108 protein-coding genes and 2 tRNA genes (2 of these 110 running past the window's edge) are annotated in these 113,047 nt (G+C 70.8%); 68 read left to right on the top strand and 42 right to left on the bottom strand.

Translation table 11 applies throughout. The annotated features are described in order from the left end of the window. The 7 genes from NUT86_RS17855 to NUT86_RS17825 form a co-directional block, all read left to right on the top strand. Positions 1-1,865, top strand: partial view of an ATP-binding cassette domain-containing protein gene (locus NUT86_RS17855; protein ID WP_446750825.1) — the 3' portion only. Its footprint begins 523 nt before the window's first position; only the last 1,865 of its 2,388 coding nucleotides appear in the window; its start codon lies beyond the left edge, outside the window; it ends in the stop codon at positions 1,863-1,865. 159 nt (positions 1,866-2,024) lie between these two features. Continuing rightward, entirely contained in the window at positions 2,025-2,354 is a 330-nt protein-coding gene (locus NUT86_RS17850) for a hypothetical protein (protein WP_229838336.1), read from the top strand. 75 nt (positions 2,355-2,429) lie between these two features. Then, on the top strand, positions 2,430-2,693 hold the full coding sequence (locus tag NUT86_RS17845; RefSeq protein WP_274736332.1) for a DUF6333 family protein: 264 nt from the start codon (positions 2,430-2,432) through the stop codon (positions 2,691-2,693). Positions 2,694-2,702: 9 nt separating this feature from the next. Then, a complete protein-coding gene (locus NUT86_RS17840) occupies positions 2,703-2,903 on the top strand; it encodes a DUF6333 family protein (protein WP_274736330.1) in 201 nt (66 codons plus the stop codon). Between the two features lie 1,061 nt (positions 2,904-3,964). Beyond that, a complete protein-coding gene (locus NUT86_RS17835) occupies positions 3,965-4,609 on the top strand; it encodes a hypothetical protein (RefSeq protein WP_274736328.1) in 645 nt (214 codons plus the stop codon). Between the two features lie 36 nt (positions 4,610-4,645). Further along, positions 4,646-5,734, top strand: coding sequence for a helix-turn-helix domain-containing protein (locus NUT86_RS17830; protein ID WP_274736326.1), 1,089 nt, complete (start codon positions 4,646-4,648; stop codon positions 5,732-5,734). Positions 5,735-6,084: 350 nt separating this feature from the next. Then, the gene (locus tag NUT86_RS17825) at positions 6,085-7,425 is read left to right on the top strand and encodes a S1 RNA-binding domain-containing protein (protein ID WP_274736324.1); all 1,341 of its coding nucleotides are present in this window, start codon (positions 6,085-6,087) and stop codon (positions 7,423-7,425) included. 495 nt (positions 7,426-7,920) lie between these two features. Here the strand turns inward: NUT86_RS17825 and NUT86_RS17820 are convergent, their stop codons facing one another. Continuing rightward, on the bottom strand, positions 7,921-8,670 hold the full coding sequence (locus NUT86_RS17820) for a glycosyltransferase family 2 protein (protein WP_274736322.1): 750 nt from the start codon (positions 8,668-8,670) through the stop codon (positions 7,921-7,923). Then, on the bottom strand, positions 8,667-9,479 hold the full coding sequence (locus NUT86_RS17815) for a GntR family transcriptional regulator (RefSeq protein ID WP_274736320.1): 813 nt from the start codon (positions 9,477-9,479) through the stop codon (positions 8,667-8,669). Before NUT86_RS17815 ends, NUT86_RS17820 begins: the two co-directional genes overlap by 4 nt. Positions 9,480-10,330: 851 nt before the next feature. On the opposite strand from NUT86_RS17815, the gene NUT86_RS17810 reads away from it, so the two are divergent. From NUT86_RS17810 to NUT86_RS17735, 16 genes are all read left to right on the top strand, one after another. Beyond that, a complete protein-coding gene (locus tag NUT86_RS17810; RefSeq protein WP_274736319.1) occupies positions 10,331-10,588 on the top strand; it encodes a DUF6284 family protein in 258 nt (85 codons plus the stop codon). 8 nt (positions 10,589-10,596) lie between these two features. Next, the gene (locus tag NUT86_RS17805) at positions 10,597-11,124 is read left to right on the top strand and encodes a hypothetical protein (protein ID WP_274736317.1); all 528 of its coding nucleotides are present in this window, start codon (positions 10,597-10,599) and stop codon (positions 11,122-11,124) included. Next, positions 11,121-12,113 (top strand): DUF2637 domain-containing protein, encoded by a 993-nt coding sequence (locus NUT86_RS17800; protein ID WP_274736315.1) that lies wholly within the window; start codon positions 11,121-11,123, stop codon positions 12,111-12,113. Before NUT86_RS17805 ends, NUT86_RS17800 begins: the two co-directional genes overlap by 4 nt. A 124-nt stretch (positions 12,114-12,237) precedes the next feature. Then, positions 12,238-12,642 carry a hypothetical protein gene (locus NUT86_RS17795; protein WP_342456247.1) on the top strand — a complete coding sequence of 135 codons (405 nt, stop codon included), beginning with the start codon at positions 12,238-12,240 and terminating at the stop codon, positions 12,640-12,642. Positions 12,643-12,661: 19 nt separating this feature from the next. Then, positions 12,662-13,222, top strand: a complete 561-nt coding sequence (gene traA, locus NUT86_RS17790; RefSeq protein WP_274736311.1) for a plasmid transfer protein TraA — start codon at positions 12,662-12,664, stop codon at positions 13,220-13,222. 13 nt (positions 13,223-13,235) lie between these two features. Further along, positions 13,236-15,296, top strand: coding sequence for a plasmid transfer protein TraB (gene traB / locus NUT86_RS17785; RefSeq protein ID WP_274736309.1), 2,061 nt, complete (start codon positions 13,236-13,238; stop codon positions 15,294-15,296). Between the two features lie 170 nt (positions 15,297-15,466). Continuing rightward, positions 15,467-15,916 carry a hypothetical protein gene (locus tag NUT86_RS17780; RefSeq protein ID WP_274736307.1) on the top strand — a complete coding sequence of 150 codons (450 nt, stop codon included), beginning with the start codon at positions 15,467-15,469 and terminating at the stop codon, positions 15,914-15,916. A gap of 11 nt (positions 15,917-15,927) precedes the next feature. Continuing rightward, positions 15,928-16,086 carry a hypothetical protein gene (locus tag NUT86_RS17775; RefSeq protein WP_274736305.1) on the top strand — a complete coding sequence of 53 codons (159 nt, stop codon included), beginning with the start codon at positions 15,928-15,930 and terminating at the stop codon, positions 16,084-16,086. 21 nt (positions 16,087-16,107) lie between these two features. After that, positions 16,108-16,674: a hypothetical protein gene (locus NUT86_RS17770; RefSeq protein ID WP_274736303.1), complete on the top strand. Its 567-nt coding sequence runs from the start codon at positions 16,108-16,110 to the stop codon at positions 16,672-16,674. An 87-nt stretch (positions 16,675-16,761) separates the two neighbouring features. Further along, complete coding sequence (locus tag NUT86_RS17765) at positions 16,762-17,469, top strand: class I SAM-dependent methyltransferase (protein WP_274736301.1); 708 nt, start codon at positions 16,762-16,764, stop codon at positions 17,467-17,469. Further along, positions 17,466-18,296, top strand: a complete 831-nt coding sequence (locus NUT86_RS17760; RefSeq protein ID WP_274736299.1) for a bifunctional DNA primase/polymerase — start codon at positions 17,466-17,468, stop codon at positions 18,294-18,296. The genes NUT86_RS17765 and NUT86_RS17760 overlap by 4 nt, the downstream gene beginning before the upstream one ends. A 3-nt stretch (positions 18,297-18,299) precedes the next feature. Then, positions 18,300-19,772: an ATP-binding protein gene (locus NUT86_RS17755; RefSeq protein WP_274736298.1), complete on the top strand. Its 1,473-nt coding sequence runs from the start codon at positions 18,300-18,302 to the stop codon at positions 19,770-19,772. A gap of 469 nt (positions 19,773-20,241) precedes the next feature. After that, complete coding sequence (locus NUT86_RS17750; RefSeq protein WP_274736296.1) at positions 20,242-20,439, top strand: helix-turn-helix domain-containing protein; 198 nt, start codon at positions 20,242-20,244, stop codon at positions 20,437-20,439. After that, positions 20,439-21,584: a tyrosine-type recombinase/integrase gene (locus NUT86_RS17745; protein ID WP_274736294.1), complete on the top strand. Its 1,146-nt coding sequence runs from the start codon at positions 20,439-20,441 to the stop codon at positions 21,582-21,584. Before NUT86_RS17750 ends, NUT86_RS17745 begins: the two co-directional genes overlap by 1 nt. A 125-nt stretch (positions 21,585-21,709) precedes the next feature. Then, positions 21,710-22,024: a PadR family transcriptional regulator gene (locus NUT86_RS17740; RefSeq protein ID WP_274736292.1), complete on the top strand. Its 315-nt coding sequence runs from the start codon at positions 21,710-21,712 to the stop codon at positions 22,022-22,024. After that, positions 22,021-22,776, top strand: coding sequence for a hypothetical protein (locus tag NUT86_RS17735; protein WP_274736290.1), 756 nt, complete (start codon positions 22,021-22,023; stop codon positions 22,774-22,776). Before NUT86_RS17740 ends, NUT86_RS17735 begins: the two co-directional genes overlap by 4 nt. A 113-nt stretch (positions 22,777-22,889) precedes the next feature. Here the strand turns inward: NUT86_RS17735 and NUT86_RS17730 are convergent. From NUT86_RS17730 to NUT86_RS17720, 3 genes are all read right to left on the bottom strand, one after another. Beyond that, positions 22,890-22,965 (bottom strand) — tRNA-Arg (locus NUT86_RS17730). 185 nt (positions 22,966-23,150) lie between these two features. Beyond that, complete coding sequence (locus NUT86_RS17725) at positions 23,151-23,465, bottom strand: hypothetical protein (protein WP_274736288.1); 315 nt, start codon at positions 23,463-23,465, stop codon at positions 23,151-23,153. Continuing rightward, the gene (locus NUT86_RS17720; RefSeq protein ID WP_018091193.1) at positions 23,462-23,626 is read right to left on the bottom strand and encodes a hypothetical protein; all 165 of its coding nucleotides are present in this window, start codon (positions 23,624-23,626) and stop codon (positions 23,462-23,464) included. Before NUT86_RS17720 ends, NUT86_RS17725 begins: the two co-directional genes overlap by 4 nt. Before the next feature lie 103 nt (positions 23,627-23,729). On the opposite strand from NUT86_RS17720, the gene NUT86_RS17715 reads away from it, so the two are divergent. Then, entirely contained in the window at positions 23,730-24,398 is a 669-nt protein-coding gene (locus NUT86_RS17715) for a TetR family transcriptional regulator (RefSeq protein ID WP_093639842.1), read from the top strand. 57 nt (positions 24,399-24,455) lie between these two features. On the opposite strand, the gene NUT86_RS17710 is transcribed toward NUT86_RS17715, so the two are convergent. Then, on the bottom strand, positions 24,456-25,703 hold the full coding sequence (locus tag NUT86_RS17710) for a M6 family metalloprotease domain-containing protein (protein ID WP_274736284.1): 1,248 nt from the start codon (positions 25,701-25,703) through the stop codon (positions 24,456-24,458). 533 nt (positions 25,704-26,236) lie between these two features. On the opposite strand from NUT86_RS17710, the gene NUT86_RS17705 reads away from it, so the two are divergent. Both NUT86_RS17705 and NUT86_RS17700 read left to right on the top strand, forming a co-directional pair. Beyond that, positions 26,237-26,899 (top strand): TetR/AcrR family transcriptional regulator, encoded by a 663-nt coding sequence (locus NUT86_RS17705; protein WP_093639650.1) that lies wholly within the window; start codon positions 26,237-26,239, stop codon positions 26,897-26,899. A 198-nt stretch (positions 26,900-27,097) separates the two neighbouring features. Continuing rightward, positions 27,098-28,636, top strand: a complete 1,539-nt coding sequence (locus tag NUT86_RS17700; RefSeq protein ID WP_159487873.1) for an MFS transporter — start codon at positions 27,098-27,100, stop codon at positions 28,634-28,636. A 180-nt stretch (positions 28,637-28,816) separates the two neighbouring features. Here NUT86_RS17700 and NUT86_RS17695 read toward each other — a convergent pair whose 3' ends face one another. Both NUT86_RS17695 and NUT86_RS17690 read right to left on the bottom strand, forming a co-directional pair. After that, positions 28,817-29,314 carry a MarR family winged helix-turn-helix transcriptional regulator gene (locus tag NUT86_RS17695; protein ID WP_018091188.1) on the bottom strand — a complete coding sequence of 166 codons (498 nt, stop codon included), beginning with the start codon at positions 29,312-29,314 and terminating at the stop codon, positions 28,817-28,819. Between the two features lie 169 nt (positions 29,315-29,483). Next, on the bottom strand, positions 29,484-30,533 hold the full coding sequence (locus tag NUT86_RS17690) for a questin oxidase family protein (RefSeq protein ID WP_266445542.1): 1,050 nt from the start codon (positions 30,531-30,533) through the stop codon (positions 29,484-29,486). 231 nt (positions 30,534-30,764) lie between these two features. Here NUT86_RS17690 and NUT86_RS17685 point away from each other — a divergent pair, with 231 nt between their 5' ends. After that, a complete protein-coding gene (locus NUT86_RS17685) occupies positions 30,765-31,328 on the top strand; it encodes a pyridoxamine 5'-phosphate oxidase family protein (protein ID WP_274736277.1) in 564 nt (187 codons plus the stop codon). 48 nt (positions 31,329-31,376) lie between these two features. On the opposite strand, the gene NUT86_RS17680 is transcribed toward NUT86_RS17685, so the two are convergent. The 3 genes from NUT86_RS17680 to NUT86_RS17670 all read right to left on the bottom strand — a co-directional run bounded on the left by NUT86_RS17680 (position 31,377) and on the right by NUT86_RS17670 (position 33,315). Then, complete coding sequence (locus tag NUT86_RS17680; protein ID WP_274736275.1) at positions 31,377-31,919, bottom strand: PPOX class F420-dependent oxidoreductase; 543 nt, start codon at positions 31,917-31,919, stop codon at positions 31,377-31,379. Between the two features lie 108 nt (positions 31,920-32,027). Beyond that, a complete protein-coding gene (locus NUT86_RS17675) occupies positions 32,028-32,594 on the bottom strand; it encodes a hypothetical protein (protein WP_018091184.1) in 567 nt (188 codons plus the stop codon). Positions 32,595-32,742: 148 nt separating this feature from the next. Continuing rightward, a complete protein-coding gene (locus NUT86_RS17670; protein WP_274736273.1) occupies positions 32,743-33,315 on the bottom strand; it encodes a GNAT family N-acetyltransferase in 573 nt (190 codons plus the stop codon). Between the two features lie 185 nt (positions 33,316-33,500). On the opposite strand from NUT86_RS17670, the gene NUT86_RS17665 reads away from it, so the two are divergent. The 11 genes from NUT86_RS17665 (at position 33,501) to NUT86_RS17615 (ending at position 45,839) form a co-directional block, all read left to right on the top strand. Further along, positions 33,501-34,502: a sigma-70 family RNA polymerase sigma factor gene (locus tag NUT86_RS17665; RefSeq protein ID WP_018091181.1), complete on the top strand. Its 1,002-nt coding sequence runs from the start codon at positions 33,501-33,503 to the stop codon at positions 34,500-34,502. Between the two features lie 268 nt (positions 34,503-34,770). Continuing rightward, positions 34,771-35,553, top strand: coding sequence for a DeoR/GlpR family DNA-binding transcription regulator (locus NUT86_RS17660; RefSeq protein ID WP_026169899.1), 783 nt, complete (start codon positions 34,771-34,773; stop codon positions 35,551-35,553). Beyond that, positions 35,550-36,497, top strand: a complete 948-nt coding sequence (gene pfkB, locus NUT86_RS17655) for a 1-phosphofructokinase (protein ID WP_274736272.1) — start codon at positions 35,550-35,552, stop codon at positions 36,495-36,497. The genes NUT86_RS17660 and pfkB overlap by 4 nt, the downstream gene beginning before the upstream one ends. Before the next feature lie 375 nt (positions 36,498-36,872). Further along, a complete protein-coding gene (locus tag NUT86_RS17650) occupies positions 36,873-39,125 on the top strand; it encodes a PTS fructose transporter subunit IIABC (protein WP_274736271.1) in 2,253 nt (750 codons plus the stop codon). Positions 39,126-39,322: 197 nt separating this feature from the next. Further along, positions 39,323-40,084 (top strand): hypothetical protein, encoded by a 762-nt coding sequence (locus NUT86_RS17645; RefSeq protein ID WP_274736269.1) that lies wholly within the window; start codon positions 39,323-39,325, stop codon positions 40,082-40,084. Positions 40,085-40,351: 267 nt separating this feature from the next. Beyond that, positions 40,352-41,194, top strand: coding sequence for a DUF5753 domain-containing protein (locus tag NUT86_RS17640; RefSeq protein ID WP_274736267.1), 843 nt, complete (start codon positions 40,352-40,354; stop codon positions 41,192-41,194). Beyond that, complete coding sequence (locus NUT86_RS17635) at positions 41,176-41,466, top strand: DUF397 domain-containing protein (protein ID WP_274736265.1); 291 nt, start codon at positions 41,176-41,178, stop codon at positions 41,464-41,466. The genes NUT86_RS17640 and NUT86_RS17635 overlap by 19 nt, the downstream gene beginning before the upstream one ends. A gap of 261 nt (positions 41,467-41,727) precedes the next feature. Further along, positions 41,728-42,051, top strand: coding sequence for a hypothetical protein (locus tag NUT86_RS17630; RefSeq protein ID WP_274736263.1), 324 nt, complete (start codon positions 41,728-41,730; stop codon positions 42,049-42,051). Further along, the gene (locus NUT86_RS17625) at positions 42,048-43,178 is read left to right on the top strand and encodes a WXG100 family type VII secretion target (RefSeq protein ID WP_274736261.1); all 1,131 of its coding nucleotides are present in this window, start codon (positions 42,048-42,050) and stop codon (positions 43,176-43,178) included. Before NUT86_RS17630 ends, NUT86_RS17625 begins: the two co-directional genes overlap by 4 nt. Next, a complete protein-coding gene (locus NUT86_RS17620; protein ID WP_159487893.1) occupies positions 43,175-44,641 on the top strand; it encodes a hypothetical protein in 1,467 nt (488 codons plus the stop codon). Before NUT86_RS17625 ends, NUT86_RS17620 begins: the two co-directional genes overlap by 4 nt. A gap of 316 nt (positions 44,642-44,957) precedes the next feature. Next, a complete protein-coding gene (locus tag NUT86_RS17615) occupies positions 44,958-45,839 on the top strand; it encodes an NAD(P)-dependent oxidoreductase (RefSeq protein ID WP_274736257.1) in 882 nt (293 codons plus the stop codon). 139 nt (positions 45,840-45,978) lie between these two features. On the opposite strand, the gene NUT86_RS17610 is transcribed toward NUT86_RS17615, so the two are convergent. Then, entirely contained in the window at positions 45,979-46,761 is a 783-nt protein-coding gene (locus tag NUT86_RS17610; RefSeq protein WP_159487897.1) for a TetR/AcrR family transcriptional regulator, read from the bottom strand. A gap of 163 nt (positions 46,762-46,924) precedes the next feature. Here NUT86_RS17610 and NUT86_RS17605 point away from each other — a divergent pair, with 163 nt between their 5' ends. Beyond that, complete coding sequence (locus NUT86_RS17605) at positions 46,925-47,518, top strand: NADPH-dependent FMN reductase (RefSeq protein WP_159487899.1); 594 nt, start codon at positions 46,925-46,927, stop codon at positions 47,516-47,518. Between the two features lie 105 nt (positions 47,519-47,623). Next, a complete protein-coding gene (locus NUT86_RS17600) occupies positions 47,624-49,225 on the top strand; it encodes an MDR family MFS transporter (protein WP_381845432.1) in 1,602 nt (533 codons plus the stop codon). Between the two features lie 240 nt (positions 49,226-49,465). Here the strand turns inward: NUT86_RS17600 and NUT86_RS17595 are convergent, their stop codons facing one another. Next, positions 49,466-50,812, bottom strand: coding sequence for a L,D-transpeptidase (locus NUT86_RS17595; protein ID WP_109890402.1), 1,347 nt, complete (start codon positions 50,810-50,812; stop codon positions 49,466-49,468). 82 nt (positions 50,813-50,894) lie between these two features. Then, entirely contained in the window at positions 50,895-52,277 is a 1,383-nt protein-coding gene (locus tag NUT86_RS17590) for a CaiB/BaiF CoA transferase family protein (RefSeq protein WP_274736254.1), read from the bottom strand. A 295-nt stretch (positions 52,278-52,572) separates the two neighbouring features. Here NUT86_RS17590 and NUT86_RS17585 point away from each other — a divergent pair, with 295 nt between their 5' ends. Then, positions 52,573-52,938, top strand: a complete 366-nt coding sequence (locus NUT86_RS17585; protein ID WP_109890400.1) for a hypothetical protein — start codon at positions 52,573-52,575, stop codon at positions 52,936-52,938. A 150-nt stretch (positions 52,939-53,088) separates the two neighbouring features. Here NUT86_RS17585 and NUT86_RS17580 read toward each other — a convergent pair whose 3' ends face one another. Then, positions 53,089-53,712, bottom strand: coding sequence for a Yip1 family protein (locus tag NUT86_RS17580; RefSeq protein WP_229838338.1), 624 nt, complete (start codon positions 53,710-53,712; stop codon positions 53,089-53,091). A gap of 85 nt (positions 53,713-53,797) precedes the next feature. Here NUT86_RS17580 and NUT86_RS17575 point away from each other — a divergent pair, with 85 nt between their 5' ends. The 3 genes from NUT86_RS17575 (at position 53,798) to NUT86_RS17565 (ending at position 58,715) form a co-directional block, all read left to right on the top strand. After that, on the top strand, positions 53,798-54,514 hold the full coding sequence (locus NUT86_RS17575) for a VIT1/CCC1 transporter family protein (RefSeq protein ID WP_159487905.1): 717 nt from the start codon (positions 53,798-53,800) through the stop codon (positions 54,512-54,514). Positions 54,515-55,262: 748 nt separating this feature from the next. After that, positions 55,263-57,734 carry an SdrD B-like domain-containing protein gene (locus tag NUT86_RS17570; RefSeq protein ID WP_274736252.1) on the top strand — a complete coding sequence of 824 codons (2,472 nt, stop codon included), beginning with the start codon at positions 55,263-55,265 and terminating at the stop codon, positions 57,732-57,734. Between the two features lie 300 nt (positions 57,735-58,034). Beyond that, entirely contained in the window at positions 58,035-58,715 is a 681-nt protein-coding gene (locus NUT86_RS17565) for a hypothetical protein (protein ID WP_266445667.1), read from the top strand. A 7-nt stretch (positions 58,716-58,722) separates the two neighbouring features. Here NUT86_RS17565 and NUT86_RS17560 read toward each other — a convergent pair whose 3' ends face one another. Continuing rightward, positions 58,723-59,934 (bottom strand): right-handed parallel beta-helix repeat-containing protein, encoded by a 1,212-nt coding sequence (locus tag NUT86_RS17560; RefSeq protein WP_274740522.1) that lies wholly within the window; start codon positions 59,932-59,934, stop codon positions 58,723-58,725. Positions 59,935-60,149: 215 nt separating this feature from the next. Here NUT86_RS17560 and NUT86_RS17555 point away from each other — a divergent pair, with 215 nt between their 5' ends. Then, entirely contained in the window at positions 60,150-61,301 is a 1,152-nt protein-coding gene (locus tag NUT86_RS17555; RefSeq protein WP_159487909.1) for a Dyp-type peroxidase, read from the top strand. A gap of 119 nt (positions 61,302-61,420) precedes the next feature. Here the strand turns inward: NUT86_RS17555 and NUT86_RS17550 are convergent, their stop codons facing one another. The 4 genes from NUT86_RS17550 to NUT86_RS17535 form a co-directional block, all read right to left on the bottom strand. Then, positions 61,421-62,542 carry a P1 family peptidase gene (locus NUT86_RS17550; protein WP_274740521.1) on the bottom strand — a complete coding sequence of 374 codons (1,122 nt, stop codon included), beginning with the start codon at positions 62,540-62,542 and terminating at the stop codon, positions 61,421-61,423. After that, entirely contained in the window at positions 62,535-63,368 is an 834-nt protein-coding gene (locus NUT86_RS17545) for a L,D-transpeptidase family protein (protein WP_018091156.1), read from the bottom strand. Before NUT86_RS17545 ends, NUT86_RS17550 begins: the two co-directional genes overlap by 8 nt. A 429-nt stretch (positions 63,369-63,797) precedes the next feature. After that, positions 63,798-64,955: a low temperature requirement protein A gene (locus tag NUT86_RS17540; protein ID WP_274736249.1), complete on the bottom strand. Its 1,158-nt coding sequence runs from the start codon at positions 64,953-64,955 to the stop codon at positions 63,798-63,800. A gap of 267 nt (positions 64,956-65,222) precedes the next feature. Continuing rightward, positions 65,223-66,254: a methyltransferase gene (locus NUT86_RS17535; RefSeq protein WP_018091154.1), complete on the bottom strand. Its 1,032-nt coding sequence runs from the start codon at positions 66,252-66,254 to the stop codon at positions 65,223-65,225. 208 nt (positions 66,255-66,462) lie between these two features. Here NUT86_RS17535 and NUT86_RS17530 point away from each other — a divergent pair, with 208 nt between their 5' ends. After that, the gene (locus tag NUT86_RS17530) at positions 66,463-67,788 is read left to right on the top strand and encodes an amidohydrolase (protein ID WP_274736247.1); all 1,326 of its coding nucleotides are present in this window, start codon (positions 66,463-66,465) and stop codon (positions 67,786-67,788) included. A gap of 303 nt (positions 67,789-68,091) precedes the next feature. Further along, positions 68,092-69,195 carry a MerR family transcriptional regulator gene (locus NUT86_RS17525; protein ID WP_274736245.1) on the top strand — a complete coding sequence of 368 codons (1,104 nt, stop codon included), beginning with the start codon at positions 68,092-68,094 and terminating at the stop codon, positions 69,193-69,195. A gap of 134 nt (positions 69,196-69,329) precedes the next feature. Here NUT86_RS17525 and NUT86_RS17520 read toward each other — a convergent pair whose 3' ends face one another. The 3 genes from NUT86_RS17520 to NUT86_RS17510 form a co-directional block, all read right to left on the bottom strand. After that, entirely contained in the window at positions 69,330-70,544 is a 1,215-nt protein-coding gene (locus NUT86_RS17520; protein ID WP_018091151.1) for an NAD(P)/FAD-dependent oxidoreductase, read from the bottom strand. Between the two features lie 81 nt (positions 70,545-70,625). Next, on the bottom strand, positions 70,626-71,867 hold the full coding sequence (locus NUT86_RS17515) for a sulfite exporter TauE/SafE family protein (protein WP_274736243.1): 1,242 nt from the start codon (positions 71,865-71,867) through the stop codon (positions 70,626-70,628). Beyond that, on the bottom strand, positions 71,852-72,652 hold the full coding sequence (locus tag NUT86_RS17510) for a GntR family transcriptional regulator (protein WP_018091149.1): 801 nt from the start codon (positions 72,650-72,652) through the stop codon (positions 71,852-71,854). Before NUT86_RS17510 ends, NUT86_RS17515 begins: the two co-directional genes overlap by 16 nt. A 278-nt stretch (positions 72,653-72,930) precedes the next feature. Here NUT86_RS17510 and NUT86_RS17505 point away from each other — a divergent pair, with 278 nt between their 5' ends. After that, positions 72,931-74,427, top strand: a complete 1,497-nt coding sequence (locus NUT86_RS17505; protein WP_274736241.1) for an MBL fold metallo-hydrolase — start codon at positions 72,931-72,933, stop codon at positions 74,425-74,427. A 47-nt stretch (positions 74,428-74,474) separates the two neighbouring features. On the opposite strand, the gene NUT86_RS17500 is transcribed toward NUT86_RS17505, so the two are convergent. Further along, on the bottom strand, positions 74,475-76,046 hold the full coding sequence (locus NUT86_RS17500) for an MFS transporter (protein ID WP_274736239.1): 1,572 nt from the start codon (positions 76,044-76,046) through the stop codon (positions 74,475-74,477). 310 nt (positions 76,047-76,356) lie between these two features. On the opposite strand from NUT86_RS17500, the gene NUT86_RS17495 reads away from it, so the two are divergent. The 5 genes from NUT86_RS17495 to NUT86_RS17475 all read left to right on the top strand — a co-directional run bounded on the left by NUT86_RS17495 (position 76,357) and on the right by NUT86_RS17475 (position 80,040). Further along, positions 76,357-76,890: an AMP-binding protein gene (locus NUT86_RS17495; protein WP_266445603.1), complete on the top strand. Its 534-nt coding sequence runs from the start codon at positions 76,357-76,359 to the stop codon at positions 76,888-76,890. Positions 76,891-77,850: 960 nt separating this feature from the next. Then, positions 77,851-78,006: a hypothetical protein gene (locus NUT86_RS17490; protein ID WP_274736236.1), complete on the top strand. Its 156-nt coding sequence runs from the start codon at positions 77,851-77,853 to the stop codon at positions 78,004-78,006. A 154-nt stretch (positions 78,007-78,160) separates the two neighbouring features. Then, entirely contained in the window at positions 78,161-78,640 is a 480-nt protein-coding gene (locus NUT86_RS17485) for a GNAT family N-acetyltransferase (protein WP_026169891.1), read from the top strand. A gap of 355 nt (positions 78,641-78,995) precedes the next feature. Further along, a complete protein-coding gene (locus tag NUT86_RS17480) occupies positions 78,996-79,565 on the top strand; it encodes a MepB family protein (protein ID WP_274736234.1) in 570 nt (189 codons plus the stop codon). Between the two features lie 136 nt (positions 79,566-79,701). Then, positions 79,702-80,040, top strand: coding sequence for a hypothetical protein (locus NUT86_RS17475; protein WP_274736232.1), 339 nt, complete (start codon positions 79,702-79,704; stop codon positions 80,038-80,040). Positions 80,041-80,080: 40 nt separating this feature from the next. Here NUT86_RS17475 and mscL read toward each other — a convergent pair whose 3' ends face one another. The 5 genes from mscL to NUT86_RS17450 form a co-directional block, all read right to left on the bottom strand. Beyond that, on the bottom strand, positions 80,081-80,587 hold the full coding sequence (gene mscL, locus NUT86_RS17470) for a large conductance mechanosensitive channel protein MscL (RefSeq protein ID WP_274736230.1): 507 nt from the start codon (positions 80,585-80,587) through the stop codon (positions 80,081-80,083). A 741-nt stretch (positions 80,588-81,328) separates the two neighbouring features. After that, the gene (locus NUT86_RS17465; protein ID WP_148590779.1) at positions 81,329-82,162 is read right to left on the bottom strand and encodes an S-methyl-5'-thioadenosine phosphorylase; all 834 of its coding nucleotides are present in this window, start codon (positions 82,160-82,162) and stop codon (positions 81,329-81,331) included. 112 nt (positions 82,163-82,274) lie between these two features. Further along, the gene (locus NUT86_RS17460; protein WP_109890372.1) at positions 82,275-82,613 is read right to left on the bottom strand and encodes an FmdB family zinc ribbon protein; all 339 of its coding nucleotides are present in this window, start codon (positions 82,611-82,613) and stop codon (positions 82,275-82,277) included. 112 nt (positions 82,614-82,725) lie between these two features. Then, positions 82,726-84,027, bottom strand: coding sequence for an MFS transporter (locus tag NUT86_RS17455; protein ID WP_274736227.1), 1,302 nt, complete (start codon positions 84,025-84,027; stop codon positions 82,726-82,728). Positions 84,028-84,343: 316 nt separating this feature from the next. Then, positions 84,344-85,864 carry a potassium/proton antiporter gene (locus NUT86_RS17450; protein ID WP_274740519.1) on the bottom strand — a complete coding sequence of 507 codons (1,521 nt, stop codon included), beginning with the start codon at positions 85,862-85,864 and terminating at the stop codon, positions 84,344-84,346. 182 nt (positions 85,865-86,046) lie between these two features. Here NUT86_RS17450 and NUT86_RS17445 point away from each other — a divergent pair, with 182 nt between their 5' ends. Beyond that, entirely contained in the window at positions 86,047-88,770 is a 2,724-nt protein-coding gene (locus NUT86_RS17445; RefSeq protein WP_274736225.1) for a penicillin acylase family protein, read from the top strand. A 119-nt stretch (positions 88,771-88,889) separates the two neighbouring features. Here the strand turns inward: NUT86_RS17445 and NUT86_RS17440 are convergent, their stop codons facing one another. Then, complete coding sequence (locus tag NUT86_RS17440; protein ID WP_229838342.1) at positions 88,890-89,465, bottom strand: 5-formyltetrahydrofolate cyclo-ligase; 576 nt, start codon at positions 89,463-89,465, stop codon at positions 88,890-88,892. Positions 89,466-89,609: 144 nt separating this feature from the next. Here NUT86_RS17440 and galU point away from each other — a divergent pair, with 144 nt between their 5' ends. From galU to NUT86_RS17405, 7 genes are all read left to right on the top strand, one after another. Next, positions 89,610-90,512 carry a UTP--glucose-1-phosphate uridylyltransferase GalU gene (gene galU, locus NUT86_RS17435; RefSeq protein WP_018091134.1) on the top strand — a complete coding sequence of 301 codons (903 nt, stop codon included), beginning with the start codon at positions 89,610-89,612 and terminating at the stop codon, positions 90,510-90,512. 4 nt (positions 90,513-90,516) lie between these two features. Further along, positions 90,517-91,833 carry a molybdotransferase-like divisome protein Glp gene (gene glp, locus NUT86_RS17430; protein ID WP_274736222.1) on the top strand — a complete coding sequence of 439 codons (1,317 nt, stop codon included), beginning with the start codon at positions 90,517-90,519 and terminating at the stop codon, positions 91,831-91,833. Between the two features lie 60 nt (positions 91,834-91,893). Continuing rightward, complete coding sequence (gene moaC, locus NUT86_RS17425) at positions 91,894-92,376, top strand: cyclic pyranopterin monophosphate synthase MoaC (RefSeq protein WP_148590773.1); 483 nt, start codon at positions 91,894-91,896, stop codon at positions 92,374-92,376. Beyond that, positions 92,373-92,876, top strand: coding sequence for a MogA/MoaB family molybdenum cofactor biosynthesis protein (locus NUT86_RS17420; RefSeq protein ID WP_159487933.1), 504 nt, complete (start codon positions 92,373-92,375; stop codon positions 92,874-92,876). The genes moaC and NUT86_RS17420 overlap by 4 nt, the downstream gene beginning before the upstream one ends. A 14-nt stretch (positions 92,877-92,890) precedes the next feature. Then, complete coding sequence (locus NUT86_RS17415) at positions 92,891-93,505, top strand: GNAT family N-acetyltransferase (protein WP_018091130.1); 615 nt, start codon at positions 92,891-92,893, stop codon at positions 93,503-93,505. 151 nt (positions 93,506-93,656) lie between these two features. After that, the gene (gene sepX / locus NUT86_RS17410) at positions 93,657-94,703 is read left to right on the top strand and encodes a divisome protein SepX/GlpR (protein ID WP_018091129.1); all 1,047 of its coding nucleotides are present in this window, start codon (positions 93,657-93,659) and stop codon (positions 94,701-94,703) included. A gap of 75 nt (positions 94,704-94,778) precedes the next feature. Beyond that, positions 94,779-94,851 (top strand) — tRNA-Ala (locus tag NUT86_RS17405). Between the two features lie 256 nt (positions 94,852-95,107). On the opposite strand, the gene NUT86_RS17400 is transcribed toward NUT86_RS17405, so the two are convergent. The 7 genes from NUT86_RS17400 to NUT86_RS17370 all read right to left on the bottom strand — a co-directional run bounded on the left by NUT86_RS17400 (position 95,108) and on the right by NUT86_RS17370 (position 101,935). Then, positions 95,108-95,716, bottom strand: a complete 609-nt coding sequence (locus NUT86_RS17400) for a M23 family metallopeptidase (RefSeq protein WP_274736218.1) — start codon at positions 95,714-95,716, stop codon at positions 95,108-95,110. A gap of 243 nt (positions 95,717-95,959) precedes the next feature. Further along, a complete protein-coding gene (locus NUT86_RS17395) occupies positions 95,960-97,237 on the bottom strand; it encodes a glycosyltransferase (RefSeq protein WP_274736216.1) in 1,278 nt (425 codons plus the stop codon). Between the two features lie 440 nt (positions 97,238-97,677). Further along, positions 97,678-98,463: a MerR family transcriptional regulator gene (locus NUT86_RS17390; RefSeq protein WP_109890355.1), complete on the bottom strand. Its 786-nt coding sequence runs from the start codon at positions 98,461-98,463 to the stop codon at positions 97,678-97,680. A gap of 302 nt (positions 98,464-98,765) precedes the next feature. After that, positions 98,766-99,161 (bottom strand): GntR family transcriptional regulator, encoded by a 396-nt coding sequence (locus NUT86_RS17385; RefSeq protein ID WP_274736213.1) that lies wholly within the window; start codon positions 99,159-99,161, stop codon positions 98,766-98,768. 169 nt (positions 99,162-99,330) lie between these two features. Beyond that, the gene (locus NUT86_RS17380) at positions 99,331-100,359 is read right to left on the bottom strand and encodes an ABC transporter permease (protein ID WP_018091125.1); all 1,029 of its coding nucleotides are present in this window, start codon (positions 100,357-100,359) and stop codon (positions 99,331-99,333) included. Continuing rightward, positions 100,356-101,285 carry an ABC transporter ATP-binding protein gene (locus tag NUT86_RS17375; RefSeq protein WP_274736211.1) on the bottom strand — a complete coding sequence of 310 codons (930 nt, stop codon included), beginning with the start codon at positions 101,283-101,285 and terminating at the stop codon, positions 100,356-100,358. Before NUT86_RS17375 ends, NUT86_RS17380 begins: the two co-directional genes overlap by 4 nt. Before the next feature lie 167 nt (positions 101,286-101,452). Further along, positions 101,453-101,935 (bottom strand): GNAT family N-acetyltransferase, encoded by a 483-nt coding sequence (locus tag NUT86_RS17370; RefSeq protein ID WP_159487970.1) that lies wholly within the window; start codon positions 101,933-101,935, stop codon positions 101,453-101,455. A 67-nt stretch (positions 101,936-102,002) separates the two neighbouring features. Here NUT86_RS17370 and NUT86_RS17365 point away from each other — a divergent pair, with 67 nt between their 5' ends. Further along, positions 102,003-102,806 carry an exodeoxyribonuclease III gene (locus NUT86_RS17365; RefSeq protein ID WP_274736208.1) on the top strand — a complete coding sequence of 268 codons (804 nt, stop codon included), beginning with the start codon at positions 102,003-102,005 and terminating at the stop codon, positions 102,804-102,806. Positions 102,807-103,052: 246 nt separating this feature from the next. On the opposite strand, the gene NUT86_RS17360 is transcribed toward NUT86_RS17365, so the two are convergent. Next, positions 103,053-103,262 carry a hypothetical protein gene (locus NUT86_RS17360; RefSeq protein ID WP_274736206.1) on the bottom strand — a complete coding sequence of 70 codons (210 nt, stop codon included), beginning with the start codon at positions 103,260-103,262 and terminating at the stop codon, positions 103,053-103,055. Positions 103,263-103,358: 96 nt separating this feature from the next. On the opposite strand from NUT86_RS17360, the gene NUT86_RS17355 reads away from it, so the two are divergent. After that, positions 103,359-104,333: a helix-turn-helix domain-containing protein gene (locus NUT86_RS17355; protein ID WP_109890349.1), complete on the top strand. Its 975-nt coding sequence runs from the start codon at positions 103,359-103,361 to the stop codon at positions 104,331-104,333. A gap of 133 nt (positions 104,334-104,466) precedes the next feature. Here the strand turns inward: NUT86_RS17355 and NUT86_RS17350 are convergent, their stop codons facing one another. Then, positions 104,467-104,979 (bottom strand): stress protein, encoded by a 513-nt coding sequence (locus tag NUT86_RS17350; RefSeq protein WP_148591883.1) that lies wholly within the window; start codon positions 104,977-104,979, stop codon positions 104,467-104,469. 420 nt (positions 104,980-105,399) lie between these two features. Between NUT86_RS17350 and NUT86_RS17345 the strand changes: the two genes are divergently transcribed. Further along, positions 105,400-107,223 carry an AfsR/SARP family transcriptional regulator gene (locus NUT86_RS17345; protein WP_229838344.1) on the top strand — a complete coding sequence of 608 codons (1,824 nt, stop codon included), beginning with the start codon at positions 105,400-105,402 and terminating at the stop codon, positions 107,221-107,223. 31 nt (positions 107,224-107,254) lie between these two features. Here the strand turns inward: NUT86_RS17345 and NUT86_RS17340 are convergent, their stop codons facing one another. Next, on the bottom strand, positions 107,255-108,061 hold the full coding sequence (locus NUT86_RS17340; protein WP_274736202.1) for a MerR family transcriptional regulator: 807 nt from the start codon (positions 108,059-108,061) through the stop codon (positions 107,255-107,257). Positions 108,062-108,268: 207 nt separating this feature from the next. Between NUT86_RS17340 and NUT86_RS17335 the strand changes: the two genes are divergently transcribed. From NUT86_RS17335 to NUT86_RS17320, 4 genes are all read left to right on the top strand, one after another. Beyond that, entirely contained in the window at positions 108,269-109,798 is a 1,530-nt protein-coding gene (locus NUT86_RS17335) for a flavin-containing monooxygenase (protein WP_274736201.1), read from the top strand. Continuing rightward, positions 109,795-110,778: an alpha/beta fold hydrolase gene (locus NUT86_RS17330; protein ID WP_266445652.1), complete on the top strand. Its 984-nt coding sequence runs from the start codon at positions 109,795-109,797 to the stop codon at positions 110,776-110,778. The genes NUT86_RS17335 and NUT86_RS17330 overlap by 4 nt, the downstream gene beginning before the upstream one ends. Next, positions 110,775-111,656 (top strand): SDR family oxidoreductase, encoded by an 882-nt coding sequence (locus tag NUT86_RS17325; protein ID WP_159487982.1) that lies wholly within the window; start codon positions 110,775-110,777, stop codon positions 111,654-111,656. The genes NUT86_RS17330 and NUT86_RS17325 overlap by 4 nt, the downstream gene beginning before the upstream one ends. A gap of 125 nt (positions 111,657-111,781) precedes the next feature. Then, complete coding sequence (locus tag NUT86_RS17320; protein ID WP_078518699.1) at positions 111,782-112,042, top strand: hypothetical protein; 261 nt, start codon at positions 111,782-111,784, stop codon at positions 112,040-112,042. 88 nt (positions 112,043-112,130) lie between these two features. On the opposite strand, the gene NUT86_RS17315 is transcribed toward NUT86_RS17320, so the two are convergent. Further along, positions 112,131-112,760, bottom strand: a complete 630-nt coding sequence (locus tag NUT86_RS17315) for a hypothetical protein (protein WP_266445655.1) — start codon at positions 112,758-112,760, stop codon at positions 112,131-112,133. Between the two features lie 267 nt (positions 112,761-113,027). Next, positions 113,028-113,047, bottom strand: the 3' end of a protein-coding gene (locus NUT86_RS17310; RefSeq protein WP_274736196.1) for a hypothetical protein. The gene runs 610 nt beyond the window's last position; 20 of the gene's 630 nt are visible here — the last part of the coding sequence; its start codon lies beyond the right edge, outside the window; it ends in the stop codon at positions 113,028-113,030.

The raw sequence follows: 113,047 nt of genomic DNA, 5'->3' as shown, positions 1-113,047 counted from the left end.
GCGGCATGTGCACGCGCTGCGAAGGCCGGGGCACCGTCTCCGACATCGACCTCACCCAGCTCTACGACGACTCGAAGTCGATCGCCGAGGGCGCGTTCACCATCCCCGGCTGGAAGTCCGACAGCTTCTGGACCGTGCGGGTCTACGCCGAGTCCGGTCTCCTCGACCCGCACAAGCCGATCCGCAAGTTCACCAAGAGGGAGATGCAGGACTTCCTCTACCGGGAGCCGACCAAGGTGAAGGTCGAGGGCGTCAACCTCACCTACGAGGGGCTGATCCCCAAGATCCAGAAGTCCTTCCTGTCCAAGGACAAGGAGGCCCTGCAGCCGCACATCCGGGCGTTCGTGGAGCGGGCGGTCACCTTCACCACCTGCCCCGAGTGCGACGGCACCCGGCTCAGCGAGGCGGCCCGGTCGTCGCGGATCGACGGGATCAACATCGCCGACGCCTGCGCGATGCAGATCAGCGACCTGGCCGGATGGGTACGCGGCCGCGACGAGCCAACGGTGGCACCGCTGCTCACCGCCCTGCGGGGCACCCTCGACTCGTTCGTGGAGATCGGTCTCGGCTACCTCTCGCTCGACCGCCCGTCGGGCACGCTCTCGGGCGGCGAGGCGCAGCGCGTCAAGATGATCCGCCACCTCGGCTCCTCGCTCACCGACACCACCTACGTCTTCGACGAGCCCACCGCGGGCCTGCACCCCCATGACATCCAGCGGATGAACGACCTGCTGCTGCGGCTGCGCGACAAGGGCAACACGGTGCTCGTCGTGGAGCACAAGCCGCAGACGATCGCCATCGCCGACCATGTCGTCGACCTCGGCCCCGGCGCCGGTACGGCGGGCGGCACCGTCTGCTTCGAGGGCACCGTCGAGGGGCTGCGGGCCGGCGGCACCGTCACCGGCCGCCATCTCGGCGACCGGACCGCCCTCAAGGAGACGGTGCGCAAGCCCACCGGCAAGCTTCCGGTCCGCGGCGCGACGACGCACAACCTGCAGGACGTCGACGTCGACATCCCGCTCGGGGTGCTGGCCGTCGTCACCGGCGTCGCCGGCTCCGGCAAGAGCTCACTCGTACACGGCTCGATCCCGGCCGGATCCGGTGTGGTGTCCGTCGACCAGGGAGCCATCAAGGGTTCCCGACGCAGCAACCCCGCGACGTACACCGGACTGCTCGAACCCATCCGCAAGGCGTTCGCCAAGGCCAACGGCGTCAAGCCGGGGCTGTTCAGCGCCAACTCCGAGGGCGCCTGCCCCCACTGCAACGGCGCCGGCGTCATCTACACCGACCTGGCGATGATGGCCGGCGTCGCCACCACCTGCGAGGAGTGCGAGGGGAAGCGGTTCGAGGCATCGGTGCTGGACCACCACTTCGGCGGCCGCGACATCAGCGAGGTGCTGGCGATGTCGGTGGCCCAGGCCGAGGAGTTCTTCGGCGACGGCGAGGCCCGCACACCCGCCGCGCACCGCATCCTCGGCCGCCTCGCCGACGTCGGGCTCGGCTACCTCCATCTCGGCCAGCCGCTCACCACGCTCTCCGGCGGCGAACGCCAGCGGCTCAAGCTGGCCACCCACATGGCCGAGAAGGGCGGCATCTATGTCCTCGACGAACCGACCGCCGGCCTCCATCTCGCCGACGTCGAGCAACTGCTCGGCCTGCTCGACCGCCTCGTCGACTCCGGCAAGTCGGTCATCGTCGTCGAACACCACCCGGCCGTCATGGCACACGCCGACTGGATCATCGACCTCGGCCCCGGCGCCGGCCACGACGGCGGCCGCATCGTCTTCGAGGGCACCCCCACCGACCTGGTCGCCACCCGCTCGACCCTCACGGGCGAGCATCTCGCGGCTTATGTGGGGGCCTGACGGCGAAGTTCCCCGTAGCGCCGACCCGTTGTGGAGGGGCCCGGCCCGTTCGAGCCGGGCCAGGGAGGGGGCCCGATCGACCGGCCGCGCCCCCTACGGGGAACCTGAAACGCACGGAAGAGCCGGACTCGCCGGCCTCCTCCGTGTCGAGGAGGAGCCATGGCACTGGGCCGCAAGGGATCACGACGCATCGTCGTCGACAGCACGGCCTACCGCTGGCGGTTGCGACGCAGGCCGACCTACGTCCAGGCCCTTTCCTGGACACCGTGCACATTCGCGGTCGAGCATGCGGACGCCCCTGGGACAACGCTCGTGGTCACCACCAACCAGCCGCACCCGAGCAACTGGTCCGGACGTGCAACCGAACCGGTACTGCCCTCTGACGTTGCCCGGATCATCCAGCTAGCTCTTCGCCAGGGCTGGACCCCAACGACTCCGGGCTCCCCCTTCCACATGGACCTTTCCACCGGCTTCACGCCCTCGCCCTAGAAGGGCGTAGCGAGCCGGCTCTGGGCGCGGACGAGCGCACCTTGAGGAGATCGGGCACCCGTTACGGTGACGGGCATGTCTGGCACCGGCTTCTGGACCGTCCCGCCCGACCGCATAACCCGTGGCAGCGGCGCGCGCTACGAACTGACCGTCCTGAACCCGCCGTTCACTGTCGAGGTCGCCGACCTTCCGCCCAACGACCCGGAGCACGCCGCGGAGTTCGCTGGCTCCCTGGGCACGATCGACCACGTGATCGAAGGCCTGGGCCTCCGTAAGCAGAGCGACACGATCACGGTCGCCACGAGAGATGATCTGGACCTCGTGCGGGTGGGGGCGTAGGGGAACCTCGTGTCGGTCTCCGATCCGGCGTTCGCGGACGACGGCAACCTGGACGACGAACCAAATCAGAACGACTGGGGCGCCCTCGCCACGGCCTGCCTCGCCGACGCGGACCCGTGGGGGAGGGCCGCCCTGGACGCCTCCTCACTGCGGGTGCGCCACAGCGAGCACACCACCAGCCACATGGAAGCCCTGTACCTCAGCGACTGATTACGCTTCAACTTCCCTTCCCGGCAACCGGAGCGGCCGGGTAGGTCAACGGAACGAACCGTCGCCGCAGCGGACGCCGTTCGCCCTCCTCCTGCTGGCGCACCCGCCTGCCCGTCGAGCGGACGAGACCGCCGAGACCGCCGAGACGATCGAGGCCGGCATGCGCGGCTCGGCCGATGCCCTCGACCTGGCCCCTGCGGCGGCGAAGGCCCCTGATGCCCGGCAGCGTCTGCGCATACAAGGGCAGCCTCTGCGCATACAAGGGTGCAGCGAGCTCCCCGTCCGCTCACGCAAACGGCCCCGCACGAAGAGCCCGGGGCCGAACAGAGCACCTCCCCGGGAGAAAAACCCCAGGTCAGCGGCGCATCGAGTGGTGCCCCCGGCAGGATTCGAACCTGCGACACCCGCTTTAGGAGTTCGATCAAACGACCCACCAGCCTTGGCGCCCCCACGCCGCTTCAGCCCAAGTCGTGCTGGTCTGTCGACTCACGTACGGCAGAGTCCACAAGCGTTGCCGTCAGTTGGTGCCGTCAGCGAGGGGTGCAGGCATGCCGACAGTGGTCCTCGGCTCTCGAACCTGCGGCCTACGCATTAGGAGTTGTCCGATCGTGGTCCGCTGGCGTCCGACGCGGTCTCGCAGGCCAGGTCAGCGGGGGCCGGGCACGTCTGTGGACGCCTGTGGATCACTATGGATCATCCGGCAATCGAGACCACAAACGAGACCCGCCCCCGACAGCGAGTAGTCGAGGCGTCGCAGTCGCTATCACGGCGGGCGAGCCAGCCACCCCGCACTACTGTCCCGGTCGGGCGCACCGGCGCCCCATCACCATCGAGATCACAGACGCCGAACCGCTAGACGACATACAGCGCTGTACGTGATTTTCCTACGCCCTCACGATCGTTGCTCACACCTCCCCCTAGTCCTACCGGGAGAGAGGTGCAGGTGAGAGCCACTCTTTGGCGAGGATGACAGGCGGGAACGTGTGTGCGATAATCCGTCCGGTTTCAGAAATCACACCTCGGGCGAGGTACGTTTTTTGAAACCCACCGGAGGAGCAGCCTTGGACCACGTTCAGCCTCAGCAGCTCACAGACCTTGACGTCTCCGATGAAATCTTCATCGGTGCGATGGACCTTGGGGCCGCCGATGTTCGCCAGTGCACCAGGTTCGACGCGCCAGCGATGCCCGGCATGATGTTCTGGAGCAGGGTCAACCGCTACATCGCGGAACAACTGACTGATCCCAAGAGGACCTCTCCGCGACCGCATTGGAAGCGGACGCAGAGGGACAGCATTCTTCGGGTGGTTCACCCCACCGGGAGTCACGCCATCACCGCCATCAGCGCTGCTGGCGGGGTCGGCGACCTGACCAAGAGGGTTCGCTCGAAGAACCCTAAGGGCCGGGCGATGGCCGCACTCGTGAAGGCGAACGCACAGCTTGCCTTCATGTCCCGGGACGAGTTGGAGTTCGGGGCCGAGCTGGACACGATGCCGCTGTGGTGCCTGCTGTACAAGCGCAGCGAGACCGGCGTCCTTCAGGCGGAGCTGTCCCTGCCGGTGAAGATGAACGGCAAGCACGTCGACGAATGGCGGGTCCGCTTCCCCATCCACATGCCGCCTCTCGACCCCGGTGTCGATGTCACGCTTCGGGACGCGCCGGGAGATGATGAGGGGCACCAGGTTCTGGTGGAGTTTGTTGGGGAGTAAGCGACCAGGCCATCGAAGCAATGGGAGCTGAGGAAAGTGTTCACCCCCGAGCGATTGGTCCTAGCGCGGAAGCGCCGGCGCATGACCCTGGCAGCGCTTGCTCGTGAGGCCGGCGTCTCCGCGCAAAGCCTCACCGCATTCGAGAATCATCGCAAGGTGCCGTCAAAAGAGACACTTTCCTCGCTGGCCTCTGCCCTGAACTTCCCTGTCCCCTTCTTCCAGGCCCCGCCGGCACCGGAGATGCAGCCGGGCGCCGTCAGTTTCCGTGCTCCGTCGAAGATGAGCGCGGTCGAACGCGACAGCGCCCTCACCTCCGGGGCCATCGCCGCGACACTCAATGCATGGCTGGAGCAGCGTTTTAAGCTCCCGCTCCCGAACGTGCCTACCTACCCACACCTGTCTCCAGAGGAAGCCGCGGAGCAGCTCCGGGCAAACTGGGGCCTCGGTGAGGCGCCAGTATCGAACGTGGTCCACCTGCTGGAAGCCAACGGCGTACGCGTCTTTTCGCTCGCCCCCGACTGCTTGGAAGCGGACGCTTTCTCCACCACTCGTGACGGAACGCCGTACATCTTTCTAAATACCCGTAAGACCGGTGAGCGCGGTCGCTTTGACGCCGCCCACGAACTTGGGCACCTCACTCTGCACAGCGACTACCGCACCCCCCAAGGTCGAGATGCCGAGCCTCAAGCCAACGCCTTCGCCTCCGCCTTTCTCATGCCGCGCGCTGGCATCCTGGCTCAGGAACTGCATAACGCCTCAGTCGACCGCATTCTGAGCGCTAAGGGCCGCTGGGGTGTATCCGCGATGGCTCTGACCTACCGGCTCCGCGCCCTGGAGCTACTGTCAGAGTGGCGCTACCAGCAGACCATGAAACAGCTCGGTCAGAGGGGGTACCGAACCAGTGAGCCGGGTTCTTCTATGGTGCGCGAAAGCAGCCAACTGCTAGCCAAAGTCTTCGAAGCGCTGCGCATTCGCGACATGTCGGCCGCCGATGTCGCCTCACAGATGAACATCCCCCTCGAAGACCTCAACCACTACGTGTTCGGCCTCGTCCCGACCACCGTTCAAGGTGGAGGACGAAGGGCTGCCCAATCAGCGAAGCCCAAACTTCAACTCGTCCGCTAGAGGCTGCCCGCCTGGCGTCCACAGGTTTGGCTGCGGACGCCAGGACTACGGGTAGCTTTACACTCCGCGCGGCTTCCCCGCCCCCGCCTGGGGAGAACTGGCTCTGCGATGGTCTAGCCCCACCACTACCCCACGCGCGGCACGTGAGGGCTAGACCGGCCTTCCTGGGGACATGGCGGTCAGGGCGGCGACCCGCTCTGAGGAACATCTCTGCGCTTGACGAGAAGGCGCAACAAGGCGCGTGGCGGCTCGACCGGTTGGCATCTGCGTGCGTAAGGAGCATCGTTGAAGGAAGGAGACCTGACAGACCACCGACATACGGTGCCCGAAATGATCTTCCGGGGTGCATTATGGAAATTCTGCAGCGCTTGCCCCGCCCGCCAGAGCCTGATCTCGTATTCTTTGCGATGCCGTACGGTGAGAAAAAGTTGACGGATGGGCAAACGCACAACTTCGACGAGCTTTACGAGTACTACTACGCGCCTGTAGTGGAACGCCTCAATATGCGACCCGACCGGGCAGACGCCATGTATGGCACGGTACAAGGGGTGCTGCAAAGTGCGTGGCAGGGTATCGAGCGCGCCTCTCTAGTCGTCGTAGATTTCTCTGCTCGCTCCGCGTCCGTGGCCATGGAATTTGGCTGGGCCATGTGCCTGCACAAGCGCATGGTCGCCCTTTCTGCAAGCCTAGAAGATATACCAACTGACGTACAGGGGCAGGTGCGCCCAATACTCTACTCCTTCACGACTGCGGGTCTTGGCCAAATGGCCAAGAAGCTTCAAGAGGAGATAGAGGAAACGGCAAAAAAACCATTGGAGGAAATTGACTTCAAGCTTCTGGACCCCCAGAAGAAGATCGCCGCGCGTGCGCAAGTAGTGTCAGCGGAACCGGACTTCCTAGTGGTCCGCGATGTGCAGAACCCTCGACGGCTGGGTGAGATGCGCAAGACTGACGTGGACTACTTGCGGGAGGTCCCGCTCGATATGTCGAGGAAATTCCCTGTCGGCGCACTGATCAACGGAACCTTCATATCGGAAGAAGACGGAACCAGGTTCACGCAACGAGCAGGCCAAAAGAATCCGTGGCCTGACATCGTTGAAACATTCCCGCCCGGTCACGTGTTCACCTCTCGGGTAGTGAATCGCGCAAACGTAGGTGCATTTATCTCTATAGCGCACGGAGTCAATTCACTGATTCCACGCGCTGAGGCAGAGGCGGCGGGCCTGCTAAATGGCAGCGAAGTCGAGGTTGTGATCCAGAGGGTCGACCCAGACAGGCAAAAGGCATTCTTGGCTCTGGCCAATCCCACTTCGCCCGAGACGGGTGCCAATCCCTCTGCCGCTCCGGAGGTCAAAGATTACCCGAAGGCAGGGGAACGAGTTACCGCGACAGTAGCAAGGATTGCCCAAGAGGAGCCATCGGGGAGCGGCGGCTACATTCTGGTCGCCCTGGACGACTGGTCCCTTCCTCGGCCAGTCATACTCCACCGAACCAGGATGAGCGATTCATTGCGGCATGCGTTCGATTCCCACGCTTTGAAAATCGAAGACAGACTGACTGTCGAAGTCCTCACAGTGCGCCCATCTGTCAAACACCCAGGCAAAATCACAGTGGAAGTTTGTGACATAGAAGCGGCAAGCGGGCAGCCGGAACTGCACACATCCGATGGATCAAAAGCGCAGGGAGCATAGGGTGCAACGACGGCCATCCGGGAACTCGCGGCTCCCGCTACGGACGCCTGGACCTACGAGCAGCGCGGGATCTGACCGCCCCATCCTCATACAAGAGCACAGCCTCACGGCCTGTGCGTAGCAACAGGGCGAGGCCGACCCACCGGCGCGTAGAGACCCTTCCGTTCCGCGCGTCCGTAGATCTGGTGGGCTTGGCTTCCCAGTGTGGTGGCGCCAGGATCCGTCACGACACCACAGCAGCCCCGTCCCGAGCTGGCTCAGCCGCCGACTGCCCCACCTCATCGGCCCGGCCACGTTGACCGGCAGCTTTACAGTCCACTCAGCGAAGGGCAGCTGAGCTGGGCTTTTCTTCGTAGCGCGTGCGCATGTCCCACAGGGGCCCCCACTGAGCCCTGTGGGCCGGCAGGGACGCCGCCTGGTGGGGCGCCGTTGTGCGCCGCTGTTCACGTATGGGTTGGTGCACGTCGAGCCTCCCCTGCGGAGGGGTCCTGGCTCTCAGTTAATGCGGTGCCGCAGCGCAAGTGCCTCCGCACGCTTGCGGATCGCTGCCATCCGGGCCTCCCACTCCGCACCCGAGCGGTGGTCAGGGTGGGCGGTCGTCTGTCCTTGGTGTTTGCGGTAGTGGAGACCGGTCTCACCGATGAACCAGCCGTCAGCCATCACATCGAGGGCCATCAGGAGGGCGGTGTCCTCGGACGCGGGTAGCGCCATCCATCCGCCTGCTTCCGCGATCAGGCGTTCTCGGACGCAGAGCGACGCGGGGTGAACCTGGGGTCGGTGAGTGGATTTCCAGTACGCATACAGGTCGCCTCGGGCGAGCAGACCGGCTTCGGGGTCGCCGAGCGTGTTGTGCCCAAGTGAGCCGTCCGGCATAAGGTCGAGCACCCGGCAGACCGTCCAGCCGACGGACGGGTGTGTCTCCATGACCTCGATGTCTCGGGCGAGAGCGCCGGCGGGCAGGATGTCGTCAGCGTCGAGAACCTTCACCAGCTCACCCCGGCTGCGCCCCCAAGCCATGGTTCGGGCCACTCCAGGGCCGCCACGCCGGTTGTCGCTCACCTTGACGTGAGAGTCCTCGCGGATGTCGACGGGCACGTCGGCCTCCTTGCCGCCGTCGACCTGGACCAGCCATTCCCACTCCCAGCCATCCGGCAGTTCCTGCGCGCGGAGCGAGGCGAATGCCTCGGGCAGGAAGCTCAACGCCGTGTCGTGCACCGGCGTCACGATCGATATGAACTGGGTCACTGGGTCCACCTCTCCAACGGCACCGAGTACTGAAGCTCCGTCCGCTCGCCGGCAAGCACCACATGTGAGTACTCGACGACATCGCCATCGGTAGACACGCTGGTCTTGTCGAGCAAGATCACTGCGCTGTTGACAGGGATGCCCAGCTTCCGCGCCTCGGCCTGGGTGGCTAGCCGGGTCCTAACCCCGTCGTCGATGCGGTCGATCTCAATCCCGATGGTGCTCAGTTGGTGGTGTGTACCTCCGGGCCACGGCTCCTTGGAGCTGTCCAGCAGGTCGGGGTTTCGGGCAGCAACTTCATGGACCAGGTAGGAGTCGATCAGCGACAGCGCGGTTGTATCCGCAGAGGTGCTGTGCCAGTACTGCCGGTGCAGCATCAGAGTGCCGGTCTCCACCCCGAACCGTTCGGCAAGGTTGGCGTCTGCGGGGATGGTGCTGAACGTCGCGTGGGTCTCGATCTGGTCATGGTCCAGGCTGGTGTCCTTATCTATGACCCCTTGGCTCCGGCGCACTTCGTCGGGTCGCCTCGCCAGTCTTTTCTCCCAGACGTAGCGCTCTTGATGCCGGCGGATCTGGTGCGGCGGGCGTTCGCGGACCTTCGTACCGTGCCCTCGGACCATGCTGACCAAGCCCTCAGCCTCCAGGGCCTTGTACGCCGCAAGGATGGTGGTCTTTGACCCTTTACCTTGGGCGACCATTTCCCGAATCTGGGGCAGCTGATCTCCCGGGCGATACCCGGCGGTGCCAGCCGCGATCTCCTGCGCGATCTGTTCTGCGAGTCCGCGCCATTGCGGCGTCTTGGGTGCCATGTAGTACCCCTCTCTCAACCCCGCTAGTGAACCACAGTCCCGGGATAGCGCTGTCCTGGGACTGTTGACAGTCCCGGGACAGCGTGTCAGTCTCATGGCGTGCCCAGCAGTCCCGGGACAGCTAATCCGGGCTGGTGGCACCCCACACCAAGGGGCCTTCTTTGGGCTGCCTTGTGGGCGTGTCGGTTCGGGATAGCTCGTGCAAGTGGGGCCCTGAGCTGGTCGTTGCTTGAGAACTGAAGAGCGTGCAGCCCCAGCCACCTCCACACGGGTGGTCGATGGGGTCGCCTCCGGCCCGGCGAAATCGGGCCCGGGAGGCCGCCTTCAACCCTCGCAAGGTTCGGGAGGCGCCCGGAGCGATCCGGGCAACAGGACGCCGCCCCCTGCACAGGGCGGTCCGGGGCCACTCACCTCCCCGGGGTGAAAAAGGGGCGCCGCCCACTGACCTTCGGGAGTGGGCGGGGGTCGTCGCTGCCCCGGCCTTCCGGCCGCGGCGTCCGACGGCTACGGATCACCCGAGATCCGCACCACCGAGAGGAGACCCGCCATGGGTCGCCGACACATCTAGGCGCTGCCCGTGCTGGACCGGCGCAGGCAGCCGCGCCCGTTGCGTCATTTCACCGCGTTACCCACGGCTTTGCCCACGAGGCGATGCGTGGTTCATCCGGAGCAACCGCGGCCATGCCGCGGCCGGTTGCCTCCTCCGCCCGTCCGGGCGCTCCTTCGGGAGCGGCCCGTACGGGCGGGGCTGAGGGGAGCTGGAATCCACTGGTTCCACAACGGCGCGCGGCCCCGGAGTTGCACCTCCGGGGCCGCTTTCGGGCCGTTCCACTGCGAGAGGAGCACGACCCATGAGTTTCATCGTTGCTGTTCAGGCGGGTGTTACCGCCGCTGAGTCCGACCGTGAGCCGTCGGCCGCGGAGCTGGATGCCATCGAGGTGGAGATGCCGCTGATCTCTGCCGAGGTAGAGCTGCTGGACGTGCGCATTGCGCTGCTGGACCGGGTGCCGTCGGAGCTGGACGAGCGGCGGGTGCGGCGGGCGCGGAACAAGGTGCTGGCGGAGCGGCGGGCGCTGGCCAACCGCGGCGTCTCCGGGGAGGCGGCGTGATCCGTGTGATGACCGCCAGCCGCCTGCGCCGGCTGCGCGAGGAAGCCGACACTGCCCGTGCGCGGGCCCGGGAAGTGCAGGGGCAGGCGGATGCCGCCTACGCCTGTCACTTCCGCGAGGCGTTCGCGCTCACCGCCCGCGCCGAGCAAGCCGAGAAGGAAGCCGCGACCGGCGTCCAGGACCTCCAGCATCTTCAGATCGCGTTGGAGGACACGGCCGGCGAACTCACCCAGGCCCGCGCGAAATTGAAGATGATGGCCCAGCGCCTGGAGGAGCTGAGCGGCCCGCCGCCGGAGGATGCGTCGGTGATGCTGCTGCTCCGCTACGGCCAGCCCCACAGCCTCCACCCCGACAAGCAAGCCGCCTACGACTACGCGGCCACCCTGGGCGCCCCGCCGAGTAGTTGGGGCCCGCGTGGTGAACGCCCGGTGGCGGAGGTGCCGTGGGTGTGCGTGCCCTTCATCTACGACTCCGCCCGCGACCACTTTCGCAGCGTCACCGCCCCCACGGTGGAGCCGTTGGGGGGTGCGGCGTGAACGGTGTTCAAGTGCGTTCAGCCGAGCGCGCGCTGTCGGTCGGCACCTGGCTGATCGTGGGCGGCGCGATGCTCTACTCGATCCTGACCGTGACCCCGCTCATGTCCGCCCACACCCCCAAGGCGTGGGCCTGGACAGCGCCGATCCTGCCACTGGTGGTGGACGCCGCGGTGGTCATCGTGGTGCGTCTGGACTCGGTGCTGGCCCGCCTGGGCGGGCACGGCGGGCGGTGGCCCATCGCCCTGCGGTGGATGACCGGCGCCATGACTCTCGCCCTGAACATCGCCGACTCCGCCCTGAACAAAGACCTGGTGGGCGTAGCCGTCCACGCGGTGGCGCCGCTACTGCTGATCGTCACGGCAGAGACCGGGCTGGCCTACCGGCGCGCCATCACTCACGCGGTGACGGCCCTGGAGGACAAGCGACAGGCGGAGCGGGAGCGGCGGGAGCGGGTCGCCCAGGAGCGGCAGGACGCTGCTCGCCGGGAGCGGGCGGAGGAGCGGGAGCACGCTGCCTCCCTGGCGCGTGAACAGCGCGAGCACGAAGCCCAGCTCACCCGTGAACAGGCCGACCGCGAAGAGCGCCAGCGGCGCGAGGAGCGTGAGCGGGACGCCGCCCGGGAGCGGGCGGAGCGGGCGGCTGGTGAACGTCGTGAACGCGAGCGTGAACAGCAGCGGCTTGAGCGTGAACAGCGTGAACGCCAGACCGCAGAACGGGCCGAGCGCGAGCGCCGTGAGCGGGCCAATGCCCGTGAGCGTGAACAGCGCGAGCGAGAGGAGCAGGCCGCGCGTGAACGCTCCGCGCTCCTGTCCCGCGGCCCGGCCGAGCAGAAGCTGCCCGAGGACGAAGCCCGCGCCCTGATCGCCGCGGCGTTCGCTGCCGGCCTGCCGGTGCGGGCCGCATCCGAACTGTGTGGCTGGTCGGTCGGCTGGGTCTCCTCCCGCTACGCCGAGCAGCGCACCCCGGATGACGAACAGCGCGCCGCCTGAATCACCCCATCTACCTGGGAGTTTCGCTGTGTCCAGCCGTACCCGAACCCGCGCCGTGAAGGCGGCGGGTGTCACTACTGTCCGTCTCCCGCGCCAGCGTGGGCGCCGCGCTGCTGATCCGTTCGTGATCGTAGTGCCCGAACGCCCGTCCCTGATCTGGCAGGCGCTGTCTGGTCTGGCGCTGATCGTGTGGAAGCACCGCCGTGCTGTTGCCCCGCTTGCCCTGGGCCTGCTGGCCTTCCCCCTCACCGCTGTCCTGCACGTGTTTGCCGGGTGGTCCGCGTTCCTGCTTGGCGCTGCCGCTGTGGGCCCGGTGCTGTGGCTGGCCATCGTGCAGCGCCGCCGTGCCGCCGCCGACAAGACGGTGTGGGGCTGGCGCATCGCGCTGGCCGTCCTCGGCACGTCCGCGCTCGCCTGGGCGGCACTGGCTGCCGGGTTCGGCCCGCTGGCCGGACCGCTGGAGCTGGTCTGGCTGCTCAACCTGATCGCCGCGCAGACCGCATGGCTCATCGTCCGCCGCACCCACTGAACCGAGGAGGCATCGTCTGATGGCAACCCCGACGCGCAACCGCAACACCAACAACGGCAGCGGTTCCGACAAGCCGAACAAGTTCGCCAACGCCGGCGCAGCCGCGGGCGGGTTCGTCGGCAGCATCGGCGGCTCGTTCGCCCCGCCGATCAACATCACGCTCAACCGCACCACCAACAGCAGCGGCGGATCGGGGTCCGGTATGCAGGGGGGCCGCCCGCACGCCGAGGCCCTGTTGCCTGCGCCGGAGTTCACCTCGCCTGCGCAGGTGCGGCAGTACTGCAACACCCTGCGCGCCGCCGCGGTGGCGCTGTCCATCGAGGTTGCCATGGGCGCCGAGATCCTCAAGGGCGTGCTTGCGGCTGTGCCGGATCCGCAGGGCCGCGCGTTCGGCTCGCGGATTCGGGCGCAGAAGGTGGCCCGCAAGATGCAGCGCTCCGCGGACGCGCTGCGGGACGCGGGAGTGAACGCTGCTGCCTGCTACTCGGCCTTCCAGCAGGAGTTCGAGGAGGAGATCAACCGCGTCCGCCACCGGGCCCGGCGTCCGCAGGTCCCGCAGATGAACTGGACCCAGCAGTAAGGAGGTTCGCATCATGGCTGAGCGTGATGCACAGCGGCAGCTCGCGGAGCTGCTGGAAGCCCAGTTGCAGGGCGGCTCGGACGCCGGGGGCGTGGGCAAGTACCTGCTGCACCGAGCCAAGCCGCACGTCCCGCCGTGGCTCGGCTGGGCCGGTACCGGCATGCTCGGGGCGCTGGGGCACTGGCAGTGGGGCGAGAGCGCCGCCGCCGGCGTCGGCCTCACCCTCGCATCGGTGGCGCTGACCGGCGCCACGTGGCTGATGGGCAAGTCGACCAGCCAGCAGCGCCGCCTGCACTCCGCCGTCACGGTCGCGGCCGGGTCCGCGTGGGTGACCGCGGCCTGCCTGGCCGGGCCGATGACGGGGCCGGTCGACGACCTGTACCTGATGGGCGGGCCCGTCATGGCCCTGTCCTGGAACGTCCGCCTGGTCCTGCGCCACAACCCCGAAGGCGCCGCCGGCAGCAGCAACCCGGACGGCGGGCTGCTGGAGAAGGTCGGGCTGGCGCGGGCGCAGATCGGTGCGGCGAAGGTGGAGCCGAACCGGGTCACCGCGCCGGTCGCGCTGGAGGCGGGGGAGCAGACCAACGACGACGTGACCAAGGCCCTGGCCCGGATCGCCTCCGCGCTGGACCTGCCCACGTCCGCGGTCCGTTACCACGCCGACCCCGGCTCCGCCCGCCGCGGCGATTTGGTCATCGTCCCCGAAGACATGCTGGCCACCGTGGCCGACTGGGAAGGCCCCTCGAACCTCGGGGGTTCGATCGCCGAGCCGCTGGTCATCGGCCGCTACGACGACGGCGCCCCGCTCCAGCTGTGGCTGCCGGGCGATCCGGAGACCAAGCGGAACTCCACTCACCTGCTCATCGCGGGCGGGACCGGTTCGGGCAAGGGGGAGACGGCGCTGAACCTGCTGTCGGAGATCCTTTCGCGGCGGGACGTGATCGTGTGGTTCTCCGACCCCAAGGCGTTCCAGGACTTCGCCCCGCTGAGGCCGGGCCTGGACTGGGCTGCCGAGGGCGGCACGGACACCGAGGTCATGGTGGAGTCGGTCAAGGCCGTCATCCCTGTGCGTACGCGGTGGCTCGGTGCCCATGGCTACCGCCAGTGGGTCCCGGCCGCCGCCGAGCAGCAGAACGATCCGGAGCACTCCTGCCGGCCGGACGGCCGGGCGTGTGGATGTGAGGGGATGCCGTTCGTCGTCTCGTGGTTCGAGGAAGCCGCCAACACCCTGCGCAGCCTGGGCGATGACGCGTTCACCGGCATCGCCCAGGAAGCCCGGTCGGCCGGTATCTCCCTGGTCGTCTCGCTCCAGCGGCCGTCGTACGACCAGATGTCCACCTCCACCCGGGCTTCACTGCCGTCGGTGATCGCGCTGGGCTGCGACCCGCGCGATGAGGGGTTCTCGCTGCCGGAGGCGGTGTTGGACGCGGGGGCTCACCCGGGTGCGTGGGGCAACCGGCGGCCGGGGTACTGCTACCTGGTCTCGCCCGGTATCGCGGAGGACCGCTACCCCTCCCCGGGGCGCACCCTCGCTTTCCCCGCCCGCGCGGTGAAGACGATGGAGCAGCTGGCCACGTGGGCGCAGCGCAACGGCGCCCCCGCTGGCCCCGTCACCGCCGGTGCGGTCTCCGGCGTGGCCGGGCGCGCCTATACCGGCCGTACTGCCCCCGAGGACACCGCGCAGCCGACGCCGAAGGCGTTGCGGGCCGTCGAGGAGGAAGAGGACATGAACCACGGCGGTCTGCTGCTCGACCCGGAAGACCGGGGCATCGATCCCGAGGCGGAGCTGCCCGACCCCGAAGCGGGCGACGACGCACCGATCTTCGGGCAGACCACCGGCCGCAAGCCGTCACCGCAGGAGGCCCGCCGCTTGTTTGCCGAGGCGCTCGCGGAGTTCGAGGATGCCGGGCAGATGGTGGTGGGGCCCAAGGACTTCATGGGCTGGTGCGACCGCAACAACCTCTCTCGCCCGTGGGTCTCTGACCGACTCAAGGAAGCCGCCAAGGACGGCCGGTTGGAGGCGACGAACACCACCGGCCGGTGGCGCATCGTCCCCGCCCTGGCGGCTGCCTGACACCTGACACCGTCAGGGCCGTCTGACACCCAAAACCCTAGGCAAACCCGCTGTCAGAAACACGTGACGCCCCAGGCGTGACACCCCTGACACCCCTGCCTGACACCTGCTGCACGGGCCCGCGCCACATCTGTGGCGCGGGCCCGCGGCCATCCACGGAGGAACGCTTCATGCTCCGTCCCGACCACGACCCCGCTGCCGTTGAGGTCCACCACCCGCAGCCGATCGCCCACCCGCCCGCCGCGCCCCTGGAGCCCGTACAGCCGGGCCCGGCGGTCGTGCAGAGCATCGTGCTCCCCGACGGCCGGGTCATCACCGGCTACCCCCTCACACCGGAATCGACCCCGGTCCCCGTCCAGCCGCGGCCGGCCGTTTCGCGGACGGCGGTGAACATCGCGCTCGGCGGGATCGGGTTCGGCGCCGTCTGCGGCGGACTGGCCCTGCTCACCACGGTCATCGCCACCCTGACCGCCTTCATCACCCAGCTCATCACCCTGGCCGCCGTCATCTTCGGCGGATGGATCGCCGTCCAGATCTTCGGCGCCACCGGCCACCGCGACGCCGGGACCACGGTCAACATCCGCAAGGCCGTCATCAAGCGCAACCACTTCCACAGCTGAGGAGACCCCGAGTGTTCGACGACTACTGCGACGAGTGCGCCGACTACGGCTGCCACGGCCACGAGCTGTGCGACGAGTGCAACGGCGACATCTGCAACGAGTGCGACGGCTGTGACTGCCCCGAGTCCTCCTGCTCCGGCTACATCGCCCACCAGACCGGCACCAACTGATCATCTGCCACAGGAGTTGACATGAGCTTCGACCCCAACGAGATCGTGACCATCGAGCTGGACTGCGCGGGCTGGAACGAGCCCTACACCCGCGACATCAGCCGCCACCAGCTCGGACAAGTCCTCCTGACCCTCGATGACATGGCCGCTGACACCGACGACCGGGCCCCGGACGAGGCACAGACCTGGCCCACCCCCGAGGCGGCATACGTCTCCGCACCGAGCATCCTCGATGAGCTGGAGTGGATCAACCACACCGCCGCCGAGACCAGCTGGGACGAAGAGCTGGACCGGCAGTACTTCCTCCGCAAGGCAGCCGTCTTCGACCGGATCGCCCTGCGCAACGCCGTCGATGAGGACCCCATCGACACGACCGGCAACGAGGACGTAGCCGAGGTAGCCGCGGTGATGCTGCTCGACTACGACAAGACCGGCCGCGAGATCTACGGCGGCACCCCCTACCCGCCCGGCCAACCCGCCGCCGAAGCCGACCCGCGCGGCTACGTCCGCCAGGAATACGCCCTGTGGAGCGTCTGCACCTGCCACGACTCCAGCCAGCACCCCTGCCTCAAGCACCCCAGCGCCTAGCAATGGCTAGGGCGGGCCGCCTCTCGCCAAAGACCGCGGCCCGCCCTGGTCTCCAGTCCACAACAGACCTATTGGAGGTCTCCCAGCATGACTCAACCTGCCCAGATTCGGCGAGCCCGCCTGCGGGTGTTGGCCGCTTTCTGCGGTGTCGGTGGCGACACCGCCGGCTACATGGCCGCCGGATGCCACGTCACCGGCGTCGATCAGGTACCCCAGCCCCGCTACATCGGTGACACCTTCCACCAGGGCGACGCGATCGAGTTCATTCGCACGCACGGTCACGAGTACGACTTCATCCATGCCGGTCCGCCGTGTCAGTTCGACTGCACCTTGACCGCCGGCACCAACGCCGCCAAGCGCTCCGGCTACCCGGACCTGTTGGAGCCCACCCGGGCCGCGCTGGAGTCCACCGGCCGCCCCTACGTCATCGAGCAGCCGCCCGGCCGGGCTGCGAAGAGGATGCGGGTGGACGTAACGCTGTGCGGCGAGATGTTCAGCCTGGCCGTCCTCCGCCACCGAAACTTCGAACTCGGCCACTGGGCCGCCCTCAAGCCCGCCCACCGACCGCACCGCGGCCGCGTGGCCGGCATGCGCCACGGCAAGTGGTACGAGGGGCCGTACTTCCAGGTCTACGGACAGGGCGGCGGGAAGGGCACCGTGGCCCAGTGGCAGCAGGCCATGGGCATCAACTGGACCGACGTCCGCAAGGAGATCGCCGAAGCCATCCCACCCGCCTACGCCCGCTGGCTCGCCCACGCCTTCCTCGCACACACCCGGATGGAGGTGGCGGCATGAGCGACCACCTGCGAACCGCCCTGAACCTAGCCGCCCACGGTGTGCCTCCGCTCCCCCTACGGGCGGGAAAGGTCCCGTTCGGCAACTGCCGCGCATGCAAGGGGAACGCGTGCGGCGGCCGGCCGAACATGAAGAACGCCGGTCCCTGCGAGTGCGCCAGCGTCTGCCACGGCTGGGCCGCCGCCACCACCGACCCCCGGGTCCTCACCTCGCCGACATGGGCGTCCGCGTGGCGTGAAGCGGCGGCCGTCGCCTACCACCCCGGGGGAGCGGGGCTGACGGTGGTCGACCTGGACGACGCGGCAGCCATCGCATGGGCCCGCGAGACCCTGCCCACCACCCGCACCGTGCCCACGACGCGGGGCGAGCACTGGATCTACCGCGGGGCGATGCAATCCGCGAACGCAGTGCGGCCCGGCGTCGACATCAAGTCGTCCATGCAGTACGCGCGGTGGCTCGGCCCCGGAATCGGCGCCACCGCCCCCCTGCCCGACCCCGTGCGCGCCCTGATCGTCAAGGCACCGTCCCCCATCCCGCGCGCCATCACCGTGCCCGCGCTGGCCGGGGGCGGGGAGTGCCGCCACCGCACGCCCGCCTACCTGGAGCGCGGCATCTGCATGGCCGAACAGCGCATCACCGAGGCCCGCAGCGCGGTCCACACCACCGTCTACCGGACCTTCCTCGCCGTACTGTCCGCCCACGGCCGGTGCGGCTGCCTCACCGACACCCACATCACCAGGTTGTTCGCCGCCGCGCAGGCCAAGGGGGAGTCGGCCCGGCACTGCACCGACGCGTGGACCAACGCCCGCACCGCGCTGGGGATGTGAGCCATGTCCGAGGATGAGAAGACCCCGGCCCGTGAGGTCATCACCGACTACGCGCAGGCGCACTTCCGGTACTTCCGTACCGCCGACGGGACCGTGTACGCGCAGAAGAACGGCCACCCCGTGGCCCGCCCGATGCGCTCGCAGGGCACGACGGGCAGCCACCGCCAGGAACTCATGGTCGGCCTTTTCAAGGACGGGCACGGCGTGTTCAACGGGACCGCGCTCAAGGAGGCGTTGGACTTGATCGAAGCGCTTGCACTGGACGAAGACGTGCAGCGCGTCCACATCCGCGTCGCCCCTGGATTCGACGGGGCAACCTGGCTTGACCTGGGCCGCAGCGACGGACAGTCCGTCCGCATCCACCCCACCGGGTGGGACATCGCCATCCCCGACCCGCGCGAGGTGTGCTGGCGACGCACCCAGCTCACCGGGGAACTTCCCCTGCCGGCCAAGGACACCGACGGCAAGGGCATCGACCTGCTGCTCAGGCTGACCAACTTCGCCACCGCGGAGACCGAGTGCCTGGCTATCGCCTGGCTCATCGGCTGCCTCGGACCGTCCGTGCCCGTCCCCGCCCCCTTCCTCACCGGACCGCAGGGCGCGGGCAAGTCCACCGCGGGGCGGATGCTCCTGCGGATCATCGAGGGCATGAGCAGCGACCTCCGCCGCGCGCCCAAGGACGAAGAAAACCTGACCGCGGCCGTCGCGGCCGGATGGGTCACCGCCCTGGACAACCTCTCCCACATGACCCCGGACCTCTCCGATGCCATGTGCTGCATCGTCACCGGCATTGAGAACGTCAAGCGCGCCCTGTTCACCGACGGGGACGTCTTCCGCGCCCGCTACCGCCGCCCCCTGCTGCTGACCGGCATCGACGTGGGCGTCATCCGCCCCGACCTCGCCGAACGCCTCCTGCCACTGCGGCTGGAGCGGCCCAAGGTCCGGCGCACCGAGGCGGAACTGTGGGCGGAGTACGAAGAGGTTCTGCCCGTCGTTCTCGGGTCCGTGCTCGATCTCACGGTCAAGGTCCGCGCCGCCGACGCGGAGACCCCCACCGACCTGCGGATGGCGGACTTCGCACACCTGTGCGCGCAGCTCGACGCGGCAACCGGCCTGGGCGCGCTCACCGCCTACCGGGCCAGCCTGGACGACCTCAACGACGACGTCATTGAGGGAGACCTGCTGGCGCAGACCGTCCTCCGGCACGCCGCAGACCTTGAACCGGGCGCGGAACAGCGGATGACCTCCACGGAATGGCTGCACTGCCTCACCCGCCTCTACACGGGCGAGGACTTCCGCCCCCTGCCCAAGGGATGGCCGACCACGGGCAAGGTCCTCTCCGACCGTCTCAAGCGCCTCCAGCCGACGCTTGCCGCTCGCGGTGTCCTCATCGACTCAGGCCGCACCAGAGAGGGCCGCTACCTCGAAATGACCCGCTCGCCCGCTCTGCCCCCGCACGAGCAGCAGGCATTCTGACCGGCACCGCCCGCCGCACGAGCAAGAGGAGCACCACCGCCGGGGCGTGCTCCTCTTGCTGTTCGGCGGCGGCGCCGCCCTGCGATGGTCGCGCCGCGAAGCGGCTCCTTCTTCACGCCCTGAGCCGCACCGCACCACCACAGACACCCCCCTCTTTTTCCTAAGTAGGAAACGCTGCGTCACCTGCGTCACGGGGCCCCCGAAAACGACGCCTGACCAGCACATACAGCCGTGACGCAGACGGCCCTCGGCTGCGTCACGCCGCGTCACCCGCGTCACCGATGACGAACAGCCTGCGTCACCAGTGACGCACCCCCAACGCTCTGCGTCACCCAAAACCCGCAGGTCAGAAGCCTGAATGACGCAGGTGACGCGGTGACGCAGAAATCCGCACCTCGGACAGACGCCACGTGGAAACGGGCGCGTTCGCCCTACCAACTCAACAGAGAGCCAGCCCGTGGAGGCAGCCGTGAGCACAGCTCCGCCCACCTCAATCGACGCGCTACGGGTGCCGGAGGTCATGACGGCACTGCGCCTCAGCCGCAGCAAGGTCTACGACCTCATCCGCTCCCGTCAGCTCGAAAGCTTCACCATCGGCCGGTCCCGTCGGGTCGCTGCCGACTCCCTTCGAACCTTCATGTCCGAGAGAATTGAGGAGGCCGCCTGATGGCGCGCAAGAGGAACCCGAACGGCGCCGGCAGCATCTGGCAGCGCAAGGACGGCCGTTACGAAGCCCGCGTCTATGTCCCACAGCCCGACGGCACCCGTAAGCGCAAGACCGTCTACGGTGCGACCTGGGAAGAATGCGACACCAAGCGCCAGGAACTGGTCCGGCGCGACCGGCAGGGAATCCCGACTCCTACTCGGTCGGCCAAGCTCTCCGAGTGGCTGCCGTACTGGCTGGAGCACTACGTCCAGCCGCGCCGGAAGCTCAGCACCTACGACAAGTACGAAGCTCATGTGCGGCTCTACCTGGTCCCCCTGCTGGGCACCAAACGGCTGGAGTCGCTGAGTGTCGCCGACGTGCGCCGCTTCATCACCCGCGTGCAGAACGCCCACACGGCCGCGACCGCCAAGGAGGCACACCGAGTGCTGCGTACGGCGCTCACGGCGGCCGTGCGCGAAGAACTGATCACGCGGAACGTGGTGTCACTGGTGGAGCCGCCGCGCGTCAAGTCGCGAGAGATTCACCCATGGTCTCTGGAGGAGACGTTGGCGTTCCTGGAGGCTGCGCGCCGGGACCCGTTGTATGCCGCGTTCGTGCTGGCAGTCGCTATGGGGCTGCGGCGCGGGGAGCTGATCGGGCTGCGCTGGTCGGACGTGGACCTGGTCAACCGCGTGCTGCACGTCCGCCAGCAAACGCAGCGTCGCAGGGGCGCCCTGTACGACGATGACCCGAAGAGCCGCCGTAGCCGCGTGGTGCCGATGCCCGCGCTGTGCATCGCGCCGCTGCGCTGGCACCGGCTGAGGCAGCGCGAGGCGTTCGCGCGCACGGGCGTCGACTGGTCGGAGACCGGATACGTCTTCGCCACGCGGAACGCCCGGCCGGTGGAGCCGCGGAACGTCTACCGGTCCTTCACCCGGGTCGCTGCGGATGCCGGTCTGCGGGTGGTCCGGCTGCACGACGCCCGGCACGGCTGTGCCACGCTGCTGACTGCCGCCGGCGTAGCGCCGAGGGTCATCATGGAGATCCTCGGGCACAGCCAGATCAGCATCACGATGGACGTGTACACCCACGTCGTCCATGACACGCAGCGGGAGGCGATCAGTCACATGGACCGGCTGCTCAAGCGCCGCTTGCCCGCAGTCTAAAAGTTCCTCAAGTCCTGAGGGCCGCCTTGTTCGGGTGGGCGTCGAGTTGGCGCCCACCCGGGCGAGCGCATGTCGTAGTCGATACATGCTTGCCTGTCGTACTCGATACATGCTCAACTGGCATCATGCCGAACATCCGGCTTACCAAGCCGACGATCGCCGTCCTGGAAGCGCTGCTGTCAGCGAAGGACGACAGTCCGCCCTGGGGTCTCAGCATCTGCCGCGACGCCGACCTCGGCCCCGGCACCGTCTACCCCATCCTCGATCGGCTCGCCGAACGCGGCTGGGTCACGAGCTACGAGGAGACGGGCCCTCACCCGGGGCGCCCTGCACGCCGCTTTTACGAGTTGACCGGCACGGGCCGGCAACAGGCGGCCGAAGTCCTGAAGGTACGCAGGGCGCGTCGCTTCGGGCTTGGCCTGGCCGGGGGTGCGTCATGAGCGTAGGCAGCGGCAACATCCTTATGTCTGTCACCGCCAGTAATGACTATGCCGGGCTTGACGAAGATGATAGGCAACGGGTGACGCTTGCTCTTCGCAACCTCCGTCGCGGCGTTGTGCGCGAGGAGGACATCGACCCGTACCCGTTCTACCGGCGGCCATATGTCGCGCACGCGCAGTGCCTGCGGACCTCATCCACCCTGCACATCCTGTTTGTCACTCGGCAGGACGGTGACCACGTAATCGTTGAGTTCAAGCACATGCATCGTTACCGCGTGGCGAATAGGCGCGTCGACGTTCGTGCGAACCCAGCCCCTGCGGCACGCAGAACGACCGGCATTGCCGTTCGTATTGCCGGCCGCCGGCGGCATCATCTCCACTCGGAGTGGGCCGCCGTACTCTTGGGCGCACCTGAGGACGATCTCACCTTCTCTCCACGCCGTCAGCTCCTCCTCGCGCACGGCTTCATGCTCGCCGCTGTGCGCATGCGCTTGCATGACCTTGCCCGCCCTGCTTGGCGACCGCTGGATTGGCTGCTGCGCACCTCCTCTCGCACCAACGCATTCATTACGGCCACCGTGGGCGGCCAAGCGATCTGGATCGTTGGCGACGGCGGCCTCTCCGCGCTGGTGACCCAGGTGTGGGAGCCCTGTGGCATAGCTGGTGCGTCGTTGTTGGCGCTGGCGCGCTGGCTCCGGCGAGTGCGGGGAATCGAGCTAACCTCGTCAGAGGGTGAGCGCGCCGACGAGTAGATAGCGTCGCCCCGCTTGCGCCTCGGAGCGGTGTTGCGCTTCGCACGGCGCGACTGCCGTCAACTGCTGCCGTCAAAACGGCCCGGACTGTGATCGGTCCGGGCCGTTTGTGCTGGTGCCCCCGGCAGGATTCGAACCTGCGACACCCGCTTTAGGAGAGCGGTGCTCTATCCCCTGAGCTACGGAGGCATGGGATTGAACCCCTGACAGGGTAGCTGATGTGTTCGCTGCTGATTGCTTGTGTGGGGGATATGGGGTGGTGGGCGTGCCCCCCCCGTGGGGCGTGGGGGTGGCGGTGGCCTGTTGAGGGGCCACCGCCGTTGTGGTGTTCGGGGTCGGGTCGACTGGGGTGATGGCGGCCCGGCTTTGGGGTTTCAGCTGCCGATGTGCCAGCTGACTGTGCCGTCCGTGGTGATGAGGAGGGCGAGGAGGAGCAGGTCGGCGGCGCCGAGGGTGATGCCCAGGAGGGCGCGGCCGCGGCGGGTGGTGCCGCGGGCCAGGGCCAGGCCGCCGAGGATCAGGGCGCAGGGGCCGAGGAGGAGGTTGAGGACGAGGGTGCCGAGCAGGCCGAGGATGAAGGAGGCCACGGCCATGCCGTCCGCTTGGGCGCGGAGGCGGGAGGGGGCCGGGCCCGTTGCCTTGGCCGGTGGGGTCGGAGTCGTCCGCAGGGGTTCGCTGAGCGTGGTCATCGGGAGGTCACCTCGTCGTGGTGGCGGCGTTCGCGGAGGAAGAAGACGAGCAGCCAGCCGGCGATGACGGCGGCCGCGACGAGGGTGACGGGGACGGGGAGGTGTGCCGCGGTGCCCAGCAGGATCCCCATCAGGAGGAGGGCTGCGACGAGGAAGAGCATGATCTTCCTTTCCGATTCCAGAGGACAGTTGTTCACTCAGTTCCTTCAGTCTACGACCGCCTCCGGGTGGAGTAGTTCAGAGAACGGTTGTTTACTGGATGACATGAGTCACAGTCTTGGAGTCCGGCAGGCCCAGAAACAGAAGACCCGTCAGGCGCTGCTCGATGCGGCGCTCGGGCTGCTGGAGGAGCAGAGCCTGAGCAGCCTGGGGCTGCGGGAGGTCACGCGGGTGGTGGGAATCGCCCCGACCGCGTTCTACCGGCACTTCCGGGACATGGGCGAGCTGGGAGTCGCCCTGGTCGAGGAGGCGCTGGGGAGTCTGCATGTGATGGTGCGGGCGATCCTCGCCGAGCAGGACGCGGCCGAGGAGCGGATCGACCGTACGGTCGCGGTCGTGGAGCAGCATGTGCGGCAACATCCGCTGCACATCCGGTTCGTGGCGCGTGAGCGGCACGGCGGGGTGCGGGCCGTGCGGCAGGCCATCGCGGGGGAGCTGGACCGGTTCGCCGAGGAGGTCGCGGCGGCGCTCAAGTCCCAGCCGGTGTCGGAAGGGTGGCGCGATGACGATGTGCGGATGCTGGCCGAGCTGTATGTGGACCGGTTGGTGACGACGGCCGCGGCGCTGCTCGATGCCGAGGCGGACGGCGCGGAGGGGGCGGCCGAGCAGGTCGTACGGGTGGCACGCCGTCAGCTGCGGCTGATCAGCATCGGCCGGCGGCACTGGCGGGAGGAGGGGAGGGGGGAGGCGGGAGGTGTGGTGTGTGGGGAGTAGGAGGAGCAGTGTGCGGGGAGTGGGTGGCGGTAGCTGGCCGTGGCCGGGTGGCGGTGGTCAGTCGCGTGCCGGGGTCACCCGTACGCGATAGGTGCCGTCCGGGTTTTCCGTCAGGACGGTGACGGCTGCGCCGGTGGTGCGGTCCGTGTAGGTGTCGCCGGGCTGGAAGGTGGCGTCGGTCAGTTCCGGGTCGACGTATTTGTTGTCGCGGTAGCAGCCGCCGCTGTGTGGGGTGGCGTCCACGATGCGGAGGGGGCCGCGGCCCGAGGGGACGCGGGTGGCGACGCGGTAGATGAGGATGCCAGGGCGGCAGACCGTCGGGTCGAGCAGGCCGCGGGTGCGGGCCTCGGCGACCAGGGCGGTGTAGGGGGAGGTCGGGATGACGACGATCTTTGTGCCGCCGGGGGCGGAGACCGGGGTGAGGGTGTGTTCGCCGGGTGTCCCGTGGCGTGGGGCGCAGTGCACCTGGTCGGCGGAGAGCCAGCCGAGTTTCCACTTGTGCCAGCCGACGAAGTCATTGCTCGGCCCCCAGTCCTCGTCCATCGGGTCCCAGTGCCCCGCGGGGGGCGGGGCGTCGCGGCCGTCGGTGAAGTAGAGGTCGGGCAGGCCGAAGCTGTGGGCGTTCTCGTGGTTGAGGACGCGGAAGGCGCTCACCCCGGTTTGCCGGCTCCAGATGAAGGACGCATTCCGGAACGGCACCCCGTCGGCGGTCTTCAGCCCCATGTCACCGCCGCTGAAGGTGACCGAGAGGACCGTACGGGTGGCGGGCGGCCCCGCGTTGGGGGTGGCGATGATGTTGATGACGTCGTAGTCGCGGAAGTCGACGAGCGGGTCGACGGCGCGTACGACCTCCCGGGAGAGGGCGTGATAGCCGCCGTCCGAGGCCGGGTCGAAACCGGCGCCGCGCTGGATGCCGTACGCCGCGAGCGGCCGTGACATGCGGATCCACCGGAGCAGCGGCCTGGGGCGGTAGGTCAGCCGGCCGTACGAGCTGGTGCGGAAGTAGTCCGTCGCGGCCGGGAAGAACTCGGCGAAGCGGGCGCGGGGGGACATCGTGGCGCGGGCGTCCGGGAAGTCGATGAAGAGGGTGAGTGCCTCTACGGTGCCGGATGAGTGCGAGAAACCGGCGGGGGTGTCGGCAGATTCGGCGACGTCGTCATTGATGCCGCGCAGTGCACACGGGCCGCTCGGCGGGGCGCCGGGCGCGGAGGGTATGGCCACGGCGCTGGGCGGTGAGCCCAGGGCTATCGCCGCGGCTGCGGTGGCCGCGCCTGCGGCCAGGACCGCGGAGACCTTGTGCTTCATATCGATCACCTTGTGTCGGCGGGTGATCGTTCGCGCGCGGGGTTACGTCAACTGGAGTCATGTGGGGGCCGGGTGGGGCGGCCCCCGCCCGGGTGCGCCCTGGGGTGGCCCCCGATGCGCCTCGGGGCGTGCCTGGGTCGGCCCGGAGGTTGGGGCGGCCCGGGGGCTGGGGTGGCCTGCGGGCCGGGGTGGCCCAGAGGCTGGGGTCGGCCTGAGTGAGGCCGGAGGTCGGGCCTGGTGTGTGTGGGGGAGGGGGCGGCTGACGGTGTGTGGTTCAGGTCACGTGAGGGCGTGAAATATCCGGGGAGGGGTTCCCCGTTTAACCAGGCGTCCGGATGAAACGGGGAACCTCTCCCCGGTTCGTGCCGGTCGCCGGAGCAGCCGCCGGAGTGGTGGCCTGATGGGGCGTCGAAGTGGTGGCCTGATGGGACGCCAGAGTGGTGGTCTGATCGGGCGCCGGGGCGGTGTCCGGGAAGTCAGGAGCCGGGAAGTCAGGCTCCGGGAAGCGCCGGAAGTGAGAGGAGTGAGCTGCCGTGACCGCCGTCGCCGCATGCGCGAAGTCCGGGAAGCAGGGGCAGCAGCCCCGACTGCGGGCCGATGCCCTGCGCAACCGGGAGCGGATCATCGCCGCCGCCCGCGAGACGATGGTCGAGTTCGGGGCCGAGGTCCCACTCGATGAAATCGCTCGACGCGCGGGTGTCGGCAACGCGACGCTCTACCGTCACTTCGCGGATCGCCTGGAGTTGATCCACCACGTCACGCTCTCCGTCATGTCCCGTACCGCGGACCGCGCGGAGAGCGCCCTTGCCGAGGAGTCCGATGCTTTCCAGGCACTGAGGCGCTTTGTCCACGCTGCGGTGGAGGAGCGGATCGGGGCGCTGTGCCCGCTGCTCTCCGACGGCATCGACCGGGACCACCCCGATCTGCTCGCGGCGCGCGAGCGTCTGGAGGCGGCCGTCGAGGCCGTCATGGGCGCCGCACGCGACAGTGGCCAGCTGCGTACCGACATCGCCGTCGGTGATCTGATGGTCGCGATCACCCAGCTCACCCGGCCACTGCCGGGGAGCAGCTGTCTGAACTTCGACCAGTTCGTGCACCGGCATCTGCAGCTGTTCCTGGACGGTCTGCAGGCACCTGCCCGCTCCGAACTCCCTGGCGCCGCCGCCACGTTGGACGACTTGAGGCGCCGCTCGTAAACCGGGGCGCACGGGGTGGGGACGGTCTCCCCGCCCCGTGCCCGTCCCCGTCCTGTCTCTGTCCCGTCTCTGTCCTCTCCCGCCCCGTCCTCCCCCTCCTCGCCCGTCCACGTCCGGTCCGTCGCTTCGCCGGCGGCCGCCTCATCCCTCCCGTCCTTCGCTCTTGTTCGCTCACTGCACCAGTAGGTGGATCCCGCCATGCCTGAAACAGCCCCATACGTTGATCCGCGGCGCTGGAAAGCGCTGATATTCATCGCTCTCGCCCAGCTGATGGTCGTTCTCGACGCGACCATCGTGAACATCGCGCTGCCCTCCGCCCAGCAGGATCTCGGTATCTCCGACGCCAACCGGCAGTGGGTGATCACCGCCTACGCACTGGCCTTCGGGGGCCTGCTGCTCTTCGGCGGGCGCGTCGCCGACCTGTGGGGACGGAAGCGGACCTTCATCATCGGGCTCGTCGGATTCGCGGTCGCCTCCGCGCTCGGCGGGGCCGCGGCCAATCAGGGGATGCTGCTGGGTGCCCGTGCGCTGCAGGGTGTCTTCGGTGCGCTGCTGGCACCGGCCGCGCTGTCGCTGCTGGCGGTGACCTTCACGGAGGCCAAGGAGCGCGCCAAGGCGTTCGGCATCTTCGGTGCGATCGCCGGTGGCGGCGGCGCCGTGGGGCTGATCCTCGGCGGGGTGCTGACCGAGTACATGGACTGGCGCTGGACCTTCTTCGTCAACATCCCGTTCGCCGTGGTCGCCGCGACCGGCGCCTTCCTGGTCATCCGTGAGCCCGCGGAAGGCCGTAACCCCTCCCGGCTGGACATCCCCGGCGTCATCCTGGCCACCCTCGGCCTGGTCTCGCTGGTCTACGGGTTCACCCGCGCCGAGTCGGACGGCTGGCTGGCCGGTCCCACCCTGGGTCTGTTCGTGGCGGCCGCGGTGCTGCTGCTGGCGTTCGTGCTGGTCGAGTCCAAGGTGAAGGCCCCGCTGCTGCCGCTGCGGGTGGTCACCGACCGGAACCGCGCCGGTGTCTACGCGTCGCTGGGCCTGGCCGTGATCGGCATGTTCGGTCTCTTCCTCTTCCTGACCTACTACCTGCAGATCGTGAAGGGCTACACACCGGTCACCACCGGTCTGGCCTTCCTCCCGATGATCGTCGGCATGATCACCGGCTCGACGCAGATCGGCGCCCGGCTGATGAACCGCGTCCGGCCGCGGCTGCTGATGGCGCCCGGCTTCACGGTCGCCGCGCTCGGCATGCTGGTGCTGACCCAGATCGATCTGGACACGTCCTACCCCGCGCTGATCCTGCCCGGCTTCCTGCTGATGGGTCTGGGCATGGGTACGGCGTTCATGCCGGCCATGTCGCTGGCCACGCACGGCGTCCAGCCGCGCGACGCCGGTGTCGCCTCCGCGATGGTCAACACCTCGCAGCAGGTGGGCGGCGCGATCGGCACGGCCCTGCTGAACACCATCGCGGCCAGCGCCACCACCGCCTACGCTACCTCGCACGCGGCCGGTGCGCGCTCGGCCGACCTGCTCAAGCTCCAGTCGATGGTGCACGGCTACACCACCGCCATCTGGTGGGCGGTCGGCATCCTGGCCCTGGCGGGCGTGATCGCCTACACCTTCATCAACACCGGGCGGCCGGGTGCCGGTTCGCCGGTGGCCTCCTCCACCGACGGCGAGAGCACGGTCCTGGGCTCGTCCGAGGGCGACGGTGAGGTCCAGGTTCCGGTGATGGTGCACTGAGCCGGCGGGGACGGGCCGTACGGCATTCCGCCGCGGGCCGGGCCGGCATCCCGCCGGCCCGGGCCGTGGCCGGCCCACCCCGGTGTCGGGCGCTGCGGACTCCGTGCGCCCGCACCCGCGCGGGCCCGTCCGGCTCCTGTGCTCACACCGGCGTCGGCCTCGTCCGGTTCCGCTGATCCGTCAGCGCAGCCAGGGGAGGTCGGCGCCTTTCGGTTGCAGTCCTTCGGTCATCACTTGGCAGATCTCGGCCAGTTGGCCGACCTGCTCCGGGGAGAGGCGGTCGAAGATCGCGGAGCGTACGGCGGCGACATGTCCGGGGGCGGCCTTCTCCAGGACCCGCATTCCCTCGTCGGTGAGGAGGGCGTTCTGGCCCCGCTTGTCGGAGGGGCAGTTCTCGCGCCGTACCCAGCCGTTCTTCTCCAGGCGCGCGACCGCATGCGAGAGCCGGGAGCGGGTGATCTTGGCGTTCTGAGCGAGCTCGGTCATCCGCATCCGGCGCCGCGGTGCACGGGAGAGCTGGACGAGCAGGCCGTAATAGACGTGCGGCATCCTGGCGTCCCGTTGCAGCTGGCGGTCGAGGTGGTCCTCCAGGAGCGTGGTGGCGTGGAGGTAGCACTGCCAAGCGAATTGCTCCTCGTCGCTGAGCCAGCGCGGCTCGGCTGCGGGTTCGTTGCTCATACCATCCACTCTCTCACCACTCGGAGAGTTATTTAAGTTTTAACAACGATGAATTCCCCTCAAATCCTGTCACTTGAATATTCAAGCATGTGGGCCCTGCGGGTGCTGCGGGTGCTGCGGTCACCGCGCCGACTACTGCCAAGTGTGACTCCGTGGAGTGGCATGTCCGTCATGCCTCCTGGTCGATCAGCTCCACCGCGTTCAGGGCCGCCGACAGGGCACGGGTGTCGCCGTCCTCGGAGGTCGCGGCGACGTCCAGGGCGGTGTCCGCGAACTTGATCGCATGCTCGTTGCCGTGGGCGACCGCCCGCGCGAAGACCTCTTCGGGCGCCACCGTGGAGGCGTCCGGTGCCCGACGCGGGGTGTCCGCGGCGTAGAGCGTGGTGATCGCCGAGGCCGCCGCCCAGGCCACCGCGAACGAGCTCGCCCACAGTTCCCGGGGGAGCGCCGGCAGGGTGCGCAGCACCGCGTTCGGCGCGGTGGCGGCGTGCACCAGCATGATGCCGTTCCCGTGGCCGTGGTCCGCGTAGTTGAGGGTGGCGGCGCGCACGAGGGCGGTCAGGCCCTCGCGTGCGGCCTCGGGGGCATCGGGGATGTGCAGCGACTCGGTGGTGCTCAACCAGCCAGGGGTGGCGGGTAGTTGGGCGTAGCCGTCCAGCGGTGTCACACCCCGTTCGGGGATCCGGGGGAGGGCGGACAGCGCCTCGGCCGGGGTGGCGCTGCCCGTGGGGTGCACCGTCGCGGGCAGGAGCAGATGGCGGGCGGCCCAGTAGCCGAGGGCATGTGCGAACTCCGCGATCCTGGCGTCGTCCTCACCCTCCGTCAGGAGGCTGCGCACGGCATGGCCCACGCGGATGACGGGGTGGGTGGCGGCGCCGGCGATACCGGGCAGCAGCCGCGGCCACCACTCGGCGAGGAGCTCGCGCCAGGGTCGCTCGGCGACCTGCCCGGTGAAGTGCCGCGTCCAGTCGGTGACCCGGCTCGGATCGCCCAGCGCCTCCTGCCAGTTGGCGTCGGTGATACGGGTTTGAGGGGCCGGTACGTCCTCCAGCTTGTGCGCGTAGGTGTCGAGCCAGCGGTGGACGGTGCGGGCCTGGCCATTACGGACCATGGCTTCCACGGCCATCGGTCCGTGGTTGCTCAGATAGCCGCTGAACTCGGGGCCGGAGGTGTGCAGTCGTAACAGGGCTTCGTCGAGTGTGCCGCTCGTCGTCTCCATGGCCCGAGGCTAGGTCGGCGAGGCGGCGTCGCGTAACGGGCTTCCGTCCTACACCGCTGGTCGGCCGCGGCTTACGGCGCTGGTCGTAAGGCCGCGGGTGGGGTGGTCGTCGGGGGCGCGCGGGAGTGCGCCGGTGTTGTGGTGCGGCGGCGGTGCGGTGGCGTTGTCGAGCTCTGCTTCCCGCGGCCATACCGGACAGGAGGTGTCGGGTATTGGGGGGAGGGTGCTGCCATGACGAGTGAGAGCAGAGGCGGGGAAGGCATCGCGAGCGGTGCGGGCGGTGTGGGTGGCGTCGGCGGTGCGGTCGGCTGGTCGGTGGTGGAGGCGGCGGTGCCGGAGCTCGCCGGGCGGGTGCGGGAGCGGTTCGGGGCGCACCGGCACCACGTCCTGGCGACCGTGCGGAAGGACGGCGCACCGCGGCTCACCGGGCTGGAGGCGGACTTCCGTCACGGGGAACTGTGGCTGGGCATGATGGTCGGCTCGCGCAAGGTGTCCGATCTGCGGCGCGACCCCCGGTTCGCGCTGCATGCCAATCCGGGGCCGGGCGCCGATGTGTCCGGAGGCGATGTACGGGTGCCCGGGCGGGCCGTGGAGGTGACCGACCGCGCGTTGGTCGCGCGCTATGCGGCGGAGGTGAAGCCGCCGGAGCCGTTCCACCTCTTCCGGGCGGAGCTGACGGAGGTGGTGCGTACGTCCACCGAGACTCCGTATGTGGTGGTGGAGACCTGGTCGCCGGGACGGGCGCCGCGCACCCTCCGGCGGAGGTCGGACGATGCGGCGCTGCGGGTGGAGTGAGGGCGGCGCTGCAGGTGGTGTGAGGTGGGGGAGGGCCGGTGCCGGGGCTCAGCCGAGGTTGCGGGACCCGGCGCGGCCGTCGTCCGGTTCGAGGTGCCAGCTGATGATGCGGCGCGGATGGACGCGGATCACGTCGTTGCTGAAGAAGTCGGGGGCCATCGGAGGTGCGTCGAGGGTCAGCAGTTCGGCGCGGCCGCGGATCTCCACCCCGCGGCCCCAGCCGGGCGCGACCGGGTCGTCGGCCGGTGCCATGTCGTCGATGAGCAGGGAGACTTCGGGGCGGGCCTGGGCGTTGCGGTACTTCTGGCTGCGACGCAGTGCGGGCCCGCCGATGTCGAGGGTGCCGTCGTCGTTGAGCACGAAGCCGACCGGGCGTACCTGTGGCCCGCCGTCCGGCCCGGTGGTCGCCAGACGGGCCAGCGGCTGGCCGGCGAGGTAGGCGCGCTCCGTGGGGGTGAAGACCTTCCCGGCGGTGCCGGGGGCGGACCCCGCGGCGGAGGGCGGGCCGGCGGGGTCCGGTGTGGGGGCGTTCGGTGTCGCCGCGTCCCGTGTGGGGGCGTCCGGTGTCGACGGGCGTGAGGGCGTTTTCATGCCAAGGACGCTAGGACCTCAATTGCGGTTGAGGTCAAGGGGTGGTGGCGTCACCGGGTGAGGTCAAGGGCTGGTGGCCTCACCGGTGAGGCCAAGGGATGGGGGGCGTCAGTGCGTGGCCACCGGCAGCCGGTGCGTCCGGTCGCCGCCCCGGTGGTGGGTTTCGTGCGGCCGGTGCAGGCCGTGCGGCTCGCGGGTGCGGTGGGTGCGGAAGATGTAGAGGGCGGCGACGAACATCACGGCGCCCATGGTGAAGCCGAAGGCGGACGACTTGAGGATGCTTTCGCCGCCGAGGCTGTAGACCCAGCCCATCGAGCAGCCGAAGAGCGCACCGTAGGCGGCCGCCCGGGTCTCGGTGATCAGGGACGACTGGAAGTGGGCCACCACCAGCCCCAGCGCCCCCGACACCACGAACGCGGCCAGCCCGTACAGCATGGCCGGACCGCCCTTGTCGCCGGCGGTGTGGGTGCGGAAGATGGTGAAGAGGCCGAAGGCGAGCGCCGTGATGATCGGCAACGACACGGTCGGCGGGATGTGCCTGGCCCGTTCCTTCATCCCGGCCATTCCCGGAGCCGGCTGCGGGGTCCGGGCGGTGGTCGTCGCGCCGTGTTCGGTTTCGACGGTGCCGTGGGAGCGGGCGGCCCTCGCGCCGTGCCGCTGGGCGTGCTGGTCCATGGCGGGCTCCTCTCGGTTTCCCCCGCTGCCCCCTCCTGTCCAGGCGACACCCGGGCGCCGTACGCGGCAACCGGAACGGCGGGCACCGGAAGCGGGCGCGGTGCGGCGGGGGCCCCGCGGTGCGGCGGGGGCCCGGTGGCGAGCGGGTTCAGCCCAGGTCCTTCTGGTACCAGGCCACGTCCCAGTAGCGGCCGAACTTGCGGCCCACCTCCGTATACGTGCCGATGTGCCGGAAGCCGAAACGGGTGTGGAGGCGGGTGGAGGCCTCGTTCGGCTGGACTATCCCGGCGTAGGCGCGGTGCACGTCCTCGTCGGCCAGCGCCTCGAACAGGGCCTTGTAGAGCAGCGTGCCGACGCCCCGGCCGGCGGCGTGCGGGGCGCAGTAGACGGTGACCTCGACGGACGGGGCATAGGCGGCCTTCGGTCGGAACGCGCTGCTGGTCGCGTAACCGAGCAGCCCGCCGTCCGGGCGCCCGGACGCGGAAGCCGCCCCGTTGTGCGGGTTTTTCATCCGGTCTGTCGCCTCTTGGGCAACCAGAAGACGATGCGGCCCGTCTTGGGGGTGGGAGAGCAACCACGGGCGGCGCTGTTCCGGAGTGAAGGGCTCCAGGTCGAAAGTGATGCACGTCTCACGGATGTAGTGGTTGTAAAGATCCGTAAGGGCCGGGAGGTCGGCCTCAGCGCCCGCCCTGACCTGCACTTCCCCGTGTTGTTGCAGCATGTGACCTCCTAAATGGGGGCGCAGGGTACTGCATGATCAGAAAAATAGCGGGGCAGCCTGGGAATTCTGTCCGGATTCCAGCCGTTGTTTCCTTCGGACGGGCCAGTCGCTGAGCATCGGCTTCGATGCCACCACCCGGCCCGCCCACCGTCCCGCGACCGACTCATCGCAAAGGGAGCACACGCATGGCAACCCGTGCCGTCGCCCGCCGTCAGGAAAGCAGCAGCGGTTCCGACGGGGCCAACAGTGTTCGCGCCATAGGCGGGGAGATCGCCGACCGCGACCTGGTCGGCATGTACCTCGACGAGATCGCGCGTACGCCACTGCTCGACGCGGCCAAGGAGGTCGAGCTGTCCCAGACCATCGAGGCGGGCGTCTATGCCCAGCAGATCCTGGACGGCGAGGTCGCCGACGGCAATGCCGCGGGCGCCGGCCGCGAGGAGCTGGAAAGGCTGGTCGAGGAGGGCGCCAAGGCCAAGGACATCTTCATCCGTTCCAACCTCCGTCTGGTGGTGGCGGTCGCCCGCCGCTACCCGCGCGCCGGGCTGCCCCTGCTGGACCTGATCCAGGAGGGCAACGCCGGTCTGGTGCGTGCCGTGGAGAAGTTCGACTACGCCAAGGGCTTCAAGTTCTCGACGTATGCGACGTGGTGGATCCGCCAGGCCATCACCCGCTCCATCGCCGACCAGTCGCGCACGATCCGGCTGCCCGTGCACCTCGTCGAGGAGCTGGGCCGGATACGCCGGGTGCAGCGCGAGTTCAACCGTGAGAACGGCCGTGACCCGGAGCCGGCGGAGGTCGCTGGCGAGCTGGGCTCCACGCCCGCCCGCGTCACCGACGTACTCGACTGGGCGCGCGACCCGGTCAGCCTCAACATGTCGGTGGACGACGACGGCGACACCCAGTTCGGCGACCTGCTGGAGGACACCTCCGCGGCCTCGCCCGAGCAGTCCGTGCTCACGCTGCTGCGCAGCGAGGAGCTGGAGGACCTGATCGACCGTCTCGACCACCGCACCGCTTCGATCATCAAGGCCCGCTACGGCATCGAGGACGGCCGCGAGCGCACGCTGACCGAGGTCGGCAAGCAGCACGGCCTGACCCGTGAGCGGATCCGCCAAATCGAGAAGCATGCGCTGCTGGAGCTGAAGCGGATGGCGCATGACACGGGATTCGACGCGGCCGCGTAAAGAGCGCGCGGTCGCGCGCCCCGAGATCCGCGGCCCGGTCCGTGACGGACGAGCCCCGATGCCCCTTCCGGCGTCGGGGCTCCGTCGCGTCTCGGACCTGCGGGGGAGCGCCCGCCATCGCGTCCGGGACCTGCGGGGGAGCGCCCGCATCTCGCCGTAGATGTCCGTTTGAGTCTGACCGAAGCCCGAGTCTGTTTACTTTGCTGAAATCCAGGCGTAGCCTCGCACTGAAACCACAGGCTCGGGCATGGAACGGACACTCACGCAGATGTATGCACCGGAGCGCCAGCAGGAGATTCTGCGGCTCGCCCGTGAAGGCGGCCGGGTCGATGTGCTCTCCCTGGCGGAGGAGTTCCAGGTCACCGCAGAGACCGTGCGGCGCGATCTGAAGGCCCTGGACCGGGCCGGTCTGGTGCGCCGGGTGCACGGCGGAGCCATCCCGGCCGGCCGGCTGGACTTCGAGCCCGACCTCGCCGAGCGGGACGCCGTCGCCGCCGACGAGAAGCAGCGCATCGCACGGGCCGCGCTCGCCGAGCTCCCCGGCGGCGAAGGCGGCGCCGGCAGCTCCGGGAGCGTGATTCTGGACGCCGGGACGACCGCCGCCCGGCTCGCCGCCGAGATCCCGCTGGAGGCCGAGCTGACCGTCGTCACCCACGGTCTGCCGGTCGCCGCGCGGCTGGCCGACCACCCCGGGCTCACCCTCCACCTCGTGGGCGGCCGCATCCGGCACCGCACCCGGGCCGCGGTCGACGACTGGGCGCTGCGCGCCTACCGCGAGATCAACGCCGATGTGCTGTTCCTCGCGACCAACGGCTTCTCCCCCGACGGCGGTCTGACCACCCCCGACCTCGCGGAGGCCGCCGTCAAGCGGACGCTGATCGCCGCCGCCCGCCGGGTGGTCCTCCTCGCCGACTCCGCCAAATTCGGGCAGCAGCACTTCGCCCGCTTCGGCGCACTGTCGGACGTGGACCTGCTCATCACCGACACGGGCCTGAGCCCCGACGACGCCCTCGCCATCGAGCGTGCGGGCACGGAAGTAGTTCGCGCATGATCCTGACCGTCACCCCCAACCCCAGCCTGGACCGTACGTACGAGATCCCGGCGCTGGCCCGCGGGGCCGTGCTCCGGGCGACCGCCGACCGGATCGACCCCGGCGGCAAGGGCGTCAATGTCTCGCGCGCGGTGGCCGCCGCCGGGCATCGCACCGTCGCCGTACTGCCGGTGGGCGGTCCCGCCGGTGCGGCGCTGGCCGGGCTGCTGGGCGCCGAGGGCATCGAGGTGGCGGGCGTGCCGGTGGCCGGCCAGACCCGCTCCAACATCTCGGTCGTCGAACCCGACGGCACCCTCACCAAGATCAACGCGACCGGTCCCGAGCTGACCGCCGAGGAGTCGGAGGCGCTGCTCACCACGGTCGGCGAGCGTTCCGTGGGCGCCGACTGGATCGCCTGCTGCGGCAGCCTCCCGCGCGGTCTGGCCCCCGAGTGGTACGCGGAACTGGTCGCCCGCACCCACCGGGCCGGCGCCCGGATCGCCCTGGACACCTCGGGCCCCTCGCTGACCGCGGCCCTGCGCGAACGCCCCGACGTCGTCAAGCCGAACGCCGAGGAGCTGGCACAGGCCGTCGGCCGCCCGCTCGCGACCCTCGGCGACGCGGTCAAGGCCGCCGAGGAGCTGCGCGCCTGGGGCGCCCGCGCCGTACTGGCCTCCCTGGGGGCGGACGGCCAGCTACTGGTCGACGAGGAAGGCGCCTACTTCGGCAGTGCCCCGGTCGCGGCCGTCCGCAGCAATGTCGGCGCGGGCGACGCCTCGCTGGCGGGCTTCCTCACGGCGGGCGGTTCGGGCCCCCTGGCACTGGCCGTCGCGCTGGCCCATGGCGCGGCCGCCGTCCAGCTGCCCGGCAGCCTGATGCCGACCCCGGACGATCTGGACACGGCCGCCGTCCGGACCACCGACGCGGTGCCGTTCGACCGCCTGCTGACGGAGCCGGTGTCATGAGTGCGGCGGGCCGGGTCGTTGGCGTGAGGGCCGTGAGTGCTGTGTATCGGGCCGTTGTTGTGAGGGCCGGGTGCCGGGTCCGTGGCGTGAGGGCCGCGCGCCGGGCTGTTGCTGTGAGGGCCGTGAGCGCCGCGTGCCGGGCCGTGGTCACCGCTTCCCCTTGCCGAGCCGTTGCTGTGCCCGCCCGCCGCGGCACCCGTCCCTCCACCGTCCCCTGCGACCCCCTGGTCTCCGCCGACCTCCTGGTCTCCGCCGACCTCCGGGTCCCCTGCGTCCCCTCGGCCGTTCCCCCGGCCCGCACCGGGAGGCGCCCCAGCCACCCCCCGTCCCGTCCCCACCGCCCCCACGGCGGTACCGCGCGCAAGGGAGCCCGCGATGAGTGAGCTGATCACCGCGGAACTGGTCGACCTCGACCTGTCCGCAGAAACGAAGGATGCCGCCGCACGTTCCCTGGCCGAGCGGATGGTCACCTCCGGTCGCGTCACCGATCTGGAGGGCTTCCTCGCGGACATCGCCGCACGCGAGGCCCAGATGCCGACGGGCCTGGACGGCGGGATCGGCATTCCGCACTGCCGCAGCGAACACGTCACGGAGCCGACGCTGGCCTTCGGGCGCAGCGCCTCCGGCATCGACTTCGGTGCACCGGACGGCCCGGCCGACCTGATCTTCCTGATCGCGGCCCCGGCGGGCGGCGACGCCGACCATCTGTCGATCCTCTCGACCCTCGCCCGGCACCTGATGGACGAGACCTTCACCGGCGCGCTCCGGTCCGCCACCGAACCGGAGCGTACGGCGGCGCTGATCCGCGGGGACGAGCCGGCGGCGGCTCCCGAGCCGGCGGCGGTCCCCGAGGCGACGGTCCCCGAGGCGGCGGCCCCCGAGCCGGACGCAGCGCCTGAGCCGGAGGCGGCGGCCGGACCGGCGGCGGAGCCCGGACCCGAGCGGGACGCCGGACCGGCACAGGCAACCACGGACGCCGCCCCCACCACCCCAGCGGCCGCCGAGGCCCCCACCGGCCGCACCCCGGCCGAGACCGCCACCAAGGCCGCCGCCGAGGCCCCCGCCAGTGGCGCCCCTTCCGAAGCCGCCACCGAAACCGCCACCGAGGCCGCTACCGACACCACTCCCGACGCCACTCCCGCCCAGGCCGCCCCCTTCCGCATCGTCGCCATCACCTCCTGCCCCACCGGCATCGCGCACACCTACATGGCCGCCGAGTCACTGGAGAAGGCCGGGCAGGCCGCCGGTGTCGAGGTGTTCGTCGAGACCCAGGGCTCGGCCGGGTTCAAGCGGCTCGACCCGCAGCTCGTCGCGGACGCGGACGGCGTGATCTTCGCGCATGACGTCGAGGTACGGGAGAAGGAGCGCTTCGCCGGGAAGCCGACCGTCGACGTCGGGGTGAAGGCGGGCATCAACCGCCCCGCCGAACTCATCGCCGAGGTACGGCAGAAGGCCGCACACGGCGAGGCCGGCGCCCCCGCACGGGCCGCCGCCCCCATGGACAAGGGCGCCGACGCGGGCGACGGCTTCGCCACCCGCCTGCGCAAGTGGCTGATGACCGGAGTCAGTTACATGGTGCCGTTCGTCGCCGCGGGCGGTCTGCTCATCGCGCTCGCCTTCGCCATCGGCGGCTACACGATCAACAAGGCACCGTCCGTCGCCGAGCACTTCATCTGGACCGAGTCCGCCAGCTGGGCGGCGCTGCTCTTCCAGATAGGCGGCGTCGCGTTCGGCTTCCTCGTTCCGGTCCTGGCCGGCTTCATCGCGTACGGCATGGCGGACCGGCCGGGCCTGGTCCCGGGCTTCGTCGGCGGCGCCATCGCGCTCACCATCAACGCGGGCTTCCTCGGCGGTCTGATCGCCGGACTGATCGCGGGCGCCGTGGTGATGGCGATTCAGCGGGTCCGTATCCCACCGGTGCTGCGCGGCATCATGCCGGTCGTGGTCATCCCGCTGATCTCCTCGGCGATCGTCGGTTTCCTGATGTTCCTCGTGATCGGCAAGCCGATCGCCGCGCTGCAGAAGGGGCTGACGGACTGGCTGTCCGGCCTCACCGGCGCCAACGCCATCATCCTGGGCGTGATCCTCGGCCTGATGATGTGCTTCGACCTCGGCGGCCCGCTCAACAAGGTGGCGTACGCCTTCGCGGTCGGCGGCCTCGCCAACCCCAACGAGGGCAGTCTGAAGGTCATGGCCGCGGTGATGGCGGCCGGTATGGTGCCGCCGCTGGCGATGGCGCTGGCCACGACCGTCCGGAGCCGGCTCTTCACCAAGGCCGAGCGGGAGAACGGCAAGGCGGCCTGGGTGCTCGGCGCCTCCTTCATCACCGAGGGCGCGATCCCCTTCGCCGCCGCGGACCCGCTGCGCGTCATCCCCTCCGCGATGGCCGGCGGCGCGGTCACCGGCGCCCTCTCGATGGCCTTCGGCTGCACCCTCCGCGCCCCGCACGGCGGCATCTTCGTCGTCCCCCTGATCGGCCAGCCGCTCCTCTACCTGCTCGCCATCGCCGCGGGTACGGCCGTCAGCACGGCCCTGGTGATCCTCCTCAAGGGCCTGCGGAAGCCGTCGCCCACCCACCCGGCCCCTTCCCCGGCCGACGACGAGGCCGAGGTGACGGTCGCCGCCTGATCCCTCTCCGCACAAGCATCCCTGCGCGCTGTCCCGAGGCCTCCACCGCCCACCAGGTGGAGGCCTCAGCCCGTCTGCCCCTCCATCCCTCCACCCACCCCTCCACTCACCCCTCCCCAGTTGCCGGACGCATCTGATGGGACGTGAGGCCTGGTTACCCGCGCGTTAGTGGATCTTTAACCGGCCCGACGAGAGTCATGGGTGTCACGCCGAAGGACACCACGGACACCACTCACCAGCTCGGGGGATTCCTCATGTCGCTCGCCACCACCACTCTGCGCCGCGGTCGCCGTCTTGCCGTCGCCTCGCTCGTCGCCGCCGCGGCGCTCTCGCTGACCGCCTGCCAGAACGGTGACGACAAGGCCGCGCCCGCGCCCTCCGCTTCGAGCAGCCAGGCGGCGCCCGACGGCGGCTCGAAGGCGGGGGACTCCGCGTCCGGTGGCTCCGCGTCCGGTGGCTCCGCGTCCGGCGGTGGCTCTGCGTCCGGCGGTTCCTCCTCGGGCGGCGCCTCCGCGGGCTCGTCCTCGGCGGGTGGGCAGCAGGCGGGTCGTGGCTCCGGGGCCGCACCGGGGAAGGGCGCATCGCGTACGGGCACGAACGGAGGCCAGGGTTCCGCGACGGGCGGCTCCGGTGGGCAGGGCGGTTCCTCCGCCGGACGCCAGGGCGTCAGCGGCACCTGGGTCGGCACGCTGAAGTGGCTCACCGACTACAAGCTCACGGTCGCCCCGAAGAGCGGTATGGAGCAGGCTTTCCACCTGCTCGACAGCACCAAGGTGCTCGGCGCGGCGGCACTCTGCGGGGACCCCGACGGCCGCGTCCAGCTGGACGGCTCCGGCTACGGCACCCGCCCGTGCACCCTCACCGACCTGCGCAAGGCGGCCAAGCTCGGCAACGTCACAGTCCAGGTGACCGTGGACCACGGCGCCGCCACGAAGATCGCCGAGCTCTACCACCCGTAAGGCCCCAGCGGGGCCCCACCGTCCCCGCACAACCGGTTCATCGGCCGTCGGAGCATCCGGCGGCCGCCGCCCGTTGCGCCGTCGCCATGAGCACCGCCCCCGGTATCGCCCCCTGTCCGCCGTTTCCTGCCCGGAGGACCGGCGCGCAACTACCGTGTGTATTCCGGCCCTTACGAAAAGCGGCCGGAAAGGCGGGCGAATGCTGCTTGGAGCCGTATTTCGCCGCCACGCACCGTTAGTTCCACACCTTCCACGGAGGAGGTCGCCATGCCACCGAGGCGAGCGGTCACCGGTCGCAGCCAGGAGCCCCGCCAGCGCTACGTAGAAGAGCTGCGATTACTACGGGCCCAGAAGGGCGACAGCCTCCGCCGGCTCGGCGACGTACTGGGCTGGGACTGGTCGCTGTTCGGCAAGATGGAGAAGGGCGAGACCCTCGGCGGCCCGGAGGTCGCGCAGGCCCTGGACCAGCACTACGGGACGCCGGGGCTGCTGCTGACATTGTGGGAGTTGGCGGCGGGGGATCCTACGCAGTTCCGCGAGCGGTACCGGCGGTACATGACCTTGGAAGCGGAAGCGTTGAGCCTGTGGCACTACGCGGTGAGTGCCCTGCCTGGTCTGCTCCAGACGGAGGCCTACGCGCGTGACTTGCTCACAGCGGGCGGCATCACCGGCGAAGAGCTGGCGCGGCAGGTCGAAGCGCGCATGGGGCGCCGCCAGTTGCTGGGCGGCGACAATGCTGCTCGGTTCCGCTCCGTCCTGTCCGAGGCCGCGTTGCGAACTCCGCTGGAGGATGTCCAGGAGTGGCGCCAGCAGCTTGAGCACCTGCTGGACATGGGCGAACGGCGGAACATCGTGATTCAGGTCGTAAGGCAGGAGGTCGGGCTCCACGCCTTGACGAACACGCACACCATGTTCCTGCGACTCCCGGACGGCCGCACCGTGGCATGGGTGGAGACCGGATATTCGGGCGAACTCATCGAGGAAACGGCAGCAGTCGAACGACTCCAGCTCAGCTACGATCTGGTCCGTGACCTAGCCCTATCCCCGGTCGAATCACGGAAGTTCATCAGGCAGCTGTTGGAGGAGGCCTCGTGCGAGCCATCGACCTGAGCACCGTCACCTGGCGCAAGAGTTCATACAGCAATCAGGATGGCGGCGCCTGCATCGAGGTCTCCGACGACCTCCTGGCCACTGCCACCTGGCGCAAGTCCAGCTACAGCAACCAGGACGGCGGCGAGTGCATAGAGGTCTCCGACGACTTCCCCGCCGTCGTCCCTGTCCGTGACAGCAAGGCCCCCCACGGTCCCGCCCTCCTCTTCGGGGCGCCCGCCTGGGCATCCTTCGTCACCGCCGTGAAGAGCGGCGAACTCCCCGGCGCCTGACGCTGACCGGTCCCAGGAGACCGCCCGAGGACCAAGACGGCGGCGGCCGCCCCCCCATCAGGGGGCCGGCTGTCGCCGTCGCGTGCTGGCCGCTTGATTCGTGCGTTTGGGGCGGTGTGCGCGGTCGCGCTCAACGGTCTTTTTGTGCGGCAATAAGCCCTGAATTCAGGGTTGTTCGTGCCATTCCTCGGGTCCGTGAAATTGCTCAAGGCGTAATGTGTGTCGCTGCATTGATCAAGTACTGAGTTGTGGGGGCGGAGCATGCCGGGTGATTTTTATATCGACCCTCAAGAGTTGGATAAACTCGCAAAAGCCTTTGAATCCAGGGCGTATGACCTTTCCCGGGCCATAAAGTCATTCCGCGGCAAAACGGACGCGGAGCAGATTCATGACGGCTTCGGGTTCCTGACGGAGTCCGAAGAGGTCACCAGCGCCTATATCGAGCTTTCCTCCGACATGACCGAATCTCTGAGCAAGCTGGCTCGACACCTGGATGAGGTGAGCCGATCCCTGGACGAGAACTCTAGGAATTCCCGGGAAGCGGATGAGGCACTTGAGGAGATGTTCAAGGGAGGTAAGAAGTGAGCGAGGAGGGTGCCGCTGAACAGGTCTTTGAAGCCGGCCTCGAGCTGGTGAACCCCGGGGGTCGGCCCGATGTGTTGCGCGCGGCAGCCAAGGGCTATCGCGACATGGGCGAGGAGTTGAAGGAAGTCTATGGCGCGCTGAACAAGCAGGTGCAGGCCACCATTGGCGATCACTGGCGTGGCGACTCGGCCGACGCCTTCGCCACGCACTGGAAAGGAATCGGCAAGGCGGTCCACGAAACCACCCCGCTCTTCGAGCAGGCGGCGGACGGTCTCGACAAGGCAGCCGATGACATCGAGAAGATCAATAAAGAGATCCATGAGATTTACCTGGAGATCGGTGTCTCAATCGGTGCCTCCGTCGCGCTCTCTTTTGTGACGCTCGGATTTTCTGCGGCGGCGGGGGCGGCAAACGCCGCGAGGCTGGGAGTGCAAGCCGCCAACGCGGCAACGAAGTTGGGGAAGCTACTCAGCTTTGCCGCCCGCACCTTCCGGGCCATCCGCACGTTCGCCCAGCAATCGACCTTGCGGCGGCTCACCGTCGAACTGGGCGTGCAATGGGCGGCAGGCGCCGGCACGGGAATGGCCACCAGCTATGCGACCAAGGGTGAATTCGAGGTGATGGACAATGTGGTGAACGGCGCGGTCGGAGCGCTGGGGGGCAAATACATCGCCGGTCCGCTCGCCGGCAAGCTGGGTGGTGGACTTCTAGGGAACGCGGCGGGTGGAGTGGCCGCCGGTGGTGCTTCGTCGCTGGTCGGTGACAGCATCAACAACGTCAGGAAGGGCGAAGAGTTCGACGCCTCGCAGATGGCGCTGGGCGCAGCATTCGGCGGTGCGACAGGAGGCGCCGGCGGTGCCGCCGTACACCGGATCACGGAAGGCAGGTCGTTCAGCGGTGCCCATGAACTTGCGGGTGACGTGGCGACCAATGCCCCGATCAGTATCGGCCTGGGGATGGAGGGCAACATCGTCAAGGACATGGACGCGGCGATCAATGGCGACCCCAACGCGGACAAGGAAAAGGACAAGCCCGGCGCCGCTGCCGATGCGCGCCGGCATGCCGGAGAGGGCACGAAGAAGATGAAGGAATCCCCGGACACGGACAAGTTCGGAGCGTTCGGATGACCGGCGATCAGCCGTCCGCGGTGACCCTGTCCAAGCCGGGCGACCCGGCGCGGCCGGTTCCGGCTGGGGCGGTCGGTGCACGCAGCGGCCGGTGGGTGACCGTGGCCGCGCCCCTCGCGCTGGTGGCGCTCACCGCGGCATGGCTGTTTCTCGGGGCCGGGGGAGTGCGGACGGTCGTCGTCTGGCTTGCTTTCGGGGTGCTGGCGCTGTGCCTGGGTGCCGTCGGGGTGAGTGTGTTCCGGGCCGGCGCGGCCCGGGACCGTACCTACGCGCGGGCGGTGCGGGCCGCTTCATCGGCATCGGGCGAAGCCCGACCTGCAGCCGTCCCCGCGCGGCTGCACGGCACGCCATGGCCGTCGCTCCGTGCCGTCGGCCTGCTGGTCGGGCTGCCGACGCTGGTGTGCCTGTGGATCGCGCTCGCGGTGGCGGAACCGGACTCCGGGGGCCGGGCAGCGGCATTGCGCGAGGCCGGCGCGGTCACCGGCAAACTCCGTATCGCCGCCATCGAGCACGAGGTGCCCGAGGGGCGCGGGCGGAACGCAGATGCCACCGCCCAGTACACCGTCCTCCTTCCGCCGGCTAACGGGCAGGGTGGACGCGGGGTTCCGGCGAGCTTCACGGCGGACACCGAACGGCGCCAGGAGGTCGGCGGTGAGCTGTACGTCGGTTACGTCCCGGCGCACCCCGAGCTGGGCGCCGTGGGTGATGACCAACGGGCAGAAGTGGAACGGAAGTTGTCCGGGAGGACGGTGGAAGCCGCCACGTCCTGGGTGGCCGCCGGTTTCTGGATCCTGGTGACGTTGGCACTCTGCGCCGGCTGGTGGCGGGAGGGCGTCACACGCCGGGGTGCACGCAGCACCGGCGAGGACTGGGTCGCCCTGCGGGTCCGTGTCACAGGCGGCGGAAAGCACACCGACGCCCCGCCGGTCGAGGGCACGGATCAGGCGGCCGAGCGCCAACGCCGGGAGAACACCCGGCAGCTGAAGTGTCTGCTGCTCGGCGTCGACGGCACGGACCGGACCGTCCCCTTCCACGGCGAGCTGTCCAGCACCGTCGCGGGGGCTGTCCTGGCAGGGGCATCAGGGCTGCTGGTGTGGCATCCGCAGCGGCGTCGGGGCAAGGATGTGCTTGCCGAGCTGATCGGCGATGACGGCTGGCAGTTGCCGGGTGCGGTGCCCGCCCGTGTGGCGCAGGGCATGGAAGCAGCCGCGCCGGGCCCGGACCGCGGGGCGCTCCCCGGGGCCGGGCGGCAGGTCCGGCTGCTGGACCTCGGCGCCGCCTGGTCCGCCACCGTCCCGAAGCCGCTTTTGGCCGGCTTGGTGTGTGCGCTGCTGAGCATGGGGGCGCTGCTGGCCGTGCCGGACAACGGTGCGTGGCGGCTGTGGGTCGGTGCGGCAGGTCTGCTGGCACCGCTCGCCGCCCTGTTGGTACGGACGTCCCGGACCGCCCCCGACAGCGATTGACGGGGCGCCCCCGGCAGCGACCGACGGGCCGCTCAGGCAGCGGCTGACGGCCCGTCTCCGGCGACCACTGACCGACACCGTACGGGCCGTCCCTCCTGACGAGGGGCGGCCCGCCGTCTTGGTGGCGGCAGTCCGGTGACGAGGGGCATCCACCCACGTCCAGCCACGTCCATGCACGACCACGCACCTGCAGGTAAGTACGCACCAAAAAGTAGGTACTTGTCCCGTGTCGAGCTCCGACCAAGACTGATGCGGCGGCCCACGGAATCCCCCGCGAGGTCGCTGAATCAGGCGCAATGAGGCGGGAGTTCGGTTCGTGACGACGGTGAAGAAGAGCGTGGCGGTCCTCGGGCTGGGGAGCATGGGGGCGGCGCTGGCGGATGCGCTGCTGGTGGCCGGCCATGAAGTGACCGTGTGGAACAGGACGCCCGGCCGGGCGGAGGGGCTCGTGGCGCGTGGAGCGCGGCGGGCCGGGTCGGTGGCCGAGGCGGTCAGGGCCGGTGAGATCGTGCTCGTCTGCATCCTCGATTACGGCGATATCGGTCCGCTTCTGGAGCAACAGGGCGGCGGGCGGGCGGCGTTGCAGGGGCGGGTGGTGGTCAATGTGACCAATGGTTCGCCCGAGGAGGCCTGTGCGATGGCGGAGCGGGTGACAGCCCTCGGGGCCTCCTACCTCGACGGCGGCATCATGGCCGTGCCCGAGATCATCGCGAGCCCGGAGGCCTTCGTGCTCTACAGCGGCTCGCGGGAGGCTTTCGAGGCGCACCGGGGTGTGCTGGACGCGTTCGCCCGCAGCGTCTACCTGGGAGAGGAGCCCGGGCTCGCACCGCTCCACGACCTCGCGCTGCTGAGCGGCATGTACGGCATGTTCGGCGGTTTTCTGCACGCGGCCGCGCTGGTGCGCTCGGCGGGCGGATCGGTGGCGGAGTTCACCACGACGCTGCTGCAGCCGTGGCTGGCGGCGATGGCCGGCGGTCTGCCCGCGATGGCGGCGCAGATCGACTCCGGTGACTACAGCGTCACCGGATCCCCGCTCGCCATGCAGGTCGCGCACGACAGCATCGGGGAGGTCAGCCGCGCACAGGGCGTCAGCCCGGAACTGTACGCGCCGCTGTTCGCGCTGATGGAGCGGCGGGTGGCGGACGGCCACGGGAGCGAGGGGCTGGCGGGAGTGGTGGAGTTGGTGCACCCGCGCTGAGGCGGGACGAGGTGCCGGTGCCAGTCCAGTGCCAGAGCCGGTGCCAGAGCCGGTGCCAGAGCCGGTGCCGGTGCGCGGCCGGGCGTCGGTGACGGACAGGTGCGCGGGAGGCCCCGCCCGCGCATCCGTCACCGGCCGCTCAGATGTCCAGCCGGGCCGCGATGCCGTCGAGGACGCTGTCCAGGCCGGTCTCGAAGCGCCACTGCGGGTCGTCCTTGTGGACGGCTTCGCGGAGGTAGCGGTGATAGGTGGGGTAGCGGCCGGTGCTCATCAGGTAGCGCATCTGCGGGCCGAGGGCGGTGCGCAGATCGTCGGGGCTGTCCCAGCCCTGCTCCCGCATCAGGGTGTGCTGGGCGCACTCGGCCGAAACGGCCCCGTGGACATAGGAGGTGACGGTCCCGACGACGGCCATCATCGCGTCGATGTCGAGTCCGAGCCCGTCCAGGGAGGAGAGTGCCCGCTCGGCCTCGGCCATCCGGCTGGGGGTGAGTGCGCGCAGCGCCTGCGGTGAGGAGATCTGGATGAGCCAGGGGTGGCGCAGCACGATCTCCCGGGTGCGCAGCGCGTGGGCGCGCATGACGTCGCGCCAGTTCTCCAGGTCGTCGGGGAGTTGCAGGTCCGCGTAGACCGCGTCGGTCATCAGGTCCAGGACGTCGCCCTTGCCGGAGACATAGCGGTAGGCCGCCATGGGGGCGACGCCCAGTTCGGTGGCCAGGCGGCGCATGGTGACGGCGTCGATGCCGTCGGTGTCGGCGATCTGAACGGCGGCCGCGGCGATCTTCTGCGGGGTCAGAGTGGCCCGCGGGGCCGGTGCCGGGCGGTCCAGCCGCTCCCAGAGGGAGACTTCCGCCGGGTCCGGCGAGTCCGCGGCGGACCCGGACGGCCGCCGGTCCTCGGCATCGGCGGTCTTCTTGCTGGCCATGGGCCCACTTCCTTCCCGGATCCTTCCGGAGCAGCATCGCGTACAACGTATCAGAAGTAGACGCTGTACACGCTGCTGTGTACGTTGTACTCGTTCGATACGCCGTACACAGCAGCGGAGCCGCATGCCGTAGAGCGGTATGCGCGCAGGGGAGGGATGCGTCATGGGCAGCGAGAAGCGCCTGCAGGTCGCGGTCATCGTCGGGAGTACGCGGGACGGCCGGTTCGGGCCGACGGTCGCGGCGTGGGTGGCCGAACGGATCGCCCAGCGGGGGGACATGGCCGCGGAGGTGATCGATCTCGTCGAGACGCCGGCGCCCACCGTCTTTCCCGCCTTCGGGCAGCCTCCGGCGCCCGGTACCACCGAGCTGCTCGCCGAGATCTCCCCGCGGCTGGCGGCGGCCGACGCGATGGTGATCGTCACGCCGGAGTACAACCACAGCTTCCCGGCGCCCCTGAAGAACGTCATCGACTGGCACCACACCGAGTGGCACGCCAAACCGGTCGGCTTTGTGTCCTACGGCGGGCTGTCCGGCGGGCTGCGGGCGGTGGAGCAGCTGCGCGTGGTGCTGGCGGAGCTGAACGCGATGACGGTCCGGCACACCGTCAGCTTCCACAACTACGGGGACAAGTTCGACGCGGAGGGGCGGCCGACGGACCCGACGGCCGAGGGCGCGGCCAAGGTCATGCTCGACCAACTGTCCTGGTGGGCACTGGCGTTGGCGGAGGCCAAGGCCATCCGGCCGTACGCCGCCTGATGGTGCACGTACCGGAATCCGCGGCGAGACGGCGAGACGGAGAGACGGCGAGACGGAGAGACGGAGCGCCGGAGCGAGGGGCGAGGGGCGAGGGGCGTAGTGAAAGTGACGGACAGTGCGGCGGAAGCGGCCGGCGGGACCGGCCGGGCCGAGGGGGCCATGGGGGCCAAGGGGGCCGCGGGGAACGGGGAGCGGTCGCGGTCGCTGTACCTCGGGGTGTTCGGGCTGCTGCTCGGGATGTTCCTGGGGATGGTGGACGGAATGATCGTCGGGACCGCGCTGCCCACGATCGTGGGGGAGCTCGGGGGCCTGGAACAGCTGTCGTGGGTGGTGACGGCCTATCTGCTCACCACCGCCGTGGCGACACCGATCTGGGGGAAGGCGGGCGATCTCTACGGCCGCAAGGGCACGTTCATGGCGGCGATCGTGCTCTTTCTGGCCGGGTCGATGCTGTGCGGGCTGGCACAGGACATGGGGCAGCTCATCGCGTTCCGGGCCCTGCAGGGGCTGGGCGCGGGCGGGTTGATGGTCGGGGCGCTGTCGATCATCGGGGTGCTGGTGCCGCCGCGGGACAGCGGCCGGATGCAGTCGATGATCGGCGCCATGATGCCGGTTGCGTTCATCGGGGGGCCGTTGCTGGGCGGCTTTCTCACGGATCAGCTGAGCTGGCGGTGGGCGTTCTACGTCAATGTGCCGCTCGGCGCGGTCGCGCTGGTGATCGTCGGGGTGTGGATCCGGCTGGGCCGCACCGAGCGGAGCACGGCGCGGATCGATTATCCGGGCGTCCTGCTGCTGTCCGGCGCGATCCTGGCGCTGACCCTGCTGGCCAGTTGGGGCGGTGTCCGCTACGGGTGGGGATCGCCGCAGATCCTCGGGCTGGCGGCGGTGGGCGTGGTGGCGCTGGCCTGGTTCGTACGGGTCGAGCGGCGGGCCGTGGAGCCGGTCATCCCGCCCCGGCTGTTCCGCAGCCGCAACTTCACCCTGGCGCAGATCCTGAGCTTTCTGGTCGGCGCGGTGATGCTCGGCGCGACCAGCTATCTGCCGCAGTACCTGCAGTTCGTGCAGGGTCTTTCGCCGACGGCCGGCGGGCTGCTGTTGCTGCCGCTGATGTTCGGGATGCTCGGTGTGCAGCTCGGCACCGGGGCCCTGATCAGCCGTAACGGCCGCTACCGGATCTATCCGATCCTGGGGGGCGGGGTGCTGACCGCGGGTGTCCTGCTCCTGTTGCTGCTCGGTACGGACACCGCGACGGCCCTGGCCTCCGCGCTCACCGTCGTCGCGGGCATGGGCATCGGGTTCGTCATGCAGAGCACCATGATCATCACCATGAACAGCGCCGCACTGCGCGACATGGGCGCCGCCAGCGGCACGGTCACCCTGCTGCGTACGGTCGGCGGCTCGCTCGGTGTCGCCCTGCTGGGCGCCGTCTTCACCGGACGGCTGCACAGCGGGCTCGCCGACCGGGTGGGGGAGGGCGCCGCGGACCGGCTGACGGCGGGCGCCGGACAGCTGACGCCACAGGTGCTGGACGGGGTGGCCGCACCGGTACGGGACGCCTACCGGGCGGCGGTCACCAGCGGGCTGCACGGGGTCCTCATCGGCGCCGCGGTGCTGGCCGCGCTGGGCTTCGCGGCAGCCTGGTTCGTACGGGAGGTGCCGCTGCGGACGGCGGTTGACATGGTGGACCCGGTGGACCCGGTGGACTGACCCGGTGCGGTCCGGCTCGGCGCGGCCTGGCCCGGCGCGGCCCGGCCCGCCGACCCCGGCCGGGGTGGCGGACCCGTTGATCCGCCGGAGCCGTATGCGGCGGCCGCATACGCATCAGCCCCGTACGCACCAGCCCCGTACGCAGCCGTACACACCAGCCCCATACACACAAAGGCGGTGGCCGGCCCCTACCAGGGACCGGCCACCGCCTTCGTGCGTGTGCGCCGCGGGCGTCGTCCGTCAGACCGCGCTGCCCTGCTGCCACTCGGCCCAGGACATGTTCCAGCCGTTGAGGCCGTTGTCCGGCTTGATGGTCTGGTCGTCCGAGTTCTTCACGACGACGACATCGCCGATCAGCGACTCGTTGAAGAACCACTTGCCCGGAGTGTCGCCCCCGCCGCCCTTGTTGTCCCGCAGGCCGACGCAGCCGTGGCTGGTGCCGGCCTTGCCGAAGATGGACGGGTCGCCCCAGTAGTTGCCGTGGAGGAAGGTGCCGGAGGCCGACAGCCGCATGGCGTGCGGGACGTCAGGGATGTCGTACTCGCCCTTGCCGTCCTTCTTCTTGAAGCCGACCGTCGAGCCGTCCATACGGGTCTGCTCGAACTTCTCCGAGATCACCATCTGGCCGTTGTAGGTGGGGTTCTCGGGGCTGCCGCCGGAGATCGGGATGGTCTTGAGGGTCTTGCCGTCCCGCTTGACCGTCATGTTCTGGGTGTTCATGTCGACCGTGGAGACCTGCGAGCGCCCGATGGTGAAGGACACCGTCTTGGACTGCACACCGGTGATGCCCTGGCCGCCCTTCACCCCGTCCAGGTCGATCTTCATGGTGACCTTGGAGCCGGCCTTCCAGTAGTCCTCGGGACGGAAGTCCAGGCGCTGGGTGCCGAACCAGTGGCCGACGACCTTCTGGCCGCTGCTGGACGTCACCGTGATGTGGGACTGGACGTCCTTCTTGTTGGTGATCGCCTTGTCGAAGTTGAAGGACACCGGCATGCCGACGCCGACGGTCTTGCCGTTGTCGGGGGTGTAGCTGCCGATGAAGCTGTTGGCCGTGGAGACGGTCGTGAAGCTCGCGTTCTCGGTGGCGGCCCGGCCCTTGGCGTCCTTGGCCTTCGCCACGATCCGGTACTTGGTGCCGCGCTCCAGCTGGACGCCGGGCTTCCAGGACGTGCCGTCGGACGATATGGCACCGGCGACGTCCTTGCCGGAGTCGGCCTCGGTGAGCTTCACCTCGGTCAGCTTGCCGCCGGTGGCCTTCACACCGGTGTCGTTGATGCTGGCGTTGGTGGCGCCGTCGTCCGACGAGACCTTGATCTTCACGTCGGAGGCGTTCTTGGCGGCCGCGGCGTCCGCGCCGGCCTGGCCGTTCTTGCCGTCGTCGTTGCCGCCGGCCGAGGCGTCCCCGCCACAGGCGGACAGGGTCAGCGCACCCGCTGCGAACAGCGCCGTCACGGCGAGCGTGCGGCGCATCCGCCGGTTACGGCGCGGGGCGCCCGCCGCCGGCTGCTCGACCGAGGGGAGCAGCTGGTGCGGGGTGCGGGACCGAGCGGGCGCGAGGTTGTCCGGCGTTGTCACGAGCTGCTCCATAACAGGGGTGTTGTGATTCCGTGCTGGTAAACAGCACGAGCGGACGGATTTGGTTGCGGGTACGGCGGTCTTGTGATGAAGGTCACACGTGTGGCGGCAGGGGGTGGTCGGCCGGCCCCGACAGCCAGGTTCGCAGTGCCGTGCCGTGTTCGTCCAGGCGGGGTGGAGCGAAGGGTTGGGTCACCGGCGTCCCCGAAAGGCGGAGTGGGCTGGTGACTTGGGGGATACGTCCCTCGCCGACCGGTGTCACCGGGGCGAGACCGAGGCGCTGTGCCAACTCCAGGGCCTCGGAGACGGTGTTGACCGGGCCGCAGGGCACGGACACGGCGGTCAGTCGCTCGGTCCAGTCGTGCGGGGTGTCCGAGGCCAGCCGGCGCTCCAGCGCTTTGATGAGGTCTGTGCGGTTCTGTACCCGGTCCTCATTGCGGGCGAAGCGGGCGTCCTCGGCGAGTTCCGGGGCGCCCAGTGCCCGCGCCAGCTCCCGGAACTGACGGTCATTGCCCACCGCCACCGCGAGCAGCTGCCCGTCGCGGCAGGCCAGCGTCTCGTACGGGGCGATGCTCGGATGGCGATTGCCCATCGGGCCCGGATCGCGGCCGGTGGCCAGATGCCCGGACGCCTGATTGACCAGCGAGCCCAGCAGCGACGACAGCAGATTGACCTCGACCAGCTGGCCCTGGCCGGTGCGGTCGCGGTGGCGCAGCGCCGCGAGGATGCCGGTGGTGGCGTCCTTCGCGGTCAGCACGTCCACCAGCGCGACGCCCGCCTTCAGCGGTGTGCCGCCGGGCTCGCCGGTGATGCTCATCAGCCCGCCGACGGCCTGCACGACGAAGTCGTAGCCGGGCAGCCGGGCGCCCGCGCCGGAGCCGAACCCGGTGATCGTGCAGTGCACCAGGCCCGGGTTGGCGGCGCGGGTGGCGGTGTGGTCCAGGCCGTATTTGGCGAGCGAGCCGGGGCGGAAGTTCTCGATCAGTACGTCGGCCCGGCGCGCCAACTCGCGGGCCGCGGCCGCATCGTCCGGATCGCCGAGATCCAGTGCCAGACCGCGCTTGGAGCGGTTCGCGGCGTCGAAGTACGCGGCCGTCCCGCGCCGCGGCGCTCCGCCCTCGTGCGGTGCGGGCTCCTCGCCGGAAGGGGGCTCCTCGCCGGAAGGGGGGTCCGCGACGAACGGAGGGCCCCAGGCGCGGGTGTCGTCACCGGTGCCCGGCCGCTCCACTTTGATCACCTCGGCGCCGAGGTCGGCGAGCGTCGCGGCGGCCAGCGGCCCGGCCAGCACCCGGCTGAAGTCCGCGACGAGGATGCCGTCCAGGGCACGGGCGGGTGCCGCACCGGGCGGGGCCGCGTCGGTGGGCGGGGCGGTGTAGGTCCCGGCGCCGGGGGGCTCCGTGCCGGTGGGCTCCGCGCCGGTGGGCTCGGGGGCGGCGTCGGCGGGTGGCCGGGGCTGCGGCCGGTGCGGCTGCGGCACGTGCGTACTCCTCACGTCGCGGACGAGGTGCCGTCATCGTCCGGGACGATCTTCGCCGGGGGAAGCCTCCGGGGTGTCCAACGGGGCGGGGGGAATCCTGCCGGGGCGGCCTCTTGGGGTGGCGCCTTCGCGGGTCGTGCCGGAAATGTGGCGAAATGTCATAGGAGATGTGTCACTTAGGGACTTTCGGCCCAAGATCTCCTGTCGGAAGTCCTGAAACGTGGTGTCTACTGACTCCTGGACCGATCCGAAGACAAGCCCTGGCTCAGCGCCCTCATCCGTCCGGGAGGACCACATGCTTCCCTCCGATTCGATTCTGCAGCAGATCGGCCTCGGCGTCCTTGTCGCTCTGGGCGTCGTCTGGGCGGTCGGGATGACCAGACTGCTGCGACGGGGCCGGTACGAGGCCGCCCTGCGGCGGGACCAGCGGGAGATGCGGGCACGGTACGCCTCGCGCGGACGGTTCGCACCGGGTGGCTCATTCTCGGCGCGAGGTCCGGAGGGGCTGCCCGGAGCGGGACTGCCCGTACAGCCGGAGCTGCTCGGATCGGTGCCGCGGCAGACCGGGCCGGACGGGCCGCCGTCGGAGTGTGTGGAGCTGAGCGCGGCCGAGCGGGCGGCGTTCGAGGGGCTCGTACGGCGGCTGACCAGCCGTAGTTGAGCGGGCCGTGGCCGGTGGTTGGCGGGTGCCCGCACTCGAAGCCGCTGAGTGCGGGCCGTGCGGCCGATTTGGCTGATTTGGCCGGTCGGGCCGATGCGGCGGGGCCGGATTCAGCGGACCGGCCCCGTATTCAGCAGACCGGCCCCAGCCTCAGCGGACCGGGCCCAGCCTCAGCAGGGCCAGTGCGGCCAGCATCTGTACGGAGACCGCGGCCGCCGACTTCCACGTCGAGAGATGGTGCTGGCCGCGTATGAGCAGTATGGCGAGGACATAGCCGAAGCCCCAGGTCGTCCACGTCGCGGCCTGCACGAAGGTGGCGTCGGTCGGCAGCCAGGCGGCGATCATCAGTCGCGGCAGATCCGTCACCCAGAAGAGCACGATGAACAGGCTCGCGGTCGGCGCGAAGCGGCCGATACCGCCTAGGGTGCGGGCGATCGCATGGGCGACCGCGCCCAGCACGAAGCTGGCGAGCAGTACCCCCGCCTCGGCCAGCCCGATGAGCTGGAGCCCCGCGGTGCGGTCGACGGCCCACTGGGTGTGGAACGCGTCCACCGACAGCACCCCGATGGCGCCGCTGATCAGCGACAGCAGCACCGCCGCGCTCCAGGCGCTGCGGTCCCGCGCCTCGTCCAGCACCTCCACCGGGCGGTACCAGAGCCCGAATATCAGCCGGTGCCACCACAGTCGGCGGCGAGGCGCGGGCTTACGGGGCGCCGGCTGGACGAGCGTGGGCGGTGGGGGCTGGGGAGGCGGTGAGGGGGGCGGTGCGGACATAAGGCCGTTTCTACCACCGGCCATTCCGGGGCGGCGCGGGGGCGTCGAGCGGGGCACGGGCCGGTACGGGTGAGACGCTCGTCCGATGACCTCGCAGACAACGGACCACGACGAGGCGCACGGCGGCGGGCTCGGCAGCCGGCTCAACTGGCTGCGGGCGGCGGTCCTTGGCGCCAACGACGGCATCGTGTCCACCGCCGGACTCGTCGTCGGGGTCGCCGGAGCCACCGACGTACGCGGCACGTTGTTGACGGCGGGGCTGGCGGGGCTGCTGGCCGGTTCCCTGTCGATGGCGGCCGGTGAGTATGTGTCGGTCTCCACCCAGCGCGATTCGGAGAAGGCCGCGCTGGCGCAGGAGAAGCGGGAGCTGGCGACCGAGCCGCAGGCGGAACTCGTCGAGCTGACCGAGATGTTGGAGGGGAAGGGGCTGGACGAGCAGCTGGCCCGGGAGGTGGCCGAGCAGCTCACCGAGCACGATGCGCTGCGGGCCCATGCCGAGGTGGAGTTGGGCATCGACCCCGATGAACTCACCAATCCCTGGCATGCGGCGGGGGCGAGCTTCCTCGCGTTCACGGCGGGGGCGCTGCTGCCGTTGCTGGCGATGGTGCTGCCGCCGGCCGCGGATCGGCTGTGGATCACGGTGGGTGCGGTGGTCGTGGCGCTGGCGCTGTGCGGGTGGGGCAGTGCGCGGATGGGGTTTGCCCCGGTGGGGCGGGCGATGGTGCGGAATGTGGGAGGTGGGGTGGTGGCGATGGGCGTGACGTATGCGGCGGGGTCGGTATTGGGAGCGGCGGGGGTTTGAGCGCTCCGGGGGCCTGGGGCCGGGTACGAGCTTGCGCTGAAATCGTCTTCCTCAGCCGCGTACTTCAGCGTGCCCCCGCCACAGAATCCGAGCCGGACTCATTTCCCGTGAGAATCCCTGTCCCATCGATGAACAACTGCCACACAGACTCATCGACAAGGGCTGTCCAGAAGTGAACGAAGCAACGCCCAACGGGACCGGATTCGGCCATCATGCCGCTATCGCACATTCTTCCGGGCGCCATTCTCCGGGCACTTGGGGACTCTCGCGGATTCCGATGGATATCAGGCGTTCTGCTGGTGATGGCGAGACCCCAGCGGATAGAATTCGCGCGCTGCTCGCGATGGCGGTCGGCGAGGTCGGCGGTGGGGGGCGGGGGCGCCGTGAGTGCGTTGCAGGAACACACCACCCGCGGCCGTCTTACCCGAGGCCCTGAACGCGCGTTCGCTTTTCCTGGCCTGCGAGGCTTACACCTCGCCCGAAATATCCTCAAGCGATCACCACAAAGCGGTCCACGCAACGGCGTGGGCCGTCTTTTTTCCTTTCCGTGGCGTTCGCGCCGGCGTCCGCGTCCGGGGCCACGAAGTCGACGGGCAGCGAGAAGCAGGTACTTCGTTTTCCTGACGAGAAAAGTGTGGAGTGTGATGCCATGAACCGAGTCGGCAGAGACTCTCGCCGTTCGGCCCGTGGGCTCGTGGAGCCGCTGGCACGCATAGGGTTATCCGTTCTGTTGCTGGCGGGCGGTGCCGTGGGAGCGACGGCTGGGCCGGCCGCCGCTTCGACCGCCGACGGCACGCTGACGGTTCAGGTGCTGCGCGACTTCTTCGGCACCGGCGTGATCAACGCGACGATGGACGTCCCACAGCGGGGCATGAAGGTGGAGATCTCCGACCCCGCTGGGCACGATGTCACCGGCGTCACGGATGCCACCGGGAAGGTCGTGGTGTCGCGGTCGGCCGTGCTGAGCGGCGGCCGGTACCGCGTCGACGTCAGCGTCCCGGCACCGTACAGCGACTACCTGCGGGCGGCGCCTGCGTCGACGGCGGACAACCACTTCGACAGCTTCACGTCGTTCGTGGATGTGTCGGACGGAAAGAACGCCTCGGTGGTGACGGGGGTGTGGGATCCGGCCGACTACACGCTGCCGGACTCGCGGTACTTCGTGCCGGTCCACAACGGCGCCAACGGGACCGACAACCGGGCCTTGGTGGCGTTCGGGACGAAGACCCGGGGCACCTGTCCCACCGATGTGGCGTGCCCGGCCACGCTGGCCACGCAGGACCAGGTGGGCACGACGTTCGGGTTGGCGTACGACACGTACCGGACCCGGCTGTTCCAGAGCGCGTTCGCCCGCCGGTACGCCCCGTACGGGCCACAAGGCGGGGGCGCGATCTACACGGTGCCGGTCAACGGCTCGGGTGCGCCGGAGCTGTTCGCGCGGGTGCCGGACGCCGCGGTGACCCGGCACGACACCGCCAACATGATCAAGGATCCCGGGTTCACCGACGCGCCGGGCAAGGAGAGCATCGGTGGCCTGGCCCTGTCGGAGGACGGCTCCACGCTGTACGCGGTGAACCTGCGGACCCGCAGCCTGGTGAGCTTCGACGCGACAGGGGCCACCGCCGCGGCGCCCAAGTCGACGGTCCCGATCCCGGACCCGGGGTGCGCGAGCCCCGACGACTGGCGGCCGTTCGGTCTCCAGGCCCACAACAACACGCTGTACGTCGGCGGCGTGTGCAGCGCGGAGAGCACACGGCAGCGCGCGGACCTGAAAGCCTTCGTCTCCACCTACGACGGCAAGCGGTTCACCACGGTGCTGAGCCACCCGCTCGCGGACGAACGCGGCAGCGTCTTCGGTTCCGGCGACAAGGCCACCCACTGGAACCCGTGGAACACCAGCCTGGACACGTGGGACGACCGGAAGGCGGGCGGCGTCTTCATCGATCCGCAGCCGGAGCTGTCCTCCCTCGCCTTCGCCCGCGACGGCTCGATGATCCTGGGTTTCCGCGACCGGTTCATGGATGTGCTCAGTTGGGGAGGGCTGGACCCCCGCCCGGGGAACGACACGGCGGAAAGCGGTATGTCCGGTGGTGACATCACCATGGTCTGCGCCACTCCCACCGGCGAATACCAATGGGAAGGCACCGGGAGCTGCCCCAACCACGCCACCCCCGCCAACAGCGGCGGCCAGGCCGCCGGTGTCGTCGAATACTTCCCGGGCGACTATTACGCCAACGCGCACCAGGAGACCGCGCTGGGGTCGGTGGCCTATATCCCGCAGCAGCAGTGGGTCGCCAGCACGGAGTTCGACCCGGTCGTCAACGTCGCGACCTCAGGGACCGGGTACCACGACATCACGACCGGTCAGGGCCCGGGCAACAACCCGACCGCCAACGGGTTCCAGTTCGTCAGCGGGGTACAAGGCGGGTTCGGCAAGGCCGGCGGGCTCGGTGACATCGCGTACGCGGCGGCGAACGCGCCGATCCAGATCGGCAACGTCGTGTGGTTCGACGGCGACCACAACGGGATTCAGGACCCGGGGCACGTGCTGCTGCCGGGGGCGACGATCAACCTGCTGGACGCGGACGGCAAACAGGTCGCCACGACCAGGACCAATGCCGCCGGCGAGTACTACTTCGGGGGTGTCGGCGCCGCGTACGAGCTCACGCCGGGCGCGAAGTACACGGTGCAGTTCGACGTGTGCACCGCGGACACCAGCCAGGTGCCCGAGCAGCCCCCGGCGAGCGAGCTGAGGTTCACGCTCCCGCGGGCCGGTGCCAACCGTGCGCACGACTCCAATGTGACCCCACCGACCACCGGGCAGTTGTGCAACGGCCACGCGCCTGTCACGGCGCCGGACAAGCCGGGCGGGGTCGATCACACGATCGACGCCGGGGTGTACATCCCGAAGGCCACACCGACTCCGACTCCGACTCCGACGCCTACTGCGACTCCGACACCGACGCCTAGTGCGACGCCGACTTCGACTTCGACGCCGACTCCGGCCCCGACCTCGACGCCGAGTGCGCCACCGGCCGCTACGCCGCCGTCACCCGCGCCGCCTGCCCACCGCCCGGCCCCCGGCGGCGGGAGCACGGGTTCGCTGGCGCACACCGGTATGTCCGGGCTGCCACAGATGATCGCCCTGGTCGGTCTGCTGGTGGGTGCGGGCCTGGTCATCGCGTTCATGAGCCGGAAGCGTCGCGCCCGGAAACACTGAACGAACCGAACCACAGTGATCTGCCTGCCCGCGGTCCGGATGGCGCGGTCGGGCAGATCCCGTCCCGGCCGGTCCACGAGGGCCGGCCTTGGCGTCGTCTGCCACTGGACCGCTCGGCCGCCGCGACCACACGGCGGCCGAGCGGTGTGGTGATCGAGAGGGTGAATCAGAAGAGTGTCAGCGTCGAGCCGCGTGCGGAGCGGGAGAATCCAGCAAGCTCTACCGGGCCGTGCGGCTGGCCGGCGCCGATGGCTGCGGCCACGCTGGGCGGCAGCCGTCATCGGCATAGCGGCCACCGCGGTGGCCGCGTTCCTGGTCGCCGACGGAGGCTCCGGCACCGGCGGTCCGCGCACACTGACGCCGGATGAGGCGAACCGGCTGGCGATCACGCGGTTCCGTAACTACGCGGCGCACGGCCGCGCGGTGACGATCACTGTGCCGGGCACCGCCGGCGGGCTGATCGTCACCGGGTCCGTCGACTACCAACGCAAGCTCGGTTACGGCGTGGTGCACGGCACCGGGCGCGACACATCCAGCGACGGGCTGATCGGGTGGACGGCCACCTCAGTGTTCGTCCACCCGCTCGCGAACGCCCCGGCGCACGCACCCGCGTCGCCGCCCCGCTCGGCCTGGCACAGCCGTCCGCTGCTGTCGTCCGGCAGCGCGCTGGACAGCTCGCTGAGCATCGCCCTCAAGCTCGGCAGCGACCGGCCGGACAACGCCGAACTGCTGCCGCAGAACGGCGCCGCCTGGTGGGGACGAGATCAGGTGGACGGGCACCGGGTGGACGTCATGACCGGGCCGTCCTCCCGTGACCGCTCCGGAACGGCGGGCAACGTGCGCTACTGGGTCGGCCCGGACGGCACCATGTACCGGGTCCGCGTCAGCGTGGCTTCCGAGCCGCAGCCGGTGGTCATCGACTTCGACACCCACAAGTACGTTCCGGTCAAGCCGGTACCCGGAGTCACCCCGACCCGGTAGCCGCTGTTCAGGACGTCCGCACCCGCGCGTTCGCGGCGAGCAGGGACGCCGGCGGCAGCGGGATGCCCGCCGTCTTCGGCAGGGCCGGAACGGCCGGGACAGCGGTGGCGCCCGTAGTGGTGGCGTGGGGGAACTGCGGCTGTGGACCCGGCGCCGCGACCTCGGTGAACGGGATGCCACGGGGCGCCGTCGGCATCGCCCACCTGCCGGCCGGCGAGGGCGACCGGGCCGGAAGCGGGCAGGACTCGGTTCTCGCGAGCCGGGCGGGCACGGTGGTGCGCAGATCATTGCCACGCAGGCAGTTGCCCCGTCCCCGCGTGGCGGTGGGGAACGTCCAGCCGACGTCGATGCCGTTGCCGGTGAACGTGTTGTCCACGATCCGGTTGCCCACCGGAGGCAGGTCGGCGGTCGCGGTGATCACCAGCCCGGCGTTGCTGTTGCCGGCGACGCGGTTGCGGAGGAAGTGGTTGCCGCTGCCGCCGTCGATGCCGATCCCGGTGCCCCACCCGCCGTCGGCCTGCTCCGGGGTGGCCGTCTGCTGGTTGGCCGCGATCAGATTGCCCGCGATGACGGCGCCCTGCTGCGGGAGCAGCTTCTCCTGGTGGTCGGAGTCGGTGGTCAGGCCGACCCGGTTGCCGACCAGGCGGTTGCGGACCACGTACATGTCTTCGCTGGCGTTGGTGCCTTCGTAACCGACCGCGTTGAGTTCGGCGATGTTGTCCCGCACCACGATGCGACAGGGCTTGCACTGTCCGACGTAGATGCCCGAGTCGGCCCCGCCTGACGCGTACGAGTGCTCGATGACACCGTTCTGCGCGGAGAACGCGTAGATGCCGTACAGACCGTTGCGGGTCGCGGTCACGTAGGAGACCAGGAACGACTTCAGGAAGGTGACCGGCTCATCGCCGGTGTCGTAGCCCCCGGAACGCCCCGGTAGCCCGGCGACCGCTTTCGCCGAACCGGTGACCAGGACCCCGTTCTGCGTGTTGTTCCTTACGGTCAGGTTCTCCACGGCCACCCCGGGCGCGCTGACGACGACGCCGTTCGGTTGCCGCAACCGCCCGTCGATCACGACCTTGTCCCGGGACTCCCCGCGAAGAGTGACCCGAGGCGTGGAGACCTTCACCGACTCGTGGTACACGCCCCGCGCGACCAACACCAGGTCACCGGGGTGAGCGAGAGACACCGCATCCGAGATCGACGGGGCGTCAGCCGGCACTCTGATCGTCACGTGCGCGCCGGGTGGCCGCCGGCCGTGGTTCGACCCGTCATCGCCGGGCCCGCAGCCCGCCAGTACGCATGTCAGTGTGCTCAGTAACGCGGCCATCACGCGAAGACGGAGACGAGGCATGGCGTCATCCTGGCATGAAGTCATCCCTCCCCGAAGGCCGATCAACTCGCCTGCCCCATAAGGGATATGGCATTCTGCACGCCGTGAGCCGAGCCGAGTCCCGTCCATCACGCCGCGCGTTCATCGGTGCCACCGGGGCAGTGGCGGCCACCGGGATCACCGCCGGGTGCGAATCGCCCGCACCTCGGCCGAGCCGGCCCTCTTCCCCCGCGTCACCCACACGGGTGGCGCCGACCGGACGCCATCAGGCAGGCATCACGCTCCCGCAACCGGCCCAGCCGAACCTCCTCGCGGTGGTGGCCGACCTCGGCGACGCCGTGGCCGTCGGCCCGCTGCTGGCCGAACTCGGCCAGGCCGTTCACACGCTCACCGCGGGAACCGATCCACGACTGCTGGGCCTGCCGCCGGGCGATCTCACCGTGACGATCGGGGTGGGCCCACGGCTGGTGCGCATGGCCGATCCCTCCCTGCCCGGCGCGGCAGACCTCCCCCACTTCTCCCGCGAGCAGATCGCCCCGCAGGCGCGCGGCGGGGACCTGCTGCTACAGATCTGCGCCGGCGACCCCTTGCTGTTACCGGTCGTCGCCTCCGCGCTTCTGGAGCAGGCCGGTCACCGGATACGTGAACGCTGGCGGCAGTCCGGACGCCGCGGTCCGGACATCCCCGTGGACAAGGGCATCTCCGCGCCACGGAATCTGCTCGGTTTCATCGACGGCATCGTGGGCCCGCACACGACGGCCGAACACCGACGCCACCTGTGGCTGGCCGGGCCGGCTTCCGTCGGCGGCGGCACGATCGCAGTGGTACGGCGCATGGAACTCGACCTGCCGCGGTTCACCGCGCTCTCCGTCGCCGACCAGGAGGCGGTCTTCGGGCGGCGCAGAGCCACCGGCGTGCCCCTCTCCGGCGGGACCGCGGCCTGGGACCCGGACCTCGGCGCCAAAACACCGGACGGGCGCTACCTCGTCCCGGCCGACGCCCATGTCCGCCGGGCCAGCCCCCATGTGGCCGGCGTGGGTCTCATGCTCCGCCGCTCCTACAGCACCGACGCGCCCCACCCCGGCCTGCTCTTCATCAGCTTCCAGAACGACTTACGCACCTTCACCAACACGCTTGCCCGTATGGATGATTCCGACGCACTGCTGGGATTCACCACCACCACCGCCAGCGCGACATTCCTCATCCTCCCCGGCTTCGACCGGCAGCACCCTCTCGGCGCCAAGACGTTCCACTGAACAGGCCGACGACGTGCGCCGTGGCCGTCGGCCCGATGTCGTTGTCGACGGTCACGAGAACGGGACACGGCTGATGTCCGTCCGGGCGGCCCGAGGCGGGGGATGAGCGACGTCGCCCGTCAGGCGTTTCCGTACAGGTCCCGGTACGACGGGAAGACGCCGCCGGGACCGCGCACCGTTTCTGCTGCGAGGGCGGCGTTGACCACGGCGCGGGTCAGGACGTCCGCGCCGGCGGCGAGGAGGTCGTTCAGGGCGCCGGCCTCGGTGTGGATGCCGAAGGCGGGGTCGGTGGGGGGCTCTTCGGGGGTAAGGGGGCGGGTGGCGGTGGACAGGGCGAAGACCGTGTCGCCGTCGGAGAGGAGATGGACGGGGCGGATGGCGCGGGCCAGGCCGTCGTGGGCGGTGCCGGCGAGTTTGTGGGCCTGGGCGCGGGTGAGGGTGGCGTCGGTGGCGACCACGGCGAGGGTGGTGTTGAGCGGCGGACGGACGGACGCTGCCGAACGGGTCAGGGAGATCTCCCGGGCCTCGGCCAGTCGGCGCAGGGCGGCGGCGTGCACCTCCGGGGCCGGGAGGGCGGTGGGGTCCTCGTACAGATGGCCGTAGAGGGCGCCGGTGCGGGGGTCGGTGACGGAGCCCGCGGCATTGACGGCGGCCAGGGCGGCGACGGTGGCGCCCGAGGGGAGGATGGCGCTCGCGGTGCCGATGCCGCCCTTGAGGCCGCCGGCCACCGCGCCCGTGCCGGCGCCCGTGTTGCCCTGTGCGACGGGAGCGCCGGGCTCGGTGCCCGCCGCGGCGGAGACCGCCGCCCGGCCCAGGGCGGCGTCCGGGCGGGCCCGCCAGTTGCCGCCGCGGCCCAGGTCGAAGAGGGCCGCGGCCGGCACGACGGGGACGACCTGGGCGGGGTCCGGGCCGACCCGGAAGCCCCGGCCCTGGTCCTCCAGCCAGGCGGCGACACCGGACGCGGCGTCAAGACCGAAGGCGCTGCCGCCGGTCAGCACCAGCGCCTCGACGTGCTGGACGAGGTTGCGCGGGTCCAGTGCGTCGGTCTCCCGGGTGCCGGGGCCGCCACCGCGTACGTCGACGGCCGCGACGGCGCCGCCCTCGGGGGCCAGGACGACGGTGGTGCCGGTCAGATGGCCGTCACCGATGCGCTGGGCGTGGCCGACCCGGAGGCCGAGGACGTCGGTGAGGGCGTCCTGCGGCCCCGTGGGGTACGGCGGGCCCGCCTGCTGCTCAGTAATCGGCCGGTCCCATCACGATGACCGGGTGCAGGTCGGGGTCGAGGGTGCGCAGCAGCTCCCGCATCACCTTGGGCTTGAGGCTGATACAGCCCTGGGTGGGCCCGTCGTGGTCGACGTGCAGCCAGACGCCGCCGCCCTTGGCGGCGCCCCACGGGCGCTGCTGGTCCAGGGGGGAGGTGCCCGGCTCGCGGTTGTAGTTGATGGCGATGACGTAGTCGAAGGCGCCGGCCAGCGGCTCGCCCTCCACGCCGGTGCCGTCGGCGACGAAGCTGCTGTTGTGGTCGTAGGGGAGCTTGGTGCCCTCGGGCGCGGGCAGCAGGCCGCCCGCGTCGGTGAGGGGGTAGACCCCGATGGGCGAGCGCAGATCGCCGTAGCGGTGGTCGTCGGTCCAGCCGTGGGCGGCGTTGTGCGCGGCCCAGGTGGGGCCCGGCTCCCAGTCGTCCGAGTCGTCCTCGCGGGTGTAGAGGACGACACGGGACTGGAAGGAGTCCATGTCCTTGCCGGTGACGACCAGCACCTGCCGGGAGTCGGCCGGTATCCGCTTCCTGGCCGCGTCACTGAGGCCCGGGATCGGCCGTCCGGCCGGGGCGTTCGGTGCGGCGTTCGGGGCGGTTTTCGGCGCGGACGCGGGCGTACGTGGCGTGTCCGGGCCGGAAGCCGTCGTCGACATGGTGCTCTTGGCGTCGGTCCCGCTGTTGTGGTCGTCGCCCGAGGCCGGCCACGCCCACAGGGCGGTGCCGACCAGGGTGGAGAGGGCGAGACCGCTCACGGCCTTGCTGCGCCGGGACAGTCTCGTCCGCGCGCGGGACTGAGCGTGGCGGGCCATGGCTGGCGTCTCCTCAGGTACGGACGGCGGTCGGTCCCGGGGCTTCCTTCGGTCTTCCACAGGGACACCCCCTGTCATAAAAAGGGCAATCTGCACCCTACCGCTTCAGCGTCCGCTCGCCTCCGCTGGTCCATGTGAACAGTGGGGAACAAGGGGGCGAAGTGGCGGGAAGTGGGGTCCATTGGTGGGTAATTGACGGGCAATGGGGTGGGTCGGGAGTGGCGGCCGTGCTGGTGAGGGCCCCTCGTCCGGCGGAGGGTGAAGATGGCCGAATCTGATGCGGGATCAGGGCCAGGACGGGGCTGGACGGGGCGTCAGGTCCGCGGCGGGAGGCGGGGCGAGGCGGCGCCGAAGGCCTTGCGGGGGCGGCAGTCGCACGTTCGGGGAGATCGGTGCCGGGGCGATCGTCGAGATGGGTGACGGGGGCCGCTACTCCACCAGCGCGGTGCCCTGACGGGACGTGAGGCCGACACCGGCCGCCACGGTGGCGGAGGCCACCAGCCCGGTCGCCAGGACCGCCCAGTCCCCGGCGAAGGTGCACACCAGGACCAGCAGCGCCGACACCGGCAGCACCAGCTGCTGTGCCAGGCCGCGCTTCTGGTGCCGGGAGTGGATCAGCCACACCGTGAGCATGAACAGCGCCGCCGGCACCGTGACACAGGCGGCCGCCGCGAACGCCGACAGATGCGCCCTGCCGAAGGACTCCTCCACCGCGATCTCGATGCCCGCCCCGACCGCGGCCGCCGAGCCGAACACGAGGTAGTGCCCATAGCCCCACAGGAACGCCTGACGGTTCGAGCGGAGGTGAAGGTGGATGGGCACCGCGAAATAGATCCAGTACGCGGCGAAGACCAGCAGCAGCCCGCCGCCCGCGATCGGCAGCAGCGTGCCGAGCGCGTCGTTCCGGTCCAGCGCCGACTGCACGGCGAGAGTGGCCGCCGCGATCGTCTCGCCCAGCACGATGATGGTGAACAGGCCGTAGCGCTCGGCGATGTGATGCGGATGCCAGGTCGTCTGCCGCTCCCGCTCGGCAAGCGCGGGGACCGCCAGCTCCAGCAGGCCCACGACCACGAACACCCAGGGGACGTCGTGCACGGGCAGGAGCAGCAGGCCCAGCCAGCCGATCTGGCACACCGTCACCCCCAAGGCGTAGCGCAGCGCGGTGCGCCGCTCTGCGCCGCTGTTGCCGAGAGCGACCCGCAGCCACTGGGTGACCATGGCCAGCCGCATCACCAGGTACCCGAACCAGATGACGGTGAAGTCGCTGTGCGCGAAGGCCCGCGGCACGCCCGCGGCCAGGACCAGCACCCCCGCCATCTGGACGAGCGTCACCACGCGGTAGAGCGCGTCGTCGGTGTCGTACGCCGAGGCGAACCAGCTGAAGTTCATCCAGGCCCACCAGATGGCGAAGAAGAGCATCAGATAGCCGGACACGCCGTGCCCCGGGTGCCCCTCGGCGAGCGCATGCGCCAGCTGGCGGCCGGCCTGGGCGATCGCCACGACGAAACACAGGTCGAAGAAGAGCTCCAGCGGGGTGGCGGCGCGGTGCTCCTCGTCGCGGCGGCGCGCCCGCATGAGGACCGGCACGTCAGCTCCTCTCGTCGGCCGTTGCGGCCGCCCTCAGTAGAGCGCGGGCGGGCGGTGCCGCCAATGAGGGGAGCGGGGCGCGGCGTGTCGCCCGGGACGGTGTGCGGCGTGTCGTCCAAGAGGGGAGCCGGGCGGGGCGTGTGGCCCGGGACGGCGTGCGGCGTGTCGTCCACGAGCGGAGCGGGCGGGGCGTGTCGCCCGGGATGGTGTGCGGCGTGTCGCCCACGACGGGAGCGGGGCGGGGCGTGTCGCCCGGAACGGCGGCGGCTACTCGGCGACCGCCTCCACGATCGAGGGGAAGGCCGAGGTCGGCAGCACCCGCGTCAGCCGGAACCCGCCGGCCGACAGCAGCGTCGCGAACTCCTCCGCGGTGCGCTCCTGCCCGTCGACCACCGCCATCATCGCGACGTCCATGGTCTTGCCGAAGTGCGGCGCGTTCCCCGGCGGCAGCACGGAGTCGATGACCAGCAGCCGGCTGCCGGTCGCCATCGCCCGATGACAGCTGCGCAGGATGCGCCGGCACGGCTCGTCCGGCCAGTCGTGCAAGACGTGCTTGAGGACATAGAGGTCACCGCCCTCCGGTACGGACTCGAAGAAGTCACCCTCCTGGGTGCGCCAGCGGCCCTTCAACTCGTCATCGTCCAGGAGGTGGTGGGCCAGCGGCGGCGCCTGGTCGAAGAGCACACCGGTCAGCTGCGGGTGGCGGCGCAGCGCGGCGCGCAGCAGCCCGCCGCGGCCGCCGCCGATGTCCACGACCGTGCCGGTCGCGGGGAAGGGGTAGGTGGCGGCCACCGCCTCGTCCACCGGGGCGGACAGCGACGACATCCCGTCGTCGAGGAGCCGGCGGGCGGCCGGGTCCGACAGCAGATGCGCGAAGAGGGGCGCCCCGAAGATCCGCTCGAAGGACGCGCCGCTGTGTGCCACGGCCTCCGGCATGGCGGCCGAGGTCCGCAGGAACATCTCGTCGGTCATCATCAGCACGGCGGCGTGCAGCGAATCGGGGACGTCCGTACGCAGCGGCCGGGCGGCCGGCGTCAGTTGATAGGCGCCCGCGGCGTCCTCCCGGAAGATGCCGCGGGTGGCGAGATAGCGCAGTACGCGGCGCAGATGCGGGGCGTGGGTGCCGGTGGTGGCGGCCAGCTGCTCGGCCGTGCGCGGGCCCTCGGCGAGATGGTCGGCGATGCGGTGCTGCACCGCGGTGCGCAGGGCGGCGGAGAAGAGATGGCCCATGGCCTGGTCCATCAGATGAGCCGTGAGGTCGCGGGGCTCGCCGGTCGGTCGGTTGGGGGAAGTGGCCAACGTCAGCCTCCAGTCATCGGCTTGTGCTTGCTGGTCCCGGTCGCAGGCGGTGATCCACCGTTGCAGCCACGGGCCCCGGTGTCACGAACGGAGGGAGCGGCAACCGCGAAGTCCGGCCAGGACGGGCGGGGGCCCCTACGGGAAGGTTCCGGGGTATGCCAGGGGTCGTCGCTCGATGCCGGGTGACCGTTCATGGTCGAATGCGTGTATGAGCGACAGCGACACGACAGGCACGACCGCTAACGCCGGCCCCCGCGGCAGCTCCGCCCCCGCTGCCGTCCTGGCCCCGCTCGACGACCGCCTCGCGGACCTCGTGGCCCTCTACGAAGACCTGCACCGCCACCCCGAACTCGGCTTCCAGGAGACCCGTACGGCCGCCGAGGCAGCCCGCCGGCTGACCGGCTGCGGCTATGACGTCACCACCGGCATCGCCGGGACCGGCGTCGCCGGCGTCCTGCGCAACGGCCCGGGCCCCGTGGTCCTGCTGCGCGCCGACATGGACGCGCTGCCCGTCACCGAGAACTCCGGCCTGGACTACGCCTCCACGGTCCCCGGCCGGATGCACGCCTGTGGGCACGACGTCCATGTGACCTGCCTGCTGGGCGCCGCCGACCTGCTCGCGGCGGGCCGCGACCACTGGTCCGGCACCCTGATCGCGCTCTTCCAGCCCGCCGAGGAGGTCGGCAGCGGCGCCCGCGCCATGATCGACGCCGGCCTCTACAGCAAGAGCCTGGTTCCCACCCCCGATGTGGTGCTGGCCCAGCATGTCGCTCCGCTCGGTGCCGGGCTGATCGCCTACTGCCCCGGCCCCTGCATGGCGGCCGCCGACAGCCTGGAGGTCACCTTCCACGGCACCGGCGGCCATGGCTCGCGCCCCGAGACCACCATCGACCCGATCCTGATGGCGGCATCCTTCGTCCAGCGGGTGCAGTCCGTCGTGGCCCGCGAGGTCGCGCCCAAGGACCAGGCGGTGGTCACGGTCGGCTCCTTCCACGCCGGGGACACCGCCAATGTCATCCCCGACCGGGCCGTCGTACGGCTCAGCGTCCGCACCTTCGACGAGACCGTCCGCACCGCCGTGCTGGCCGCCATCGACCGCATCGCGCGTGCCGAGGCCGCCGCCTCCGGGGCGGACCGCGCGCCGGACACCGAGGTCCTGGACTCCTTCCCCGTCACCGTCAACGACGCCACGACCCTGCGGGAGGTCAACGAGCAGTTCACCGAACTCTTCGGAGAACAGCGGCTGTTCGCCTACGAACCGGCCACGGGAAGCGAGGACGCCGGGCTGCTGGCGACCGCCGCCGGGGCCCCGCTCTACTACTGGTGGCTGGGCGGCTGGGACCCGGAGGAGTTCCGGACGGCACTGGCGGCCGGGCGGCTCGCCCAGGACATCCCGTCCAACCATTCACCGCACTTCGTCCCCGTGGTCCGGCCGACCCTCACCATGGGCGTCGAGGCACTGACCGCCGCCGCGCTCAACCGACTGGCTCCCGGGGAGGCGGATGCGGCGGGGGTGGCGATACGGCGGGGGTGACGGTGGGGGTGAGGTAGGCGGGTCCGGGTGTGACGGGGGGCGGCGGTATCGCGGGGGTGACGGTGGCGGCGAGGCAGGCGCGGCAGGCGGGGCAGGCGAGGCAGGCAGGTTCGGGTGCGGTCGGGACGGCGATACCGCGGCCGTGACGGAGGCGGCGGGGCAAGGCCGGTCCGGCCGGTCCGGCCGGTCCGGCTGCTCCGGGCGGTCCGGGCGGGGCGGTGACAGGCGTTTGACCTTTCCCTTGGGGCAAGCCCCAGCATCGGCCGTACCGGGCGAGGCGCCCGGTACGAGGAGGGCGGACGGGTGGACGGATACGGGGGCACGGCGCCGCGCGAAGACGGTGCGCTGCTGACCATCGGGGCGTTCGCCCGGGCCTCCCGGCTCTCGCCGAAGGCGCTGCGCCTCTACGACGAGCTCGGCCTGCTGCCCCCGGCCCATGTCGACCCGCACAGCGGCTACCGCCACTACGCCCCGGCCCAGTTGGAGCGGGCCCGGCTGGTGGCCTGGCTGCGCCGGCTCGGTATGCCGCTGGCCCGCATCCGCGAGGTGTGCGAGCTGGCACCGGCCGCGGCGGCCGTGGCGGTCGCCGCGTACTGGGCGCAGGTCGAGGCCGACACCGCGGCCCGCCGGGACCTGGCCGCCTTCCTCGTCGACCAGCTGGAGAGGAAGAACACCGCCATGACCACACCACGCACTCCCTTGACGATGCGCTGCGCCGCCCTGACCGACCAGGGGCTGATACGTCCGCTCCACCAGGACGCCGCCCACGCCGGACCGCGGCTGCTGGCCGTCGCCGACGGCTACGGCCCGGACGGCGGCCCGGCCGCGACCGCCGCGATCGAGGCGCTCAAGGACCTGGAAGAACAGGACCTGACCTCGGCGGAACTGCTGGGCGTCCTGGAGGAGGCGGCCCGCCGAGCCCACCGCGCCGCCCCGGCGGGTGACGCGGCGACCGGCAGTACGACCGGCAGCACCCTCACCGCGCTGCTCCGCTCCGGCGCACAGCTGGCGCTGCTGCACATCGGGGACTCCCGCGCCTACGTCCTGCGCGACTCCGGCCTCTTCCAGATCACCCACGACCACAGCCTGGTCCAGTCGCTGATCGACGAGGGCCGGCTCACCCCCGAGGAGGCCGCCTCGCATCCGCAGCGCACACAGCTGCTGCGGTCGCTCGACGCGTCCACCGAGTTCGCCCCCGATCTGCAACTCCTGGAGGCCAGGCCCGGGGAGCGCTATCTGCTGTGCACCGACGGCCTGACCGGGGTGCTGCCGGCCGAGGCGATCCAGCAGGTGCTGACCGCGGCCGACGGCCCCGACCAGGCCGTACGCGAACTGATCCGGCTGGCCCGCGAGGCGGGGGCGCCGGACAACGTGGGGTGTGCGGTGGGTGAGGTGACGGGGGCTTAGGGCGGGGGTGGGGGATCGCCCTTAGGGGGGTGATGTGCCCCTTGCATGATCCCTGCCCGGTGGGGGGTGGGGTTACGCGCCGGTGGGGCCGCCCGGTGGGGCCGCCCGGTGGGGCCGCCCGGTGGGGGTGCGGGTTACGCCAGGCCCTTGAGCATCCCCTTGAAGTAGAGCTGCGGCAGTCCGTAGCGCTTGAGGAACCACATGTCGGTGCGTTCCCGGGTGGTGTCGAGGAAGGGGATCGACGGCGTGGGCTGCAGGTCGTAGTCGAACTCGGCGAGCAGCATCTTGTGCCGGGCGGTGACCAGGGGACAGGAGGTGTAGCCGTCATAGCGGGCGGTGGCGGGGCGCCCGCGCAGCCCGGCGAGGAGGTTGGCGACCGCGACCGGGGCCTGTTTGCGGATCGCGGCGCCCGTCTTGGACGTCGGCAGATTGGCGACATCGCCCAGCACGAACACATTCGGGAAATCCGGGTGCTGGAGCGTTTCCCGGTCGGCCTTGACGTACCCGTACGGGGAGGCGGGGTCGGCGAGCGGGCCGTCGGCCAGCCACTGCGGAGCGCGCTGCGGCGGTACGGCGTGCAGCAGGTCGTAGTGGACGGTCTCGGTCTTGCCGGTGGTGTGATCGGTGATCACCGCCTCGCGCGCCGCACCGTCGAGACGGGTCATCTCCGAACTCAGCCGCACCTCGATGCCGTACCGCCGGGCCGTCTCCGTCAGCGCACGGGAGAACACCGGCACCTTGAACATCGCGGGCTCCGGGAGCACCAGAATGGTGCGGATCGCACCCAGCACCCCGCGCTTACGCCAGTGATCCGCCGCCAGATACGCGATCTTCTGCGGGGCACCGCCGCACTTCACCGGCCCCGACGGCATGGTGAACACCGCCGTGCCGCTCCGCATCCGGCGGATCAAATCCCAGGTCAGCGGCGCGAGATCGGGCCGGTAGTTGCTGCTCACCCCGCCATGGCCGAGGGCGGCGGCGAGACCGGGCACCCCGTCCCAGTCGAGCTGCAGGCCCGGGGCGAGCACCAGCCGCCCGTAGGACAGGACCCGGCCCGAGGCGGTGGTGACCGTACGGGCGGCCGGATCGACGGCGGTGGCGCGCTCCCGCAGCCAGCGCACCCCCGGCGGCATGACGTCCGCCTCGGTGCGCAGCGAGGCACGCAGCGGCGCCTGCCCGCCGCCGACCAGCGTCCACAACGGCTGGTACCAGTGCGTTTCGGAGGGCTCCAGCAGCGCGATGTCCCGGACCCCGGCACGGCGTAACCGGGCGGCGACGGTGATGCCGGCGGTGCCGCCGCCGACGATGAGGACCTGGTGGTGGGACGGGGCGGCGGGCGCGGGGGCCATGTGCTCCTCCTGGAAGGTGGTGAGAATCGGTCGGGGATCGGGATCGGGGTCGGGATCGGGGGCCGGCGTGCGGGACGCGGGCTACCAGAGGCGGGGCAGGGCGGTGGCCGCCATGGTGACGGCGAGGACAGTGACCAGGCAGGCGAAGGCCGTGGCCAGGACTTGGGGGCGCAGCCGGTTGGTGAGGCGGTTGCCGAGGTGACTGCCGAGCGCCGCACAGGCCGCGAAAGCGGCCAGCAGGGGCCAGTCCAGGGCGCCCGTACCGGCCCGGGTGCCCAGCGCCGTAAGGGAGTTGATGAGGATGACCAGGAGCGAGGTGCCGATGGCGACCGGCATCTCCAGGCCCAGCACCAGTGTGAGGGCCGGTACGACGACAAACCCGCCGCCGACCCCGAAGAAACCGGTGAGCAGCCCCACGGCGGAGGCCGTCACGACGAAGCGGCCGGGGCGCAGGGGCATCCGGCGGGCGCCGCCACCCGGGTCACCGGAGGACGCCGGGCCCGGGGTGTCCCGTAAGGGCACGGTCCCGGTGGGGTCTTGTGGGGACGGCGTTTCGGTGGAGTTCTGTGAGGGCGGCCCCTCCGTGGGCTCCTGTGGGCACGGCTTCTCGGCGGGGCCCTGTGTGGGTGTCTTCTCCGCGAGGTCCTGTGAGGACGGCCTCTCCGTGGGCTCCTGTGAGACCGGCTTCTTCGCGGGCTCCTGTGAGGACAGCGGATCCGCGGACCCCCAAAGGGGCACCGACTCCCCGGGCCCCGGTAAGGGCACCGACTCCCCGGGTTCCGGTAGGGACGCCGTCTCCACGGACTCCCGCAAGGGCACGGCCTCCTCCGGGGCGTCCCGTAAGGCCCCCGTCTCCGCGGACTCCCGTAAGGGCACGGTCTCCGCAGCCTCCCGTAACGGTGAGCTCTCCGCCGGGTCCCGTAAGGGCCGGACGCCCTCCGCCGCCCGCCGCTCGCGCCGTCCCCGTGTCACCAGCATCGCCGCCACCACGAGCAGCAGACCCGCGAACGCCGCCATCAGCACCGTGGGATCCAGGGCCGCGCTCCAGCGGGAGCCGAGATAGCTGCCCGCCGTACCCAGTGCCCCGAACGCCGCACCCGCCGCCCACCGCACCCGTCCGGCCCTGCCATGGCACAGCAGCCCGGTCACCGCGCCGACCGTGACGACCACCAGCGCCCCCGCGGTCGCCTCATGCGGCGACTGCCCCAGCAGATAGACCAGCGCCGGCACCGCCAGCACCGAACCACCGCCGCCGAGAGCGCCCAGCAGCAGACCGATCAGCAACCCGCACGGCAGCACCGTGAGGGCTACGAGGACGGACACGAGGCCCGCGGCGCAAGGGCGACGGCCCGGCTGTCGCCGGACCACTCCGCGACGAAGGTGAACCGGTCGCCACGCACCACCGTCTCGCGCCACTCCACCGGCCGCTCCCCGGCCTGCCCGATCCGCTCGATGGCGAACGCCGCCTCCCGGTCGGCCAGCCCCAGCAGCCACGCCTGCCGGATGTCCGGCAGGAACGGCTGGATCCGCTCCCGGCCACCGGTGACCTTCACCTCGCAGCGCCGCGTCAGCTCGCCGTAGAGCGAGGTGTGCCCGAAGTCGGCGTCCAGCAGCGGCTCGGCGACCTCGGCGGGCAGATACGCGGTGTCGTGCGCGAGCGGTTCGCCGTCCGCGAGCCGCAGCCGCTCCAGCACGACCAGCGGCGCCTCCGGGACCAGCCCCAGATGCCCGGCGACCGTGCCGTCCGCGGTCCGCTCCAGCCGCAGCACCTCGCTGCGCTGCTCCACCCCCTGGCCCTCCAGCTCGCGGAAGAGGCTGTAGAGCGAGCCCAGCGGCTGCTGTATGCGGCGGGTGTCCAGCCGGCTCGTCCGGCCGCGTTCGGCGATCACCAGGCCCTCGGCACGCAGTTTGCGCAGCGCCTCCCGGACGGTGTGCCGGCTGACCTCGTACTCGCCGGTGAGCCGGTGCTCGGCCGGGAACTCCTCACGGAACGCGCCGGCTTCCATCCGGCGGCGCAGATCGGCGGAGAGCTGCGCCCACAAGGGCAGCGGCGAGCGCCGGTCCAGGGGACGCGGGCCGTGCGCGCCGTGCGGCGGCTCGGTCGTCATGGTGGATTCCTCCGCGGGCGTACGGGGTTGCAGTGGTGGTGCCGGAGTCATGGATGCGGAATCAAGTGATGCGTGACCAGTTACTGGGCGATTTATTGATACAGAATCAAATGACAGCGGCTTTATACGGGGTGACGGGTGGTCGTCCTGGCCTGCCCGGCTTGTCGCCCGCCATCCGGCTACCTAATGTACGTACATCCGTGCATCCGCACAACGCACCCTGCCCGAACGGGCCCCGGCCGCCGCGCACGGGCCCCGCGCACCCCTGGAGGCCGACCGTGCACTTCGCGCAGTACTACCTCGACTGCCTCTCCCAGGCGTCGTACCTGATCGGCGACGAGACCACCGGACGCGCCGTCCTCGTCGACCCGCGCCGCGACATCGACGACTACCTGCACGACGCGGAAGCCGCCGGCCTGCGGATCGAACTCGTCATCGAGACGCACATTCACGCCGACTTCCTCTCCGGTCACCTCGAACTCGCGCGGGCCACCGGCGCCACCATCGCCTTCGGCGAGGCCGCCGAAACCGGTTTCCCCATTCGGCGGTTACGGGACGGCGAGCACATCTCGCTCGGAGCGGGCGACGGCCAGGGGGTCACCCTCACCGTTCTCGCCACCCCCGGCCACACCCTCGAATCCATCTGCCTGGTCCTGCGCGAACGCCCCGACGACGAGGTGCCGTACGGCGTGCTCACCGGCGACACCCTCTTCGTCGGTGACGTCGGCCGCCCCGACCTGCTCTCCGCCGCCGGGCACACACCACAGGACATGGCCGCCCGTCTGCACCACTCCCTGCACACCAAACTCCTGGCCCTCCCGGACGCGACCCGGGTCTTTCCCGCACACGGCGCCGGCTCCGCCTGTGGACGCAACCTCTCCAGCGAGACCAGCTCCACCATCGGCGACCAGCGCCGGTTCAACTACGCCCTCCAGCCCATGCCGGAGGCCGACTTCATCCGTCTGGTCACCGCGGGACAGCCCACCACCCCCGGCTACTTCGCCCACGACGCGGCCCTCAACCGCGACGGCCACCCCCTCCTGGAGCCCGGCCCGCCGCCCGCCCTCACCCTGGACGAGGCCCTCGCGGCCCGCGACCAGCAGGGCGCCGTCCTCCTCGACTGCCGCCCGCTGGCCGCCTACACCCGCGCGCATCTGACCGGCTCACTCCATACGAGCCTGGACACCCGGTTCGCGGAGTACGCCGGCAGCGTGGTCGCCCCCGGCACCCCGATCGTGCTGCTCGCCGACCCCGGCACAGAACAGGAAGCCCGCCTCCGCCTCGCCCGCATCGGCTACGACCACGTCCTCGGCCATCTGCCCGACCCGACCGCCGTACTGAACCGCACGCCTGAACTCAGCCGCGGCAGCCGACGTATCCGTCATGGAGAACTGGCGCTGCGGGAGTCGCAATTGGGCAAGGGCGGACCGGCCGGGGGTGTCCGGACGGCCGATGCCGAGTCGGTCGACGCCGAGTCGTCCGCCGCCCGCCCGGCCGATGCCATGCCGGCCGACGCCACACAGGCCGACGTCCAGCTGATCGACGTCCGTAATCCGGCCGAGTACGAGGCAGGCGCCCTCCCCGGCGCCCGCAATATCCCCCTCGCCGGCCTGCCCCACCGCATCGCCGAACTGGACCCGGCCCGCCCGGTCGTCCTGTACTGCCGCAGCGGCAACCGCTCGGTAATAGCGGCAGCCCTGCTGGAGGCACGCGGGTTCGAGGAGGTCTGCGATGTGATCGGGGGGTATGAGGCGGCGGCGGGGGCGGGCGTGTAGTAGGCGCACGGGGGTCGGCGCCGGGCCCGTTCACGCGCGTGAACGCCTCACTCGCATCGGTCCGTTCGGCATCGGGCTGATCGGCATTGGGCTGCTTGGCGCTGGCCCGCTCCGCGTCGGTCCACTCCGCATCGGTCCATTCGACGTCGGTCCGCCCGGCGGCCTACAGGGAGGAGTACGCGTACGAGACGGAGTGCGCGTACGCAGACGGGCGCGCGTACGGAGGCGAGCGCGCGTACAGAGATGGGTGCGCGCCCGAGTCCAAGGACGCGCCCGACTACGGGAACGAGCCCGCGTACAAGACGAAGCCTAAGCACGCGAGCGACCACAAGCGCCGCGGCGGTGGCCAGGCAGACGGCGGCGGGCAGCACCAAGGACGGGCCGGCCCCACCATCCGCCCCCGCGTCGGTGAGGGCGAGCCCGACCCCCGCCGTGGCCGTCATCACGGCCTTGGTCACCCCGGACGCCTCGCCCGCCCGCTCGCGGCGCACCACCGCCTGCGTGCCGGTGAGGGCCAGCCCGCCCGCCACCCCGAGCGCGGCCGCGGCAGCCGTCGCGGCCGTCAGCAGGGCGAGCGTGCCCGTACCGCGTGTGGTGGCCGCCAGCGCGACTGCGCCGGACGCGAGACAGAGCGCCATCACCGGCACCGCCGCCCCGGGACGCACCCGTCCGGCCAGCGGACCCCCGACGGCCAGTGCGCCCGCCGGAGCAACAAAGACCACCCCCGCCTCCAGCACCGACCACCCCTCGGCCTGCTGAAGCGTCCACGGGACCACGTACAACAGCGCCACGGTCGCGGAGTTGGCGACCGCACCGGCCACGGTCAGCGCCACATACGGGCGGTTACGGAACAGGGCCAGGTCCACCAGCGGGGCGGACGAGCGCCGCTCGGCCCGCACGAACAGCGCGCCGATCAACGCCGCGCCGACCGCCCACCCCCAGTCCGCGACATGCTCCAGCCAGCGGGCCAGGCAGGCCACCACACCCGTCGCGGCGATCGCACCGACCCCGTCGAGGGACTGCCCGGCCTCCGGATCGCGGGACTCCGCCGCCCGGCGGGCACACAGCGCGGCGGCCAGGGCGAGCGGCACCGTCAGCCAGAAGACGGCCCGCCAGGACACGGACCGGGCGAGGACACCACCGAGGAACGGGCCGCAGACGGTGGCCAGTCCGGCCAGCCCCAGCGCACGGCCCATCGCCCGGCGCCCACGCCCCGGGGGACAGGCATGGGTCAGCAGTGCCAGCCCGGCAGGCATGATCAACGCGCCGCCCGCGCCCTGCAGAACCCGCGCCGTCACCAGCAGCGGCAGCGACGGCGCGAGCGCGCACAGCACGGCGGTGACACCGAAGAGCGCCAGCCCGGCCGTCAGCATCCGGCGCCGCCCGTAGAGGTCGCCGAGACGGCCGGCGACGGGCATCAGGGACCCCGCGGCGAGGAGATAGCCACTGACGACCCAGGGGGTGGCCGCCGCGGAACCGTGCAGCGCGTCGCGGACGACGGGCAGCGCCAGATTCAGCGCGAAGGAGTCCAGTTGGACGCAGAACGCGCCGGTGGCAACGGCGGCCAGCGCCCAACGGGCCCGCGCGTCCAGGTGGGGGTGCGGTTCGGATTTCGGCATGACGGGCATCAGGCCGCCTCTCATGGGTTCGCCTCTCACGGGTCCGCCTCTCGCGCCTGCGGAGGAAAATGGGAAAAGGAGGGGGAGAGGGGGATGGAGTGCACCGGAAGGGGGCAGGAACCCGGGGAGCGGCTTGTGCGCACGGCCGGAAGGCCCGGAGCGATGAGCCGGGGCGGGCGATGCGGTGATCGAAAGGACCCGGGCGATCTGCTGCCGCGTGGGTGCGGGAAGGGGCGGCGCCGGCCCCGTACAACGGACGTTCAGCGATCGTTGATCGGTGATCCCCATGCTGAACCGCATGTTGCGCCGTGTGACTTCAGAGCATGCAGATGACGCCCGGGAAGTGCAAGAGCCGGAGGCGTCGCGGATCGCCCTCACCTGGAGTGGGGAGCCCGGACGTCAGGAGGAGCTGACGCACGGCATGCTCCTCGACCAGGCCGAGCGCGCCGCCGCCGTACTCCGCCGGCTCGGAGTACAGGCCGGTGACCGGGTCGCGGTACATCTGCCGTTGGTGCCCGAGTCGGTGATCGCCACCCTCGCCTGCGGACGGCTGGATGCGATACGTACCACGCTGCCGGTCTCGCTGACGGTGCCCGAACTGGTCGCGCGGACCCGCGAGTCCTCGGCCCGGGTACTGATCACGGCCGATGCGGCGTTCTGGGACGGGGCCGTACGACCGGTGAAGCCGCTGCTCGACCATGCACTGGCGCGAGGCGCGGCTTCGGGGGGAGCCGTGGACCGCACCGTCCTGGTGGTGAACCGGTGCTCGCGACCGGTCTCCTGGAAGCCGGGGCGCGACCTGTGGTGGCACGAGGCCCTGGGCGTACCGTCCGCCACCCACTGACGTCACGACTGCCCCAACAAGCGTGGCCTCCCGCCTTCAATCAGGCCCGGCCTACGCGGCGGCGCCCCAGGCCCGGGATAGCGAGCCTCCTCCTTCAAGGGAGCGCGGTCCCTCAGCGGATTACTCCGGGGAGCCCGTCCTCAAGTGAGCGTGGCGTGTAAGCGAGGCCCTTCAAGGGGTCTCTTCGAGGGCGCGGCCTTCGGGCGCAATGGTTCAAGGAGACGCAGCCCCTCGACGGATCACTCCGGGGGAGCACCGCCCTCGGAGGAGTGCGTGGCCACAAGATCGCGGCCCCGGCGGGGGAGCGCGCCGTGAGGGAGTGTGGCCCTGCGGGGGAGCACGGCGCGGGGGAATGTGGCCCTGCGGGGTAGCGCGGCGCGGGGGAATGTGGCCCTGCGGGGTAGCGCGGCGCGGGGGAGAGTGGCCCTGCCGGGAGCGCAGGGTGGGGGAGCGTGGCGCCTCCAGAGGACCAGCCTCTCCGGCGGAGGGCCAACCTCTCCAGAGAACAGCCTCTCCATCCCCTGAGAGACGCGGCCCGTACCCACTGACGAGCTCCGCGGCCTCACCCACCGGCGGCACAGCCCTCACCCTCCGGCGAGGCACACCCCTCACCCTCCGGCGAGGCACACCCCTCACCCACTCAGGTCACCAAACGGGCCATTCGCCTCATCCGCGCCTAGCGTGGAGCACGTGCCACAGCCACCAGACGCCCCACCCGCCTAGGGCCGCGGCTTCGGAGGCAACCGTGGCGCCGCCCCGGCCGACCCCACCCACGCCCCGCGCGACACCAGTGGCCTCGGCGGCCGCACCCCCTCCCGACCGTCACCCGCGCCCTGGGCACCCACACACTGCAGAACTTCGCTCGCCCCCCGGGCCCCCGCCCCGCCCCCACCCTCCCCTCCTCCCCACCGTCCCTCCCCACCACCACCCACCACCCCCGAGCGGAAAGGCTGCTGACCCATGGCTCGTCATGAGTACGCGCACCCCCGCCACCCCCTGCCCGGCAGCGACCGCAACCGGCCCCTCAGGCGCGGCCGCGCCTCCCAGGGCCCGCCGACCCGGCCCCTCGAAGGCCACCGGCCGCACCCCATCCCCACCCACGACAAGGGCCACTAGCGCAGGGGGTTTTCGCATCCCCACCCGGCTCACGTCTCTCCCCAGGGGCGGCCATCTCCCCAGCTCATGACGGCAGCGGTGGGGCCCGGCAGACGACTCTTGGCGCGTCCCTTATTGCGTCGTGCTCTCAGCACCCAGCCGGTACGTTCCCGCTATGACGTCAACGTTGCGCCTGGAGAAGGTCACACCGGACAACGTCGAGGCCGCATGCCGGCTGAAGGTGCGACCCGACCAGGAGCGGCTGGTGGCGCCAGTGGTGCGGTCACTGGCGGAGGCGTATGCGCAACCCGAGGTCGCCTGGCCTCGGTTGATCTTCGACGGTGAGCAACTCGTGGGCTTTGTCATGGGGTTCTTCCTGGTTCGATTCGACCCGGACAACCCGGAGGACAGGCTGCGCTCCGGGATCTGGCGACTCAACATCGCCGCGGGACATCAGGGCCGTGGGTACGGCCGGTTCGCTGTGGAGTCCGTGTGCGCGGAGGTCCGACGGCGTGGGCAGCGTCGTGTGACCGTGACCTGGGTTCCGGGTGAGGACGGGCCCGAGCGTTTCTACCTCGGGCTCGGATTCCGCCCGACCGGGGAGATGAGCGGCGACCAGGTCGTCGGCGAGCTGGCCCTGACCACCGGCGCCTGAGAACGACGAACCGGGCGTCGTATCCGTCCGGGCGGCCTTGCCCGCGCACCCCCGCCCTCCGACCGGGCAGCCTGCGCCGCGCACCCCCGCCCGCCGCTTCCGACCGGTCCCCCTTGGCCGCGCACCACCAGGCGCCGCATCAGTCCGGGCCCCCTTGTCCGCCCACCCCCGCCCGCCGTATCCGTCCGGTCCCCCTTGGCCGTGCCCCCCCGCCCGCCGTTCCGACCGCGGGCGCCCTTGCCCGCGCACCCCGCCCGCCACCCCATCCAGGCCCCCCTGGCCACGCACCCCCGCCCGCCCCGGCCATCGATATCCCGCCGAAATGTCCGGCGGTCGGCAATGACACGATGGAGGAATGGAGACAAAGCCCGAAGAATCCCCGGAGTGCCGGCCCGCAGTTGCCGAGGGCTGGGCGGATGGGGATTCCCTGCATGCTGAGCTCCTCGCGGCGAAGACGTTGGTTTACGACCCCTGTGGGTTCACCTGCTCCCGGCCGGTGCGTGAAGCGGAGAGCGCTGAGTACGCGGCACATGAATTCACTCTCGACGGCTCCTCCGTCAGGTTTCGGGTTGCCAAGACCACCCCGACGAAGGTCGGCCAGTTCGTCACGGTGTGGAAGCGGAGTCCCGGCGGGCCGATCCAGCCGTTCGACTCCGGGGATCCGGTGGATCTCTTCGTCATCAGCACCCGCGAGGGTCACCGCTTCGGGCACTTCATCTTTTCGCGCGAGGTGCTCTGCGAACGGGGCATCGTTTCCAGGAACGGTTCCGGCGGAAAGCGGGCTTTCCGTATCTACCCGCCGTGGGTGGAGACCACCAATCGGCAGGCCCGCACCGCACAGGCGTGGCAGGTGGAGCACTTCCTGGAGATCCCTGAGGACGGGCCTCTCGATGTGGCCCGCGCCCAGGCGCTCCACCACCCGTGACCGACGGACCCCGCCCCCGGACCCGGCAGGAGAGGTGCGGGCCCCGCTCAAATCGAGCCGTCCCGAGCGTCCCGAGAGGGTGCTGTGGGTCCCCGCCGGTCGGCGGGCGCTCCCGGCCCGCCCGTACTCTGAAGGGGTGAGCACCACCCCCGAACCCGAACCCGAACGCGAACCCGAAGCTGAGTCGGCCGCCGCGCACCGGGACGCCTCCGGCGCCGAGCAGGCCCCTGCGCCCTCGCCCGCTGAGTCGGTCGCCGCGCACCCGGACGCCTCCGATGCCGAGCAGGCCCCCGCGCCCTCGCCAGCTGAGCGGCCCGCGGCGGTCAGGCCCGCGGCGAAGCTGATCTTCGATGACCCGCTGAACCAGCAGTCCTCGGACGACACCGACCGTGGCTGGGGTGAGCGCCCGGCCGGTGGGGACAGTGCCGCCGACCTCGCCCGGTTCCTCGACGAAAAGCCGCCCCACCACCTCTGAGCGAGGCGAGGGGGCGGCATCTGCCGGCCTTGGGCGCCTGCTACTCGTGGGTCTTCTGCGTGCCGATGGTGCCCGAGGTGGAGGAGGGCACGGACGGCGAGCCGGTGCGCTGGGCGAGCAGCGCATCGCGGATCTCGGTGAGCAGCTCGATCTCGGTGGGGTCCGCGGGGCCCGCCTCGGCCGCCTGCCGGGCCGCCTGGCGTTCCTTCCACTTGTTGATCGGAAGGATCATGAGGAAGTAGACGACCGCGGCGGTGATCAGGAACGTCAGGGCGGCGCTGAGCACCGAGCCCCAGAGGATGTAGATCCCGTCGGTGAAGGCGCCCGTCTTTGGATCCTTGGCGCAGGTGGCGGTCAGGCAGGACTGGTAGTGATCGAGGTTCTGCGAACCGAGCGCGCCCACGATGGGGTTGATGATGCCCTTCACCACCGCGTTCACGATGTTGGTGAAGGCCGCACCTACGACGACCGCGACCGCGAGTTCGATGACGTTGCCGCGCATCAGGAATTCCTTGAATCCCTGAAGGACGCCCTTGCTCTCGCTCACCTGACAGCCTCTTTCCATGCTCACTACGGACGGTGCACCAACAATCAGCACCGCAACTTACGGCAGGGCAGGGCAGGGGTGTCCAGTCGTGTGACACGAACCGTCGAGTGGCCGGTGCGGCTGCGCGGAACAGGTGGTTCCGGCGGAGTGGCCCGAGCGTGCGGACGGCGTGGACGGATACCGCGGTACCGGTGCGGTGGGCGCGCCCCCATTGGCGCGCGGCGGGTGCCCCGCCATTCGCAGCAGTCTCGCGTGGGGTGGGAGCAGATGCCACTTGATCTTGGGGCATGGTCACCGCCCTCCCGGTGCCGTTGCCGACGGGCAGCCGGGGGCGGGAGCGTCTCGTACGGCCCCGTACGACGCCCCGCCGGCCAGTGCTGCGGCGGTCATCGCCAGGCCGGCGGCCAGTAAGCGCTGTCGCGCGGTCCGTCCCCACCGGTGCCGGCCGCCGCCGGCCCGCACCGGCGGGAAGTGCGGCACTTCACACGGCGGGGGAGCGGGGAGCGGCGGAGAGGGGAGATCGGGGCCGGCGAGGTCGGAGGCATTGGCGAAGTCAGCGACAAGGGGCGCGGGCGAGGTGCGGAGCATGGTGGTACCGCCTGTGGGGTGGTGAGGTCGGATGAACCGCGGATCACCACCGTGCCGCACGACCCCGCCCGCCCGCTCCGGGCTGTGGACGACCCCGCCTCTGTGGACAACCCGGCCACCCGGGAGGGGGAGGCCGAGCGCGTCGTCGGGGTGTTACGGCAGCTCGATGCCCAGGTCCCAGCCGGCGTGGACGCCGGTGCACAGGCAGTCGCGGGCGGCGTTGTCGGGGAGCCCGGCGATCGCGTCGAAGAGGACCTCGCGCAGCCGGCCGACGTTCTCGGCGAAGACCCGGAAGACCTCCTCGTGGGAGACGCCCTCACCGGTCTCGGTGCCCGCGTCCAGGTCGGTGACCAGGGTCAACGAGGTGTAGCAGAGGCTCAGTTCGCGGGCCAGGACGGCCTCGGGGTGGCCGGTCATGCCGACCACCGACCAGCCCTGTGCGGCATGCCAGCGCGATTCGGCGCGGGTCGAGAAGCGGGGGCCCTCGACGACGACGAGGGTGCCGCCGTCGACCGGCTCCCAGTCCCGGCCGCGGGCCGCCGAAAGGGCGGCCCGGCGCCCGGTGGGGCAGTACGGGTCGGCGAAGGCCAGATGGACGACGTTGGGGACGCTCCCGTCGGGGAGGGGCTCGCCGTCGAAGTAGGTCTGGGCGCGGGCCTTGGTGCGGTCGACGAGCTGGTCGGGGACCAGGAGGGTGCCGGGGCCGTATTCGGGGCGCAGTCCGCCGACCGCGCACGGGCCGAGGACCTGGCGTACGCCGAGCGAGCGCAGTGCCCACAGGTTGGCGCGGTAGTTGATGCGGTGCGGCGGGAGATGGTGGCCGCGGCCGTGCCGGGGCAGGAACGCGACCTGGCGGCCGGCGACCTCTCCCACGAACAGCGAGTCGCTCGGGCGCCCGTACGGGGTGTCCACTGTGATCTCGGTCACGTCGTCGAGGAAGGAGTAGAACCCCGATCCGCCGATAACGCCAATCTCCGCGTCAGCCATGCCGGTCACACTATCGGGGCGCGGCGGCGGGAGGAGGGCGGGTGACGGAGAAAGGGAGCCGTGACGCGGCGGACCCCGCCGTCGGTGACGGCGGGGTCCGGAGAAGTGCGGGTCAGGCGGCGGAGCTGGTGCCCGAGGTGCTGCCGGCGGACGAGGAGGCGGCCGGGGTGGAGGACTTGCTGTCGGAGCTGCCGGACGAGGAGCCTGACGAGTCCGAGGAGGACGTCGTGCCCGACGAGGAGGAGCTCTTCGCGGGGCTGCTGCTGGACGACGAGCCGCGGCTGTCGTTGCGGTAGAAGCCGGAGCCCTTGAAGACGATGCCGACCGCGGAGAACACCTTCTTGAGGCGTCCGTTGCAGGCGGGGCACTCCGTGAGCGCGTCGTCGGTGAACTTCTGCACCGCCTCGAGGCCCTCGCCGCACTCGGTGCACTGGTACTGGTAGGTCGGCACTAGTCTTCCTCCTGGCACTCTCACTCGATGAGTGCTAACGACGCTCCATATTGCAGTATTCCCGCCCGCCAGTCCACCGTGACCGGCGGACGGTGACCGACTCCACGCTCGGTCAGGCGCGCGCCAGCTCCCGTTCCCGGTCTTCGGAAACGGCCGGGACCCGGTCGTCGGCGCCGTGCGCCGGGGCGTCGGCGGCCCCCGGCGAGGAGCGCGGCAGCAGGTGGGCGCGGAGCGTCAGCAGCACCGTCAGGGCCAGCGCCGTACCGGCCAGCGGCACCAGGAATCCGGTGCTCGGCCCGAAGCCGTCCGCCAGCTGGCCGGCGGAGGTGGCTGCGGCCGCCTGGCCCAGTGCGACCGCACCGGTCAGCCAGGTGAACGCCTCGGTGCGGGCGGCGGCCGGCACCAGCGACTCCACCAGCGTGTAGCCGGTGATCAGGGCCGGGGCGATGCACAGGCCGACGACCAGGCCGACGGCGCCCAGCAGCGGCACCGCGGTGACCGCCCACAGCGGGGTGGTGGCCAGCGCCAGCAGCCCGTAGGCGACCAGCAGCCGGCGCCGCGGGCCGACCTTCCAGGCGAGGGCGCCACAGGCGATACCGGCGAGCATGTTGCCGCCCGCGAAGATCCCGTAGAGCACGCCGTTGATGCCGGGCTGCCCGATGTGCTGGGTGAACGCCGTCAGCGAGACCTGCATACCGCCGAAGACGGCGCCGATGCCGAGGAACGCCACGATCAGGACGCGTACGCCGGGCACCGACAGCGCCGAGACGCGCGGCAGGTCGCCGGCCTGCGTCCGGTGCACGGCCGGCTGGCTGCGCCGCTGCGCGGCGAACAGCAGCCCGCCGGCCAGGGTCAGCGCGGCCTCGGCGACCAGCCCGGCCGCCGGGTGGATGCCGGTGCACAGCGCGGTCGCCAGCACCGGGCCGACCACGAAGGTGAACTCGTCGGTCACCGACTCGAAGGCGGCGGCCGTCGGCATCAGCGGGCTGCCGCCGAGCCGGGCGGCCCAGCGGGCCCGCACCATCGGGCCGACCTGCGGCGTCGAGGCGCCCGTGGGGACCGCCACCGCGAACAGCGCCCACAGGGGGGCGTGCGCGAGGGCCAGGGTGATCAGCGCCGCGACACCGGCGACATGCACCAGGACGCCGGGGATCAGCACCGCGCGCTGGCCGAAGCGGTCGGCGAGTTTGCCGCTCTGCGGGGCGAACAGGGCCATCGAGACACCGGTCGCGGCGGACACCGCGCCCGCGGTGCCGTACGAGCCGGTGGTGGATTCGACGAGCAGCACGATGCCGATCGTCAGCATGGCGAAGGGCTGCCGGGCCAGAAAGCCGGGCAGCAGGAATGTCCAAGCACCAGGGGTGCGGAGCAGTGGTCCGTATCCGGAACGGGAGTCCTTGACCGCGGATGCCACGGCCGGGCCTTTCTGCCGCCTGGTAGCGCCACCCGCGAGGTCGTCACGGGTACGCGCCGAGAGCTGTCCTCTCGCGCAGGACCGAGTGATACCGCGTGGTCCGCACCGGGGAAGGTGGCTCTGCGTGGCGCAGGGGACCGCGGCCGCCGAGCGGTCGCGCCAGCTCTGCATCAGGCAGAGTTGGTTCGTCGATGTGCCTCTTCATACTACAGGCCGCGGCGCGTGAAGCCCTGGGATTGGTCAGGGCTTCACGCGGAATTCCTTGGGATCCGTGGAGAGATGCAGCACATTTCCAGGCCCGGGGTGCGGCGGGACGTCAGCGGTGGCGGTGGCCGCGCCCCGCGGCGGGGCCGCCGGTGCCCAGCCAGCCGGCCAGCTTGCCGCCCCGGGAGACCGCCTGCAGCCGTTTCTCGGCCGCGTCGCGCACCGGGTCGGTGGCGACCACCAGCAGCTCGTCGCCGCGCCGCAGCACCGTGGAGGGCGAGGGCACGAAGCTGGAGCCGTCCCGTACGACGAGGGTGACCGCGGCGCCCGCGGGCATCCGCAGCTCGCCGACCTCGACACCGTGCATACGGGACGTCGTGCCGACGGACATGGACAGCAGATGGCCGCGCAGCCGCTCCAGGGGCGCCGACTCGATGCCCAGGTCGGCGGCCTCCTCGTCCTCGCCCAGCCGCAGCCGCTTGGCCAGCCAGGGCAGCGTCGGCCCCTGGATGAGGGTGTAGACCACGACCAGGACGAAGACGATGTTGAAGACCCGTTGGCTGCCGGGCACATCGCCCACCATCGGGATGGTGGCCAGCACAATCGGTACCGCGCCGCGCAGCCCGGCCCACGACAGCAGGGTCTTCTCCCGCCACGGCACCCGGAACGGCAGCAGCGCCACGAACACGGACGTCGGCCGGGCCACCAGCGTCAGGATCATGCCGATCACCAGCGCCGGGACGATGTCGGCGATCAGGTTGTGCGGGGTCACCAGCAGGCCCAGCAGGACGAACATGCCGATCTGGCCGAGCCAGCCGAGGCCCTCGGCGAAGCCGCGGGTGGCCGGCGCGTGCGGGAGTTTGGCGTTGCCGAGGATCACCGCGGCCAGGTAGACGGCGAGGAAGCCGGAGCCGTGCGCCAGGGCGCCGGCCGCGTAGGCGGAGACCGCGATGGCCATGACGGCGATCGGGTACAGACCGGACGCGGGCAGCGCCACATGCCGCATGCCGTACGCGCCGAGCCAGCCGATGGCCAGTCCGATGGCGGCGCCGATCGCCAGCTCCAGCGCGATCTCGCCGAGCAGGGCGTACCAGTGCTCGACCGGTCCCGACGTGGAGAACGCGACGACGAGGATGACCACCGGGGCGTCGTTGAAGCCGGATTCGGCTTCCAGTACGCCGGTCAGGCGAGCCGGCAGCGGCACACTGCGCAGCACGGAGAAGACGGCCGCGGCGTCAGTGGAGGACACCACGGCGCCGATCAGCAGCGCCTGGCGCCAGTCGAGTCCGGCCAGGTAGTGCGCTCCGGCCGCGGTGACCCCCACGCTCACCGCGACGCCGACCGTCGAGAGCGCCGCCGCCCGGGGCAGCGCCGGTTTGATCTCTTTCCACTTGGTGCCCAGGCCGCCCTCGGCGAGGATCACGACCAGCGCGGCATAGCCGAGGAGTTGGGTCAGCTCGGCGTTGTCGAAGACGACGCCGCCGGGCCCGTCCTGGCCTATGGCGACGCCTATCCCCAGGTAGATGAGCAGGCTGGGGAGCCCGCTGCGCGAGGAGAGCCGTACCGCGGCGACCGCAATGAGCAGTACGAGCGAGCAGATCAGCAGGAGTTCGTTGAGATGGTCGACAGTCAGGAGCTGATCCTTCCTCGCACGGGTTCCGGGGCGGGCTTTCCTTACCGTATCTAGTTACTGAGACTAACAATTTACCATTGCTTGAAGGTTGGATGTGCTGGTGGTGACTCCGCGTAGGGGTCGCCGAACCCGTGCGCCTATGGTTGCTCCAGCACTCCCACCCTGCCCCTCGAAGGACAGAGATGCCCGCCAACAAGTCCGGCCCAGTCCCCAGGAAGAAGAAGGGGCGGCGCGGCCGTCTCGTCGCGATCACGGTCGTGCTGCTGCTCGTGGCGGGCATCGGCTTCGGCGCGTTCTGGGGCGTCAGTACCGTTCGTGCGTCGTTCCCGCAGACCACGGGCTCGCTCAAACTCCCGGGTCTGACCAACCCGGTGGACGTCACCCGCGACGCCCACGGCATTCCGCAGATCTACGCCGACACCGACGAAGACCTCTTCCGCGCCCAGGGATACGTCCAGGCCCAGGACCGCTTCTGGGAGATGGACGTACGGCGGCACATGACCGCCGGCCGCCTCTCGGAGATGTTCGGCAAGAGCGAGGTCAAGACCGACTCGTTCCTGCGCACGCTTGGCTGGCGCGACGTGGCGCAGAAGGAGTACGACACCAAGCTGTCGCCCAGCACCAAGAAGTACCTCCAGTCCTACTCCGCGGGAGTCAACGCCTACCTCAAGGACCACGAGGGCTCGGCACTGTCCCTGGAGTACGCGGCGCTGGACTTCGAGAACGACTACAAGCCCGAGAAGTGGACGCCGGTCGACTCGGTGGCCTGGCTCAAGGCGATGGCCTGGGACCTGCGCGGCAACATGCAGGAGGAGATCGACCGCTCCCTGATGACCAGCCGCTTCACCCCCGCGCAGATCGCCCAGCTCTACCCGGCATACCCGTACAAGCGGAACAAGCCGATCGTCGAGGGCGGTGCGGTCGACCCCGCCTCCAAGGAGTTCAAGCCCGGCGGTTCGGCGAACGCCGCCCCGGCCGGCCCCGGCGGGGCCACCGTGGGCCTGCAGTCGCAGCTGTCCTCGCTGTCCAAGACGCTGGACAAGGTCCCGGCGCTGCTCGGCCCCAACGGCAACGGCATCGGCTCCAACTCATGGGTCGTCTCCGGCGCCCACACGACCACCGGCAAGCCGCTGCTCGCCAACGACCCGCACCTGGCACCGCAGATGCCCTCGCTCTGGTACCAGATGGGCCTGCACTGCCGCACCACGAGCCCCAGGTGCAACTACGACGCCTCCGGATTCACCTTCTCCGGTATGCCCGGCGTCGTCATCGGCCACAACCAGGACATCTCCTGGGGCATGACCAACCTCGGCGCGGACGTCACCGACCTGTACCTGGAGAAGGTCAACGCCGACGGGTACTTCTACGACAACAAGCAGCGGCCCTTCATAACCCGCAAGGAGACCATCAAGGTCGCCGGCGGCGAGAGCCACGAGATCACCGTCCGGTCCACCAAGAACGGGCCGATCGTCTCCGACCGCGACGACGAACTGGCCGATGTCGGCAAGGACGCCCCGGTCGGCAACGCCGCCCCGGACCGCGGTGACGGCTACGGCGTATCGCTGCGCTGGACCGCGCTGGACCCCGGCAAGTCCATGGACGCCGTCTTCGAACTCAACCGCGCCAAGGACTGGAACGACTTCCGCAAGGCCGCCGCGCACTTCGAGGTCCCGTCCCAGAACCTGATCTACGCCGACACCAAGGGCAACATCGGCTACCAGGCCCCGGGCCGGATCCCCGTCCGCGGCAAGGGCGACGGCCAGTTCGACGGCACCTACCCGGCGCCCGGCTGGAACCCGAAGTACCAGTGGACCGGCTACATCCCGCAGAAGGCCCTGCCGTACGAGTACAACCCCAAGCGCGGCTACATCGTCACCGCCAACCAGGCCGTCGTCGACGAGAAGTACCCCTACCTCCTCACCAAGGACTGGGGCTACGGCTCCCGCAGCCAGCGGATCAACGACCTGATCGAGTCGAAGATCAAGGACGGCAGCAAGGTCTCCACCGACGACATGCAGACCTTCCAGAAGGACAACAGCAGCGAGATCGCACGGCTGCTGACGCCCTACCTGACGAAGATCGACATCAAGGACAAGTACGTCCGCGACGCCCAGCAGCTGCTGGAGGGCTGGGACTTCACCCAGGAGCCCGACTCCGCCGCGGCCGCCTACTTCAACGCCGTCTGGCGCAACACCCTCAAGCTCGCCTTCGGCAACAAGATGCCCAAGGAAGTGCGCCCCGACGGGCAGTGCCTCACCGTCCGCCCGGCCGACGAGACCGGCCCCGCCGACGAGAACGACAAGTACATCCGCGAATGCGGCGAGCGGGCCGGTGACTCCGCCCAGCCCGACGGCGGCGACCGCTGGTACGAGGTCGTCCGCACCATCCTCGACGACCCGGACAACGCCTGGTGGAAGACCGAGGACCGGCCCAACCGCCCCGGTGACAAGAACCGCGACCAGCTCCTGGCACACGCCATGAAGGACGCGCGCTTCGAGCTGACCTCCAAGCTGGGCAAGAACATCGACAACTGGAGCTGGGGACGGCTGCACCAGATGTTCCTGAAGAACCAGACCCTGGGCACCGACGGGCCCGGCATCCTGCAGGGCCTGTTCAACCGCGGCCCCTGGAACGTCGGCGGCGGCGAGGCCGCGGTCGACGCCACCGGCTGGAACGCCGCCGGCGGCTACAAGGTCACCTGGGTCCCGTCGATGCGGATGGTCGTCAACCTCGCCGACCTCGACAAGTCCCGCTGGATCAACCTCACCGGCGCCTCCGGGCACGCCTACGACGCGCACTACTACGACCAGACCGACAAGTGGGCCAAGGGCGACCTGCTGCCCTGGGCGTACAGCGAGCAGGCCGTCAAGAAGGCGGGCAAGGACACGCTGACGCTGTCGCCGTAGGGGCGGGCGGCGCGCACGCCGCCACCTGGTGATCGCTGAGCCGTCGGGCGGGCCGGAGGATTCCGGTCCGCCCGACGGCTTTCCGGCTCCGCCGGGCCGCCCGCCCGTCCACGGGCGCCTCAGTCCTCCGGACGCTCTCCCGGCTCCGTGAACCGGTGCACCCCCGACGGGGTCACCGCGGCATGCACATGCCGGTCGTGCGCCTCGCCCGGCACCTCCGCCAGCACCTCCGCGTCATACAGCAGCACCACCAGCGACGCCCGCGCACCGGCCCGCTCCAGCCGCGACAGCACCCGGTCGTAGGAGCCGCCGCCGCGCCCCAGCCGCAGCCCGCTGCGGTCCACCGCGAGCCCCGGCAGCAGCACCACGTCCGCCTCCGTGACGGCCTCCGGGCCCAGCCGCTGCCCGTCCGGCTCCAGCAGCCCGCGGCCCGCCCGTACGAGCCCCTCCGCGCCCTCGTAGAGCGCCCAGTCCAGATCGTTGTCGGCCAGCAGCACGGGCAGCAGCACCCGCACCCCGGCCGCCCGCAGCAGGTCGAGCAGGGCGCGGGTGGAGGGCTCACCGCCCATCGAGACATAGGCGGCGACGGTCGGCAGCGCCTCGGGCCGCGGGGCGAGGGGCCACACCAACTCGTCCAGCTCCAGGGCACGTCGGGCCAGCGCCTCGCCCGTCGCCGCGACGACATCCGGCGGCAACGCTCTCCTTACCTCCAGGAGATCCCGCCGCAACCTGCGCTTTCTATCGTGCTCAATGCTCACTGTGCGCCCTTGCTCCCGCTCTCGTGCTCTATTCACCGGTCCCTCATCATCGTTCCGATAGGGCCGGTTATGGTGTCGCGCATGACCGCATCGCACACACGGATCAGCAAGGCTGTCATCCCAGCAGCCGGCCTCGGCACCAGGTTTCTCCCCGCCACCAAGGCCACACCCAAGGAGATGCTCCCGGTAGTCGACAAGCCCGCCATCCAGTACGTGGTGGAGGAGGCGGCCGCCGCCGGGCTCTCCGACGTCCTGATGGTGACCGGCCGCAACAAGCGCCCCCTAGAGGACCACTTCGACCGTAATTACGAACTCGAAGAGGCGCTGCACCGCAAGGGCGACGAGTCCCGGCTCGCCAAGGTGCAGGAGTCCAGCGACCTGGCGACCATGCACTACGTACGCCAGGGCGACCCCAGGGGCCTGGGCCACGCGGTGCTGTGTGCCGCACCCCACGTGGGCGACCAGCCCTTCGCGGTCCTCCTCGGCGACGATCTGATCGACCCCCGTGACCCGCTGCTGCAGCGCATGGTCGAGATACAGGAGCAGTACGGCGGCTCCGTCATCGCCCTGATGGAGGTCGACCCGGCGCAGATCCACCTCTACGGCTGCGCGGCGGCCGCCCCGACCGGCGACGACGATGTCGTGGCCGTCTCCGACCTGGTCGAGAAGCCCGACCCGGCCGAGGCCCCCAGCAACCTCGCCATCATCGGCCGCTACGTCCTCGACCCGGCCGTCTTCGAGGTGCTCCGCAAGACCGCCCCGGGCCGCGGCGGCGAGATCCAGCTCACCGACGCCCTCCAGGCGCTGGCCGCCGACCCCGCCCTCGGCGGACCGGTGCACGGCGTGGTCTTCAAGGGCCGCCGCTATGACACCGGCGACCGCGGCGACTATCTGCGTGCCATTGTCCGACTGGCATGCGAACGTGAAGACTTGGGCCCGGACTTCCGGACCTGGCTTCGCAGTTACGTCACCGAGGAGATGTAAGACGTTGAACGGCACCACCGACCAGACCCGCCACCAGGACCGCGTCTGGTCGGTGGCCGAGCATCTCGACGACGTCCTGTCGAAGATCGACCCGCTGGACCCGATCGAGCTGCAACTCCTCGACGCCCAGGGCTGCGTCCTGGTCGAGGACATCACGGTCCCGGTCGCCCTGCCGCCCTTCGACAACAGCTCCATGGACGGCTACGCGGTCCGGGCCGCCGACGTCGCGGACGCCACGGAGAGCACCCCGGCCGTCCTCACCGTCATCGGCGATGTCGCGGCGGGCAGCGGCGAGCTGCCCGGGATCGAGCCCGGCCAGGCCGTCCGCATCATGACCGGCGCCCCGGTGCCGCCCGGCGCCGACGCCGTCGTCCCCGTCGAGTGGACCGACGGCGGCACGGGCCAGGGACCGGCCGCCTCGATGCGCGCCCACAGCGCCGCCCCCCAGGACGCCGGCGGCGAGGTCCGCGTCCACCGCCCGGCCGCCGCCGGCGCCCATATCCGCGCCCGCGGCAGCGATGTCACCGAAGGCGAGCCGGCCCTGCGCGCGGGCACGGTCCTCGGCCCCTCCCAGATCGGCCTGCTCGCCGCCATCGGCCGCGGCACGGTCCGGGTCCACCCCCGCCCCCGCGTCGTGGTGCTGTCGACCGGCAGCGAACTGGTCCAGCCCGGCGAGGCGTTGGGGCCCGGCCAGATCCACGACTCCAACAGCTTCCAGCTCACCGCCGCCGCCCGCGACGCCGGAGCCATCGCCTACCGCGTCGGCGCCGTCGCCGACGACGCCGAGACCCTCCGCTCCACCCTGGAGGACCAGCTCATCCGGGCCGACATCCTCGTCACCAGCGGCGGCGTCAGCGTCGGCGCGTACGACGTCGTCAAGGAGACCCTGGCCGCGCTGTCCGCCGAGGAGGGCACGGTCGAGTTCCGCAGGCTGGCCATGCAGCCCGGCAAGCCCCAGGGCTTCGGCCTCATCGGCCCCGACCGCATCCCGCTCCTCGCCCTGCCCGGCAACCCCGTCAGCTCGTACGTCTCCTTCGAGCTGTTCGTCCGCCCGGCCATCCGCGCCCTCATGGGCCTGCCCGAGGTCCACCGCCCCACCACTCCCGCCAAGTGCACCGAGGCCGTGGCCTCCTCGCCCAAGGGGAAGCGCCAGTTCCTGCGCGGCTCCTACGACGCCGAGGCCGGCACGGTCACCCCCGTCGGCGGCGCCGGCTCCCACCTGATCAAAGCCATGGCGCACGCCAACGCGCTGATCATCGTCCCCGAGGACACCACCGAGGTCCCCGCGGGCGCGGAGGTGGACATCGTCCTGCTCGGATAGCCCGCTGCCGCCGGGGGTACGGTGTCGTCCCACAGGCGGCAGTTTGGTACCGGGAGAACGATGAGCAGCGGCCAGCAACACCTCACCCATCTCGACGCGGCGGGCGCGGCGCGGATGGTCGACGTCTCCGAGAAGGACGTCACCGCCCGCACCGCCCGAGCCCGTGGCCGCGTCCTGGTGTCAGCGCAGGTCATCGAGCTGCTGCGGGGCGAGGGCATGCCCAAGGGCGATGCCCTGGCCACCGCCCGGATCGCCGGCATCATGGGCGCCAAGCGCACCCCCGAGCTGATCCCGCTCTGCCACCCGCTGGCCGTCTCCGGCGTGACGGTGGACCTCTCCCTCACCGACGAGGCCGTCGAGATCACGGCCACGGTCAAAACCACCGACCGCACCGGCGTCGAGATGGAGGCGCTCACCGCCGTCTCCGTCGCCGCCCTCACCGTCGTCGACATGGTCAAGGCCGTCGACAAGGCCGCGGTGATCTCCGACATCCGCGTGGAGGAGAAAACCGGCGGAAAGTCCGGCGACTGGAGCCGGTCATGACACCCGCACGCGCCCTGGTCGTCACCGCCTCCAACCGCGCCGCGGCCGGCGTCTACGCCGACAAGGGCGGCCCACTGCTCGCCGAGGGCCTGGCGGCCATGGGCTTCGAGGTCGACGGCCCGCAGGTGGTGCCCGACGGCGAGCCGGTGGAAGCAGCCCTCCGCGGCGCCGTCTCCTCCGCCCGCTACGCCGTCGTCCTCACCACCGGCGGTACGGGCCTCTCGCCCACCGACCGCACCCCCGAGGCCACCCGCCGGGTCCTGGACTACGAGGTCCCCGGCATCCCCGAGGCGATCCGCGCCGCCGGCCGCACGAAGGTCCCCACCGCCGCGCTCTCCCGCGGCCTGGCGGGCGTCGCCGGGACGACCCTGATCGTCAACCTCCCCGGCTCGTCCGGCGGCGTCCGCGACGGCCTCGCCGTCCTCGCAGACCTGCTGCCGCACGCCGTCGACCAGATCCGCGGCGGCGACCACCCCAGACCTTCCGGGAGCCCGAGCTGAACGCGCCCTGGCCGGTGGTCCTGACGGACGGTGAGGTCACCCTCCGCCCGATAAGGGTGCGCGACCAACGGGAATGGCGCGAGGTCAACCGCCGTAACCGCGACTGGCTGCGGCCCTGGGAAGCCACCATCCCGCCGCCCCCGCCCGGCCTCGCCCCGCCGCACCGTCCCACGTACCGTCAGATGGTCCGCCATCTCCGTGCCGAGGCGCACGCCGGCCGGATGCTGCCGTTCGTCGTCGAATACCGCGGCCGGCTCGTCGGCCAGCTGACGGTCGCGGGCATCGCCTGGGGCTCCATGTGCTCCGGCCATGTCGGTTACTGGGTCGACCAGGAAGTCGCCGGCCGCGGTGTCATTCCGACGGCCGTGGCGCTCGCCGTCGACCACTGCTTCCGGTCCGTGGGCCTGCACCGCATCGAGATCTGCATTCGCCCGGAGAACACCCCCAGCCGCCGGGTGGTCGAAAAGCTCGGTTTCCGCGAAGAAGGCATCCGCCCGCGCTACCTTCACATCGACGGCGCCTGGCGCGACCACGCCGTTTACGCCCTCACCGCGGAAGAGGTGCCCGAAGGCCTGCTCAACCGCTGGCGGCGAGGGAAACCCCGCACGCCGGGCGCACCCCACAAATAAAATGAATGTTCGAATCTATTCCCTGATTGACCGGATTGGCTGAGGTGCTGATCTCTACGATCACAAAAAAGTTCGAGATATCAGCCAGATCGTGCGACACACCGGCTCAATTGGCGGATGGCCCCACGCAAACCCCTCTACCGTGTGAGTTGTGAGAAGCAGCGGCCTCATCTACGCAGTCATCGTCGGGGCCTGGGCCGCCTACCTGGTGCCGATGTGGCTCCGTAGGCAGGACGAGCTCAACGAGGCCCGTCCGACCGAGCGCTTCAGCACCGCCATCCGGCTGCTGTCCGGACGTGCGGCCATGCAGCGCCGCTACGACAAGCGGCACGGGGAGTACCCCGCCGACGATGCGGGCGACGAAGCGGACCCGGACGCTCCGGCCGACGAGGCCGCCGCCCGGGACTTTGGCGATCCCGCTCCGGCGGACCCGGCCGAGGCCGTCCACACCCGGGTGCAGGCCACCCCGCCGCGCCCCTCCGCCGCCGAGCGGACCAAGCGCGCCAAGGTCCTCGCCCGCCGCCGGCGCACCATCACCATCCTGTTTCTCACCTTCACCGTCGGCGCCATCGTCGCCGCGGTAGGCGGTATCCCCTTCCTCTGGGCCCCTGCCCTTCCCGCCCTCCTCCTGACCGCGTACATCATTTACCTGCGCGCCCAGGAGCGGCGGCGCTTCACCTTCACCATGGACCGGCGCAAGGCGGAGGCGGCGGCCCAGCGACTGCGGGAGGGCAGGCGCCGCCCTCAGCAGGCGGCCGACCAGCCGCCCGCCGACGAGCACCCGGCCGACGCCCGCGCTGACGCCCCGGCCGACGCCGCCCCGGAACCGCCCCGCCCCGCGACCCCCGCCCACACCGCGGGCCGCCGCGCCCTGGTCGAGGAGACCGACCACGCCGAGTGGGTCGACCAGCAGCGCGAGCGCGAGCGTCCGAGCCCCGCCGCCGGCAGCTGGGAGCCGGTCCCGGTCCCCCTGCCCACCTACGTCACCGCCCCGGTCGCCCCGCGCGCCACCAGCCATGTCGACCTGGACGCCGACGACGCCTGGAGCTCCGCCCGCTCCAGCGCCGCCCCCGACCACCCCCAGCCCGACACGCCCTCGCAGGACCGCCCCACCCACCCCGGCCGCCGCACCCGCGGCCGCACCCCCCTCTTCGACCAGTACGAGGACGAGGACCGCCCACGCGCGGCGAACGAGTGACGGCCCTCCGCTGACCAGCACCGGAAGCGATTTCCGAGCACCGCGACCGAGATGCTAGAGTTTCACTCGTCGCAAGGGCCTGTGGCGCAGCTGGTAGCGCACCTCGTTCGCAACGAGGGGGTCAGGGGTTCGAATCCCCTCAGGTCCACAGCACGTCAAAGCCCCCTCCGGGAAGATCCGGTGGGGGCTTTTTCGCGTCGTGCGGCAGTGAAGTACGCCACCGTCTGAGCGTCGGCGTATCGGTGTACCGGCGTGACTGCCACGGTGCCTCCGGCAAGCTCATCCCCGCCCCTGGGTACGGCAGGAACGCACAACAGCCGCGGCGGCCGTCGGAGCCCGGGGCTGAGGGGGACTCAGGGGTGGTGAGGCGGGGGCTTGTCGGCCGGTGGGCCGGGGGTGTCTCCCTAGTGGTGGTGCCTGTGGTGGCGGTGGTGGTGCTTGGGGCGGTGGTGGTGGCGGTGGCGTGGTGCGGTGGAGGTGCGGGGGGTGAGGCGGATGCCGTGTTTGGCCAGGTAGGTGAGGGGGTTGATGTCCGTGCCGTAGTGGCGGCCGGTGCGTACCTCGAAGTGGAGGTGGGGGCCGGTGGCGCGGCCGGTGGCGCCGCTGTAGCCGAGGCGGGTACGGGCGCGGACCTTCTGGCCGGGGCGGACCGTGATGCGGGAGAGGTGGCCGAAGAGGGTGTAGCGGCCGTCGTTCATGCGGATCGTCACGGCCTTTCCGTAGGCGCCCGACCGTTTGGCGAGGACCACGGTGCCGGAGCCCACGGACCTGACCTTGGTCCCGGGGCGGACGGCGAGGTCGATGCCCGTGTGGTGACCGGCCTGCCAGGTGCCGCGGACGCCGTAGGGCGAGCTGATGCGGTGGCGGGCCTTCGTGGGGTGGCTCCAGGTGCCGGCCGGGGCGGCGACGGCCACCTCGGAGGCCGCCAGGGTGAGGACGCAGCCCATGGCCGTCGGGGCTATGGCGAGCAGCAGCATTCTGCGCAGCGGGGTGCTTTTGCGGAACGTGGTCATAGTTGCGAGCCCACGCCCTGTGGCCGGTGGTCGCATCCCGGGGCGGGGCACCGGCCCGCCGAACGGGTGGCGGACCGCCCGCCGGACGGGACCCGGCGGCCCGTGCGGCCGATGGGGTGACGGGCTTGGGGTCGGCGGCCGGGCGGTGTTCGCGGAGCCGGTGCCGGGGCCGGTGCCGGGGTCGGTGCCGGGGTCGGTGCCGGGGCTGGGGCGGTGACGGGGCTGGGGCGTTGAAGGGTCGGCTCAGGCAAGCAGGCGCTCGGCCGCCTTGAGGACCTCGCCGGCGCCGTCCTCGGTGGCGAGACGGTGGGCGGCGGCGGTGGCGTGATCGCGGCGGGCGGGGGCGGCGGTGGCCTGGGTAATGGCGTGGACCAGGCGGGCGACGGCGTGGTCCGTGGACAGGTCCTTGAAGGGGATCGGGGCGGTGGCGACACCCAGGGCGGCCAGGCGGGCGGCCCAGAAGGGCTGGTCGGCGGTGACCGGGACCGGGACGGTGGGGACTCCGGCGCGCACCCCCGCGGCGGCGGTGCCGGCGCCGCAGTGGTGCACCACCGCGGACATCCGGGGGAAGAGGAGCGCGTGCGGGACCTCGCCGATGGTGAGGAGGTCGTCGTCCGCGGAGGTGTGCCGGGTGGTCAGACCGGCCCAGCCGGACTGGAGGATGCCGCGGACCTTGGCGCGGCGCAGGGCGGCTGCCGCGAGAGCACTCAGACGTTCGCCCTCGCCGCCCGCCATGCTGCCGAAGCCGATGAAGACCGGCGGCGGGCCCGCGGCCAGGAAGTCCTCGACGACGGGCGGGAGTCGGTCGTCCGGCGCATGCCAGGGCCACCAGTTCCCCACGACGTCGAGGCCGGTGCGCCAGTCGGAGGGGCGGGGCACCAGGACCTCGCTGAAGCCGTACAGGACCGGCCGGCCGGCGGCCTCGGCGCGGCGGCGGACCGTACGGGGTGTGGCGGCCGGCAGCCCGAGGCGGGCGCGCATCTCGCGGGCCGCGTCGGCGTAGAGACGGTCGATGACGCGGAGGGAGAGCCGGCCGGCGGCGCGGTTGCCCCAGCGGCCCAGTGAGCGACCGCCGCTGATGACCGGGGCGAAGTCGCCGGTGGGGGCGGCGGGCACGAGGGGCAGCTCCAGGGACGGGATGCCTCTCGCCTCGGCGAGGTGGTGGCCGAGCGGTGCGGTGGTGGCGGAGAGCAGGAGCAGGTCGGTGTCGTCGCGGGCGGCGTCGGCGATACCGCCGCCCAGTTCCTTGATGAAGGCGGCGGCCTGGCGCATGAGGGCGCGGGTGCCGCCGGGGGCCGGGGGCCGGGCCTGCTCGGTGGCGTCCTCGGGGTCGGCGCGACGGGTGCGGGGGTCGGCCGGCAGCCGGCGGAACTCCAGGCCGGCGGCCCGTACGAGCGGGGCGTAGCTGTCGTGGGTGGCGAGGGCGACCTCATGGCCTGCTGCGCGGAGCCGGGCGCCCACACCGGTGTACGGGGCGATGTCGCCGTGGGATCCGGCGGCCGTGATCAGGATGTGTGTCATGGGTGGTCGGCCTCGGCCTTCTTCGGGTCTGGGGAGTGTGGTGGGTGGTGGGTGCTTGCGCTCTGTGTGCTGCGGCGGGCATGCGGCCGTGCGGCCGTGCGGCCGTGCGGGCATGCGGGGATGGCAGGCATACGGGCATGGCGAGGCGGCAGACGTGGCGAATGCAGGGGGTGGGGCGTATGGGGCGGATGCAGTGGGTGTGGGGGAGGTGGCGGAGGCGGTGGGAATGGGGTGCCGCGGTCGTTCCTCGTGTGAGGTGGGCCGGGCCGGGGAGGCGGTGGGAGATGCGGCCGACGGGTATCCGGGCGTCAGGCGGGGCGACCGGGGGCCGCCGGGAAGTGCGTGCGGCGCTCATCCCTCGTACGGCGCTTAGCTCTCGTACGGCGCTCGTCCCTTGTGCGGCGCTCAGCCCCGTGCGGCACTCATCCCCAGTACGGCGCTCAGCCCCCGTGCGGCGGTGACTGGCGTACCGCGTTGGCGTGTACGGCGGTGCGGAGGTACGGGGCGAGGCCGGGGCGTTGTTCGGTGGGGGGTACGACCAGGGCGAAGGCGCGGGGATCGGTGGCGAAGTCGTCGGCGATCCGGCCGTGCATGTCGGTGGGGCACGGGGTGAACCAGCGGGCCACGTGCTGTCGGTGCTCCTCCGCGAGGTCCATGGCGGGTGTGCCGTCCGCCGGCTCCCCGGCGTCGAAGGCGGCGAGGAGCCGTACGCGCCAGTCGGCGGACTCGGCCATGATCTTCGCCCAGTCCTCCTTGGAGTGTGCGGCGGCCCGCGCCATCGAGCGCTGATGGCCCTCGTGGTGCTGCCACTTGAGATGGGCCTGGGTGGCGTAGGTGAGGTCGAAGGCCACCTCGCCGAAGACCTCGAACCGCTCCTCGGGGGTCAGCTCCACACCGGTCTGCTGGACCTCCATGGCGTGTTCGGCGACCTCGACCAGCCGTTGCAGCTTGGTGATCTGGTCGTTGAGGAGGCGGTGCCGGGCGCGGAGGTGGTCCAGGGCGTTGGCCTGCGGGTCCTCCAGGATGGTGGCGATCTCGTCGAGGGGGAAGCCGAGTTCCCGGTAGAAGAGGATCTGCTGCAGCCGGGCGAGGTCGGTATCGCTGTAGAGGCGGTAGCCGGCGGGGCTGCGGTCACTGGGGGAGAGCAGGCCGGCCTTGTCGTAGTGGTGCAGGGTCCGCACCGTGATCCCCGCGAAGCCGGAGACCTGCCCGACCGAGTAACTCATCGCAGCGCCTTTCGTCCCGTGGTGTCCGGCCGGCCCGCCGTCTTCCGGTGGTGGTGAGGCCACCGGTGGCCGGGGCCGTGCCGTTCCTTCAGCGTGCGGCCTGACGTTGCGTGAGGGTCAAGCGGGGAGAGAAGGGGTGAGGAGAGAAGGGGTGAGGAGAGAAGGGGCGGGGCGGGAGCGCCGGGGCGTGGCGCCGCCGCTCCCGCCCGGGGCGACCGCCGGGCTCGACAGTCCGGCTCAGCGGCCCGGCTCAACCGTCCGGATCAGCTGTCCCGAGCAGCCGTCAGGCTCAGCCGTCCGAATCAGCCGTCCGGATACCGGTCCTGCAGTACGGAGTTCATCAGCGCCTGGACGTCCTCCCGGGCCAGTCCCTCCGCGCGGGCCCGGTCCGTCCAGGAGCGGAGCTCCTCGCGGAGCAGGGTGTCCGCGGCGGACTGGGGGCGGGCGAGTGTCCGGCTGACGAAGGTGCCGAGGCCGGGGCGCGGTTCGACCAGGCCCTCGCGCTCCAGCTCGCGGTAGGCCTTGAGGGTCGTATTGGGGTTGACCTTGGTCGTGGCGGCCACCTGTGCGGCGGTCGGCAGCCGGTCGCCCTCCACCAGCACACCCAACCGCAGTGCCTGCTGGACCTGTTGGACGATCTGGAGGTAGGTGGCGACACCGCTGCGACGGTCGATCCGGAACTCGACGACGCTCACCACCTCTCTGCTTCTTCCGCCCGTGCCGTCCTGTGGGGCACCGGGGCCGGGCTGTCCGACCGCTTGATGATCAGGCCGGCCGTGCCGGGTGTCAAAGCGCCGCCCGGCACGTGCCCCGTACGGAATTCTCCCGCGGCCGGCCGCCCGTATCGGCCGTCGCGCGGCTGGCCGTTCAGAGTGGCCGCCGGTGTGCCCGCCAGACGACGAACGCCAGCACCACGACGGTCAGCGCCAGCAGGATCCCCGCGCCCCGCCACTGCATTCCGGCCATCTGCCCGTAGTCGAAGTACTGGGTCACCCGGTTGACGATGCCCAGCTTGGCCCGGCAGGCCTCGGCGTCGCCGTTGACGCAGGTGCCGAAGCCGTAGAGCGTGCCGTCCGCGGTGGACACCCAGTCGTCCACCCGTACGGCGTCGACCGGCAGGCGGGGGCCGTCGTCGGATGCGTACGGGTAGGTGACGCTGCGCAGGGCGCCGAGCCGGGGGCGTACCTGCTCGGCCCAGAGCACGCCGGTGACCACGGTGAAGACGGCGGTGGCCGCGATGGCCGGTACGACCCGCTTGATCAGCATGCCGATGGCGATCCCGCAGGCGGTCAGGAACAGGGTCCTGGCGACGGGGACGGGGCCGGTGCTGTCGAAGGGGCCGCCCGCCAGCCAGTCGCTGCCCATGGCCAGTTTGTGCGCCGGCGTCCACAGCCAGGTGAAGGCGGCCGACAGCAGGGTGGTGCACAGCACCGCGACGGCCAGCGGCAGGGCGAGGGTGGCGGTGATCCAGCGGCCGCGGCTCACCGACTGGGTGGTGACCAGCTTGATGGTGCCGTGCTCCTGCTCGCCGGCGATGAGCGGTGCGCCGACGAAGATGCCGATGAGGACGGGCAGGTAGTCCAGCAGCTGGCTGCCGCTGAGGAACACGCTGCCGTAGGCGTTCTGGAAGTCGTTGGCCAGCCGCCCGTCGGGGTCGGGGGTGGTTCCCCGGGTGTGCAGGAAGTCCATCACGCCGATGCGCTGGTAGGCGAAGGTCGCGCATCCCACGACGGTGACCAGCAGGGCGAGGCGCAGGAAGGTGCGGTGCCGGCGGCAGACCAGCCAGGGCAGGCCGTGCAGCAGGCCGCGGCGGCCGGTGGCCGTATGGGGGAGGCCGCTCGCCCCGTCCGTGGTGTCCGTGGCACCGGTGAGGCCGGATGTGCTGGTGGTGCTCATGCCGCGGCCCCTCGCTGTCCGTCGACGCGGGACTCGTCCGCGATCAGGGTGGGGGCGTCGGGCGAGCGCAGATAGGCCAGCAGGACCTCCTCCATGCTCGGCGACAGCACCTCCCAGCTGTCGGAGTGCGGGCCGCCGCTCCGGATCAGGGCGCTGAACTGCCGCCCGGTGAGCCGGGATTCGACCACGGTGTGCTGCCGCCGCAGCTCCTCGGGCACCCCGTCGTCCCCCTCGGCGACGCCCGTCACCAGCAGGTGTGCGGGGATCAGGTCATCGGTCTGGCCGGCCATCCGCAGCCTGCCCTCGGCGAGGACGAGGAGGTAGTCACACATGACCTCCATCTCGGAGAGCATGTGGGACGACATCAGGACGGTCGTGCCGTGTTCGGCGGCCTCGGCCATCAGCAGCCCCGACATCTCGTGCCGGGCGAGCGGATCGAGGTCGGACATCGGCTCGTCGAGCAGCAGCAGCTCGGGCCGCTTGCCGAAGGCGAGGGCGAAGGCGACGCGGGTGCGCTGGCCGCCCGAGAGGGTGCCGATGCGGGCGCTGAGCGGGACCTTGCCGGAGCGGACGATCCGCTCGGCCAGCTCCTGGTCCCAGCGCGGGTTGAGCTCACGGCCCAGCCGCAGCGTCTCGGCCACCGTGAAGCGGGGGTAGAGGGGCTTGTCCTGGGCGAGGAAGGAGACCCGGGACAGGACGGCCGGGTCGGAGACCGGGACACCGAACAGCTTCAGCGTGCCGGTGGTCGGCTGCACCAGCCGGGTCGCGGTGCCCAGGAACGTGCTCTTGCCGGCGCCGTTGGGGCCGACGAGGGCGCAGATGTGGCCCGCGGGGAGCCGGAAGGAGCAGTCCCGCAGCGCCCAGCCGCGACCGTACTGCTTCCCCAGTCCTTCGGCCTCGATGGCCCATGGGCTCGGGTCGCTCACCCGGATCCCCCCTTTAGCTAGTTGATTAGTGGAATGAGTATGGGGAGCGGCCCGGACGCCTGTCAATAAATTCGGGCCGGGGCAGCGATGGGGCCGGGCCGGGCCGGGGTCGGGCCGACGGGGCCGGGAGCCCGCCCGCGCGCGGGCCGAGCGCCGCCCCGGCTGGCTCAGCCCTCCGCCACCAGCGGCTTCGCCATGCACCGGCTGTCGTCATACGTCCGGTACAGACCGAACTTCTCGACGAGTACGTAGCCGCACGAGGCATAAAGCTCCAGCGCCTCGGGCTGCTTGATCCCGGTCTCCAGCACCATGCGGGAGCGCCCCGCGGCCCGGGCGTCCGCTTCCAGGGCGGCCAGGATCCGCCGGGCCAGCCCCCGTCCGCGCGCCTCCGGGACCACGAACATCCGCTTGATCTCGGCGTCGCCGACCGCGTACCCCTCCGCCGCGTCCTCCTGCCGCCGCCATCCGCCGGTGGCCAGCGGGCGGCCGCCGTCGTACGCGATCAGGTACGCACCGTGAGGAGGGGTGAACATCTCCGGGTCCAGCGGGGTCATGTCACCGTCGCCGTAGCGCCGGGCGTACTCCTGCTGGACCAGCTCATCGAGCGTGACCGCGTCGGGGTGGTCATAGCGGACGGGACGTATCTCCATTCCAGAAATCGTACGGGCGGGCGGACGCCCGGCGCGACGAGGTACGCGGGGTCGGTATCGTGCCCGGATGCTCACCGTGACCTCTGTGAATGTGAACGGGCTGCGCGCCGCGGCCAAGAAGGGCTTCGTCCCGTGGCTGGCGGGGACCGCGGCGGATGTGCTGTGCCTGCAGGAGGTACGGGCCGAGACCGCCCAGCTCCCGGACGACGTGCGCGAGCCCGCGGGCTGGCACACCGTGCACGCGCCGGCGGCCGCCAAGGGACGGGCCGGGGTCTCGCTCTACACCCGGCGGGAGCCGGACCGTGTCCAGGTGGGCTTCGGCTCGGCGGAATTCGACACCAGCGGCCGCTATGTCGAGGCGGACCTGCCCGGTGTGACCGTCGCCAGCCTCTATCTGCCCTCCGGTGAGGTCGGCACCGAGCGGCAGGACGAGAAGGAACGCTTCATGGCGGAGTTCCTGCCGTACCTCGTCGAGCTGCGCAAGCGGGCCGCGGCGGACGGCCGTGAGGTGGTGGTGTGCGGCGACTGGAACATCGCGCACCAGGAGGCCGACCTGAAGAACTGGAAGGCCAACCGGAAGAAGTCCGGCTTCCTCCCGGAGGAGCGCGCCTGGCTGACCGACGTCCTGGACGAGGCCCGCGGCGGCTATGTGGATGTCGTCCGCGGCCTGTACCCGGACACCGAGGGCCCGTACTCGTGGTGGTCGTACCGGGGCCGCGCCTTCGACAACGACGCGGGCTGGCGCATCGACTACGCCATGGCCACCCCCGGTCTCGCCGTGCGCGCGGTGAAGGCGTCGGTGGAGCGGGCGGCCAGCTGTGACCAGCGGTGGTCGGACCATGCGCCGGTGACGGTGGTGTTCGAGCGGTAGCTTGCGGCAGGACGGCCCCGTCCGACTGTGGTGCTCGCCGTCGCCGGACGGGGCTGCTGGAGGCACTTCGGCTTCCCGGGGCCGAAGCGGTCCGCCCCTCACTGCCTGGGCAGTACCCCAGTCAAGGGCGGACCGGGGCGAGAGTCTGAGCCCGTCGGCTCAGACGGGGCACGTCTGCCCGCTCCGGGCTTGTCCGGTCGGGGGCCCACTCGCCTTCCACGCGGTGGCCGGTACCAGCCCACGTGATCACCTCCGGGCCGCCTTTGTGCCGTGTGGGTGCCGCCGGATCTCTACATTGCAGTCGCTCACCTTGGAGCCGTCTCCGGCGCGCCGCGCGGCGTCCCGCTCCCTGGCCAGTGCGCCGCACACATCACAGCCGGGCACGGGCACGGGCTCCAGGTCCATCCATAACGGCAGTTCTGTTGGTGCCGTCGGGTATTTCGTGGGCTCTGTCATGGCCCCCATGGTCGCTACACCGCTAGCTCACACGGGAGTTGACCAGCGTTGACTACAGTGGAAGTCACTCGGTCAACCCCTGCGTGATGAGGCGCGATGCGTGACGACGACTTCGCTGATCTTGCCCGCCGTGCTCTGCATGACAACGGTTACTCGATAAAGGCCGCCGCGCGTGCCATCAACTACGACCCCGCCTACCTGTCCCGGGTGCTGAACGGGAAGCAGCAGCCGTCGCCCAAGCTGGCCAGGTCACTTGACGAACTGCTCAAGACCGGGGGAGCGCTGGCCGGAACCCTGCTCGACGTTGACGAGCGCTCTCGGATGACCCGCAGCGTGGCCAACCCCTCCCGGCTGGACGCGGGGACCGTGGACGCCCTGGCCGGCATCCTTGCCGCGTACCGGCGGCTGGACGACACGGTCAGGCCCCAGTCGGTACTTCCGGCCACCCTGACCCAGATGAACGAAGTGATCCACCTGCTCAAGGGCGCCCGGGGGCCACATCGCGACCGACTGGCGGAAGTCGCCTCTGAGTTCCTCCAGTTCGGCGGATGGATGCTCGCTCAAGAACGCCAGGACGCCAAGGCAGTGCACCTGCTGAACGACGCGGTGGAGCTGGCGGACGAGGTGGGCAACGGCACGCTGGCCGCGCAGGCGCTCAACTTCAAGGGGTACATCGCACGTCAGCAGGGCCGGCCGCACGGGGTTGCCCGCTGGTACTCCGCCGCCGCGTACACCCCGGGCGCGCACCCCGCGCAGCGTCTCGGGGACATGCTCCAGGCGGCAGCGGGCATGGCGGAGTCGGGGGAGCGGGACGACGCACTCCGCTTGGTCGAGAGCGCGGAGAGGCTGACGGCCGCTGCCGCCGAACTGCCGCCCCCGGACACGGCTTACTGGCTCACGCCCGAGTTCAACCGCCTGAACATGGGTCTGGCGAATCTGGGTCTCGCTCGCTACGCGGATGCCGTGGACCACATCACGGCAGGGCTTGCAGGGCTGCCTGATGAACTTCGCGACGCCCCGTGGACTTGGGAGCACCGCGACGCTCTGAAAAGGGCGGTAGCGGCGCGGTAACCCGTACGGTGAGAGACCGCCGCCCTAGCGGAAGTCGGCCTCTTTCGGGTTGTTGTGGATGTCATGCATAACGGCCCGCCGGGGGCCGGCGGGCCGTTATGAGGGGAGGGGGGTCAGTGGTGCGACCCGGGTGTCAGGAGACGCGGGAGAACTTCACGTAGCCGCCGTTGTCGGGGCGCTCCCAGATGCCGCGGAAGGCCCAGTTGATGTAGCCGCCGTCGCCCTGGTTCGTGAACTCGCCGTCCTCGAACACCCAGATGCCGTAGACGACACCGTCATAGGTGGCGGTGCCGAACGACTTCACGCCGTTGAAGTGGTCCTCGTACGGCTGGCTCAGGTTGTGGACCATGACGTTGTACTTGCCGTCGGCCGCGTAGAACGCCGACTCCATGAAGCTCTTGACGAAGCCCTCGCGGTTCTGGGCGGTCTTGATCGACGCCTCGATCTTGTTGGCGATGCCGAGAACGTCGACGTTGAAGTTGAGGTTCGCGTTGGCGCCGACGCTGACGGGCGACTCGCCCGCCGCCGCGGCGGCGGCGACCGGCGTGGCCGAGGCCGTCGCCGGGAAGGCCACGGCCGTGCCGCTCAGCGCCGCGCACAGAGCCGCCGTGGCAAGGCTCTTCTTGACAATGTTCTTGGTGAACATGGTTCTCCTTCATGGGGGGTGCGGACAGCAGGCCCCTCCGGTCCCCGATGCGGGTTGTGGAGACCGGAGAGGCGGCCCGGGGCAGCCGCTGGGGAATGCCACTGCGCCGGTGCGAAAGTGATGATCCGTGGCCCGGCTCATGATTCGCTCACGTCGTGATCATGGAGTCCGCCGACGGTCCGCGCTTTTTATTGACTTCTTGTCAATTCGCTGACGGTGTCCACATAGTGAGAGCGGAAGAGGAAAACGGAACCCAGTGTTCCTAACGGTGGTCTTCCAGGAGAAAAGGGCGGTTTGCCGTGCGTCCACCGGCGGCGTGAACTCGAGGTCACAATGGTTCAGTTGCGGCTACTAGGGCCAGTTGAAATTGAAGTGAACAATGGGCGACTTCTGAGTTTGGGAACGGGGCGATTGCGCACCGTGGCCGCGATTCTGATCAGCGAGGTCAATCAGGTGATCACGGTGCGCAGAATGATCGACCTGGCCTGGGACGCGGACCCGCCGGCCAGAGCGAGGGGCGTGGTCCACAACCATGTGCACCGCCTGCGGCAGCTGTTGGTCGGCCAGGCCGAAATCGCCACCCGCGGCCAGGGGTACGTGCTGCTCGCCGATCCGTGCGCGGTGGACGTCAACCGGTTCCGGTACCTGGTGTCCGGTGCCCATGAGGACGAGCCGCGGACGGCCGTCGCCAAGCTGCGCCAGGCGCTCGGGCTGTGGCGGGGTGAGGCGCTGGCGGATGTGCCCGGTGAGCGGGTGCGGCGGACGCTGGGCGTCGGCCTGACCCAGGCGAGGGTGGCGGCGTTGCAGGAGCTCGGCTCCAGGCTGCTGATGCTCGGCCGCTACGGGGAGTTGATCACGGAGCTGACCGCCTGGCTCGCCGAGCATCCCCTGCACGAGGAGCTGACCGCGCTGCTGATGCGCGCGCTGCAGGCGAGCGGCAGACAGGCCGAGGCCCTGGAGCACTATCACCGCACCCGACTGCATCTGGAGGACCAGCTGGGTATCGATCCCGGCCCGGCACTCAGCGCGACCTATCTGGCGGTGCTCGGCGGGAAGTCCGCGGCCGCCCCGCCCGGCTCCGACCGCCCGCAGGCCGGACCCGGTCCGCGTACCGGCCCCGGCCCCGTCCCCACCGCGCTGTACGGCTCCGACCGCCCGCCGGTCCCGCCTCCGTCCGTCGCCCAACTCCCGCCCCGTATAGCCGACTTCTGCGGTCGGACGCGGGAGATCGTCGCGATGGACCAGAAGTTGGACCGGCTTCCGGGACCGGACTGTGTGGTGCTCGCGGGCGGGGGCGGCGCCGGCAAGACGACGCTGGCGGTGCACTGGGCGCACCGCCACAAGGCCGAGTTCCCCGACGGGCAGCTCTTCGCCGACCTGCGGGGATTCGAGCGTCCCCCGATGCGGCCGGACACCGTGCTGGGGATGTTCCTGCGGGCCCTGGGGGTGCCGGAGGCGAAGATCCCCGACCCGCTGACGGAGCGCTCGGCGCTCTACCGTTCGCTGCTCGCCGGGCGGCGGATGCTCGTCCTGCTGGACAACGCCGGCACGGCCGAACAGGCCCGCCCGCTGCTGCCCGCGACACCCGGCTGTCTGGCCGTGGTGACCAGCCGGCGGCGGCTGAGCGGACTGGTGGTGCGCGACGGGGCGGCCCTGGTCACGGTGGGGCCGTTCGCCGCGGAGGACGCCCTGGAGCTGCTCGGCAATGTGCTGGGCCGGCCGCGCCTCGCCGCGGACCCGGCCGCCGCCCGGGAGCTCGTCGAACGGTGCGACAGGCTGCCGCTGGCGCTGCGGATCGCGGCGGCCCGGCTGATGGCGCACCCCGACTGGTCACTGAGGTGCTGGACGGGGAAGCTGGCCGATGAGCGGCGCCGGCTGCAGGAGTTGTCCGCACACGACGCCGACCTGGCCGTGGAGGCGAGCCTCTACCTCAGCTATCGGGCGCTGTCGAGCGGGGCCGCCCGGCTGTTCCGCCTCCTGGGGCTCCACCCCGGCCCGGACGTGGATGTCCACGCCGCCGTGGCCCTGACCGGCCGCGAGCTCGAACGCACCCGCCGCCACCTCGCCGAACTGTGTGACGCGCACCTTGTCGAGGAGCAGGCGCAGGGGCACTACGTGCGCACCGAGCTGGTGCGCATCTATGCCGAGCAGCTCGTCCTGTCCGAGGAGACGCCGGCCGACCGGGACCTCGCCCGGCAGCGGCTGCGTGACCACGCGGCGCGGTACCGGCCGCGGCGCTGCTGAGCCGCCTCCGCCCGGCGATGGCGGTCCGCGGTCAGGTGCCCTCCCGGCCCTCCTCGGTCAGCCACTTCGCCACCTCTGCCCGGACGCGGCGGTCCATGGCCATGGAGAGCTCGGCCTCGACCACGCCCTTGGAGAGGGGGCGGAGTTTCTCGATGGTCTCGGTGAGGTGGTCGACCTCGTGGGGGCCGACGTCCTCGCACGCGGAGATGCGGGCGAGGACGTCGGACAGGAGGTGGGTGCGGATGAGGGTGGTGAAGACGTCGGCGAGGGCGTCGGCGTGGGCGCGTACCTGGCGGCCGGCCTCCAGGACGGCGGCCAGCGGGATGCCCTGGTTGACGAGTTCGGTGGAGGCGTCCAGGAGGCGGCGGCTGATGTGCACGAACTCGTCGCCGTCGACGGCGAGATAGCCGATGTCCAGGGACGTACTCAGGTTCTCGGCGGTGATGTCCTCGCTGAAGTGGTCGGCGAGCTCCTCGGGGGTGAGGCGGACCGGCGTCTCCTCGGACCAGGGCGGGACCAGGGTGTTCTCCAGGCCGAGGAGTTCCCCCACGTCGCGGCCGGTGTCGAAGGCCGAGAGGAGTTCGGCGATGCCGCCGAGGGTGTGGCCGCGCTCCAGGAGGGCGCCGATGGTGCGCAGCCGGGCGAGATGGTGCTCGTTGTACCAGGCGATCCGGCCCTCGCGGCGCGGTGGCGGGATGAGCTTGCGCTCGCGGTAGAAGCGCAGCGTACGGACCGTGATGCCGGCTTCCTCGGCCAGGTCGGCCATGCGGAATTCGCGTGCGGGGCGGTGGTCCGCGGGCTCCGTCCGCTCGTCGGGGGTGTTCTCGTTCGCTGCCACGGGTTCAGCCTATGCCGGGGGTATGACGCGGGGCCGGGGTACGACCGGGGGTAACTCCTGCCGTCCGACCCCTACCGCTCGGTACGTGGCTGCCCTACTCTCCAATTGCGCCAGTGATTGCTGGCGCAGTTGGGCGGGCGGCTGTGACGCCGAAGGTCATGGCACCGAAGATGGCAGGTAAGAACGTCGAACTCGGGAGGCGGCGGGATGGACGGGCGCGAGCGCAGGCATGTGCGGGTTGCGGTGATCGGATCGGGTTTCGGTGGCCTGGGGGCGGCGGTCCGGCTGCGGCGCCAGGGGATCACCGACTTCGTGATCCTGGAGCGGGCCGACGCGGTGGGTGGCACCTGGCGGGACAACAGCTATCCGGGGTGTGCGTGCGATGTGCCCTCGCACCTGTACTCCTTCTCCTTCGCGCCCAACCCGGAGTGGCCGCGGAACTTCTCCGGGCAGCCGCACATCCGCGCCTACCTGGAGCGGGTCACCGACACCTTCGGGCTGCGCCCGCACCTCCGCTTCAACTCGGAGGTGCGCAGCCTGCGGTGGAACGGGGAGGCGCTGCACTGGGAGGTGGAGACCGCGAGCGGGCCGCTGACCGCGGATGTGGTGGTGTCGGCGACCGGCCCGCTGTCGGACCCCAAGGTCCCCGACATCCCCGGGCTGGACACCTTCCCCGGCAAGGTCTCGCACTCCGCCCGCTGGGACCACGACTACGACCTGCGCGGCAAGCGCGTCGCCATGATCGGTACGGGCGCCTCGGCGATCCAGATCGTGCCGGCCATCCAGCCGGACGTGGAGCGCCTCACGCTCTTCCAGCGCACCCCGCCCTGGGTGCTGCCGCGCGCCGACCGCAAGATCAGCGCGGCCGAGAAATGGCTGCACAGCAAGCTCCCGGCGACCCGGGCCGCGCGCCGCGGGCTGCTGTGGGGCCTCAGGGAGATGCAGGTCAGCGCCTTCACCAAGCGCCCCAACGAGCTGGGCCTGATCGAGTTCCTGGCCCGGAACCATATGAAGAAGGCCATCAAGGACCCGGGGCTGCGGGCCGCGCTGACGCCCGACTACCGCATCGGCTGCAAGCGGATCCTGCTCTCCAACACGTACTACCCGGCCCTGGTGCAGCCGAATGTGGACGTGGTCGCCGCGGGGCTCACGGAGGTCCGCGGCAGCACCCTCGTCGGGTCCGACGGGAGCGAGGTGGAGGCCGATGCGATCGTCTTCGGCACCGGATTCCATGTGACCGACATGCCGATCGCGCAGCGGGTCACGGGCGCCAACGGGACGACGCTGGCCGAGGAGTGGAAGGACGGCATGGAGGCGCTGCGCGGCGCCAGCGCGGCCGGCTTCCCCAACTTCCTCACCGTCATCGGGCCCAACACCGGCCTCGGGAACAGCTCGATGATCCTGATGATCGAGGCGCAGCTGAACTACCTGGCCGACTTCATGCGCCAGCTGGACGTCCTCGGCGGGAAGATCGCGCTCGACGCCCGGCCGTCCGCCGTACAGGACTGGAACCGCAGGGTCCAGCAGCGGATGACCCGCACGGTGTGGAACACCGGCGGCTGCGACAGCTGGTATCTGGACGCCAACGGCCGCAACACCACCGTCTGGCCGGGCACGACCTCGGAGTTCAAGAAGGTCACCCGGCAGGTCGACCTCGCGGAGTACGAGGTGCTGCGGCCACCGGGCACCGGGCCCGCGGGCCGGAGCACCGGCGAGCGCGCGGAGGTGGCCGTATGAGCCGCCGGCCCGCACATGTCACCAGCGGTCCGTACGCCCCGCCGGTACCGCGGACGACGCTGACCGCCACCTCGGCCGACGGCGCCCGGCTGTACACCGAGGTCCACGGCCCCGAGTCCGCCCCGGCCGTCGTCCTGGCGCACGGCTGGACCTGCTCGACCGCCTTCTGGGCCCCGGTCGTCCGCGAGCTGGCCACCGACCACAAGGTCGTCGTCTACGACCAGCGCGGCCACGGCCGCAGCCCCGCCGCCGGTCCGGCGGGCCACAGCACCCATGCGCTCGCCGACGACCTGGTCGCCGTACTGGAGGCGACCCTGGAGGCGGGCGAACGCGCCGTGGTGGGCGGCCACTCCATGGGCGGCATGACGATCATGGCCGCCGCCGAGCGGCCGCAGCTGCGCGAACGGGCCGCGGCAGCGCTGCTGTGCAGCACCGGCAGCGCCGATCTGCCCGCCGAATCACGGGTGTTCCCGCTGCGCAGCCCGCAGGGCAGGCGGCGCGCCCACCGGCTGCTGCTGCGCTCGCGGGCCCCGCTCGGCCCCGTATCGCCGCTCGCCAAACGCGCACTGAAGTACGCCACCATGGGCCCCGGTGCCACCGCCGAGCAGATCGAGGCCTGTGCGCGCATCGTGCACGCCTGCCCGGCCGGGGTACGGGCCCGCTGGGGCACGGTGCTGGCCGGCCTCGAACTCACCGGTGGCGTCAGCAGGCTGGAGCTGCCGACCGCGGTCCTCGCGGGCACCGCCGACCGGCTCACCCCGCTGGTGCACGCCCGCCGGCTGGCCTCCGTCCTCCCCGACTTCCGCGGGCTGACCGAGCTGCCGGGCCTGGGCCACATGACGCCGATCGAGGACCCCGGCGCGGTCTCCGGCCGGCTGCGCGCGCTCGTACAGGACCATCTGCACGGCACCGGCAGCGGACCGGCCGCCACCGCCGAAGTGCCAAGCGGCACGCGGCAGAAGAGGGAGAAGACGGCATGAGGGCGAGCAGGAGTCTGCAGGGGCAGGTCGTCGTGGTGACCGGCGCGGCGCGCGGGGTCGGTGCGCTGCTGGCCCGCAAGCTGTCGGCGCGCGGTGCGTCGCTGGCGCTGGTCGGGCTGGAGCCGGACGAGCTGCGCGGGGTCGCGGCCGCGCTGCACGGCCCGGCGCACCACTGGCACGCCGATGTCACCGACCACGAGGCGATGGCCCGGGTGGCGGGCGAGGTCAAGGACCGCTTCGGGAAGGTCGATGTGGTCGTCGCCAACGCCGGGGTGGCGACCGGCGGCCCGTTCGTCGACTCCGACCCGGTCGCCTGGAAGCGGGTCATCGAGGTCAACCTCATCGGCGGCGCGGTCACCGGTCGCGCCTTCCTGCCCGTCCTCATGGAATCCCGTGGCTACTTCCTGCAGATCGCCTCGCTGGCGGCGATCTCCCCGGCGCCGATGATGACCGCGTACTGCGCGTCCAAGTCGGGCGTCGAGGCGTTCGCGCACAGTCTGCGTGCCGAGGTCGGCCACAAGGGCGTACGGGTCGGCGTCGGCTATCTGAGCTGGACGGACACCGACATGGTGCGGGGCGCCGACCAGGACGACATCATGCGCGAGCTGCGCTCCCGGCTGCCCTGGCCGTCGAACAAGACCTATCCGCTGGGCCCCGCCGTCGAACGGATCGTCGCGGGCATCGAGCGCCGCTCCGCACATGTCTACGGGCAGTGGTGGCTGCGCGGGATGCAGTCGGTCCGCGGATATCTGCCGGCGCTCGTCGGGGCGGCGGGCGGGCGGGAGATGCGGCGCTTCGGAGACCGGCTGGAGGGGCGGCGGGTCGGTCTGGTGGGCGCCGGCGGCGAGGCCGACGAGAAGGAGCGGGCGGACCGGTGAGCGCCCGCCGAGCACCTGCTGATTCTCACGGAGCGTAGTCATCCGTGATCGAAATGCGAGCAATGTCCGGGCGTGTCACGCTGAACGGGGCCCAACCCCCCTACACCCCACTAGGAGTGAACAGCATGGGCATCAAGGACCAGTTCCAGGACAAGGCCAACGAGCTCAAGGACCAGGCGCACAAGGCCTCGGGCGACGCTCGCGAGCAGGGTCACGAGCGCGGTCAGCGCCAGGACCAGGAGCGTGGCGGTCAGCGCCAGGACCGTGAGAGCGACCGTCGTCAGGGCGGCCAGGACCGTGGGCAGCAGCCCCGTGACCGTGGCCAGCAGCCCCGCCGGCCGGCCCAGGACGCGATGGACGCCGCCGAGGGCCGCTTCCAGAGCTGACATGGCTCGTCCTGAACACCACGCGCGGCGGCGTACGCGCCATGCGTGAAGGGGCGCACCCGGTCGACCGGGTGCGCCCCACCGCATGTCAGCTGACGACCTTGAGCTCCGTCGGCCAGCCGTACTGCTCCGCCTTGGCGAAGAGGTTCGTGATGTGGGCCGGGCTCAGCTTGATGCAGCCCAGCGAGCGGTAGTCATCGTCGCCGTCCCAGCGGTAGGGGTTGTCCTTGCCGGGCTGGGAGTCCGCCTGGCTGCCCTCGGGCCACATCTCGCTGTGCACGAACAGCTCGGCGCGGGTGGTCCGGCCGTTCTCGCACACCTTGTCCTGGACGTGTATCACCTTCCCGTTGATCCCTTGGTCCCCGCCGTTGTAGTGCGCGTCGTGGGCCAGCACCTGATAGGTGCCGTTCGGCAGCCAGCCCTGCGAACTGGCGCACTCGTCCTTGGCGTTGCGGCCGCCGTCGCCGGAGCCCGCGCGGTACTTGGCGAGCACCTCGTCCTTGGCGTTCGGGATGCTCTTCATCAGGTAGAGCCGCGAGTTGCCCGGGTTGCTCTGGTTCTTGTTGAAGTAGAGGTACGTACCGTCGGCCGCGGCCGTTTTGGTGGTCTGCCCGGACGCCGGCTGGGCGGCCAGTGCGGGGGCGGCTTCGGTGGCGGCCAGTCCGCCGGTCAGCGCCAGTGCGGCGGCCAGCGGAAGGATCCGTCGACGGATTCCCATCGGTGTATCTCCGTTGAGGTGGGGTGTGTTGGCGGGGCGTGCAGCGGCTGCCCCGGGCGGGAACGGTACGACCCCGATGTAATGGTTCTATTACCGGGAAGTGATGGCCCGTCTCGGACCGGAATCCGGCTGTCCGGGCAGGCCGGAGGGGGTGCGGCGGTGATGTCCGGGCCGCGGTGTGCGTGAGGGGCGCACCCGGTCTCCCGGGTGCGCCCCACGACTTCCCCCCCAACCCCCTTGCCTACAAGAACATTTGAGGCCGTTCGGTCAGCTGACGACCTTGAGCG

The sequence above is a fragment of the Streptomyces sp. G7(2002) genome (genome assembly GCF_028870195.1).
Taxonomy (GTDB): Bacteria; Actinomycetota; Actinomycetes; order Streptomycetales; family Streptomycetaceae; genus Streptomyces; species Streptomyces nigrescens.
This window is presented reverse-complemented; position numbering and strand designations above follow the sequence as displayed.

Excerpts from the sequence above, each read along its gene's own strand:
- NUT86_RS17850 (WP_229838336.1), top strand. The coding sequence starts at position 2,025 with ATGGCACTGGGCCGCAAGGGATCACGACGCATCGTCGTCGACAGCACG.
- NUT86_RS17845 (WP_274736332.1), top strand. The coding sequence starts at position 2,430 with ATGTCTGGCACCGGCTTCTGGACCGTCCCGCCCGACCGCATAACCCGT.
- NUT86_RS17825 (WP_274736324.1), top strand. The coding sequence starts at position 6,085 with ATGGAAATTCTGCAGCGCTTGCCCCGCCCGCCAGAGCCTGATCTCGTA.
- NUT86_RS17815 (WP_274736320.1), bottom strand. The coding sequence starts at position 9,479 with ATGGCACCCAAGACGCCGCAATGGCGCGGACTCGCAGAACAGATCGCG.
- NUT86_RS17810 (WP_274736319.1), top strand. The coding sequence starts at position 10,331 with ATGAGTTTCATCGTTGCTGTTCAGGCGGGTGTTACCGCCGCTGAGTCC.
- NUT86_RS17805 (WP_274736317.1), top strand. The coding sequence starts at position 10,597 with ATGACCGCCAGCCGCCTGCGCCGGCTGCGCGAGGAAGCCGACACTGCC.
- traA (WP_274736311.1), top strand. The coding sequence starts at position 12,662 with ATGGCAACCCCGACGCGCAACCGCAACACCAACAACGGCAGCGGTTCC.
- traB (WP_274736309.1), top strand. The coding sequence starts at position 13,236 with ATGGCTGAGCGTGATGCACAGCGGCAGCTCGCGGAGCTGCTGGAAGCC.
- NUT86_RS17780 (WP_274736307.1), top strand. The coding sequence starts at position 15,467 with ATGCTCCGTCCCGACCACGACCCCGCTGCCGTTGAGGTCCACCACCCG.
- NUT86_RS17770 (WP_274736303.1), top strand. The coding sequence starts at position 16,108 with ATGAGCTTCGACCCCAACGAGATCGTGACCATCGAGCTGGACTGCGCG.
- NUT86_RS17765 (WP_274736301.1), top strand. The coding sequence starts at position 16,762 with ATGACTCAACCTGCCCAGATTCGGCGAGCCCGCCTGCGGGTGTTGGCC.
- NUT86_RS17760 (WP_274736299.1), top strand. The coding sequence starts at position 17,466 with ATGAGCGACCACCTGCGAACCGCCCTGAACCTAGCCGCCCACGGTGTG.
- NUT86_RS17755 (WP_274736298.1), top strand. The coding sequence starts at position 18,300 with ATGTCCGAGGATGAGAAGACCCCGGCCCGTGAGGTCATCACCGACTAC.
- NUT86_RS17745 (WP_274736294.1), top strand. The coding sequence starts at position 20,439 with ATGGCGCGCAAGAGGAACCCGAACGGCGCCGGCAGCATCTGGCAGCGC.
- NUT86_RS17740 (WP_274736292.1), top strand. The coding sequence starts at position 21,710 with ATGCCGAACATCCGGCTTACCAAGCCGACGATCGCCGTCCTGGAAGCG.
- NUT86_RS17735 (WP_274736290.1), top strand. The coding sequence starts at position 22,021 with ATGAGCGTAGGCAGCGGCAACATCCTTATGTCTGTCACCGCCAGTAAT.
- NUT86_RS17725 (WP_274736288.1), bottom strand. The coding sequence starts at position 23,465 with ATGACCACGCTCAGCGAACCCCTGCGGACGACTCCGACCCCACCGGCC.
- NUT86_RS17720 (WP_018091193.1), bottom strand. The coding sequence starts at position 23,626 with ATGCTCTTCCTCGTCGCAGCCCTCCTCCTGATGGGGATCCTGCTGGGC.
- NUT86_RS17715 (WP_093639842.1), top strand. The coding sequence starts at position 23,730 with ATGAGTCACAGTCTTGGAGTCCGGCAGGCCCAGAAACAGAAGACCCGT.
- NUT86_RS17710 (WP_274736284.1), bottom strand. The coding sequence starts at position 25,703 with ATGAAGCACAAGGTCTCCGCGGTCCTGGCCGCAGGCGCGGCCACCGCA.
- NUT86_RS17700 (WP_159487873.1), top strand. The coding sequence starts at position 27,098 with ATGCCTGAAACAGCCCCATACGTTGATCCGCGGCGCTGGAAAGCGCTG.
- NUT86_RS17695 (WP_018091188.1), bottom strand. The coding sequence starts at position 29,314 with ATGAGCAACGAACCCGCAGCCGAGCCGCGCTGGCTCAGCGACGAGGAG.
- NUT86_RS17690 (WP_266445542.1), bottom strand. The coding sequence starts at position 30,533 with ATGGAGACGACGAGCGGCACACTCGACGAAGCCCTGTTACGACTGCAC.
- NUT86_RS17685 (WP_274736277.1), top strand. The coding sequence starts at position 30,765 with ATGACGAGTGAGAGCAGAGGCGGGGAAGGCATCGCGAGCGGTGCGGGC.
- NUT86_RS17680 (WP_274736275.1), bottom strand. The coding sequence starts at position 31,919 with ATGAAAACGCCCTCACGCCCGTCGACACCGGACGCCCCCACACGGGAC.
- NUT86_RS17675 (WP_018091184.1), bottom strand. The coding sequence starts at position 32,594 with ATGGACCAGCACGCCCAGCGGCACGGCGCGAGGGCCGCCCGCTCCCAC.
- NUT86_RS17670 (WP_274736273.1), bottom strand. The coding sequence starts at position 33,315 with ATGCTGCAACAACACGGGGAAGTGCAGGTCAGGGCGGGCGCTGAGGCC.
- NUT86_RS17665 (WP_018091181.1), top strand. The coding sequence starts at position 33,501 with ATGGCAACCCGTGCCGTCGCCCGCCGTCAGGAAAGCAGCAGCGGTTCC.
- NUT86_RS17660 (WP_026169899.1), top strand. The coding sequence starts at position 34,771 with ATGTATGCACCGGAGCGCCAGCAGGAGATTCTGCGGCTCGCCCGTGAA.
- pfkB (WP_274736272.1), top strand. The coding sequence starts at position 35,550 with ATGATCCTGACCGTCACCCCCAACCCCAGCCTGGACCGTACGTACGAG.
- NUT86_RS17650 (WP_274736271.1), top strand. The coding sequence starts at position 36,873 with ATGAGTGAGCTGATCACCGCGGAACTGGTCGACCTCGACCTGTCCGCA.
- NUT86_RS17645 (WP_274736269.1), top strand. The coding sequence starts at position 39,323 with ATGGGTGTCACGCCGAAGGACACCACGGACACCACTCACCAGCTCGGG.
- NUT86_RS17640 (WP_274736267.1), top strand. The coding sequence starts at position 40,352 with ATGCCACCGAGGCGAGCGGTCACCGGTCGCAGCCAGGAGCCCCGCCAG.
- NUT86_RS17630 (WP_274736263.1), top strand. The coding sequence starts at position 41,728 with ATGCCGGGTGATTTTTATATCGACCCTCAAGAGTTGGATAAACTCGCA.
- NUT86_RS17620 (WP_159487893.1), top strand. The coding sequence starts at position 43,175 with ATGACCGGCGATCAGCCGTCCGCGGTGACCCTGTCCAAGCCGGGCGAC.
- NUT86_RS17610 (WP_159487897.1), bottom strand. The coding sequence starts at position 46,761 with ATGGCCAGCAAGAAGACCGCCGATGCCGAGGACCGGCGGCCGTCCGGG.
- NUT86_RS17605 (WP_159487899.1), top strand. The coding sequence starts at position 46,925 with ATGGGCAGCGAGAAGCGCCTGCAGGTCGCGGTCATCGTCGGGAGTACG.
- NUT86_RS17595 (WP_109890402.1), bottom strand. The coding sequence starts at position 50,812 with ATGGAGCAGCTCGTGACAACGCCGGACAACCTCGCGCCCGCTCGGTCC.
- NUT86_RS17585 (WP_109890400.1), top strand. The coding sequence starts at position 52,573 with ATGCTTCCCTCCGATTCGATTCTGCAGCAGATCGGCCTCGGCGTCCTT.
- NUT86_RS17580 (WP_229838338.1), bottom strand. The coding sequence starts at position 53,712 with ATGTCCGCACCGCCCCCCTCACCGCCTCCCCAGCCCCCACCGCCCACG.
- NUT86_RS17575 (WP_159487905.1), top strand. The coding sequence starts at position 53,798 with ATGACCTCGCAGACAACGGACCACGACGAGGCGCACGGCGGCGGGCTC.
- NUT86_RS17545 (WP_018091156.1), bottom strand. The coding sequence starts at position 63,368 with ATGGCCCGCCACGCTCAGTCCCGCGCGCGGACGAGACTGTCCCGGCGC.
- NUT86_RS17530 (WP_274736247.1), top strand. The coding sequence starts at position 66,463 with ATGAGCGACAGCGACACGACAGGCACGACCGCTAACGCCGGCCCCCGC.
- NUT86_RS17520 (WP_018091151.1), bottom strand. The coding sequence starts at position 70,544 with ATGGCCCCCGCGCCCGCCGCCCCGTCCCACCACCAGGTCCTCATCGTC.
- NUT86_RS17510 (WP_018091149.1), bottom strand. The coding sequence starts at position 72,652 with ATGACGACCGAGCCGCCGCACGGCGCGCACGGCCCGCGTCCCCTGGAC.
- NUT86_RS17500 (WP_274736239.1), bottom strand. The coding sequence starts at position 76,046 with ATGCCGAAATCCGAACCGCACCCCCACCTGGACGCGCGGGCCCGTTGG.
- NUT86_RS17490 (WP_274736236.1), top strand. The coding sequence starts at position 77,851 with ATGGCTCGTCATGAGTACGCGCACCCCCGCCACCCCCTGCCCGGCAGC.
- NUT86_RS17485 (WP_026169891.1), top strand. The coding sequence starts at position 78,161 with ATGACGTCAACGTTGCGCCTGGAGAAGGTCACACCGGACAACGTCGAG.
- NUT86_RS17480 (WP_274736234.1), top strand. The coding sequence starts at position 78,996 with ATGGAGACAAAGCCCGAAGAATCCCCGGAGTGCCGGCCCGCAGTTGCC.
- NUT86_RS17465 (WP_148590779.1), bottom strand. The coding sequence starts at position 82,162 with ATGGCTGACGCGGAGATTGGCGTTATCGGCGGATCGGGGTTCTACTCC.
- NUT86_RS17445 (WP_274736225.1), top strand. The coding sequence starts at position 86,047 with ATGCCCGCCAACAAGTCCGGCCCAGTCCCCAGGAAGAAGAAGGGGCGG.
- galU (WP_018091134.1), top strand. The coding sequence starts at position 89,610 with ATGACCGCATCGCACACACGGATCAGCAAGGCTGTCATCCCAGCAGCC.
- moaC (WP_148590773.1), top strand. The coding sequence starts at position 91,894 with ATGAGCAGCGGCCAGCAACACCTCACCCATCTCGACGCGGCGGGCGCG.
- NUT86_RS17420 (WP_159487933.1), top strand. The coding sequence starts at position 92,373 with ATGACACCCGCACGCGCCCTGGTCGTCACCGCCTCCAACCGCGCCGCG.
- NUT86_RS17400 (WP_274736218.1), bottom strand. The coding sequence starts at position 95,716 with ATGACCACGTTCCGCAAAAGCACCCCGCTGCGCAGAATGCTGCTGCTC.
- NUT86_RS17395 (WP_274736216.1), bottom strand. The coding sequence starts at position 97,237 with ATGACACACATCCTGATCACGGCCGCCGGATCCCACGGCGACATCGCC.
- NUT86_RS17390 (WP_109890355.1), bottom strand. The coding sequence starts at position 98,463 with ATGAGTTACTCGGTCGGGCAGGTCTCCGGCTTCGCGGGGATCACGGTG.
- NUT86_RS17380 (WP_018091125.1), bottom strand. The coding sequence starts at position 100,359 with ATGAGCACCACCAGCACATCCGGCCTCACCGGTGCCACGGACACCACG.
- NUT86_RS17370 (WP_159487970.1), bottom strand. The coding sequence starts at position 101,935 with ATGGAGATACGTCCCGTCCGCTATGACCACCCCGACGCGGTCACGCTC.
- NUT86_RS17365 (WP_274736208.1), top strand. The coding sequence starts at position 102,003 with ATGCTCACCGTGACCTCTGTGAATGTGAACGGGCTGCGCGCCGCGGCC.
- NUT86_RS17360 (WP_274736206.1), bottom strand. The coding sequence starts at position 103,262 with ATGACAGAGCCCACGAAATACCCGACGGCACCAACAGAACTGCCGTTA.
- NUT86_RS17355 (WP_109890349.1), top strand. The coding sequence starts at position 103,359 with ATGCGTGACGACGACTTCGCTGATCTTGCCCGCCGTGCTCTGCATGAC.
- NUT86_RS17350 (WP_148591883.1), bottom strand. The coding sequence starts at position 104,979 with ATGTTCACCAAGAACATTGTCAAGAAGAGCCTTGCCACGGCGGCTCTG.
- NUT86_RS17335 (WP_274736201.1), top strand. The coding sequence starts at position 108,269 with ATGGACGGGCGCGAGCGCAGGCATGTGCGGGTTGCGGTGATCGGATCG.
- NUT86_RS17330 (WP_266445652.1), top strand. The coding sequence starts at position 109,795 with ATGAGCCGCCGGCCCGCACATGTCACCAGCGGTCCGTACGCCCCGCCG.
- NUT86_RS17325 (WP_159487982.1), top strand. The coding sequence starts at position 110,775 with ATGAGGGCGAGCAGGAGTCTGCAGGGGCAGGTCGTCGTGGTGACCGGC.
- NUT86_RS17320 (WP_078518699.1), top strand. The coding sequence starts at position 111,782 with ATGGGCATCAAGGACCAGTTCCAGGACAAGGCCAACGAGCTCAAGGAC.
- NUT86_RS17315 (WP_266445655.1), bottom strand. The coding sequence starts at position 112,760 with ATGGGAATCCGTCGACGGATCCTTCCGCTGGCCGCCGCACTGGCGCTG.